The organism is Pannonibacter sp. Q-1, from assembly GCF_054073275.1.
Window position 1 is genome coordinate 1 of sequence record NZ_JBSXNB010000011.1, and the last position, 112701, is coordinate 112701.

General features: G+C 64.1%; 104 protein-coding genes (1 of these 104 only partly in view). 68 read left to right on the forward strand and 36 right to left on the reverse strand.

Going from position 1 to position 112701, the window contains the following annotated elements:
• Positions 1-268: 268 nt before the first annotated feature.
• From ACVNHC_RS22965 to ACVNHC_RS22975, 3 genes are all read left to right on the forward strand, one after another.
• The gene (locus ACVNHC_RS22965) at positions 269-685 is read left to right on the forward strand and encodes a MucR family transcriptional regulator (protein WP_050471100.1); all 417 of its coding nucleotides are present in this window, start codon (positions 269-271) and stop codon (positions 683-685) included.
• A gap of 885 nt (positions 686-1570) precedes the next feature.
• Complete coding sequence (locus tag ACVNHC_RS22970; protein WP_050471101.1) at positions 1571-1897, forward strand: helix-turn-helix domain-containing protein; 327 nt, start codon at positions 1571-1573, stop codon at positions 1895-1897.
• Complete coding sequence (locus ACVNHC_RS22975; RefSeq protein ID WP_374628641.1) at positions 1894-2736, forward strand: DUF6456 domain-containing protein; 843 nt, start codon at positions 1894-1896, stop codon at positions 2734-2736. Before ACVNHC_RS22970 ends, ACVNHC_RS22975 begins: the two co-directional genes overlap by 4 nt.
• On the opposite strand, the gene ACVNHC_RS22980 is transcribed toward ACVNHC_RS22975, so the two are convergent.
• Together ACVNHC_RS22980 and ACVNHC_RS22985 are read right to left on the reverse strand one after the other, a co-directional pair.
• The gene (locus tag ACVNHC_RS22980; protein WP_457169681.1) at positions 2699-3130 is read right to left on the reverse strand and encodes a SufE family protein; all 432 of its coding nucleotides are present in this window, start codon (positions 3128-3130) and stop codon (positions 2699-2701) included. The genes ACVNHC_RS22975 and ACVNHC_RS22980 overlap by 38 nt on opposite strands.
• Before the next feature lie 264 nt (positions 3131-3394).
• Entirely contained in the window at positions 3395-3877 is a 483-nt protein-coding gene (locus ACVNHC_RS22985; protein WP_457169683.1) for a DUF5330 domain-containing protein, read from the reverse strand.
• Between the two features lie 332 nt (positions 3878-4209).
• Between ACVNHC_RS22985 and ACVNHC_RS22990 the strand changes: the two genes are divergently transcribed.
• Genes ACVNHC_RS22990 through ACVNHC_RS23000 form a run of 3 tightly spaced genes read left to right on the forward strand, consistent with a single transcriptional unit; the run spans position 4210 to position 7281 of the window.
• Positions 4210-5955, forward strand: coding sequence for a sensor histidine kinase (locus tag ACVNHC_RS22990; RefSeq protein ID WP_457169685.1), 1746 nt, complete (start codon positions 4210-4212; stop codon positions 5953-5955).
• Between the two features lie 30 nt (positions 5956-5985).
• A complete protein-coding gene (locus ACVNHC_RS22995) occupies positions 5986-6891 on the forward strand; it encodes a peptidoglycan-binding domain-containing protein (RefSeq protein ID WP_457169687.1) in 906 nt (301 codons plus the stop codon).
• 42 nt (positions 6892-6933) lie between these two features.
• Complete coding sequence (locus ACVNHC_RS23000; RefSeq protein WP_208975832.1) at positions 6934-7281, forward strand: DUF1491 family protein; 348 nt, start codon at positions 6934-6936, stop codon at positions 7279-7281.
• A 39-nt stretch (positions 7282-7320) separates the two neighbouring features.
• Here the strand turns inward: ACVNHC_RS23000 and ACVNHC_RS23005 are convergent, their stop codons facing one another.
• Complete coding sequence (locus ACVNHC_RS23005) at positions 7321-8214, reverse strand: DMT family transporter (protein ID WP_050471108.1); 894 nt, start codon at positions 8212-8214, stop codon at positions 7321-7323.
• 118 nt (positions 8215-8332) lie between these two features.
• Between ACVNHC_RS23005 and ACVNHC_RS23010 the strand changes: the two genes are divergently transcribed.
• Positions 8333-9172: a helix-turn-helix transcriptional regulator gene (locus ACVNHC_RS23010; RefSeq protein WP_457169690.1), complete on the forward strand. Its 840-nt coding sequence runs from the start codon at positions 8333-8335 to the stop codon at positions 9170-9172.
• Between the two features lie 69 nt (positions 9173-9241).
• Here ACVNHC_RS23010 and ACVNHC_RS23015 read toward each other — a convergent pair whose 3' ends face one another.
• Positions 9242-10417, reverse strand: a complete 1176-nt coding sequence (locus tag ACVNHC_RS23015) for a DUF2336 domain-containing protein (RefSeq protein WP_122519646.1) — start codon at positions 10415-10417, stop codon at positions 9242-9244.
• 193 nt (positions 10418-10610) lie between these two features.
• On the opposite strand from ACVNHC_RS23015, the gene ACVNHC_RS23020 reads away from it, so the two are divergent.
• Together ACVNHC_RS23020 and ACVNHC_RS23025 are read left to right on the forward strand one after the other, a co-directional pair.
• Positions 10611-10808: a hypothetical protein gene (locus ACVNHC_RS23020; RefSeq protein WP_082205770.1), complete on the forward strand. Its 198-nt coding sequence runs from the start codon at positions 10611-10613 to the stop codon at positions 10806-10808.
• A gap of 231 nt (positions 10809-11039) precedes the next feature.
• Complete coding sequence (locus ACVNHC_RS23025) at positions 11040-11726, forward strand: hypothetical protein (protein ID WP_208975833.1); 687 nt, start codon at positions 11040-11042, stop codon at positions 11724-11726.
• Between the two features lie 70 nt (positions 11727-11796).
• Here the strand turns inward: ACVNHC_RS23025 and ACVNHC_RS23030 are convergent, their stop codons facing one another.
• From ACVNHC_RS23030 to ACVNHC_RS23040, 3 genes are read right to left on the reverse strand one after another with little or no spacing between them, the layout of a single operon-like run.
• On the reverse strand, positions 11797-12387 hold the full coding sequence (locus tag ACVNHC_RS23030; protein ID WP_457169693.1) for a DUF1254 domain-containing protein: 591 nt from the start codon (positions 12385-12387) through the stop codon (positions 11797-11799).
• Between the two features lie 38 nt (positions 12388-12425).
• Entirely contained in the window at positions 12426-13088 is a 663-nt protein-coding gene (locus ACVNHC_RS23035; RefSeq protein ID WP_122519648.1) for a DUF1214 domain-containing protein, read from the reverse strand.
• Entirely contained in the window at positions 13085-15181 is a 2097-nt protein-coding gene (locus ACVNHC_RS23040; protein ID WP_457169695.1) for a transglycosylase domain-containing protein, read from the reverse strand. Before ACVNHC_RS23040 ends, ACVNHC_RS23035 begins: the two co-directional genes overlap by 4 nt.
• Positions 15182-15505: 324 nt before the next feature.
• Here ACVNHC_RS23040 and ACVNHC_RS23045 point away from each other — a divergent pair, with 324 nt between their 5' ends.
• Positions 15506-16009 carry a YcgN family cysteine cluster protein gene (locus ACVNHC_RS23045; RefSeq protein WP_058900364.1) on the forward strand — a complete coding sequence of 168 codons (504 nt, stop codon included), beginning with the start codon at positions 15506-15508 and terminating at the stop codon, positions 16007-16009.
• Positions 16010-16057: 48 nt separating this feature from the next.
• Here ACVNHC_RS23045 and ACVNHC_RS23050 read toward each other — a convergent pair whose 3' ends face one another.
• The 3 genes from ACVNHC_RS23050 to ACVNHC_RS23060 form a co-directional block, all read right to left on the reverse strand.
• Complete coding sequence (locus tag ACVNHC_RS23050) at positions 16058-16675, reverse strand: alpha/beta hydrolase (protein ID WP_457169697.1); 618 nt, start codon at positions 16673-16675, stop codon at positions 16058-16060.
• A 105-nt stretch (positions 16676-16780) separates the two neighbouring features.
• Positions 16781-17713, reverse strand: coding sequence for a VOC family protein (locus ACVNHC_RS23055; RefSeq protein ID WP_457169699.1), 933 nt, complete (start codon positions 17711-17713; stop codon positions 16781-16783).
• 136 nt (positions 17714-17849) lie between these two features.
• Positions 17850-18467 carry a DUF3833 family protein gene (locus ACVNHC_RS23060; protein ID WP_457169701.1) on the reverse strand — a complete coding sequence of 206 codons (618 nt, stop codon included), beginning with the start codon at positions 18465-18467 and terminating at the stop codon, positions 17850-17852.
• Positions 18468-18616: 149 nt separating this feature from the next.
• On the opposite strand from ACVNHC_RS23060, the gene ACVNHC_RS23065 reads away from it, so the two are divergent.
• The 15 genes from ACVNHC_RS23065 to ACVNHC_RS23135 all read left to right on the forward strand — a co-directional run bounded on the left by ACVNHC_RS23065 (position 18617) and on the right by ACVNHC_RS23135 (position 28839).
• Positions 18617-19315 (forward strand): PAS domain-containing protein, encoded by a 699-nt coding sequence (locus ACVNHC_RS23065; RefSeq protein WP_457169703.1) that lies wholly within the window; start codon positions 18617-18619, stop codon positions 19313-19315.
• On the forward strand, positions 19255-20091 hold the full coding sequence (locus ACVNHC_RS23070) for a methyl-accepting chemotaxis protein (protein ID WP_457169705.1): 837 nt from the start codon (positions 19255-19257) through the stop codon (positions 20089-20091). The genes ACVNHC_RS23065 and ACVNHC_RS23070 overlap by 61 nt, the downstream gene beginning before the upstream one ends.
• Positions 20092-20438: 347 nt before the next feature.
• Positions 20439-21002, forward strand: coding sequence for a hypothetical protein (locus ACVNHC_RS23075; RefSeq protein WP_457169707.1), 564 nt, complete (start codon positions 20439-20441; stop codon positions 21000-21002).
• On the forward strand, positions 20983-22227 hold the full coding sequence (locus ACVNHC_RS23080) for a DNA-packaging protein (RefSeq protein ID WP_457169780.1): 1245 nt from the start codon (positions 20983-20985) through the stop codon (positions 22225-22227). The genes ACVNHC_RS23075 and ACVNHC_RS23080 overlap by 20 nt, the downstream gene beginning before the upstream one ends.
• An 87-nt stretch (positions 22228-22314) precedes the next feature.
• The gene (locus tag ACVNHC_RS23085) at positions 22315-23508 is read left to right on the forward strand and encodes a phage portal protein (RefSeq protein ID WP_457169709.1); all 1194 of its coding nucleotides are present in this window, start codon (positions 22315-22317) and stop codon (positions 23506-23508) included.
• Complete coding sequence (locus ACVNHC_RS23090; protein ID WP_019962746.1) at positions 23505-23699, forward strand: hypothetical protein; 195 nt, start codon at positions 23505-23507, stop codon at positions 23697-23699. Before ACVNHC_RS23085 ends, ACVNHC_RS23090 begins: the two co-directional genes overlap by 4 nt.
• A 333-nt stretch (positions 23700-24032) precedes the next feature.
• Positions 24033-24521 carry an HK97 family phage prohead protease gene (locus ACVNHC_RS23095; RefSeq protein WP_457169711.1) on the forward strand — a complete coding sequence of 163 codons (489 nt, stop codon included), beginning with the start codon at positions 24033-24035 and terminating at the stop codon, positions 24519-24521.
• Between the two features lie 11 nt (positions 24522-24532).
• On the forward strand, positions 24533-25819 hold the full coding sequence (locus ACVNHC_RS23100) for a phage major capsid protein (protein ID WP_457169713.1): 1287 nt from the start codon (positions 24533-24535) through the stop codon (positions 25817-25819).
• Between the two features lie 111 nt (positions 25820-25930).
• Entirely contained in the window at positions 25931-26497 is a 567-nt protein-coding gene (locus ACVNHC_RS23105; protein ID WP_457169715.1) for a head-tail connector protein, read from the forward strand.
• Entirely contained in the window at positions 26494-26817 is a 324-nt protein-coding gene (locus ACVNHC_RS23110; protein ID WP_186415352.1) for a phage head closure protein, read from the forward strand. The genes ACVNHC_RS23105 and ACVNHC_RS23110 overlap by 4 nt, the downstream gene beginning before the upstream one ends.
• A complete protein-coding gene (locus ACVNHC_RS23115; protein ID WP_457169717.1) occupies positions 26814-27221 on the forward strand; it encodes a DUF3168 domain-containing protein in 408 nt (135 codons plus the stop codon). Before ACVNHC_RS23110 ends, ACVNHC_RS23115 begins: the two co-directional genes overlap by 4 nt.
• 31 nt (positions 27222-27252) lie before the next feature.
• Positions 27253-27666, forward strand: a complete 414-nt coding sequence (locus ACVNHC_RS23120) for a phage major tail protein, TP901-1 family (RefSeq protein WP_058900356.1) — start codon at positions 27253-27255, stop codon at positions 27664-27666.
• A 14-nt stretch (positions 27667-27680) separates the two neighbouring features.
• A complete protein-coding gene (locus tag ACVNHC_RS23125) occupies positions 27681-28031 on the forward strand; it encodes a gene transfer agent family protein (RefSeq protein WP_457169719.1) in 351 nt (116 codons plus the stop codon).
• Positions 28028-28276 (forward strand): phage tail assembly chaperone, encoded by a 249-nt coding sequence (locus ACVNHC_RS23130; RefSeq protein ID WP_457169721.1) that lies wholly within the window; start codon positions 28028-28030, stop codon positions 28274-28276. The genes ACVNHC_RS23125 and ACVNHC_RS23130 overlap by 4 nt, the downstream gene beginning before the upstream one ends.
• Positions 28258-28839 (forward strand): phage tail tape measure protein, encoded by a 582-nt coding sequence (locus ACVNHC_RS23135; protein ID WP_457169723.1) that lies wholly within the window; start codon positions 28258-28260, stop codon positions 28837-28839. The genes ACVNHC_RS23130 and ACVNHC_RS23135 overlap by 19 nt, the downstream gene beginning before the upstream one ends.
• Before the next feature lie 99 nt (positions 28840-28938).
• On the opposite strand, the gene ACVNHC_RS23140 is transcribed toward ACVNHC_RS23135, so the two are convergent.
• A complete protein-coding gene (locus ACVNHC_RS23140; protein WP_055455677.1) occupies positions 28939-29175 on the reverse strand; it encodes a YdcH family protein in 237 nt (78 codons plus the stop codon).
• Positions 29176-29269: 94 nt separating this feature from the next.
• Between ACVNHC_RS23140 and ACVNHC_RS23145 the strand changes: the two genes are divergently transcribed.
• The 11 genes from ACVNHC_RS23145 to ACVNHC_RS23195 all read left to right on the forward strand — a co-directional run bounded on the left by ACVNHC_RS23145 (position 29270) and on the right by ACVNHC_RS23195 (position 40278).
• Entirely contained in the window at positions 29270-29902 is a 633-nt protein-coding gene (locus ACVNHC_RS23145) for a phage distal tail protein, Rcc01695 family (RefSeq protein WP_457169725.1), read from the forward strand.
• A 56-nt stretch (positions 29903-29958) separates the two neighbouring features.
• Positions 29959-30852 carry a DUF2163 domain-containing protein gene (locus ACVNHC_RS23150; RefSeq protein ID WP_457169727.1) on the forward strand — a complete coding sequence of 298 codons (894 nt, stop codon included), beginning with the start codon at positions 29959-29961 and terminating at the stop codon, positions 30850-30852.
• Positions 30842-31297, forward strand: coding sequence for an NlpC/P60 family protein (locus ACVNHC_RS23155; RefSeq protein ID WP_082676089.1), 456 nt, complete (start codon positions 30842-30844; stop codon positions 31295-31297). The genes ACVNHC_RS23150 and ACVNHC_RS23155 overlap by 11 nt, the downstream gene beginning before the upstream one ends.
• Positions 31285-35151, forward strand: coding sequence for a baseplate multidomain protein megatron (locus ACVNHC_RS23160; protein WP_457169729.1), 3867 nt, complete (start codon positions 31285-31287; stop codon positions 35149-35151). Before ACVNHC_RS23155 ends, ACVNHC_RS23160 begins: the two co-directional genes overlap by 13 nt.
• On the forward strand, positions 35144-35869 hold the full coding sequence (locus tag ACVNHC_RS23165) for a DUF2793 domain-containing protein (protein ID WP_457169731.1): 726 nt from the start codon (positions 35144-35146) through the stop codon (positions 35867-35869). The genes ACVNHC_RS23160 and ACVNHC_RS23165 overlap by 8 nt, the downstream gene beginning before the upstream one ends.
• A 45-nt stretch (positions 35870-35914) precedes the next feature.
• Positions 35915-36799, forward strand: coding sequence for a glycoside hydrolase family protein (locus ACVNHC_RS23170; RefSeq protein WP_209004795.1), 885 nt, complete (start codon positions 35915-35917; stop codon positions 36797-36799).
• A 24-nt stretch (positions 36800-36823) separates the two neighbouring features.
• Positions 36824-37024 carry a hypothetical protein gene (locus ACVNHC_RS23175; protein WP_050471135.1) on the forward strand — a complete coding sequence of 67 codons (201 nt, stop codon included), beginning with the start codon at positions 36824-36826 and terminating at the stop codon, positions 37022-37024.
• A gap of 120 nt (positions 37025-37144) precedes the next feature.
• Complete coding sequence (locus ACVNHC_RS23180; protein ID WP_055455670.1) at positions 37145-37402, forward strand: PepSY domain-containing protein; 258 nt, start codon at positions 37145-37147, stop codon at positions 37400-37402.
• Between the two features lie 57 nt (positions 37403-37459).
• Complete coding sequence (locus ACVNHC_RS23185) at positions 37460-38122, forward strand: response regulator transcription factor (RefSeq protein WP_457169734.1); 663 nt, start codon at positions 37460-37462, stop codon at positions 38120-38122.
• A complete protein-coding gene (locus ACVNHC_RS23190) occupies positions 38119-39519 on the forward strand; it encodes an ATP-binding protein (RefSeq protein WP_457169736.1) in 1401 nt (466 codons plus the stop codon). Before ACVNHC_RS23185 ends, ACVNHC_RS23190 begins: the two co-directional genes overlap by 4 nt.
• Positions 39520-39822: 303 nt before the next feature.
• On the forward strand, positions 39823-40278 hold the full coding sequence (locus tag ACVNHC_RS23195) for an RT0821/Lpp0805 family surface protein (protein ID WP_050471387.1): 456 nt from the start codon (positions 39823-39825) through the stop codon (positions 40276-40278).
• Between the two features lie 6 nt (positions 40279-40284).
• Here the strand turns inward: ACVNHC_RS23195 and ACVNHC_RS23200 are convergent, their stop codons facing one another.
• Positions 40285-40482 carry a hypothetical protein gene (locus ACVNHC_RS23200; RefSeq protein WP_058900345.1) on the reverse strand — a complete coding sequence of 66 codons (198 nt, stop codon included), beginning with the start codon at positions 40480-40482 and terminating at the stop codon, positions 40285-40287.
• A gap of 235 nt (positions 40483-40717) precedes the next feature.
• Here ACVNHC_RS23200 and ACVNHC_RS23205 point away from each other — a divergent pair, with 235 nt between their 5' ends.
• The 5 genes from ACVNHC_RS23205 (at position 40718) to ACVNHC_RS23225 (ending at position 46194) form a co-directional block, all read left to right on the forward strand.
• On the forward strand, positions 40718-41908 hold the full coding sequence (locus ACVNHC_RS23205; protein ID WP_457169738.1) for a hypothetical protein: 1191 nt from the start codon (positions 40718-40720) through the stop codon (positions 41906-41908).
• 104 nt (positions 41909-42012) lie between these two features.
• On the forward strand, positions 42013-43158 hold the full coding sequence (gene ccmI / locus ACVNHC_RS23210; protein WP_457169740.1) for a c-type cytochrome biogenesis protein CcmI: 1146 nt from the start codon (positions 42013-42015) through the stop codon (positions 43156-43158).
• A 41-nt stretch (positions 43159-43199) separates the two neighbouring features.
• Positions 43200-43652 (forward strand): cytochrome c maturation protein CcmE, encoded by a 453-nt coding sequence (gene ccmE / locus ACVNHC_RS23215; protein WP_122519666.1) that lies wholly within the window; start codon positions 43200-43202, stop codon positions 43650-43652.
• A gap of 47 nt (positions 43653-43699) precedes the next feature.
• Positions 43700-45691 carry a heme lyase CcmF/NrfE family subunit gene (locus tag ACVNHC_RS23220; protein ID WP_050471140.1) on the forward strand — a complete coding sequence of 664 codons (1992 nt, stop codon included), beginning with the start codon at positions 43700-43702 and terminating at the stop codon, positions 45689-45691.
• A 5-nt stretch (positions 45692-45696) separates the two neighbouring features.
• Positions 45697-46194 (forward strand): cytochrome c-type biogenesis protein, encoded by a 498-nt coding sequence (locus ACVNHC_RS23225; RefSeq protein ID WP_050471141.1) that lies wholly within the window; start codon positions 45697-45699, stop codon positions 46192-46194.
• Positions 46195-46219: 25 nt separating this feature from the next.
• On the opposite strand, the gene ACVNHC_RS23230 is transcribed toward ACVNHC_RS23225, so the two are convergent.
• On the reverse strand, positions 46220-47299 hold the full coding sequence (locus ACVNHC_RS23230; RefSeq protein ID WP_208977367.1) for a DUF2336 domain-containing protein: 1080 nt from the start codon (positions 47297-47299) through the stop codon (positions 46220-46222).
• A 275-nt stretch (positions 47300-47574) separates the two neighbouring features.
• Between ACVNHC_RS23230 and ACVNHC_RS23235 the strand changes: the two genes are divergently transcribed.
• The 4 genes from ACVNHC_RS23235 to ACVNHC_RS23250 all read left to right on the forward strand — a co-directional run bounded on the left by ACVNHC_RS23235 (position 47575) and on the right by ACVNHC_RS23250 (position 54382).
• Positions 47575-49122 (forward strand): Do family serine endopeptidase, encoded by a 1548-nt coding sequence (locus tag ACVNHC_RS23235; protein ID WP_050471142.1) that lies wholly within the window; start codon positions 47575-47577, stop codon positions 49120-49122.
• Positions 49123-49304: 182 nt separating this feature from the next.
• Positions 49305-49991 carry a winged helix-turn-helix domain-containing protein gene (locus ACVNHC_RS23240; RefSeq protein ID WP_019962717.1) on the forward strand — a complete coding sequence of 229 codons (687 nt, stop codon included), beginning with the start codon at positions 49305-49307 and terminating at the stop codon, positions 49989-49991.
• A complete protein-coding gene (locus ACVNHC_RS23245) occupies positions 49975-51438 on the forward strand; it encodes a sensor histidine kinase (protein ID WP_050471144.1) in 1464 nt (487 codons plus the stop codon). Before ACVNHC_RS23240 ends, ACVNHC_RS23245 begins: the two co-directional genes overlap by 17 nt.
• Positions 51401-54382, forward strand: coding sequence for a bifunctional [glutamine synthetase] adenylyltransferase/[glutamine synthetase]-adenylyl-L-tyrosine phosphorylase (locus ACVNHC_RS23250; protein ID WP_457169744.1), 2982 nt, complete (start codon positions 51401-51403; stop codon positions 54380-54382). Before ACVNHC_RS23245 ends, ACVNHC_RS23250 begins: the two co-directional genes overlap by 38 nt.
• A gap of 92 nt (positions 54383-54474) precedes the next feature.
• Here the strand turns inward: ACVNHC_RS23250 and ACVNHC_RS23255 are convergent, their stop codons facing one another.
• Genes ACVNHC_RS23255 through pepN form a run of 3 tightly spaced genes read right to left on the reverse strand, consistent with a single transcriptional unit; the run spans position 54475 to position 59627 of the window.
• Positions 54475-56787: an ATP-binding protein gene (locus ACVNHC_RS23255; RefSeq protein WP_244274418.1), complete on the reverse strand. Its 2313-nt coding sequence runs from the start codon at positions 56785-56787 to the stop codon at positions 54475-54477.
• Positions 56756-57031, reverse strand: a complete 276-nt coding sequence (locus tag ACVNHC_RS23260) for a hypothetical protein (RefSeq protein WP_457169746.1) — start codon at positions 57029-57031, stop codon at positions 56756-56758. The genes ACVNHC_RS23255 and ACVNHC_RS23260 overlap by 32 nt, the downstream gene beginning before the upstream one ends.
• Positions 56994-59627: an aminopeptidase N gene (gene pepN / locus ACVNHC_RS23265; protein ID WP_457169748.1), complete on the reverse strand. Its 2634-nt coding sequence runs from the start codon at positions 59625-59627 to the stop codon at positions 56994-56996. The genes ACVNHC_RS23260 and pepN overlap by 38 nt, the downstream gene beginning before the upstream one ends.
• Before the next feature lie 187 nt (positions 59628-59814).
• Between pepN and ACVNHC_RS23270 the strand changes: the two genes are divergently transcribed.
• The 7 genes from ACVNHC_RS23270 (at position 59815) to ACVNHC_RS23300 (ending at position 69927) form a co-directional block, all read left to right on the forward strand.
• The gene (locus ACVNHC_RS23270; protein ID WP_457169749.1) at positions 59815-60993 is read left to right on the forward strand and encodes a CaiB/BaiF CoA transferase family protein; all 1179 of its coding nucleotides are present in this window, start codon (positions 59815-59817) and stop codon (positions 60991-60993) included.
• Positions 60994-61091: 98 nt separating this feature from the next.
• On the forward strand, positions 61092-62966 hold the full coding sequence (locus ACVNHC_RS23275) for an adenylate/guanylate cyclase domain-containing protein (RefSeq protein ID WP_208977368.1): 1875 nt from the start codon (positions 61092-61094) through the stop codon (positions 62964-62966).
• Positions 62967-63176: 210 nt separating this feature from the next.
• Positions 63177-65066, forward strand: a complete 1890-nt coding sequence (locus tag ACVNHC_RS23280; RefSeq protein ID WP_457169750.1) for an ABC transporter ATP-binding protein — start codon at positions 63177-63179, stop codon at positions 65064-65066.
• Positions 65063-66979 (forward strand): ABC transporter substrate-binding protein, encoded by a 1917-nt coding sequence (locus ACVNHC_RS23285; protein WP_457169751.1) that lies wholly within the window; start codon positions 65063-65065, stop codon positions 66977-66979. Before ACVNHC_RS23280 ends, ACVNHC_RS23285 begins: the two co-directional genes overlap by 4 nt.
• 78 nt (positions 66980-67057) lie before the next feature.
• Positions 67058-68083, forward strand: a complete 1026-nt coding sequence (locus ACVNHC_RS23290; protein WP_050471152.1) for an ABC transporter permease — start codon at positions 67058-67060, stop codon at positions 68081-68083.
• On the forward strand, positions 68080-69243 hold the full coding sequence (locus ACVNHC_RS23295; RefSeq protein WP_457169752.1) for an ABC transporter permease: 1164 nt from the start codon (positions 68080-68082) through the stop codon (positions 69241-69243). Before ACVNHC_RS23290 ends, ACVNHC_RS23295 begins: the two co-directional genes overlap by 4 nt.
• Positions 69244-69333: 90 nt before the next feature.
• Complete coding sequence (locus ACVNHC_RS23300; RefSeq protein WP_050471154.1) at positions 69334-69927, forward strand: class I SAM-dependent methyltransferase; 594 nt, start codon at positions 69334-69336, stop codon at positions 69925-69927.
• On the opposite strand, the gene ACVNHC_RS23305 is transcribed toward ACVNHC_RS23300, so the two are convergent.
• The 5 genes from ACVNHC_RS23305 to ACVNHC_RS23325 form a co-directional block, all read right to left on the reverse strand.
• A complete protein-coding gene (locus ACVNHC_RS23305) occupies positions 69911-71584 on the reverse strand; it encodes an ABC transporter ATP-binding protein (protein WP_457169753.1) in 1674 nt (557 codons plus the stop codon). The genes ACVNHC_RS23300 and ACVNHC_RS23305 overlap by 17 nt on opposite strands.
• Positions 71581-72399 carry an ABC transporter permease gene (locus tag ACVNHC_RS23310; RefSeq protein WP_457169754.1) on the reverse strand — a complete coding sequence of 273 codons (819 nt, stop codon included), beginning with the start codon at positions 72397-72399 and terminating at the stop codon, positions 71581-71583. Before ACVNHC_RS23310 ends, ACVNHC_RS23305 begins: the two co-directional genes overlap by 4 nt.
• Positions 72396-73346 (reverse strand): ABC transporter permease, encoded by a 951-nt coding sequence (locus ACVNHC_RS23315; protein ID WP_457169755.1) that lies wholly within the window; start codon positions 73344-73346, stop codon positions 72396-72398. Before ACVNHC_RS23315 ends, ACVNHC_RS23310 begins: the two co-directional genes overlap by 4 nt.
• A gap of 61 nt (positions 73347-73407) precedes the next feature.
• Positions 73408-74910: an ABC transporter substrate-binding protein gene (locus ACVNHC_RS23320; RefSeq protein WP_457169756.1), complete on the reverse strand. Its 1503-nt coding sequence runs from the start codon at positions 74908-74910 to the stop codon at positions 73408-73410.
• A 115-nt stretch (positions 74911-75025) separates the two neighbouring features.
• Positions 75026-75952 carry a pirin family protein gene (locus ACVNHC_RS23325; RefSeq protein WP_122519679.1) on the reverse strand — a complete coding sequence of 309 codons (927 nt, stop codon included), beginning with the start codon at positions 75950-75952 and terminating at the stop codon, positions 75026-75028.
• Positions 75953-76074: 122 nt separating this feature from the next.
• Here ACVNHC_RS23325 and ACVNHC_RS23330 point away from each other — a divergent pair, with 122 nt between their 5' ends.
• Positions 76075-76596: an AAA family ATPase gene (locus ACVNHC_RS23330; protein ID WP_374628688.1), complete on the forward strand. Its 522-nt coding sequence runs from the start codon at positions 76075-76077 to the stop codon at positions 76594-76596.
• A gap of 12 nt (positions 76597-76608) precedes the next feature.
• Here the strand turns inward: ACVNHC_RS23330 and ACVNHC_RS23335 are convergent, their stop codons facing one another.
• On the reverse strand, positions 76609-77490 hold the full coding sequence (locus ACVNHC_RS23335; protein WP_457169757.1) for a LysR family transcriptional regulator: 882 nt from the start codon (positions 77488-77490) through the stop codon (positions 76609-76611).
• Between the two features lie 133 nt (positions 77491-77623).
• Here ACVNHC_RS23335 and ACVNHC_RS23340 point away from each other — a divergent pair, with 133 nt between their 5' ends.
• From ACVNHC_RS23340 to cydX, 6 genes are all read left to right on the forward strand, one after another.
• Positions 77624-79123: a CoA-acylating methylmalonate-semialdehyde dehydrogenase gene (locus ACVNHC_RS23340; protein WP_457169758.1), complete on the forward strand. Its 1500-nt coding sequence runs from the start codon at positions 77624-77626 to the stop codon at positions 79121-79123.
• Positions 79124-79561: 438 nt separating this feature from the next.
• Positions 79562-81370, forward strand: coding sequence for a thiol reductant ABC exporter subunit CydD (cydD, locus tag ACVNHC_RS23345; protein WP_457169759.1), 1809 nt, complete (start codon positions 79562-79564; stop codon positions 81368-81370).
• Entirely contained in the window at positions 81367-83031 is a 1665-nt protein-coding gene (cydC, locus tag ACVNHC_RS23350) for a thiol reductant ABC exporter subunit CydC (RefSeq protein ID WP_457169760.1), read from the forward strand. The genes cydD and cydC overlap by 4 nt, the downstream gene beginning before the upstream one ends.
• Positions 83032-83287: 256 nt before the next feature.
• Positions 83288-84871: a cytochrome ubiquinol oxidase subunit I gene (locus ACVNHC_RS23355; RefSeq protein WP_122519684.1), complete on the forward strand. Its 1584-nt coding sequence runs from the start codon at positions 83288-83290 to the stop codon at positions 84869-84871.
• Between the two features lie 4 nt (positions 84872-84875).
• Positions 84876-86030 carry a cytochrome d ubiquinol oxidase subunit II gene (gene cydB / locus ACVNHC_RS23360; RefSeq protein ID WP_457169761.1) on the forward strand — a complete coding sequence of 385 codons (1155 nt, stop codon included), beginning with the start codon at positions 84876-84878 and terminating at the stop codon, positions 86028-86030.
• Positions 86031-86042: 12 nt separating this feature from the next.
• Complete coding sequence (gene cydX / locus ACVNHC_RS23365; protein WP_019962693.1) at positions 86043-86156, forward strand: cytochrome bd-I oxidase subunit CydX; 114 nt, start codon at positions 86043-86045, stop codon at positions 86154-86156.
• 102 nt (positions 86157-86258) lie between these two features.
• Here cydX and ACVNHC_RS23370 read toward each other — a convergent pair whose 3' ends face one another.
• Entirely contained in the window at positions 86259-87209 is a 951-nt protein-coding gene (locus ACVNHC_RS23370) for a LysR family transcriptional regulator (RefSeq protein ID WP_457169762.1), read from the reverse strand.
• 47 nt (positions 87210-87256) lie between these two features.
• On the opposite strand from ACVNHC_RS23370, the gene ACVNHC_RS23375 reads away from it, so the two are divergent.
• Together ACVNHC_RS23375 and ACVNHC_RS23380 are read left to right on the forward strand one after the other, a co-directional pair.
• Complete coding sequence (locus tag ACVNHC_RS23375; protein WP_058900320.1) at positions 87257-87580, forward strand: nuclear transport factor 2 family protein; 324 nt, start codon at positions 87257-87259, stop codon at positions 87578-87580.
• Positions 87577-88356, forward strand: a complete 780-nt coding sequence (locus ACVNHC_RS23380; RefSeq protein ID WP_457169763.1) for an SDR family oxidoreductase — start codon at positions 87577-87579, stop codon at positions 88354-88356. The genes ACVNHC_RS23375 and ACVNHC_RS23380 overlap by 4 nt, the downstream gene beginning before the upstream one ends.
• A 22-nt stretch (positions 88357-88378) precedes the next feature.
• Here ACVNHC_RS23380 and ACVNHC_RS23385 read toward each other — a convergent pair whose 3' ends face one another.
• On the reverse strand, positions 88379-88846 hold the full coding sequence (locus ACVNHC_RS23385) for a MarR family winged helix-turn-helix transcriptional regulator (protein WP_122519689.1): 468 nt from the start codon (positions 88844-88846) through the stop codon (positions 88379-88381).
• A 141-nt stretch (positions 88847-88987) separates the two neighbouring features.
• Between ACVNHC_RS23385 and ACVNHC_RS23390 the strand changes: the two genes are divergently transcribed.
• Positions 88988-89782 carry an alpha/beta fold hydrolase gene (locus ACVNHC_RS23390; protein ID WP_457169764.1) on the forward strand — a complete coding sequence of 265 codons (795 nt, stop codon included), beginning with the start codon at positions 88988-88990 and terminating at the stop codon, positions 89780-89782.
• 119 nt (positions 89783-89901) lie between these two features.
• Here the strand turns inward: ACVNHC_RS23390 and ACVNHC_RS23395 are convergent, their stop codons facing one another.
• Positions 89902-90447 carry a peroxiredoxin gene (locus tag ACVNHC_RS23395; protein ID WP_050471171.1) on the reverse strand — a complete coding sequence of 182 codons (546 nt, stop codon included), beginning with the start codon at positions 90445-90447 and terminating at the stop codon, positions 89902-89904.
• 255 nt (positions 90448-90702) lie between these two features.
• Between ACVNHC_RS23395 and dusA the strand changes: the two genes are divergently transcribed.
• On the forward strand, positions 90703-91794 hold the full coding sequence (dusA, locus tag ACVNHC_RS23400; RefSeq protein ID WP_457169765.1) for a tRNA dihydrouridine(20/20a) synthase DusA: 1092 nt from the start codon (positions 90703-90705) through the stop codon (positions 91792-91794).
• Positions 91795-91878: 84 nt separating this feature from the next.
• On the forward strand, positions 91879-92700 hold the full coding sequence (locus tag ACVNHC_RS23405) for a sulfite exporter TauE/SafE family protein (protein ID WP_208977465.1): 822 nt from the start codon (positions 91879-91881) through the stop codon (positions 92698-92700).
• A 190-nt stretch (positions 92701-92890) separates the two neighbouring features.
• Here the strand turns inward: ACVNHC_RS23405 and ACVNHC_RS23410 are convergent, their stop codons facing one another.
• The 4 genes from ACVNHC_RS23410 to cobS are packed head-to-tail and all read right to left on the reverse strand — an operon-like array spanning position 92891 to position 95885.
• The gene (locus ACVNHC_RS23410) at positions 92891-93595 is read right to left on the reverse strand and encodes a retropepsin-like aspartic protease family protein (RefSeq protein ID WP_050471183.1); all 705 of its coding nucleotides are present in this window, start codon (positions 93593-93595) and stop codon (positions 92891-92893) included.
• Between the two features lie 12 nt (positions 93596-93607).
• Positions 93608-93826 carry a DUF1289 domain-containing protein gene (locus ACVNHC_RS23415; RefSeq protein WP_123193912.1) on the reverse strand — a complete coding sequence of 73 codons (219 nt, stop codon included), beginning with the start codon at positions 93824-93826 and terminating at the stop codon, positions 93608-93610.
• A 32-nt stretch (positions 93827-93858) separates the two neighbouring features.
• Positions 93859-94989: an alpha/beta hydrolase gene (locus ACVNHC_RS23420; protein WP_457169766.1), complete on the reverse strand. Its 1131-nt coding sequence runs from the start codon at positions 94987-94989 to the stop codon at positions 93859-93861.
• 56 nt (positions 94990-95045) lie between these two features.
• The gene (gene cobS, locus ACVNHC_RS23425) at positions 95046-95885 is read right to left on the reverse strand and encodes an adenosylcobinamide-GDP ribazoletransferase (protein WP_457169767.1); all 840 of its coding nucleotides are present in this window, start codon (positions 95883-95885) and stop codon (positions 95046-95048) included.
• Positions 95886-95996: 111 nt separating this feature from the next.
• On the opposite strand from cobS, the gene cobT reads away from it, so the two are divergent.
• Positions 95997-97016 carry a nicotinate-nucleotide--dimethylbenzimidazole phosphoribosyltransferase gene (cobT, locus tag ACVNHC_RS23430; RefSeq protein ID WP_457169781.1) on the forward strand — a complete coding sequence of 340 codons (1020 nt, stop codon included), beginning with the start codon at positions 95997-95999 and terminating at the stop codon, positions 97014-97016.
• A gap of 13 nt (positions 97017-97029) precedes the next feature.
• On the opposite strand, the gene ACVNHC_RS23435 is transcribed toward cobT, so the two are convergent.
• The gene (locus tag ACVNHC_RS23435; protein ID WP_050471187.1) at positions 97030-98583 is read right to left on the reverse strand and encodes a sensor histidine kinase; all 1554 of its coding nucleotides are present in this window, start codon (positions 98581-98583) and stop codon (positions 97030-97032) included.
• A 169-nt stretch (positions 98584-98752) separates the two neighbouring features.
• Here ACVNHC_RS23435 and ACVNHC_RS23440 point away from each other — a divergent pair, with 169 nt between their 5' ends.
• Both ACVNHC_RS23440 and ACVNHC_RS23445 read left to right on the forward strand, forming a co-directional pair.
• Positions 98753-99385, forward strand: a complete 633-nt coding sequence (locus ACVNHC_RS23440; protein WP_457169768.1) for a uracil-DNA glycosylase family protein — start codon at positions 98753-98755, stop codon at positions 99383-99385.
• Positions 99386-99557: 172 nt separating this feature from the next.
• Complete coding sequence (locus ACVNHC_RS23445) at positions 99558-100049, forward strand: Lrp/AsnC family transcriptional regulator (protein ID WP_457169782.1); 492 nt, start codon at positions 99558-99560, stop codon at positions 100047-100049.
• 66 nt (positions 100050-100115) lie between these two features.
• Here the strand turns inward: ACVNHC_RS23445 and ACVNHC_RS23450 are convergent, their stop codons facing one another.
• Together ACVNHC_RS23450 and ACVNHC_RS23455 are read right to left on the reverse strand one after the other, a co-directional pair.
• Positions 100116-104465, reverse strand: a complete 4350-nt coding sequence (locus ACVNHC_RS23450; RefSeq protein ID WP_457169769.1) for a translocation/assembly module TamB domain-containing protein — start codon at positions 104463-104465, stop codon at positions 100116-100118.
• A gap of 6 nt (positions 104466-104471) precedes the next feature.
• A complete protein-coding gene (locus ACVNHC_RS23455; RefSeq protein ID WP_457169770.1) occupies positions 104472-106322 on the reverse strand; it encodes an autotransporter assembly complex protein TamA in 1851 nt (616 codons plus the stop codon).
• Between the two features lie 537 nt (positions 106323-106859).
• Between ACVNHC_RS23455 and ACVNHC_RS23460 the strand changes: the two genes are divergently transcribed.
• Positions 106860-107222 (forward strand): type II toxin-antitoxin system PemK/MazF family toxin, encoded by a 363-nt coding sequence (locus tag ACVNHC_RS23460; RefSeq protein ID WP_457169771.1) that lies wholly within the window; start codon positions 106860-106862, stop codon positions 107220-107222.
• 318 nt (positions 107223-107540) lie between these two features.
• On the opposite strand, the gene folD is transcribed toward ACVNHC_RS23460, so the two are convergent.
• The 4 genes from folD to ACVNHC_RS23480 all read right to left on the reverse strand — a co-directional run.
• Complete coding sequence (gene folD / locus ACVNHC_RS23465; protein WP_457169772.1) at positions 107541-108452, reverse strand: bifunctional methylenetetrahydrofolate dehydrogenase/methenyltetrahydrofolate cyclohydrolase FolD; 912 nt, start codon at positions 108450-108452, stop codon at positions 107541-107543.
• Between the two features lie 136 nt (positions 108453-108588).
• Positions 108589-109809, reverse strand: a complete 1221-nt coding sequence (locus ACVNHC_RS23470; protein WP_457169773.1) for an AGE family epimerase/isomerase — start codon at positions 109807-109809, stop codon at positions 108589-108591.
• Positions 109810-110016: 207 nt separating this feature from the next.
• Positions 110017-111687: a formate--tetrahydrofolate ligase gene (locus tag ACVNHC_RS23475; protein ID WP_457169774.1), complete on the reverse strand. Its 1671-nt coding sequence runs from the start codon at positions 111685-111687 to the stop codon at positions 110017-110019.
• An 87-nt stretch (positions 111688-111774) separates the two neighbouring features.
• Positions 111775-112701 carry the 3' end of a putative bifunctional diguanylate cyclase/phosphodiesterase gene (locus ACVNHC_RS23480; RefSeq protein ID WP_457169775.1) on the reverse strand. The gene runs 1068 nt beyond the window's last position, so the window shows 927 of its 1995 coding nt (coding positions 1069-1995); the start codon falls outside the window, past its right edge; its stop codon occupies positions 111775-111777.

Here is a 112701-nt window from a genome sequence, read left to right on the forward strand (position 1 = left end):
AAGCCTGCTCCGGCGCCTGAACTTAACCATCTGACAAAAATAGCCTTTCCTAGCTATCTATGTCAGCCCCTTACTTTTTTCTTGTTTGTTGGGGCTTGTCCAATGAATGAAGCATCTATATAAGCTCGAATACGTTGCCTCTGCATAAGAATCAAATTTTTCTCGTCGCGCTTCCCAAGTAAGCTTGTGCTGCAAAGCGTCGATTGGTGAAGACCTTGGGTTTGTGCAGGAATGCGAACACGCGACAAATTTACGAGATGGGTGAGAAATGACTGACACGCCGGTAGATGCAAACCTGATCGACCTGACCGCTGAGATTGTTTCCGCTTATGTGAGCAATAATACCGTAGCGGCAACTGAGCTTCCGGGCCTGATCAACGAAGTTTACGGTGCATTGCAGCGCACGTCTGGCGCCCAGGTCGAGCCGGAGCCGGAGCCGCTCAAGCCGGCCGTTCCGGTCAAGAAGTCTGTGATGCCGGACTACATCATCTGTCTGGAAGACGGCAAGAAGTTCAAGTCGCTGAAGCGTCACCTGCGCACGCACTACGACATGACCCCGGAAGAGTACCGCGAGAAGTGGGACCTGCCGGCCGACTACCCGATGGTTGCTCCGAACTATGCTGCTGCACGTTCGGAACTGGCCAAGAAGATGGGCCTGGGTCAGCAGCGCAAGCGCGCCAAGTAACTGGCAGCCCTGCTCTGCAGGTATGATTTTGAGGCCGCTGCGGGAAACCGCAGCGGTCTTTTGCATTTGTGGCTGCAGTGCTTGGAGGCTCAGGCGCCGCACCGGCCGGAGCTCTTTCGGTGAAAACGACGGCGCTGAGAGGCTCTCTCTTGGCCTTGAAGTAAGTATGGACGAAAAGCCGGTTCCCGCTTCTGTCCGAGTTGCCTGAGATGAGCTGCTGGCAGGACAAGCTCACCGGCGGCGGCATGAGTGGCGCAGGGGCCACAATATGCGGAAGGAAGCACGCAGTCCGGCAAGGCGGTTGAGATCGCCTGTCCAGTGCGCTTGCCGGCACCTTGCCCGCTCTGCCCGCATGGCACGGACCAGGCTGAGCAGCAGGGCGGGAATGCCGATGCCGCGGTCATGGTGATCAGGCCCTCCCATTTCTGCCCCAAGCCCAAGACGCGCAAGACGCATCCAGAACAATCCGTCCGGCACTGTCGGTTTATGCATCCGGGCTCCCTTCACGCCTCCTGGAGCAAACCAAGGCTTCGATGCTGATGCGTCATGCCAAGGCTTTCGATGCTGACGCATCACGCCTTGAAGTTGCTCAGGCGCCGAAGAGGCTCAGGCTCCGGTTTCCTGTCTGCGGTGGCAGTCAGGAATTTATCCATCATCACCGGACTGGCTGGCGTGGGGAGAAATGGCGGATATCTGCGCTCTCTTAAAAGTTGCTAGGAAACTTATCCCTCACCCCGGATTGCTGACGTATTATGTAGGAATATAAGCCTAAAGGGGAAGCCCACGGGGAGATTGGTGATGGAGTGCGTAGCGAGGACTTCTATCCGGCAACAGCGTCAGGGTGGAGGCGGGGGACAGGCGGGAGAGGTGAGGAACAGAACCGTCTTGGCCCGGCTTCTGCTGATCGAGGGGTTGGTTGCGGAGGTTTATGGCATCAGCCCGCCGGAGCTGCTCAGTGAGGGCCGTGGCGTCCGGCTGATTGCCGATGCCCGGCAGCTGGTGATGTATCTGGCCCATGTCGCCCTTGGCCTCTCCTGCGCCGAAGTGGGGGACTACTACGGCCGCGACCGCTCCACGGTCGCCTACGCCTGCCGCAAGTGGGAGGACCGGCGCGATGATCCTCAGGTCGACGCCGTACTTTTCAAGATTGAACAACTGATTGCAGGTGGCATGACGGTCTATGGTCTTGCCCGCTGGGAGGGTTTCCGATGAGCAGAGCGCTGACAGAGGAAGGTCGCAAGGTTCTCAAGTTTCTGGCCGCGACAGGGGCTGTCATTGTGTCCGGCAGCGGTCAGGAAGACGCTCCGGTCCGGCTTGAGGGACGCCAGGAGACAGGCGGGAAGCGCCGGCAGATGATTGCGACAGTGCGGGTGCTGCACGAACTGAAGCATCTGGGCCTGACGCGTGAGGCGCCGGATGGCGCATTGAGGCTTTCGACTGAAGGCCGCCTGCATGTGCGCAGGATGTTGAGCGGGGGCAGGGACGGCTTTCAGCTGCAACACCAGATCCGGGAGGCGCAGACGCTGCAAGCAGGGGCGGACGGCCCGATCCGGGTGACGGTCAATCTGGCGGAAAGCCCTCTTGCCTGGCTGGCGCGGAGAAAGGATGGCAAGGGCAAGGCGATGCTGACGGCAGCCCAGTTTGAGGCAGGTGAACGCCTGCGGGAAGACTATACATTTGCGGCGATGATGCCGAACCTGTCCGGCGGCTGGCGCACGGAAGCCGGAGCCGGGCGCCATACCGGCCGTGGCCCGGCCGGACCGGACATGAGCGACAATGTGATGGCGGCACGGCTCCGGGTGGAGCGGGCTCTGGATGCCGTCGGCCGCGGGCTTGGCGGCGTGCTTGTGGATGTCTGCTGCCTGCTCAAGGGGCTGGAGACAGTCGAGCGGGAACGGGGCTGGCCGGTCCGCTCGGCAAAGGTGGTGCTGGGGATCGGCCTGTCCGCTCTGGCCTCGCACTACGGCATGGCGGAAGCGAGGAAAGCGCGCCGGAAATGCGATGGCCCGGCGGTCACGCCGCAGCCAGAGCCGAGGCCGCGTCGTCCTTGATGCGCTGGACCATGGATTTCAGGCCGTTGGAGCGCTGCGGTGTGAGGTGATCCTTGAGACCGATGCGGGCAAAAATCGCGTCCACATCGGTCGCAAGAATGTCTTTGGCTGAATGGCCCGAGAAGACGGCAAGCACGATGGCGACAAGACCTTGCACGATCAGGGCGTCGCTGTCGCCGAGGAACGTAAGAATGGCACTGCCATCCTCGCCATGCGTGACCTGGGTCACCAGCCAGACCTGAGAGACGCAGCCGCGCACCTTGTTGTCTTCGGTGCGCTGGTCATCAGGAAAGGCGGGCAGGGCGCGGCCCAGTTCGATGACATACTTGTAGCGGTCTTCCCAGTCATCGATGAATTCAAAGTTCTCGAGGATTTCGTCAAGACTGGCGGTCATGTGCCGGGGTTCCGCTTTCTGGAGCACGTCAGGTGCGCAGATATAGACGTTGCGGCCCGTCAGGCAAGGGCGCCCGGCATTGCGGCGGGAAAAAAGACGCCGCAAGTGGAAGGGGCAGCAATCCACTTGCGGCGCGGCGGCATGGCCACCGAGTTTTTCCGTCTCTCCAGTCCGGCCCCGGGTCAGGACGGGGGACCGGTCCGGTCATGCGGGCGCAAACCACCGCGGTCCGGAATGACAGGCCCGGTGCCGCGGCAGGGTCGGTCAGACCCGGGGGACTGACCTGGGATTGGGCCGTGGCACCGGCCCAAAGGAGGCCTCCGGAACGGAGGAATTCTGCTGTGCAATCTCCGGCGCAGGCAGATGCCACGACGGGATGCTGAGTTCACCGCCGGATGTGCCATCCGGGGCTGGAATGGAGCCAGTGACGTCACCGGGGGCAGGGTGCGCTGCCAGCGCCGGATCGTTTGTTCCACTTCCTGCCTCTGCGCCGTCGAAATACTGGTAGACCAGCTTTGCGCCGTCGCGGGCATTGGCGCCGATGGCCGCAAGGGCCTCGCCGCCGGTTTCGCAGGCCTGCGGATTGCGGCCGCAGAAGCCTGTCAGATCACTTACGGTTGCCTGAGCGGCCATGAAAGCCGCCACAGGGTCGACGTTGAGGCCGCCTGCCTGCTCCTTGCCGGCGAAGAACGGCACCATCGCCAGCACCAAGACAAGCCAGAAGGCTTTCCTGACGAGGAAGAACATTGCGCTACCCTTCAGTTTTCCGGTTCCGCCAGTCTCCGTGCCATGGGCTGACGGTTTTGTTATGGCACGACATTAGCCGGTACATCCAAAAGCGGCGTTTCTCTCCGGGGGGTGATTTTCTTCAAAGAAAACAGAATGTTGAATATATTTTTCGGCAAACTTGATTCAAATTTGAACGGGATTGAGCCAAGGGGCTGCACGGAACTGATGTTTTTTTGCCCGGGCTTTTGAGGAGTTTCGATCCGCCTTCAACGTTCCTTAAGTGATCCGGGCGAAAAATCGGGTAACGAGAAACTGGAGGTACCGGGCTTACCGGTCCCGTGGTGAGTGTGTTGCGTAGCGTATCCAGGTTCCTAACCATCTATGGCCAGCCCATAGCCCGTTTTGTCGAGGGACTGGTTCATCCATCCGTCGAAGGGGATGAGCTGCGCGCGCCGCGCCACAAGGCCTTTATCACGGCCAATCTGGTGACAGGCTCGGCCGCTCTGCTTCTGTTTCCGCTGCATCTCGCTGTCGCCGGGCCGGCCTCGCTGCCCTTGACGCTGATTCTCGGCTGGGCACTGGCTCAGTGGCCGCTGGCACTGTTCCTGTCGCGCACAGGCAATCTGACGGTGGCACAGGCCGCCTCTGCGGCAGTCTTTGCGCTGTTCATTGGCGGCATTGCGGCCATAACGGGCGGCATTGCGTCCTTTGCCCTGATCTGGCTGATTCTGGCGCCCGTTGAGGCGGCCTTGACCGCCGACCGGCGCGCGATTCTCTACGTGACGACGCTCTGCATAGTCGAAGTGGGGCTGCTGGCTCTGCTGGGAGCTGTTGCGCCGGTCTATGCGCTGGCCGGGAGCCCGGAAGCGGCGCTGGCCGTCTCCTCTGGTGGCGCGCTGGCCTATGCCATGATGATGGGCGTCAAGCTTGCGCGCGAACAGCAGCGCGGCGAGGGCCTGTTCCGCCATCTGGAAAGCCGCCTGAAGATGGTCAATGACGAGGCCAGCGGCATGGTTGCATTGCTGGGCGAAGGCGGTGACGTGATTTCCATCGGCGGATCCTGCGAGGCATTGCTTGGCGCCAGCGCACGGCAGGTCCAGCGGGAAGGGCTGTTCCAGCGGCTGCATGTGGCAGACCGGCCGGCCTTCCTGAAGATGGTGTCGGACGTGGAGCGCGACCGCTGCTCCATGAGCCTTGAGGTGCGGCTGCGGCAGGGCCGGAACCGGCCCGGCGAGGCTGGAACGGCCGATTACCGCAGCGTTCTGATCGAATGCCGCCCGGCTTCGCGTGCCGATGCAAGAGACAGGTCGGGGCGCGTGCTCGCGGTGCTGCGGGAAGCGGCAGGCCATAGCAATGCCGGCTCTGCCGAAGAGAATGTGTCGCGAACGGTTGCTGAGGCAGGGCATGAACTGCGTGCGCCGCTGACCGCGATTGCCGGTTTTTCCGAGGTGTTGCGGGAACGGCCAGACAGCCTGAGCGATGCTGCCCGCAGGCGCGAATATGCTGACCTGATCCATGCGTCCAGCACCCATCTGCTGGACGTGGTGGACGGGATGATATCCGGGCAGCACAAGCCGGCCATTCCTCTCAAGCCCGGCAGCCGGGCTGAGGCGGATCTGGTTGCCTGCCTGCAGGACTGTGTGCGGGTGGCAGCGGATGAGGCGCGGCTGCGCAATGCTGCGCTGGTCAGCGAAATTGATCCGGCGCTGGGAAGTTTTCCGGCGGATGAGGTGGCTTGCCGCCAGATCGTGATCAATCTGCTGTCCAATGCCGTGAAGTCGGCACAAGCGGGCGGGCGGGTCGAGCTTCTGGCCCGGCACCTTGGCAATGGTGCGGAATTCCGTGTGACGGCGACGGGGATGCTGCCGGATGCAGGCGCGGCCTCGCGGCGCGGGCAGCCGGAGCCGTTGCCGGGCGCTGAAATCGGTCTTGCCCTGGTGAGAGGTCTTGCCGAGCTGCATGGCGGCAGCTTCCGTGTTGATGCGACACGGGGCAACGGGACAAGCATGACGGTTCTTCTGCCGCCCTCTGCGGCAGGGGCAAAAATAAATTCACCGCGCAAGGCAGGTCAGCTGCCGGTGCGAACGGTGGCCTGAGGCCGGAAAGCGGAGAGCGGACTGGAGCGCATGGCACGCAAGCGAGTTGACCCTGAACCGCCGCCCCGTGAGGGGCTGGTTGCCCGCATGGGCACGGCTGCGATGGACAATCCCGTCGCGGCCGGTGGTTCCATCGTCATGGCGCTGACCGGGTGCCTGATCATTGCCAATGCGGTTGGACTTCAGCCAGGCCGTCATCCGGCGCCGCTGGTCGTGACGCGCGAGCGGCACAGCGAAGTGGTGCCCCAGGAAAACCGCGCGGTGATGCCGCAGGCGGTTTCGACGCTGGTTCTGGACGTACAGACCGAATTGCGCCGCATCGGCCTGTATGAGGGGCTGCTGGACGGCATGGTGGGCCCTGCGACGGAACGGTCCATCCGCCGCTACGAGATTCTAAGCGGTTTGCCGGAAAGCGGCGAGGTGAACAGCGCCCTGCTTGCCCGTCTGCTGATGGAGACCGAAGGGTTGGTGGAGCGGGCCGCTGCCAGCAGCAGCGGCGGCGGCGGGGCGGTGCCCTTGCCGAGACCCTCACCTTTCGCCAGCCCGGCACATCGCAACAACGCAGCTGCGGCGAGCCCGGCACCGGCTGTGGCTACTCCTCAGCCTCCGGCAACGATTGCGGCGCTTGTCGAACAGTCGCAGCCGGTGCGCCATGTGCCGCTTCCCACCGCAACAGGCACAGTGCCTGTGCCCCCCCAGGAGGTGGGCAGAGGGACACAGGTTGCGGAGAATGGCGGCGGGCAGCTTGCCAAGGTGCAGCGGCTTCTCTCGGAACTTGGCTATGGCCCCTTGCGGGCAGACGGCATGATGAGCGACAACACCGCCAACGCGATTCAGCGCTTCGAGCTGGACCGGGGGCTTGCCATCACCGGACAGGTGTCGCCCTCGCTCATTCGTGAGCTCGAAGAATTCACAGGGATTCCGTTCGAGGGATAACCGGGCCTGCCTTGCGGGCTGGCCCGCAGGAAGGAAATGCGCATGCCGCGGCTTACATCCAGATTTTTCGTCAGCGCGCTGGTGCGGCAGGTCTTCACGGCCGGTAGCTTTGCCGCGACCACCCGCAAGGGCGCGGAGGAAGCCGGGGTTGTTTTCGTGCTGGTGGACCGGATGGACGGCACGGTCGACCTCTACGGTCCTGCGCCGCAGGCCTTCATGGATACGGCGGCCGACGACAGGGCTTTCGAACTGCTGATCTCCCAAGGCACCCGCGAAGACGCGCAGGCGCGGCTTGAGAGCGAAAAGCGGATGGACCCGGATTTCTGGGTCGTCGAAATCGAAAGCAAGGGCGGGACGGATCTGTTGCAGGTGGTGGATACGGGCGCCTGACCGCAAGGCTGGGGGGAGAGAGTCAGACGCCCGCCGCCGTCACGCCACGGCTCTTGCCGGACGGAAGCTGACCTTCGTGAACATCACCAGATTGCCAAGACCGGTCAGCGCCAGCCCGGCGATGGCTTCGGGCGTCCACTGATAGCCTTCAAACAGGCTGGAGGCGGCAAGGGCGATGACCGGAAACAGCACCGTGGCATAGCCTGCCTTGGCCGAGCCGATGCGTGCGACAAGCATCAGATAGGCCGTGAAACCTGCCACAGAGCCGAAGACGGCAAGGTATCCGGCGGCGAGCCAGTAGGTCGAAGAGGACGGGGTCACCAGGGTGTTGCCGGTGGCGTAGATGATCGCCAGCAAGGCAATGGCGCCAAAGCTCATGCCCCAGGCATTGGCCGTGGCTGGGGGAACGCCTTCTGCCGTGTTGCGCCGCGAGGCCATGTTGCCGAGCGAAAAGAAGCAGGTGCCGAGCGCCGCCCAGCCGATGCCCTTCAGCACGGAAATGTCGAAGTCCACCGTCAGGTCGTGCCAGAACAGCAGCAGCAGCCCGCAAGCCCCGAGGGCCGCAGCAACCAGGGTGCGCGGCGTGATCCTGTCACCGAAGAAGATCCGCGCATTCACCGCATTGAAGAGCGAGGCCAGCGAGAAGATCACCGAAACGAGGCCGGAAGGGATGAGCGTTGTGGCCGTGTAAAGCGCGATGAAGTTGCAGCAGAACAGGCAAAGCGCCTGCGCGAACACAAAACGCCAGACACGGGGGCGGCGCAGGCGGCCCATGAGCGCCAGCCCTGCGACCATGACGAGGGCGGCCAGCGCAAAGCGGTGGAAGATGGAGACGAAGACCGGGACGGGCGCGGCCTCAATCTGGAAGGCAATGGCGATCCAGGTGGTACCCCAGAGCAGGACAGTGGAAGCGAAAAGCAGAATGTTGGTCATGGGCAGGCTCCTTACCTGCCGGTATTACGCTGCAAACAGGGGCAGCGGCTTGCACGATCTTGCGGTATTCTCTGTCCAGCCTCTGCCTTGCAGGCAGCCGATGATGTAGACAGTGATCATGCGCCCGACCGTTCACGATGTTCTCAGCCAGTCTGCCACCGCCTTTGCGGCCGCCCATCTCGGCATGGGGGCTGAACGCTCTGTGACGATCTGGGAAAATCATGACGACGAGGTGTCCTATGAGACGCCGGAGCGGCATACGTTCAGCCTCTATCTTCAGGGTGGAACCGGCACATCACGCCTCGACAAGGGCGCCTTGCCCGGCTGGCAGGGGGCAGTCTGCGTGATGCCGGAGGGTGAGGCATCGGACTGGAAGATCACCGAGCCTTTCCGCTTCGTGCATCTCTATGTCAGCGACAAGGCGTTGCGTGCGGCCTTCGCCGAGGTGCATGACTGCGACGCGCGGCGGCTGGACCTGAGGGATGAAACCTTTGTGGCGGCGCCTTCCATCGCTGTGCCGTTGCTGCATATGGCCGAGGCGGCCATGACCGAAGATGCTCTGAAGGCAGATGAGGCCTTTGCCGTGATGGTGGCGCATCTCACGCGTGGTGCACCGCTGCTGAAAGGCGGACTCAGCCCGCATCAACTGCGGCGGGTGGATGACTGGGTGCGGGCCCATATGGACGGCGTGATCCATCTGGAGGACCTTGCCGCGCTGACGGGCCTTTCCGTGTTTCATTTCCACCGCATGTTCAAGCTGGCGCGCGGCATGGCGCCCAGCGAATGGGTGATGATGCAGCGGATCAATCTGGCCAAGCAGCTGCTGAGGGCAGGGGAAACGGCGGCAGGGGTTTCGGCTGCCTGCGGCTTTGCCAACCAGAGCCACATGACGCGGGCCTTCCGCAAGCAGACGGGAATGACGCCCGGCCGCTATGGCGAGCTGACTGCTGGCCGGTGAAGCAGGCCGGTGAAGCAGGGGTGGTGAAGCAGGGGCGGTGAACCTGGGGCGCTGACCCCTCAGCCCCGGTCAGACGCTGGTGATACGGCGGGTCGAAGGAACGGCGCGTGGTGCGGGCCTGTGGGTTGGCAGCGGGCGTTCGCCGGGGCGGGCAATGTCCTGCGGCCGCTGGCCGGCGCGGGCGCCTCCGGCCTGCTGCAGCCGGGCAGCTGCGGCCTGCTGAAGCTCTCCGTCGATGATTTCGCCCCTGTGGCGCCAGCTCGACAGCAGGCAATCGGCCGCATCGAGGGACATGTTCTCGAACAGATGCTGAAGCTTGCGCAGGCGTGCAAGATCCAGTGTGACGCCGCCAAGGCGCACCAGCATTGCGGTTGCGCTCTCGCTGTCAAAGCCGAGTACCTTCAGGCAGACCGTCAGGGCTTCGCCCTGTTCGTCTGCGGCCAGATGCAAGGCAAGTCCGGCATCGAGCCCCAGCGCATAGGCAATACCTTCTGCAAAAGCCTCGTGGCCGCCGGACAGGGCAGTCTCGCGCAGCCGCTGCAGCAGGGCGGGCTTGAAAGCCGGACGGGGCGGGCGCTTGCCGCCCTGCCGGGTCAGGTTGCCAAGGGCGCGCAGCTCCGCAGCGCCAATGGCCAGCAGACGGTTTGCGTGATCCAGGAACGGGAAGTTGGCGAGCAGAAGCGGCGTCGGCAGCAGGGCGCGGGCGGCCAGATCCGGCCCGATCGCAGCCATGACATCGGAGCGTTCGCTGAGCGCTGCGAGGATTTCGGGACGGTTTGCCAGATCAATACGGGGCAGAAGCTGCTGAAGCGATTGGGCATCCGCAGTTCGGGCGAGCACGGTCTGGGCGGCAAGGACGAGATCTTCACGGCGGATCAAGGCCCGGCGCAGGCTCTCCGGTCCGCGCTCGGCAATGAGAAGCTGCGCCTGTGTGCTGATCATGGCCGCATGCAGAACAATCGGATAGGCGACGAGCGCGTCTTCATCGCGGGCGAGAAGATCCAGAAACTCGGCCGGAATATCGCTGGCGCGGGCGGCGAGGCAGGCGATGCGGCGGCGGTCTGCCACATCGGTTCCTTCGTAGAGATTGATGGCCAGCTCGCCAAAGGCGCGGATCTCCTGCCGGTCGTGCCGTTCGCGGGCCACAAACAGCTCGGTGGCCGCCAGTAGCAAGCGTTCGCGCCGGGTGAGATCCGGAGTGCCGCTCAGGAAGTTGGGACCGCGACCAGGCGGAACTGATGACATGATACGCGCCGCTACAGCCAGATACTCAATACAAGGACGGACAGGCTACCCCCAGTCCAGTGGCTAAAATTAGACATAAACCGTTAGCGGCCTGTTAACCCTGCAGGGGCGTTACTCTGAAAACCAGCATAAGTGTCCACAGTCCTGAAACAGCCCGCGCCTTTTGCCGGAGCTGCTGCCGAAGGAGGAAGCGATGGGATACGTGCTTGATTTCCGCATGGCACCAAGGCGGCCGCAGCGCAAAGCAGCGGGCGGGCAGGGGCCTGTTTCACAGGAAGACGTGGTCGTTCTGTTCCCCGGAGCGCGTATCGAGCGGGAAGCGCTTGATCTTGCCGCCCGAATCGGGACCATCGGAACACCAGCCGGACAGGCTGCGCCCGAGGCGGAGTGACGCGCAAGGCGTGCCTGCCGCCACCCATGGCCAGGGAACGCCAGCATGACCATTACCAGGGCAGACAGTGCCCGGCCGGCCTGTGTTGCGATCCGGCCCATCCGGACGAAGCGCGGCCCCTCGCGTTCTGCCGTTTTGCCGCTGCTGTGCTGTGCTGTGCTGGTTGCAGGATGCAGTCGGCCGACGGGAGATTTCGGCAGGGCGGAGCCCTCCGTCATACATGACACGATCATGCCTGAAGCAGGCAAGCTGGCGGCGCGGGTGCGCGGTGAGCCGGTGTCGGAGTTTATTCTCACGGACGATGAAAAGCTGCTGCGGGATCTTGGCTGGGGGCTGATCCGGCCGCCCTGGGCGAAGGACTGGATCGGTGGCACCAAGGTGGAACTGGCCCGCACGCGAGTGCTGCCGGAAAAAGAGGGCAAGGTTCCGGTGACGCTCTATTCGGTGTTCCTCGGATCCGAAAAGTTCAACTCCAGCGAGGCGCGGTTTGACCGGATTGCCGCGGATGCCCGCGGCGACACCAAGCTGGTGCCGCCGTTCTGCGAGGTGGCAGCGCGCGTGGAGGCCGCCGACCGGGAGAGGCTGGCTGCGGTGTCGCGCCGGGATATCCTGACGCAGGATACCTTCGAAGGGGCTAATGCCCGCGTCTGGGAGAACCGGGCCTATATCGGCTGGGTGGCACAGGCGCTGCGCTTCCGCATCCAGGCCTATCAGACGGCAACAGACCATTTCGAGATCGAGACCCCGTCCGGATCCCGGCTTTGGGACACGAACCGGGCGATCAAGGAACTGGAAGACGTGGTGCGTCTGACGGAAAAAGGCTGTGCGGCGGAAAACCGGTTCGATACCCCAGACGATCTGAAGCGGTCGCGTATCTATAACAACTGGGGGCTGGAGCGTCCGCCAGTTCAGAAGTGATGCCAAGGCTTTCGATGCTGAGACGCATCACGTCTTGAATTTGCTCAGGCCCGGTGCGTCTCAGGCTGGTTTATGTATCCGGCGTGAAGATATCCGCACATCTGGCGGCACCCAGTTCATCCGCAAGGACGGGGTCTGCGGCGGCATCCGGCACGAAGGCGCGCAGGAGAGCGAAGCCCTCGTTCTGATCGGTCTCGATGACGATCATCTCATCCAGGTTTTCCGGCGGGTTCTCACGCAGGATCGACAGCTGGCTTGATGTCAGGACCAGCATGGCGAGGGCGCCTGAGCCGGAGGTGCGGTTGTTGAGGCTGTAGACCACCTCTCCACGCCCGTTGAACAGCGCCATGGACCAGAAGGGCGAGTCCACGTTGGCCGCAAGTGTCAGGGGACCATCCTCCAGGCGGAACCAGCAGACGGCATGGCGCATGGCCGGGTCCAGCATGGGGGCGAGTTCTTCCCCGTCGGTGATGGGGGGCAGGACATGGAAAATGCGGTCCGGGCCGAGGTGACGCAACTCGGCAAATGCCTTGGCGCGCACATGGCCGGGAACAGTCAGAACCACGAAGATATGAATGATGCCGCCGATCAGCAGCATCGCGAGCAGCCAGAGCGAGAACCGGGGCAGGACGGCCCGGACGTGTCCGGATGCACGGCTCAAGAGACGGGGCAACCGCAGAGATCCGGTGATGGCGCGGCTCATGGACAGGAGACCTCGCTGATCGCGGGCATGGTCAGGCCTGCAAGGGAGGAGCCCGTGGTGATGGGCGCATCATAGAGGCGCAGAATGAAGGAAAGGCCCTCGCCTTTGCCTGTCGGCAGCCAGTTTCCGGGAGCCGGGCGGGCGGAGGCGGTGATGTCGAAGGAACCGTCCGGTTTGCGCAGGATCTGGTTGCTGTCGAGATAGAGCCGGTCCATCGGTACCGGGACGAGACGGGCCTCTCCATCCGCGGAGGTCAGTGTCCACAGGCGTGCGGATGGAGTCAGGCCTGAAATCAGATAGGTGCAGCCGGGGCGGAGCGGGCGTCCGGCGGAGGTTTCCTTGGCGATGAAGGCCACACCCTCGCCGGAGGCCAGGGGAACACGGCCCAGCCGTGCAAAAATGGCTGCGGAATAGGGATCGGCCTCCGGTGTTCCGGCCAGCGGATGAGCGCCCCAGACACCGATGCGCACGCTTTGGAAAAGATCCTCACGGCTGAGGGCCAGATAAGCAGAGCCGACGCCGATGATGAGCGCACCGGCAAACAGCAGCGTGATGGTGAAGGCCCGCCACAGCGGATGCGGCTTGCGGCGTGACAGGACGGCAGGTGTTTCCACCTCTTTCCAGTCGAGTTCCGGGCCTGAGTCAAAGCGGGCGTTCATGGCTGGGCCGCCCCGCTGCTGTCCATGCCGGCCGCGCTGGCCGTCTGGCCAATGGCCGCGAGTGCGTCGCCGATCTGCGTGATGACCGCCAGCGAGCGGCTGTTGAGAATACGGGGCTGGCTGCCGGTGCTGGCCACTTCCGGTCTTGCAGCCAGCTGCTTGGCAGGCTTGACCTTGGCCGCATCAACGCCGGGAATGGGCTGGATTTCAATGCCCTCATGCGCATAGGCCATGAAACGCTGCCAGATCATGGCCGGAAGCGTGCCGCCGGTGACATTGTTCGTGCCGGTGAAATCGTCATTGCCCACCCAGACGGCGGCGGTGAAGTTGCCGGTATAGCCCACGAACCACGCATCTCGGTAGGCCGAGGTGGTGCCGGTCTTGCCTGCTGCCACGACCCCGTCCAGCAGGGCGCGCCTTCCGGTGCCGCGCTCCACCACGTTGACGAGAATGTCGTTCATCTCGAAGACCTTCTCCTCCGGCAGGATACGCTGGGGCTCAGGCTCGTTTTGGGCGCGGTCATAGATGACAGTGCCGCTGGAGCTGCGAACCTCCAGAATGGTGTAGGGCGTTGCCTTGTAGCCGCCGTTGGCGAAGACGGAATAGCCTGCGGCCATGTCGATGACCGAGACATCCGAAGAGCCGAGCGCCAGAGAGGTGGAGTTCTGCAGTTCGTGGCTGATGCCCATGAGATAGGACATCTCGATGATCTTCGGACGGCCAAGGGCAATGGACAGTCGGACGGGGATCGTGTTGATCGAGCGGGTGAGGGCTTCCTTCAAGGTGATTGCACCGGCATAGCCGCGCGAGTAATTGCGCGGGCTCCAGTTGCCGATGGAAACGGGGGCATCCGGAACGATGCTGTCCTTCGAATAGCCGTTCATGAAGGCCGTCATGTAGACGAAGGGCTTGAAGGCCGATCCTGGCTGACGCAGCGCGTCGACGGCCCGGTTGAACTGGCTGGCGCCATAATCGCGGCCGCCGACCATGGCGCGCACCGCGCCATCCGGCACCAGGGCGACGATGGCCGCTTCGCGGGCACGCCGCTCTTCCGAGAACTGACGCATGATGGCGTCGATGGACTGCTCGGCTTCCCGCTGAAGGGCGGGGTCGAGTGTGGTCCGGACGGTGACGATACGGTCGCGGGCGAGGGCAGGATAGCGGCGTGCGAGACGCTTGACCTCGTTGAAGGCCCAGTCGAGATAGAAATCGGGGGCCTGCTCACGGGAGCGGTCGACTGCAACGGCCGGATTGCGCCGCGCACCGATGACCTGGCCTTCCGTCATGAAGCCGGCCTGCACCATGTTGCTCAGCACCTCGTTGGCGCGGGCACGGGCGGCGGGAAGGTTGATATGCGGGGCGTATTTCGAGGGCGCCTTGTAAAGGCCTGACAGCATGGCGGCCTCAGCCAGCGTCAGTTCCCGGACATTCTTGCGGAAATAGAATTCGGACGCCGCCGTGACGCCGAAAACGCCGCCGCCCATATAGGCGCGGTCCAGATAGAGTTTCAGGATCTCGCGCTTGGAGAGGTTCGCCTCCAGCCAGAGGGCGAGGAAAGCTTCCTTGATCTTGCGCTCCAGCGTGCGTTCGTTGGAGAGGAAGAGGTTCTTGGCCAGCTGCTGGGTGAGAGATGAACCGCCCTGCACAACGGTGCGGGCGCGCAGGTTCTCCACCATGGCGCGGGCGGTGCCCAATACGTCGATGCCGAAATGCTCGAAGAACCGGCGGTCTTCCGTCGCCAGCGTTGCCTTGATCAGGATATCGGGAAGTTCGTCGAGGGGCACGGTGTCGTTGAGCACAATGCCGCGCCGGCCGACTTCCTTGCCGAAACGGTCGAGGAAGGTGACGGCGAAGTCATCCGTCGTGCGCCAGTCCGCCACACGCGTTGCCTCAAAGGCGGGCTGGGCAAAGGTCAGCAGGATGATGAAGCCGAGGAGGCCGAAGGTGAAGCCATCCGAGCCAAGCTCTGCCAGCCCACGCCAAAGGCCGCGGGCCCGGAAGCGGCGCAGGAACCTCGAATAGGCATCCCAGCCGTCCGTGATGGCCTGCCAGCTGCGCCACAGGACCGTATCCAGCCAGGCGTCAATTGACATGAGCAGGGCCGGCAGCGACCGGCGCGGACGGGTGGCAAACGGTTGGCGGGGTTTTTCTTCAGGAGGTAATGGGACGGAATGGACTTCAGCCTCGGGCGGCGCGTGAGTTTCAGCGCTCACCGCATCCGGCTGGCCAGCCTCCGTCACTGCAGCCTCAGAAGGGCTGTCCATATCCGGTTTGCTGCCGTTCTCCGGCGGGCTTCCGTTGCCGTTGTGCTGGTCCGACGTCACCGCAAGCTACCTGTGCCCTGCAGATGGTGATAAGGAAACTATCGAGTGACATACCCTGTCCCGCAAGGGAAGCCGAAAGCGAACATGAAATCAATGACCGAAGCGGAAAACCCGGGAAATGCGCCCTTCTGGAAGACAAAAACTCTGGAGGAGATGACGCAGACCGAATGGGAATCGCTGTGCGACGGCTGTGCCCGCTGCTGCCTGAACAAGCTGGAGGACTGGGACACGGGGGCAATCGTGTGGACGGATGTGGCGTGCGAGCTGCTGGATGGCACCACATGCCGCTGCCGCGACTATGCGAACCGGACCGATACCGTGCCCGATTGCATCCAGCTGACGCCAGCTGAAGTGCGGACGCTGACATGGCTGCCGCCAACCTGTGCCTACCGCCTGGTGCGGGACGGGGAGGATCTGGCCTGGTGGCATCCGCTGATCTCGGGCTCGCCGGAGACGGTGCATCTGGCAGGCATCTCCGTATCCGGCCGCACGGTGACGGAAGCAGGGATCGAGATCGAGGACTACGAGAACCATGTGGTGAGCTGGCCGGAGGAATGGCCGGAAGAGGCACTTGAAAGGCCCGCGCAGAAGGCCTGAAACGTGCCGCCGGACAGCACCTTGCGGGTGCCGTCCGGCGGGTTTTGGTCACAGATGAGAGCTGGCGAAGGCGGCGAGTGCCTGTACTTCGCCCTGGCGCAGCTCATGGCCGCCATCGTGCCACACCAGTTCCACATCCGCTGTCTGGCCCGTGAACCAGTCCGCCAGCGACTGCGTGAGAGGCGCGGGGCAGATCGGGTCGCGCCGCCCGGCGGTGATCAGGACCGGCAGGCCGGAGAGGCCTGCATTCTCCTTCGGTGTGAAGGGAATGAGCGGATGCAGCAGCGCGATGGCGCTGAAGAGTTCCGGCCGCTGGAACGCAACGCTCGCCAGAATGTTGGCGCCGTTGGAATAGCCATAGGCGAAGACCCTGGACGGTGCGAGACGCGCTGTCTGGTCCGCGATGAAGGCAGCCATCCGATCCGTGCGGGCCGCAAGGTCCGCCATGTCATAGACGCCTTCGCCGGTGCGGCGGAAGAAGCGCAGGGCGCCGCCTTCCGAGATATCGCCTCTGGGGTTGAGGAGCGTGGCCTGCGGGAAAAGCTCCGCCGAAAGCCCCGCGAACTGGTGCTCATCCCCGCCCGTGCCGTGAAAGGCGAGGACGAGGGGAGCAGGCGCCCCGCCGGGGGCGGGGCGCTCGTAAGTGGTGTAGGATACTGTGGTCATAATCATACCAAGTCTTTCGATGCTGACGCATCAAGCCTTGAACAGGCTCAGACGCCGCTCGGGCATGATCCTTTCCCGGTGAGACGTGCCCACCGGGGAAGAATTTCAGCCTTCCAGTGAAACCAACTGCTTTTCCAGATAAGGGCGCAGGTGGGCATGCTGGGTGGGAAGCTTGAGTGCTTCGCCCAGATGGGCCGTGTCCTCATCCCGGTTGAAGCCCGGTTCATTGGTGGCGATCTCGAACAGCACGCCGCCGGGCGTGCGGAAATAGATCGCGTAGAAGTAGTCGCGGTCGATCACAGGTGTAACCTGATAGCCCGTGTCCATGAGGGCCTTGCGGACCTCAAGCTGGGCGGCCCGGTCCTCCACCGCGAAAGCGATGTGGTGGACGGAACCGGCACCGGAGACGGCCGGGGCAATCGAGGGCATGGTTTCCACGTCGATGACATGGGCGCCATTGCCACCGGGCACCGTGAAACGCTTCACGTCATCTGCGGAGTCTGCCAGTTCATAGCCCATGAAGCCGAGCAGTTCCGCCGTTGCACCATCATCGCGGAGGCGCAGGCTGGTGGAGTGGAAGCCGCGGATGGCCGCATCTTCCGGGACGCCGCCCGCCGTCCAGGGCGCGCGGGCGTCTCCGTCCACTTCAACAAGCGCGAAGGCATCGTTGTCGGGGCCGAAGAAATGCAGGCGCTTCTGGCCGAAAGCCGTGTCTTCGACCTGTCCGGCCGCCCCGGCGCCGGCAAGCCGCGTCTGCCAGAAGCCGAGAGAGTCTTTCGGGACGGAGAAGAGCGTGGTGCCGACTTCCCCCGTGCCTGGGCGGCCCTGACGGGCACCTGGGAAGGGGAAGTAGGTCATCACCGTGCCGGCCGAACCGGTCTCGTCACCATAGTAGAGATGATAGACATCGGGCGCATCGAAGTTGACCGTCTTCTTCACGCGGCGCAGGCCGAGCACGCGGGTGAAGAACGCATTGTTCGCCACAGCATCGTCAGCAATCGACGTGACATGGTGCAGGCCTTTGATCTGCGTGATCATTTCCTATCTCCTGATCTGGCGCGGCGGGGCCGCGCCTTCGTTCTGGAGTGAACATAGGTGGTGAACAGCGATCTGATTAGCCGGTCCAGACTTCGACTGATGTTCAGTATATGTGAACAGTTGCTGTGAGCCAGCCTTACTTTGTGAAAGTCAGGTCAACAGTTCCCACGGTGATACCATATTTCATGACGGTGGCCGTATTGCGGACCGTGCGGGGGCCGGTCTGGGTGAGCGTGTCATAGAAACGCAGAGCGACACTGCCGTCCTTCAAAGGCACCTCGACCGGATAGGTGAAGACGATGCTGTCGCCCTGATAACCGATGTTGACCGGGGTCAGCACATCGGAGCGCTGGCCGATATAGCGGTCTTCTGCGACTTTCTGGAAGAACCAGACCTTGGTGTCCTTCTCACCATCGTCATAGACGAAGTCCTCGCGCAGGCGGAGGGTGAAGGTCCTGGGATCCCATGTGCCGGTGAGCTTGACGGTGAATTCGCGACGCACGCCGGCGATCCTGCTTTCGAAAACTCCGTGGGCGGTGGTGGTGCCGCGGAAGTAGTCTTCAAGGACGAGCCGTTGACTTGCGCTTGCAAAATTCGTCCATGATATTGTCGAAATTATCAGGGCGAAAATCACTAGAAAAAATGACTTTAACTTCCTGGTTAAAAATAATTCAACCTTGAATTTCATGAAATTTCCTCCTTTTGGATTTTTGTGTACGATCGGAGGGAGATCATGGATCCCGAATTTATGCATTTTTTTGAAAATTACGTAGTAGTGCTGACTTTATTGTATTTGCTGTTCAGGGGTTCGTTAAGTTTTTAGGGGGAATTTCGTATGAGGTAGCCCGCATGCAACCGTACTGCGTCTTGTGGGTTATGAGGCCGCTTTCTGAGGTGCTTTCGATGCTTATGCATATGTCGCTTTCCAAATCCAAACTCGACGCAATCGGGCGCTCGCAAGCCATTATCGAGTTTGACACTGAAGGGCGGATCGTTACGGCAAACCAGAATTTTCTGGATGTCTTAGGATATACGCTGGCTGAGATCACCGGGAAGCACCACAGCATGTTCGTTCCTGCTGAGGAGGTGAACACGCCCGCCTACAAGGAGTTCTGGCGGGATCTGGCGGCTGGCAAATGGTCGTCGCGGGAGTTCCGGCGCATTGCCAAGGGCGGCCGCGATGTGTGGATCCAGGCATCCTACAACCCGATCATCGGGCGTGGAGGCAGGGTGACCGGTGTCATCAAGGTGGCTGCGGATATAACGGCCGCCAAGCGTAATGCACTCGAAACCGCCAGCAAACTATCGGCCATCAACCGCTCGAACGCCATTATTGAATTTGAGCCGGATGGCACGATCGTCGAGGCCAACGAGAACTTCCTGAAAACGGTCGGCTACCGCCTGGACGAGATCAAGGGGCGCCATCACAGCATGTTCATGCCTCCGGAAGGGGCCAAGAGTGCAGACTACCGGGCATTCTGGGAAAATCTGCGCCAGGGAAAGTTCCAGGCTGGCGATTTCCACCGCCTTGGCAAGGGGGCGTGGATGTCTACATCGCCGCCAGCTACAATCCTGTTTTCGATGAAGCCGGGCGTGTTGTGAAGGTGATCAAGTTCGCCGTTGACCGGACTGAATCGGTGCGCCAGCGAATGGCGCGCGAGGAGATTCAGAGGCAGATCGTCGCCGAGCTGGCGAATATCGCCGGTGAAGTGGATATCGCCAATGAACAGATCCGTGAGGTTTCGGCCGCGTCCACCAACACATCCGACAATGTTCAGACGGTTGCTGCAGCCTCCGAGGAACTGGTGGCTTCGATTGCCGAAATCAGCCGGCAGGTGAACCAGGCCAGCGGAATTTCCGCGCAGGCGGCCGAAGAGGCTGCCCAGTCCCGCCAGATCATGGAAGGGCTGAATGCCAACTCGCAGAAGATCGGCGAGGTTCTGGAACTGATCGAGGCGATTGCCGGTCAGACCAACCTCCTGGCCCTCAACGCCACCATTGAAGCGGCGCGCGCCGGTGAAGCAGGCAAGGGCTTTGCGGTGGTGGCGTCGGAAGTGAAGAACCTCGCTTCCCAGACCAGCAAGGCGACGGAGGACATTGCGGCACAGATTGCCTCGGTGCAAAGCTCAGCAGACCGCGCCGGGGAGGCAATTGGTTCCATCCTGGCGACGATCGAGAGCATCCGGACCATTTCGTCCACGATCGCAGCAGCCGTGGAAGAGCAGACGGCCGTGACACGGGATATTTCGCACAACATGCAGGCGGCCTCCACGGGAGTGCGGTCGATCACATCCAGCATGGGCGATATCAGCAACTCCTCGGAGCGTATTGCGCAGGCGACGTCTGAAGTGCGGGAAATGTCGCGCCGGATTGCCTGAGGCGCAGAGATTTGAAACCGGCCCGAACCTGGGCCGGTTTTTTCTTGCAATGGAATAGGAAAATAATCCTTGACACCCGCACGCTGTTTGGGTAGGGTTTTGTCATGATCCGAAAAGTGCGGCTGCGGCGCACATCTGGGTTCAGCGGCAGTTTAGGCTGACATGGACCGGTGAGGGATAGAATTCGGATGACGATTTTGGCGGGCGCCAGCGAGGGCTGGTTGGCCCGCTTTTTGTTTGAGCTGGAATGAGCCTGGGCAGGCGGCTTGCGCCGGCTGGTGAGGCTGGTGCAGGCGGTTTGCCTGTGAGCGCTGCGCGCGCGTTTTGAACACTCCGGAGACGGCGGGATGACAGGAGATGCAACGGCGGAAGGGCCGGGCAGGGACGGGACACGTGTGCCTGCAGCGCGCAAGGGCATGCGCAGCCGCAAGGCGGCGGCTTCTCCAACTGAGACAGGCGGGGAAGGGCTGAAAGCTGACGCAGTGCCCAAGGTGCCGGTGCGGCGCAGGCGGACGGCGAAGGGCGCGGCGAAGACTGTGGCGCCTTCGCTGGATGCGGCGGCTTTTGCGGCGGCTGGGCCGGAAGCGCGGGGCGTGATGGTGGTCCGGCTCTACCGGGCCTTCGAAGCGCAGGTGGCGCAGCTGGAAGAGCGGCTGGCGGGGCTGGCCAAGGGCGAGCTGAAGCTGACCGAGATGGATCAGGGGGCCAAGACACTGGCGAGCCTGGCCCGCACGCTCGACACGCTGCTGGAATTGCACAGGGACCAGAGCGGGGAGGCGGATGAGACAGGCGATCCCGAACAGATGCGCGAGGAACTTGCGCGCCGCCTTGGCAGCCTGCCGGACGGCGGGGCGGATCGGCACGGTGCTGGACAGCCTGACCCCGGCGGAGATGGCGTTTCTGCTGCATGACTGGCCGACCTTCGCCCATGAGCACCAGCTGCCGCCCGAAGGGGACTGGGGCATCTGGCTGATGATGGGCGGGCGCGGTGCGGGCAAGACGCGGGCCGGGGCCGAATGGGTGCGGGCGATGGCGCTGGGGCACCGCTGGTGCGCGCCGCACGGCCCGGCTGGCCGGATTGCGCTGGTGGGGGAAACCTATGGCGACGTGCGGGAGGTGATGATCGAGGGCGTCTCGGGCCTGCTCGCCATTCACCCCAAGGCGGAGCGGCCGCAGTGGAACGCCAGCCGCAGGCGGCTGGAGTGGCCGAATGGCTCCATTGCACAGGCCTTTTCCTCGGAAGACCCGGAGGCCCTGCGCGGGCCGCAATTTGACATCGCCTGGGCCGATGAACTGGCCAAATGGCGCCATGGCGAGGAGACTTTCGACATGCTGCAATTCGGATTGAGACTGGGGCTGCGGCCCCGGCAGCTGGTGACGACGACACCGCGTGCTGTGCCGCTGCTGAAGCGCATCATGGAGATGCCGGCAACGGTGCTGAGCCGGGCGGGGACGCAGGACAATGCGCTGTTTCTGGCGCCGGGATTTCTGGAGCAGGTGGTGGCCCGTTATGCGGGCACGCGGCTGGGGCGGCAGGAGCTGGACGGTGAACTGATCGAGGACCGGCCCGGTGCGCTGTGGCGGCGGGACTTGCTGGAGGCCTGCCGGGTGAGCCGGGCGCCGGAGAGTTTCGCCCGCATCGTCATTGCCATTGATCCGCCTGCCAGCGCGACCAAGCGCTCAGACGCCTGCGGGCTGGTGGTGGCAGGCATCACGGATGCCGGGCAGGCCTATGTGCTGGGGGACCACAGTATGGCACAGGCGCGCCCTTCCGACTGGGCGGCGAAGGCGGTGGCGCTGTGGCATCACCACGAGGCGGACTGCCTTGTGGCGGAGGTGAATCAGGGCGGTGACATGGTGCGGGAGGTGATCCATGCGGCTGATCCTGCGGTGCCGGTGAAGTCTGTCCGCGCGAGCCGGGGCAAGTTCGCCCGGGCCGAGCCGGTGGCGCTTTTCTATGAGCAGGGGCGGGTGCACCACGTTGGCACCATGCCGGAGCTGGAAGACGAGATGGCCGACTTCGGGCCTTCGGGTCTTTCCAGCGGGCGTTCGCCGGACCGGATGGATGCGCTGGTCTGGGCGCTGACAGAGCTGCTGATGGGCGGGCGGGCAGAGCCGCGCCTGCGCCAGCTTTAATCCTCCGCACGAACTCTCCGGCACTGAATCACAGTCTCAAGACGCTGACTCACCACGTGAAGACGGCGCAAAAAGGAGTCTGAAATCATGAACTTGGGATGGCTTCTGGACTCTTTTCGCAAGGCGCCTGCGGTTGAAGAGAAAGCTTCAAGAACGGCGCCGGTGATCGCCTGGCAGACGGCGGGGCGTCCTGTCTGGAGCCCGCGTGACTATGGCGCCCTGTCCCGCGAAGGTTATTGCCGCAACCCGGTTGTCTACCGGGTGATCCGCATGGTGAGCGAGGCGGCGGCGAGCGTGCCGCTGCTGCTGTTCGAGGGAGAAGAGGAGCTGGTGCGCCATCCGCTGCTGGCGCTGCTGGGGCGGCCCAATCCGGGACAGAGCGGGCCGGATTTCCTCGAGCAGGTCTATGGCCATCTGCTGACGGCGGGCAATGCCTATGTGGAGCAGGTGCCGCTGGACGGCAGCCCCCGCGAGCTGCATGCGCTGCGGCCGGACCGGGTGAAGGTGGTGCCGGGAGCGGATGGCTGGCCGGCGGCCTTTGACTACAGCAACGGGGCGAAGACCGTGCGCCTGTCCGGAGAGGCAGGGAATGCGGGTGAACCGGCCCAGGTGCGGCAGCTGAAGCTGTTCCATCCGCTGTCGGATCACTATGGTTTCGCCCCCATTGAGGCGGCGCAGGTGAGTCTCGACATCCACAATGCGGCGTCGGGTTGGAACAAGGCGCTGCTGGACAATGCGGCGCGACCCTCCGGTGCGCTGGTCTATGGGGCGGGGGAGGGAGTGAACCTCTCGGCAGACCAGTTCGAGCGGCTGAAGGCGGAGCTGGAGGCGGGCTATCAGGGGGCGCGCAATGCGGGGCGGCCGCTGCTTCTGGAAGGCGGGCTGGACTGGCGGCCCATGGGGCTGACGCCGAAGGACATGGACTTCATCGAGGCCAAGCGCGAGGCGGCGCGGGAAATCGCGCTGGCCTTCGGCGTGCCGCCGATGCTGATCGGCATTCCGGGCGACAACACCTTCGCCAACTATCAGGAAGCCAACCGGGCCTTCTGGCGGCAGAGCGTGCTGCCGATGGTGCGCAGGACCGCACTGAGCCTTTCAGCCTGGCTGGCGCCTGCCTTCGGCGAGGGGCTGAGGCTGGAGCCGGATATGGATGCCATCGATGCCTTGTCCACCGAGCGCGAGGCACTGTGGCGGCGGGTGGGGGAGGCCGACTTCCTGAGCCGGGACGAGAAGCGGCAGGCGGTCGGCTATGGCACGGAAGGCGGCGAGGCCGGGGCATGAGCGGCGTGACGCAGGCCGTCATCGAACGGGGCGACCTGGCGCATCTGGCGCTGTTTCTCTGGGCCGCTTCCGCCTCGGCACTGGCCGTTGCGCTGCTGAAGGAGCTGGCGGCCTGCAACCGGCGTTTCGGCGACTTCGTTGATGAGATCGACCGCTTGAATCAGATCTTCAACGACCGTGACGCGGGTTGAGGGGATGCAGGCAGAGCGTTGGAATGACTCATGGAACGGGCTTCATTCTGACGTCTGGTGAAATTGGCTGACGCGGCATTCCGGATTCAGGATGTGAAGCCTCTGACGTTACGTCAGAAAAGCCTCGTCCGGAATCAGACCGGACAAAAGAGGGAAGAACCTCATGACATTGCTGGGATTTTTGCGAGGGCGGGCGCCGGATGCCCGCCGCGAGGGCTCAAGCTTGCCCAAATACACGGGCAACCGCTGCCATCGCTTTGTTTTTGCGGCCTTTGTCTGCCGTCTGGCGCAGCTGGCCGGGGCTGGTGAGCGGACCGGTGACGGGAGGGCCTCATGAAGGCTGGCGTCAAGCGCCTGGCGGCGGCTTCTGCCGGTGAGCCCGCCTTGCGGATCGCGGGCTATGCCAGCCTGTTCAACCTGAGCGATGGCGGCGGAGATGTGGTGGCCAAGGGGGCCTTCCGGACCGCACTGGGCCGCCGGGGCGCCGCCGGCGTCCGCATGCTCTGGCAGCATGACCCGTCCCGTCCCATCGGCATCTGGGACCGGATCGAGGAGGACCAGCTGGGCCTTTATGTGGCCGGGCGGCTGCTGACCGGGCTGGAACTTGGGCGGGAGGCGGCGCTGCTGATCACGGCAGGGGCTCTGGACGGCCTCTCCATCGGGTTCCGGGCGATCAAGGCTCAGAAAATGGCAGGCGGCGCGGCGCGGCGGCTGGCCGAGATCGATCTTTGGGAAGTGTCGCTGGTGACCTTTCCGCTGCTGGATGCGGCGCGGCTGAAGCCCGTGCCGTCTCTGTCCTCTTCTGCAACTGGAGACGCATGATGGATTGCGAGATGAACGGCATGACGGTGGAGCACGGCCTTGCGACCAAGAGCCTGCCGCCCTACGAGACCAAGGCGGGCGCTGCTCCGTCCGTTTCCGGCGAGCATCCGCTGAACGAGATGTATGCGGCCTTTGCGGCCTACCGTGAGGCCAACGAGGAGCGGCTTTCGGATATCGAGCGGCGCGGTTCGGCCGATGTGCTGACGCTGGAGCGGTTGGACCGGCTGGATACTGCGCTGGACGCCACCCGCCGCCGCCTGGACGAGTTGTCGCTGAAGAGCCGCCGCCCGGAGCTGAGCCACAAGAGCCTTGAAGGCAATGCGCAGGTGCTTGAGCACAAGGCCGCCTTCGAGGGCTACATGCGCTCCGGCCGCGAGGAGGGGCTCCGGCCGCTGGAGGTGAAGGCCATGTCCATCGGCTCGGATCCTGATGGCGGCTATCTGGTGCCGGAAGAGACGGAAGCGGGCATCCTGAGCCGCCTTGCGGCTGTCTCGCCGATCCGTGCGATTGCGGGCAACCGGCAGGTGTCGTCGAGTGTCTTCAAGAAGCCCTTCGCCATCTCCGGCCCGCAGACCGGCTGGGTGGGCGAGACAGCCGCAAGGCCGCAGACGGCCGCTCCCACGTTGGCAGAATTGACCTTCCCGGCGATGGAGCTCTACGCCATGCCTGCGGCCACCGCCTCGCTGCTGGAGGATGCGGCGGTGAATGTGGATGAGTGGCTTGCCGAGGAGGTGGAAACTGCCTTCGCCGAACAGGAGGGGGCAGCCTTTGTCAATGGCGACGGGGTGAACAAGCCGGTTGGCTTCCTCTCGGTGCCGCGGCTTGCGGACAGTGCCTGGGCCTGGGGCTCTCTCGGGACGCTCAACACCGGCGTCAATGCCGCCTTTGCCGCCACCAGCCCGGCGGACAAGCTGATCGACCTCGTCTATGCGCTGAAGAGCGGCTACCGGCAGAACGGGCGCTTCGTCATGAACCGCCGGACGCAGGCGGCGGTGCGCAAGATGAAGGATGCTGACGGCAACTACCTGTGGCAGCCGCCGGTGAGTTCCGATGCGCCGGCAACCCTGCTGAACTTCCCGGTCAGCGAGGCGGAGGCGATGCCGGATATTGCCACGGGTGCTGCGGCAATTGCCTTTGGTGATTTCCGCCGCGGCTATCTGGTGGTGGACCGCACGGGCGTGCGCATCCTGCGTGATCCCTACTCGGCCAAGCCCTATGTGCTGTTCTACACGACCAAACGTGTCGGCGGCGGCGTGCAGGACTTCGCGGCCATCAAGCTGCTGGTGTTCTCCGCCTGAGGGCAGGCTGAGCCGATGAGATGAGGATGGGCCGTCCCGGCTGACCGGGGCGGCCTTTTTTCTGCCCGTCTTTTTCTGGCCGCGCGGGTGGCGTGATTTTCCGAGGACAAGATGACCCATATGGTGACGAGCCCGCCAGCGGTGGAGCCGGTGAGCGTGGCTGAACTGCGGGCGCAGGTGCGCCTTGTTCACACGCAGGAAGATGCCCTGCTGGAGCATTACATCAAGGCGGCACGCCAGCATGTGGAGGCCCTGACGCGGCGGGCGCTGATCACGCAGACGCTTCAGGTGATGCTGGATGCGTGGCCTGCAGGGCGGGCGGTGCGCCTGCCGGTGGGGCCGGTGCAGGACGTGCTGGTGGTGAACCTGATGGACGGGGACGGGGTGCCACAGCCGCTGCCGTCCGGTGCCTGGCGGTTCTACCGTGGTTCCGAGCCGGGAAGCCTCAGGGCGGCGCCGGGAATGGGGCCGGTTGAGCCGGTGAACGGGATCCAGATTGAGTTCATTGCCGGATACGGGCCAAATGGTTCGTCGGTGCCTGAGCCTTTGCGGCAGGCAATCCTGCTGCTGGCGGCGCATTGGTACGAGAACCGGGAGGCCTCCGTCGAGTTCGGCAACGGCACCATGCCGCAGGCGCTGGACCGGCTGCTTTCCACCTATCGTCTGGTGCTGCTGTGAGCGGGGCGGGGGATCTGCGCCGTCTGGTGCGGCTGTGGAAGCCGGAGCGGACTGCGGATGCCGGGGGCGCGGCGCAGACAAGCTTTGAGGACATGGGCGCCGACCATGTGGCGGTGCGGCTGCGCAGCCAGGCGGAGCGGGCGAGTGATGCGCGGGCCGATGGCGTGGCAACGCATGAAATCCGCCTGCGGCACCGCGAAGACATTGCGGGCGGATGGCGCATCGCGGACGGGGCGAAGAGCTACCGCGTGCTGGCGGCGGCGGACCCGGACGGGCGGCGGCGCTGGACCCAGTGCCTGTGCGAGGAGGAAGAGGCATGACCGGCGAAATGGCGCTGCGCGACGCGCTGATTGCCCGGCTTTCCACTAACGCTGACCTGACGCTGATTCTCGGCGTGGGGCACGTGCACGACGGGGCGCCGCGCAGTGCGGCGCATCCCTATCTGACGCTGGAGAGCATCACGTCCCGGCCTTTGGCCGGTGAGCCGGACGAGGGCATGGAGCATCAGGTGGTGCTGGCGCTCTACTCCCGAGCAGACAGCCGCGATGAGGCGGTGAAGGGCGTGAAGGCGGCGGCAGAGGCGCTCTTCGGTTCCAGCCTCAGCCTGAACGGCTGGCATCTGGCCGATCTGCGGGCCGTCGAGACATCCAGCGAACGGCTGAGGGACGGGCGGAGCTGGCGGGCGGCATTGCGCCTGCGTGCCGTGACCGGCCCGGAAGACTGACAGCAACACATCAAACGGCAAGGAGCGCGCAATGGCGGCGCAGCGTGGACGTGACCTTTTGCTGAAGCTCGGCACGGGCAGCGGCAATTCCTTTGTGACACTTGCGGGGCTTCGGGCCCGCAGGATCGCGCTCAATGCGGCGGCGGTGGACATCACCAATGCGGACAGCGCCGGGCGCTGGCGGGAATTGCTGGCTGGGGCAGGCACCCGCAGTGCCAGCATCTCGGGCTCCGGCCTTTTCCGTGACGCCAGCGCGGACGAGACGGCGCGGGCGCTGTTTTTCAGTGGCGAGATCAGGGCCTTTCAGGTGGTGATCCCGGATTTCGGCACGCTTCAGGGGCCGTTCCAGATCACGGCGCTGGAATATGCCGGACAGCATGACGGGGAGGTGACCTATGAGATCGCCCTTGAGTCCGCGGGCGAACTGGCCTTTACGGCCCTTTGAGGGGAGCGGCAGGGATGACGAACCGGCTGAGAGGCGAAATCAGCGCCATGCTGGACGGGCGGGAATGGACGCTGGTGCTGACGCTGGGCGCGCTGGCGGAACTGGAGGCGGCCTTTGCCTGCGAGGATCTGCAGGGGCTGGTGGACCGCTTTGCCAGCGGGCGGTTGGCGGCGCGGGACATCATCCGCGTGCTGGGAGCGGGCCTGCGCGGGGCGGGCAACAGCGTTTCCGACGAGCAGGTGGCGATGATGCGGGCGCCCGGCGGCGTGGCCGGTTTCGCGGCGATTGCGGCGGATCTGCTGCGGATCACCTTTGGTGGCACCGAAGAGACAGCGGAGGCAGCCACGGGCACCGCGCGCCCTTGAGGGGCGGCGCGGGGCATAAGGCTGCGGCGGGCGGGGCCGGGGCGTTTCCATGGGAGGCGGTGCTTCATGCCGCCATGGGGCGCCTCGGCTGGAGTCCGGCCGGAACCTGGGCCGCGACGCCGCGTGAACTGGCCTTCGCGCTGGGCCTCCGGCGGGGAGCGGGTGCTCTCAACCGCCGTGGGCTGGAGGCGCTGATGCAGCGTTTTCCGGATGAAGGAGAGACGGGATGGCAGACGACAGCCTGATTGGAACAGGGAGTGCCGATCTCGACCGGATGGCACTTCAGATGCAGGACATGCAGCGCACGGCAAACGACTTTTCCCGTGTGCTGAACACCGGTCTCAAGTCTGCGCTGGTCAGCGGCAAATCGCTCGACAGCGTGATGAAGTCGATGGTTCTGAGCCTGTCGTCGCGGACGCTTTCCAGTGCGCTGGCACCGCTGACAAATCTGGCGGGAAATGCGGTGAGCAGCCTGCTGGGTTCGGCAGCCTCAAGCGTTGCAAGCGGCGTGTCCGGGCTGTTCAGCTCCGGTGTATCGTTGTTCGCAGACGGGGGCGTGGTGTCCTCACCGACCTTTTTCGGTCATGGCAGTGGGCTGGGGCTGATGGGGGAGGCAGGGGCAGAGGCCATTTTGCCCCTGCAGCGCGGCGCGGACGGACGGCTGGGGGTGGCTGGACCTCACGGCAATGGCGGGGGAACGGTGGTCGTCAACGTGACCACGCCGGATGCGCCCAGTTTCCGCAGGTCGGAAGCGCAAGTCTCGGCAATGGTGGCCCGCGCCGTCGGACGGGGACGGCGCGGGCTCTAACACCGGCTTGAAGAGGAGGGGCTCAATGGCCGGTGTTCCCGGGAAGCATTGGCCGGTCAGGTGAGATACCGGACCGGCCAATGCTTGCATCTGTAAGCTTCAGGCAGCCAGCATGGCTGCAATCTGGTCCTTCAGGTGAAGGCGTTTCTTCTTGAGGTCTTCCGTAGCTTCATCAGACGCAGGGGCAATGCCGCTCTCGATCCTGTGAAGCTCCCTGTTCACTTCATGATAATCGTCGGCCAGTTTCGCAAAGTGGGCGTTGGACAGCTTCAACGCGTGAAGCGCCCCGGCCGCCTCCGGAAATTCCTCATGAAGTTCGTGGGCAACGTGGCTCATTCAGGTCCTCCTTATGTGTGCTGACCATGGCCGGGCGACCCGGAACCGTCTTTGAGCAAGATCAAAAAACCGCAAGAACACGGGGGAGCATGCCGTGGCTGGATTTCTGGACGAGAGTTTTCCATTGCCGGTGGCCTTTGGTGCCAGAGGCGGGCCGGAACGCCGGACCGAGGTGGTACAGCTGGCGAGCGGTCAGGAAGCCCGTAACGCCAGATGGGCGGACAGTCGCAGGCGCTATGATGCGGGCTCCGGCGTGCGGTCGCTGATGGACCTGCGGGCGGTGGCCGGGCTCTTCGAGCGGGCAAGGGGGCGGCTCTATGGGTTCCGGTTCCGAGATCCCTTTGACAACAGTTCTGCCTTGGCCGGGGGGGCACCTGGGGCAGGAGATTGTCTGCTGGGGCTGGGGGATGGATCGCGGACCCGGTTTGCGCTGGTGAAAATCTACGGGACAGGCAATCTTTCCTATACGCGCAGTATCACGCTGCCGGTTGCCGGAAGCCTGCAGGTCAGCGTGGAAGGTGTGGCGCTGGCTCCGGCGGCGTTCAGTTTTGATGCAGGGACGGGCGAGGTAGTGCTTGCCGCCGCGCCTGCAAACGGTGCGAGGGTGCGGGCGGGGTTCCTGTTCGATGTGCCGGTGCGGTTTGACACCGATACGCTGGATTTCAGCCTGACGCACTTTGAGGCAGGCGAGGCGCCGGCCATTCCGCTGGTGGAAATCCGGCTCTAGGAATTTTTGCCGCAAGCCGTGGAAGTCGTCCGCGCTGCGAAGCAGGAAAATCATCCATGAAAACAATCGACGAGGCACTGGCCGCCCATCTGGCGGGCCGGATCACGACGCTTTGCGCCTGCTGGCTGGTGACGCGCAGTGATGGGGTGATGCTTGGCTTCACCGACCACGACCGGGCGCTGACCGTGCAGGGCGTGATGTGCCACCCGGCCAACGGACTGGAGCGCAGCGCGGTGACGGAAGGGCCGGGACTGGCCGTGGGTGGCGGCGAGGTGAGCGGCAGCCTGACGAGCGAGGGCCTGAGCGACGCCGAACTGGAGGCGGGGCTGTGGGATGGAGCCGGGGTTCGGGCCTATCTCGTCAACTGGGCTGATCCCTCGCAGGTGCTCCTGGAGCGGCGGGCGACGATCGGCGAGGTGACACGAGCGGGGCTTGTGTTCCGGGCCGAGCTGCGCGGCCTTTCGCAGGCGCTGGAGGCGCGGCGGGGGCGGGTGTTCTCCGGCCAGTGCGACGCGGATCTGGGGGATGCGCGCTGCGGTGTGGATCTGACCTCAGCCACCTACCGGGGAACAGGAACGGTGCTCCTCTCGCATGACGCGCGGCGGCTGCGGGTCTCAGGACTTCATTCCTACGCCGGCGGCTGGTTCGACGGCGGGCGGCTGGTGGTGACCAGTGGCACGCTGTCCGGCTTTGCCTGCGAGGTGGCCCGGCACGACCGGACGGATGTGGGTGCTGAACTGGTGCTGTGGCTGGCGTCGCCGCAGATGCTGGCGGCCGGGACCGGCATCACGGTGACGGCGGGCTGTGACAAGCGCTTTGCCACCTGTCAGGTGAGATTCGCCAATGCTCTGAACTTTCAAGGCTTTCCGCATATGCCGGGGACGGATTTCGTCCTGTCCTACCCGAACCGCAATTCAGGTGAGAACGATGGAGGGGCGATTGTCTCCTGACGGGATTTCACGGGCGGTGTTGCTGGCCGAAGCGCGCAGTTGGATCGGCACACCCTACCGGCATCAGGCCTCGCTGAAGGGCGTGGGGTGCGACTGTCTTGGACTTGTCCGGGGGCTGTGGCGCCAGTTTGTGGGGCCGGAGCCTGTGCCTGTGCCGGCCTATTCGCCGCAGTGGGCGGAAGCGGGCAGTGCGGGCGAGAGCCTGCTGAAGGCGGCCGGGACCTGGCTTGTGCCGGCGTCAGGGACTGGCGCGCCGGGCGATGTGGTGCTGTTCCGCTGGCGCGACGGAGCGCCGGTGAAACACGCAGGTCTCCTGAGTGAAACGGGCGGCCTGATCCACGCCTATGAGCGGGCAGGCGTGATCGAAAGCCCGCTGGTGCCTGCGTGGTCGCGGCGCATTTCGCATGTGTTTTCCTTTCCCGGAGTTCTGCCATGGCAACCCTGATCCTTGCAGCGGCCGGTCAGGCCCTTGGCAACATGGCTGGAATTGGGGCCATTGGTGGCATTCTGGGGCGTGCGGCGGGCGCTGTGGCCGGGAGTCTGATCGACAATTCCCTGTTCGGCAGCAGCCGGACGGTGGAGTCCGGCCGGCTGGCCGATCTTTCGGTCCAGTCCTCTGCTGAGGGGGCCTCCCTGCCATTGATCTATGGCCGGGTGCGGCTGGCAGGGCAGGTGATCTGGGCGACACGTTTCGAGGAGGAAGTCAGCGAGGAGACCTCCGGCGGAAAGGCGGGCGGCGGATCACGCACGACGGTGCGCAGCTACAGCTATTACGGCAGTTTGGCCGTGGCCCTGTGCGAAGGGCCGGTGGCGCGGATCGGGCGCGTGTGGGCCGATGGCAAGCTGCTGGATCTCTCCGGCATCAATCACCGCATCTATACGGGCACGCGGACGCAAGGGCCGGATCCCTTGATCACGGCCGTGCAGGGTGTGGCTCCGGCCTATCGCGGGACGGCCTATGTGGTGTTCGAGCGGCTGCCGCTGGAGAGCTTCGGCAACCGTCTGCCGCAGCTGTCCTTCGAGGTGGTGCGGGTGGTGGAGCGGCTGGAGCCAATGGTGAAGGCTGTGACGCTGATCCCCGGTGCGGGCGAGTTTGTCTATGCTCCCACCAAGGTCACCGACGAGCCCTCCACCGGCACGACGGTGGTGGTGAACCGGCACACGTCCATCGCCGCCAGCGACTGGCACGCGGCACTGGACGAATTGCAGGCGCTGTGTCCGGCGCTGGAGAGCGTGGCGCTCGTGGTAGCCTGGTTCGGGGATAACCTTAGAGCCGGACAGTGCTCCATCCGGCCGAAGGTGGAGACAGCGAGCCGCAACACCTCCGGCATGACCTGGCAGGTGGGCCCGGTGACACGAGCGGGTGCGCAGCTTGTTTCGCAGATTGACGGGCGGCCAGCCTTTGGCGGAACGCCTTGTGATGCCAGCGTGATTGCAGCCATCCGCGATCTGAAGGCCCGGAGGCTGAGGGTGGTGCTCTATCCCTTCATCCTCATGGATATCCCGGCTGGCAACAGCCTGCCTGCGCCTGAGGGCGGGGCGTCGCAGCCGGTCTATCCCTGGCGCGGGCGGATCGTGCCCTCGGGGAGTGTTGCGGCAGATGTGGCGGCCTTCATGGGAAGCGCGATGCCCGCCCATTTCAGTGTGAGCGGCGAGGCGATCGGGTTCAGCGGCAATGCGGAGGACTGGGGCTACCGGCGTTTCATCCTGCATCTGGCGCATCTGGCGGAAGCGGCGGGCGGTGTTGATGCCTTTCTGACCGGCTCGGAAATGCGCGGGCTGACCAGGGCAAGCGCTGGCGGCGGCAGCTATCCCTTCGTGATGGCACTGAGAGCGCTGACAGCAGATGTGCGCGGCGTGCTGAGGGCCGGGACGAAGATTTCCTATGCGGCGGACTGGTCCGAATATGGCGCGCATCAGCCGCAGGAGGGGGAGGTGCGGTTTCCGCTGGATCCGTTGTGGGCTGACCCAGCGGTGGATTTCGTCGGCATCGACAATTACCTGCCGCTGACGGACCTGAAGGGCGAAGACGGCGAGGCACCCTATGATCTTGAAGCCTTGCGGGCCGGAGTGGCGGGCGGGGAGTATTTCGACTGGTATTACCGCTCGGATGCGGAGCGGCGGGCGGGACAGCGCACGCCGATCACCGATGGGGCCTATGGCAAGCCCTTCGTCTACCGCGCCAAGGATATCCGGGGATGGTGGGAAAACCCGCATGTGGAGCGGGTGGGCGGGGTGGAGCTGGGTGCGGCGACGGCCTGGGTGCCCATGTCCAAGCCCATCTGGTTCACCGAACTGGGCATTCCGGCGATTGACCGTGGGGCGAACCAGCCGAATGTGTTCGTCGATCCGAAATCATCGGAATCCACCCCGCCGCATTTTTCCAGCGGAACGCGTGATGACGCCATGCAGCGGATGGGGCTGGAGGCGGTATTGAGCTACTGGGGCGGCAATCATCCGGAGCTGGCGCGCGGGGACAATCCGGTCTCACCCGTCTATGGCGGGCGGATGGTGGATGAGGCCAATCTGCATCTTTGGACCTATGACGCCCGGCCTTTTCCGGCCTTTCCGGTCTATGGCGACGTCTGGTCGGACGGGGGCAACTGGGAGGTCGGGCACTGGCTGAACGGGCGGCTTGGCTCGGTGAGTATTGCCGGATTGATACGGCAGATGCTGGAGGATTTCGGCATCGATGGTGAGGCCTGCGACGTGCTGGGGCCGGCCGCTGTTGTCGAAGGGATGACGCTGGCTGGGCCAGTTTCATTGCGAGATGCCATCGAACCGCTTCTGGAGGCCTTTGGCGGGCAGGCGCTGGATCTGGGGGACCGGCTGCGCTTTGCCATTGCCGGGACGGGCAGAGTGTATGCGCTGGACGGGCACCTGCTGGCAGAAGAGGCGGAAGACCAGCCGCTGCTGAGCCGGATGCGGGCGCAGAATGCCGAGCTGGCGAGCGAGATCCGGTTGTCAGGCGAAGATCCGCAGCAGGACTTCCGCCGGCAGGTGGTGGCCAGCCGCCGCCTCGAAGGGGGAAGCCGGACGGTGAGTTCGCAGGATCTGGCCGTCACGGCCAATCCGGTGGTGCTGATGCAGGCGGCGGATGCCCGGCTGCAGCGGGTCTGGGCGGAGCGGGAGAGGGTGGAATTCTCCCTGCCGCCAACAGAGGCCAGATTTGAGGTTGGCGATCTGGTGGAGATTGCGGAAACGCCGGATCAGGTGTTCTCGCCTGCGCTGCGCCTGCGGATCGAGCGGATCGAGACTGCGCAGACGCGGAAGATCGAGGCGGTGCGCAGCGCGCCGGTTCTGGCGGTGTCCCGCACGCCGCAGAGCCGGGCGTCTGTCTGGCAGGATACGGAAGCGGGGCCGCCGCATGTGGTGATGATGGACCTGCCGCTGCTGCAGGACACGGATGGTGCCTTCTCTCCCGTGGTTGCGGCTTTTGCGCGGCCCTGGCCGGGGGAACTGGCAGTGCTGCGCAGCCGGACGGGCGACAGTTTTGAGGAAGTGGCGCGGCTGGAGCGGCCGGCCACCACTGGCACGCTGACGGCGGATCTGCCACCGGGGCCGGTGTGGCGATGGGATGAGGCTTCCGTCTGCGAGGTGGAGATCCACGGTGGGCTGATGCAAAGCCGCAATGCGGAAGCGGTGCTTTCTGGTGCCAATGCGATGGCTGTTCTGAGCCGGACGGGTGGATATGAGCTGCTTCAGTTCCGCAATGCGGAGCTGATGGGCACGCGGCGGTACCGCCTGACGGGGCTGCTGCGCGGGCAGAAGGGCAGCGAGACAGAGGCGGCGGCTGGAGCTGAAGCCGGTGCGACCATTGTTCTGCTGGATGGCACCCATGCGGCACTGCCGCTGGAGGCGGATCTGCTGGGGCGTTCGCTGACCTATCGAATCCTGCCCGCCGGTGCGGCTTTGGACACGGCAGCCCGGAGGGATGTGGACTTTGCGGCGAGCGGCCGGGCGGCCTTGCCGCTGGCGCCGGTGCATCTGAGGGCATTGCGGGAGAGCGGAGGCATCCGCCTGTCGTGGATACGGCGGACCCGAAAGGGCGGCGACAGCTGGGACCTTGCGGAGGTGCCGCTGGGCGAGACGGCGGAAGTCTACCGCGTGGACATTCTGTCCGCCCCGGGCGGGAGCGTTCTGCGGTCGCTGACCAGCACGGCCACCAGCCTGGTCTATCCGGCTGCGGATGAATCTGCCGACTTCGGCGGGCCAGTGGCGAGCCTTGCGGTTCAGGTCTGCCAGATTTCGCCCGAGGCAGGGCCGGGCGCATTCCTGAAAGAGGTGTTGAATGTCTGAGACAGCAAGGCTGGGCCTGCCGCTGATTGCGGCAGCTCAAGCGCAGAAACACGTGACCCACAACGAGGCGCTGGTGCGGCTGGATGCGCTGGCGCATCTGCGGCTGATCGAGGAGCGGCAGGCGCCGCCTGCCGCTGCCGGAGAGGGGGATAGCTTTCTGGTCGCCTCCGGTGCCTGGGGGGATTTCACCGGACACGAGGGCAAGGCGGCGCATTACAGCGGCGGTGCCTGGGTGTTTTATCCGGGCTTTGAGGGGCTGCGGGCCTTTCTCGCGTCCGAGGGCAAGCTGCTGGTTTTCTCCGGTGGGGGCTGGCGGGACTATGCCGCACTGCTCGGGCCGCAGATGGTGCTGGCCCGCAGCAGCGGCGGGGCGACGGCAGGTCTCTCCGTGCTGGAGGCGACGCTCTCCGGGATGAGCGGGGCTCATGTGGAGGCGCCGGGCCTGATCCCGGACCGGGCGGTGGTCTTCGCCGTCTCCTGCCGGACACTCACAACAGTCACAGGTGCTGCGTCCTATGACTGCGGACTTTCTTCCGAAAGGTCGAAGTTTGGCGGGGCTTTGGGCATCACCGCCGGAGCGCAGAATGCGGGAGTGATTGGCCCGACCGCCTTCTATGCGCCCACCAGCGTGCGCCTGTCGGCCAATGGCGGGAACTTCACCGGCGGTGCCGTCCGCGTGGCGGTGCAGTGCCTGATCGCGGGGGTGCCTGCAGCGTGAAGGCGCAAGGCCACGAGTTCAAGTGTTGTCGAGGGAGTGATGATCATGAATGTCAGTCCTGAAGGGCTTGCCTTTATTGCCCGGCACGAGGGCTTTTCCTCGCGTGCCTACATGGATCCGGCCGGGGTGCCGACGATCGGTTACGGCTTCACCCTTGCCTCCCGGCTGTTCCGTGACTGGTGGACGAAGCGGGGCCGCAAGGACCTCAAGGCCGGAGACATGATCGACCGCGCCGATGCCAATACCGTGCTGAAGACGCTGGCAGATCATGAATATGGCGCTGCGGTGCTGCGCCGCTTCGGCAAGCTGCCGCAGAACCAGTTCGATGCGGTTGTTTCGGCTGTCTACAATCTCGGAGAACAGTGCCTCTCCTGGCGCTGGGCGGCGGCGCTGGCGGCCGGAAACGTGGCCGAGGCCGCGCGGCTGCTGGCCATGACCGGCATCCGGGCCGGAGGGCGCATTCTGCCGGGACTGGTCCGGCGCAGGTCCGAAGAAGCCCAGCTTCTTCAGGGGGGCGATTATGGCTTCAACGGGCATAACTCCTTGCCCGAGCCGGACCCTGAGGTGATGCGGGGCCAGCAGATGCTGGCACGGCTTGGCTTCAAGCCCGGCCCTGCCGACGGGATCGAAGGGCCGATCACACGGGCGGCGGTGCTGGCATTCCAGATCGAGCACCCGCCGCTGAAGCTCGACGGCAGGCTGGGCCCGGCAACCCTCTCCGAACTGGAGCGCGCCGTTGGAAAGCAGAAAGGTGTGGCCGGAACACTCATCTGCGGTGCGACTGGCGCGGGCGTTTCCGTTTCGAATGGCGATGCCTGGGTGGAAGTCCTTGGCTGGGGGCTGGCGCTGGCTGGCCTTGCCTTCGTGACCTATCTGGTGTGGGCAAACCGGGGCCGTATCCGGCTGCTTGCCCGCCAGCTCATTTCCTGAAACCTGATGCGGAAGGACAGGCACATGAATGGTTGGAAGACACTTGCCTTCAATGGAGCGGTTGGCATCGCCAGTCTGGGTGGCGGAGTGCTGGACCAGCTGGAGGTGATCGACTGGAGCAAAATTTTACCGGGTGGCTGGGGGCCGTTTGCCGTCATGGCGATCGGCCTCATCAACATCCTCCTGCGGCATGTGACGACGGAGCCTGCGGCCTGGCGCAAGTAAGCGGGGCCTGAAAAGATGCTTGGGGCTGACGGGAGACTGTCAGCCCCGTTCATTTGCCATTCAGGCAGAGGCAGCTACAAAAGGGATACTTCCGGCCCGAACCGAAGCAGGAACAGTCCCGTGACCAGATCTTTTGCCGCCGCCCTTCTCTTTCTTCTTGCCGGACTTGTCCCGGCTGCAGCCAATTGCCTGTCGCAGGGCGAGGCACAGCAGGCCGTGGCAAGCGGGCAGGCGCAGCCGCTGGGTGCTGTTGCAGGCTCCGTGGGCGGCGAAATCGTCAAGGCGCAGCTGTGTATCGAGGGCGGGCGCTATGTCTACCGTCTCTCCGTGCTGGCCAACGGACAGGTGACGACAGTCGTTGTCGATGCCAGCCGGTAGGCACAGGGCGAAGACTCGCCTAAATGTGACGATAGACAGATCCATCCGGGAAGACAGATGCGCCTCCTCATTGTTGAAGACGACAAGGACCTGAACCGCCAGCTTGCCGAGGCACTGACCGAAGCGGGCTATGTTGTGGATCGTGCCTATGACGGCGAGGAGGGGCACTATCTCGGCGACACGGAGCCCTATGACGCTGTGGTGCTGGATCTCGGCCTGCCAGTGCTCGACGGCATTTCGGTGCTGGAAAAATGGCGCCGGAACAAGCGCACGATGCCTGTGCTGATCCTGACCGCCCGCGACCGCTGGTCTGACAAGGTGGCTGGCATTGATGCGGGCGCGGATGACTATGTGGCCAAGCCCTTCCATATGGAGGAAGTGCTGGCGCGGGTGCGGGCGCTGGTGCGCCGCGCGGCCGGCCTTGCCTCCAATGAAATCGAATGCGGTGACCTGCGCGCCGATTTGCGCACCAGCCGGGTGACAGTGGGTGGCAGTTCGGTGAAGCTGACGTCGCTGGAATACCGCCTTCTGGCCTATCTGCTGCACCACAAGGGCAAGGTGATCTCCCGCACTGAGCTGGTGGAGCATCTCTACGATCAGGATTTTGACCGGGATTCCAATACGATCGAGGTCTTTGTCGGACGCCTGCGCAAGAAGCTGGGCGGTGACTATATCGAAACCATCCGTGGGCTTGGCTACCGGATGGGAGAACCGGTGTGAGCGGGCCGGATCAGGCTTCGCCGAGTGAGGCGGCAGGGCCGCCGCGGCGCAGGTCTCTGGCAACACGGCTGGTGCTCGCTGCCTCGCTCTGGTCGACGGCAGCGCTTGTGATCGCGGGCGTTATCCTCGTCGGCCTTTACCGCGAGGCGGTGGAGCGTGGCTTTGACAGCCAGCTTGAGGTCTACCAGAAGAGCATCATTGGCGCGATGGCGCCTGCCGCTGCCGGAGAGCCGCTGAACAGGCCGGACAATCTGGGAGAGCCGCGCTTCTCCCTGCCGCTTTCGGGCTGGTACTGGACGGTGACGGATCTGGCGGGAGGCGAGCGGGTGTTCGCCTCGCCTTCGCTGCTCGGAGATCCGTTGAACCTTCCCGCGCTGGGCGAGGGGGAGCGCAGCGGCAGCGCCGCCATGATAGGCCCGGGTGACGACGAATTGCGGGTGACGCAGCGGATCATCTCCTTCGGAGGCAAAAGCTATCTCATTGCCGTGGCCGGTCGCACAGCCGGGCTGCGGCAGGATGTGAGAGCCTTTGCCGGGCAGGTGGCGCTGACGCTGTTCGTCTTTGGCCTCGGGCTGGTGGCTGCGGTGTTTCTTCAGGTCCGCTATGGACTTGTGCCGCTGAAGCGCCTGCAGGCATCGCTGGCGGCGGTCCGGCAGGGCGACGCCGAGCGGGTGGAGGAGGATCTGCCCTCGGAACTTGCCCCGCTTGCCGTGGAGTTGAATGCGCTGATTGCCTCGAACCGGGAAGTGGTGGAGCGCGCCCGCACGCATGTGGGCAATCTGGCCCATGCCCTGAAGACGCCGCTAAGCGTGATTTCCAATGAAGCCCGGGCACAGGGCGGGCCATTTGCGGAAAAGATGGCCGAACAGGCCGGCATCATGCGCACGCAGGTTGACCATCATCTTGAGCGGGCGCGGGTGGCTGCCCAGCGGCGGGTGATTGGCGTGGCAACTCCGGCCGAACCGGTTCTGACAAAGCTGGCCCGCGTGATGGAACGCATCCATGATGCCAAAGGGCTGGATATCTCCGCCGATTGCGCCGAAGGGATGCGCTTTCGGGGCGAGCAGCAGGACCTCGAGGAAATGGCCGGGAACCTGATGGACAATGCCTGCAAGTGGGCAAGGTACGAGGTGCGGCTGACATCGCGGCTGACAGACACCGGAACCCCAGGCCGTCAGTTCATCGAAATCATCGTCGAGGATGACGGGCCGGGCCTGACGGAGGAGCAGCGCAAGGAAGCCGTGAAACGCGGCAAGCGGCTGGACGAAAGCGTGCCCGGCACGGGGCTCGGGCTGTCGATCGTTGCCGATCTGGCGGGGCTTTATGGCGGCAGTTTCGAGCTGTCGTCTTCGGAACTTGGCGGACTGAAAGCACGCCTGCTGCTGCCTGGGGTCTGACGCCAGGTCTTTCGGTGCTGACGCATTACACCGTGACACTGCCCATGCGCCGCACGGGTTTGCAGGAGGGACTCTGTAAGGTTGGGTAATGCAGCTTTACTGGACGTCCGCCACCCTGTGACCTACATCACTAAGAGTGCGCTGCAACATCCCTAATGTTTCATCAAGATGGCGTGATTCGGCCATAAATTTGGGAAATTTTAAGGATAACGGGCGCAGTATGGGAACCTTGTTACCATTCTTGCGTTGTCGCGTTTGAGAACGCGCGAACCGGTCCTTGGCGGCCGGTTGATGGAGTGCGAGATGCGGTTGAGCAAAAGTGGGTTGATTGTGCTCTTGTCTGCAGGCCTGTCGGCTTGCGGCTCGCTCGGCAGTGACAGCAGCTCCGGCGGCGCGGATCTGTGGGGATCGGCTTTTGGCCGCTCCGAGAAATCCATCGCTGAGGCCGAAGCCAACGCAGCTATCAACAAGCTGCTGGAAGGCACTCCCGGCCTCGTGCTGGAAACGAGTGACCGGCGTGTGGCCGCCGAGGCGCAAAAGCAGGCTTTGGCCACGCCGGGCGCAGGTGGCGCCGTGCGCTGGGACAATCCGCGGACCGGACGGCAAGGTGAAGTTCGTCCGGGGCCCAAATATCAGGTCAACAACACCGAGTGCCGGGAGTTCACCCATCAGGTGACGTCCAAGGACAATCCCGTGCCTGTGGTGGCCCGCGCAACGGCCTGCACCGACGAAAAGGGGCTGTGGCGCCCGATCGGTTGAGCCGCATCAGAGCTTCGCATATCCCGGTCCGACTTGCGGCCCGCCGGTTTCCGGCGGGTTTTCTGTTTTTGCAAGCAACGCCGTGATCTGGAGGACGTGCAGGATTTTAATGTTCAGGTCAACCAATTGGAAAGGAACACTTAAGCCCTGAAGTGCTAGGCTTCCCGCCAGTCTTATCCGGTTGATCAAAGTTCTGCGTATCATGACCGATCAGGATCTTCTGAAAAGGAAGATACAGTCCTATCTCGGAGAGCTGTCTCCGGGTGCTGTCTCCATGCTGGCCAGAAGCCTGGAGAGGACACATGCACTTGGACAGAACGAGCCCCATGCAGAGCTTATTCTGGCGGCCGCGCTGGCTCTGTTGTCTGGGCAAGCCTCCGGCGAAGAGCCTGTGAATGCAATTCCAGCCCGGCATGCCGGCCGCGACGGGCGCCAGAAGTTGGAGCGGAGCTTTTTCGCGCCGCTCGATGCCTTTGCCATAAATGAACAGCTTCCCCACAAGCAGGAAGGCCGGATTTACCGGCCTTATCTGAGTGAATTCTGGAGCTGGATGGAGCGTGATGTCCTGGCGGACGACATTTCCCGGGCGGTCGAGTTTCTGGAAAAGCGTCCGGATGATGACGAGCGGGTTCACCGCGTGGCTGCTGTCTTGCGTAAGCAGGCGGGAGAGGCGCTGACGGGCATTCTCGAGGACTGCGCCGCATCTGAACGCGAGCAGCGCCGGCTGAAGATGATGCTGGGCGGCGAACGTGCGCTGCAGGATCTTGCCGATGTGGCCAAGGTGTTCAAGGCGGAGCCCTGGCTGAGAGCCTTCCTCCGGCGCATTCCTGACACGCTCAGCGAGCGGGCGTTGAAACAGGATAGGGACATCCTTGATCTGGTTTCCGCCTATGCCACGCGCCATCCCCAAGATGTGCCGGTGATCGCGGCCGCCATGCTGGACCGGGCGGAGGCACCCTGGTCGCTTGGCCCCTTTGCGGAGCGGCTGGCGAAGGTGCGCGGCGCCAGGTGGCTGACGAAGACCCGGTATGCGCCCTTTGCCTCGATTGTGATCTCGGAGGTGGAGCGGCTGCATCTGCTGGCCCATGAGCACCGCAAGAACAACCCCGACCCCGTTGGTTTTGCTGCCGCGCTATCCGCCTATGTCTGCGTGGTCAAAGGGGTGGAACTGGACATGGATCTGACGGGCGCCGACCAGTGGCGCAGCCGGATCGCCGAAACCCGCCGGAGCATTTCGGGGGCTGTTGCTGATGAGCTTTCCGGGGCTGCGGGCGCTGTCCGCCGCGCCTTGCTGGTGCCCAAGGCCGGAGAGCCGGGTGAGAATCGGCCGGATGATGCGGCCCTTGATGCGGCCGTTCGCGCGCTTCGTGTGCTGGACCTGAGCCGCAGCGCTGCCGAGGTCCTGGCCGTGAATGAAGCTGGAAAGCGGGCACGCCAGTCGGTCGAGCAGACACTGGAGATTATCTCGCGCTCCCTGATTTCCGATCTGGGAAAGGCGAAAGGAGCCCAGAAAGAGGCTGTTGCTTCTGCCGCCGAGGCAGCCATTCTGCTGAGTGAAATCTGTTTCGGGCAGGAATATGCCGCTCTTCTGAGGCGAAGCCGCCAAAGCGCGATGGCCGCAGCAGCCTGAGGGCGCCGGTCTGTCCGTGTTTTCCAGATCCGTGTTTTCACCGCGACCCAAGGTCACACACTCTTTTGTTGCCAGACGGGGTGTGTCTCGATCTATATGACCGCATGACACTGTGGATCTTTTTTGCCGTTCTGACCGCCCTGGCTGCGCTGTCCATTCTCGTGCCCCTGCGGCGCGGGCCCGCCACGTTTTCCAAATACGGCGAAGCGTCTGCGGGCGAAGCTGTCTATAAGGCGCAGCTCGACGAGCTGGAGAAGGATCTTGCCCGGGGCGTCATTGACGAGACCGCGGCCAAGGCGGCGCGCACCGAAATTGCCCGGCGTCTTCTGGCTCTGCGCAAGGGCGCAACGGAAGAGGCCGGCGAGCCGCTGGCTGGGTCCGGAAGCGGCGGAGCCCGGCACACGGCAGTCTTGATGCTGGCGCTGGTTGCGGTGCCTTTGGCAACTGTCGCTGTTTACTTGACCATCGGTTCTCCAGCTTACCCGGACCAGCCGCTGCAGGCGCGGCTTGATGCGCCGGCCGAGACGTTGCCGGTGAGCCAGATGATTGCCCGCGTCGAGCAGCACCTCGCCCAGAACCCGGCCGATGGACGCGGCTGGGAAGTTCTTGCACCCGTTTATCTGTCGATGGGGCGCCCGGAAGAATCTGCAAGAGCCTACAGCAACGCCATTCGCCTGAACGGCAGCCGCGAGGATCTGGAATCGGGATTGGGTGAAGCGCTGACCGTTGCCGCCCGCGGCGTGGTGACCGCGGATGCCAAGACGGCTTTCGAGCGGGCGGCCGCCCTATCGCCTGATGCTGTGAAGCCCCGGTTTTTTCTGGCCTTGGCATTGGGGCAGGACGGCAAAAGGGACGAAGCCATCAGGGCATGGAAGCAACTGCTGGCAAGTGCTGATGGCAATGAACCCTGGGTGCCGGTCGCCCGGCAGGAGCTGGCAGTTGTCGAGGGGCGCGTCCTGCCTGCTGCATTACCAGGCCCGGCGGCAGAAGACATAGAGGCCGCCAGCGAAATGGCTGCAGAAGATCGTCAGTCCATGATCCAGAGCATGGTGGACGGCCTTCAGCAGAGGTTAAATGCGGATGGTGGCTCGATTGATGAATGGGAACGGCTCGTGCGCTCCCAGATCGTTCTCGGGGCGCGTGATGCAGCGAGGGACAGCCTCGGCAAGGCACGCGAGGCGATGGCGCAGGATCAGGACGCGCTGGCCCGCCTGACAGACCTGGAAAAGGAACTCGGGCTCGGATCCTGAGGACCTGAAATAGCTGGAACCGTGAGGGAGCGGAGCGGGGAATGACCAGAAAACAGCGCCGCCTTACGCTGATCGGAGGAGCCGGAGCCGTGCTTGCCGCTGCTGCCGGCCTGATCCTTTATGCGCTGAGCGACCAGATTGTCTTCTTCCAGACACCGACCGATGTGATCACGAAGCAGATTGCGCCGGGCCAGCGCATCCGTCTGGGCGGGCTTGTTGAAGACGGCTCGGTCGAGCGGCGTGCCAACGCGGAAGTTCTGTTCCGTGTGACTGACACGGCGAACACCGTGCAGGTGACCTACAAGGGCATATTGCCCGACCTGTTCCGCGAAGGGCAGGGCGTCGTGACAGAGGGCATGATCGGACCCGACGGGGTGTTCAAGGCCGACAACGTGCTGGCCAAGCACGACGAGAATTATGTACCGAAAGAAGTCGCCGATGCCCTGAAGGAACAGGGCGTCTGGAAGGGCGATGAGGATCAGCAAAGCAATTGATGCCGTCCGTGCCGGGGGCCGGACTGGCGTGAGGGAGAACAGGACGCATGATCGTTGAGGCCGGCCATTTCGCCCTTGTACTGGCGCTTGTCATGTCGCTGGTGCAGTCGGTGGTGCCCGTGTGGGGCGCCAAGACCGGCGATCTGCGCCTGATGTCCGTTGCGGCGCCTGTCGCCAATCTGATCTTTGTGCTGGTCGCGATTTCCTTCGCATCGCTGACCTGGGCCTATTTGAGTTCCGATTTTTCCGTCCTGAATGTCTGGGAGAACTCCCATTCGGCCAAGCCGCTGATCTTCAAGATCTCCGGTGTCTGGGGCAATCACGAAGGCTCCATGCTGCTGTGGGTGCTTATTCTGGTGCTCTTCGGGGCCCTGGTGGGCCTGTTCAGCAGCAATGTGCCCGCACCGCTGCGGGCGACTGTCCTGAGTGTCCAGTCCTGGGTGTCGACGGCTTTCCTGCTGTTCATCCTGATCACATCAAACCCGTTCCAGCGGATCGCCGAGGCGCCTTTCGAGGGCAACGACCTCAACCCGATTCTGCAGGACATTGGCCTCGCGATCCATCCGCCGTTGCTCTATCTGGGTTATGTCGGCTTCTCGATCACCTTTTCCTTTGCTGTCGCAGCGCTGATTCTCGGGCGGATTGACGCGGCCTGGGCGCGCTGGGTACGGCCCTGGACGCTGCTGGCCTGGCTGTTCCTGACGCTCGGTATCTCCATGGGCTCCTACTGGGCCTATTATGAACTGGGCTGGGGCGGCTGGTGGTTCTGGGACCCGGTCGAGAATGCGTCCTTCATGCCCTGGCTGGCTGGCACAGCACTGCTGCATTCGGCCATCGTCATGGAAAAGCGCGAGGCGTTGAAGGTCTGGACGGTTCTGCTCGCCATCTTCACCTTTTCCCTGTCGCTGCTTGGAACATTCCTCGTCCGCTCGGGCGTTCTGACCAGCGTGCATGCCTTTGCGGTCGATCCGTCACGCGGCGTGTTCATTCTGGGAATCCTGTGCGTCTTCATTGGCGGCTCGCTGGCGCTCTACGCCTGGCGTGCGCCGATGCTGAAGCAGGGAGGGATCTTCTCGCCGATCAGCCGTGAAGGTTCGCTGGTCCTGAACAATCTGTTCCTGACGGCAGCCTGCGCGGCGGTGTTTGTGGGCACGCTCTATCCGCTGGCGCTCGAGACACTGACGGGTGAGAAAATTTCCGTAGGGGCGCCATTCTTCAACCTGACTTTCGGCCCATTGATGATTCCGCTGCTGATTGCGGTTCCTTTTGGTCCTCTGCTGGCCTGGAAGCGCGGCGATCTGCTGGCAGCCTGTGAAAGGCTCTATGCAGTGTTCGGCCTGACACTTGTAGCTACGCTCTTTGTCTTCTGGCTTTGGGGCATGGACCGTGTTCTGGCGCCGCTGGGTGTTGGCCTCGCAGTATGGGTGATGGCGGGCTCGATTGCGGAAGTCATCTCCCGCAGCAGGCTTCTCGAAGTCGGCCTTGCGCGTGGTCTGCCGCGCCTGTTTGGTCTGCCGCGTTCGGCCTGGGGAACGGTGCTGGGGCACTTTGGCCTTGGCATGACCGTTCTGGGCATCGTGGTGGCTTCTGCTTTCCAGATTGAGGTGGTGCGCAACGCCAAGCCGGGCGATACGTTTGACGTATCCGGCTATCAGTTCACGTTTGACGGCGTCGCGCCCCAGCAGGGGCCGAACTTCACGGCGCAGGTGGGGCATTTTACCGTGCGCTCGGGCGGAAGCGAAGTCGCAAAGCTGGATCCTTCGAAGCGGGTCTATACGGCGCGGGGCATGCCGACGACCGAGGCGGCGATTGCCACTTTCGGTTTCTCGCAGCTCTACATCTCTCTGGGCGAAAGCCACGCGGACGGCAGTGTGGACCTGCGCGCCTATCACAAGCCGCTGATCACCCTGATCTGGCTGGGCACGCTGGTGATGTCGCTGGGTGGAGCCGTATCCCTGACCGACCGGCGCCTTAGGGTCGGGGCACCCAAGCCGGCCAAGGCGAAGGCAGGCAAGCCGCAAACCGTGGCAGCGGAGTGAGCCGGATGAGACGTTTTCTTGCAAGCCTGCTCATGGTCTTTTCGCTGTGCGGAACTGCCCTCGCCATTGGACCGGACGAAATCCTGCCAGATCCTGCGCTGGAAGCGCGCGCGCGGGAGCTCTCTGCACAGCTGCGCTGCATGGTTTGCCAGAACCAGTCGATCGACGACAGCGATGCACCGCTCGCCAAGGATCTGCGTGTGCTTGTGCGTGAACGTCTTGTCGCGGGCGACAGCAATGAGGCTGTCATCGACTATCTCGTTTCCCGCTATGGTGAATTTGTGCTGCTGAAGCCGCGGATCGGCTGGAACACGATCTTTTTGTGGGCCTCTGCGCCCCTGGCTCTCTTCGCTGGAGGTATCGCGGTTCTGGTGGCGTCCCGGCGTCAGAAGCGAAGGGCAGCCATAGCCGAAGCTGAGCCTCTGACAGCTGCCGAAGAGGCTGAGCTGGCGGCGATCCTCAAGGAGGAACCAGAGGCAGACGCATCCGGGCAGGGCAGGTAATACCACGCCTCCCGATGCGGGCTCCTCACGCCGCCGCAGCTGCCATGACAGACAGGCGGACCTTGATGAAGCGCATGGTGCGCTGTGCTTCTGCTTCTGAGAGGATCCGGTATTCTCCTGCCCAATGATCCACCTGAGTGGAGGGGCAGCGCATGTGGCGGCAGCGGGCCTTGCAAAGCGCGCCGAAGGCGGTGTCGCTTACTCCGACTGATCTGCACAGGACGGCAATGGCCTCAACATCTGGGCGCACCATGATATTGCGGACAAACCTTTCGTCGATCTGGGCGAACTGGCCGAGCAGGAAAGCAAGCTCGTAGAGTTCGTTGGACAGACTGTACTCGATAACAGCCTGGTCCAGCTGCTTGTGACCGTCGCGCAGATCCTTCAGTGTTGCCTTGGCATTCAGGCGTGATTTGCGCCGCTCCAGCTTTCCCTCGTCAACAAGGGCGCTCGCCTCCTTGAACAGGTTGCGGGCCATCCGCTCGTTGTTTTCAAAGATGTAGCGCAGCTTTGCCTGACGGTCGGCGGGCAGCATGGACAAAAGCCTGTCGAAGTTCGGCTTGGACAGATCGTGCCGTTCGGTCAGTGCCTCGCGCAGCTCCCGGTCACTTTCGGCGAGTTTCACCAGAAGCCGCCCGCCCCAATCCGAAAGCTCTGCGCCCGTATTGGCCGCAACCGAGTGCTGGACAGGCTTTTCGCCCCGTTCCAGCAACACATCGGTGATCTTCGGCCTGAGACTGCCCCGCCGCGAAATAGCCATCAGATGATCTTGCCCCTTGGTCCGGGCCAGCTGGAAAAGATCCTCATCCGTGAGCACGCATGAATGCTCCAGTACAGGTGCTGCAACATCCGCCTTGTCATTGGCCAGTTTGAGGATGAGCGGACGGGGCGTTGTATCTACATGCGCCATCCGGCCGGAAAACTCCCGGCGCTCATTGATGTCTATCAGATCAAGCAGATTGATCAGGATGTCATTGAACAGCGTCAGCTCTTCATCCGTGTGGCGGTCTGCGCCTTCAATGAAGAGGCTGGCGATATGGCCCATCAGTTCGCGGCGTTTGCCGCTGCAGCTTTCCTTCGCCAGATCAACAAGCGATCTCAGCATTCTGTCCTCTATACAATGCGGTGTATGTGTGTTGGACATTGCAGAAAACAGATTTACGGAGAGATAAGTTGAATGCTGAAAATTTGATGTTTCCGGATGTATTTTTGCTAATTGTTACTTGTAACAGTGTCTGATTTTTCATGCGTGAAAATACATTACGAAGGTTTAATCCGCCGGTCAGGCGCCTGTAATGCGGCGCTCTCCATATTCGTTTGCAACAAGGCGCGGTGCCCCGCCTGCGCCGGAAAGACAGTCAGACGATGAGGAGTGATTTCATGTCCGAGCAGCAGAATTCTGAGCAGTCCGGCAAGCCTTCCGCCGGGTTCTTCGCCCGCCACAAGGCAAGCCTGCTGGCTGGTGCCATGGCTCTTGGCCTTGCCGGAGCTCTGACCGTTCAGGGTCTCGTTCCTTCCAATTATGCTTTTGCTGCCCCCGTCGAGGTGAGCCAGCCCGCCCCGCTGAATTTCTCCAACGTCGTATCCGCCGTGCAGCCGGCCGTGGTCAGCGTCAAGGTGAAGCAGGCCGCCCAGCCGCGCATGATGAATTTCCGTGGCGGCGAAGACTTCTTTGGCCTGCCGGGGATGGATGAGCTGCCGGACGGTCATCCGCTGAAGCGCTTCTTCGAGCGCCGTGGCCAGGGAGGACAGGGTGGCGGCCAGCAGAATTCCCGTCCTTATGAAATGTCCCAGGGCTCCGGCTTCTTCATCTCCGATGACGGCTATGTGGTGACCAACAACCACGTGGTCGACAAGGGCACGGAATTCACCGTGACCGACAACGAAGGCCATGACTACAAGGCCAAGCTGATCGGGGCGGACCCGCGCACGGACCTTGCTGTCTTGAAGGTGGAATCGGACAAGAAATTCACCTACGTGGCTTTCGCAGAAGATGCGCCTTCCGTCGGTGAGTGGGTTGTGGCCATTGGCAACCCCTTCGGCCTTGGCGGAACCGTGACTGCCGGTATCGTCTCGGCGCGCGGCCGTGACATCGGCGCCGGTCCCTATGACGACTTCATCCAGATCGATGCCCCGGTCAACCGCGGCAACTCGGGTGGCCCGGCCTTCAACATGAAGGGTGAGGTGATCGGCATCAACGCCGCCATCTACTCGCCGTCCGGCGGCAACGTCGGCATTGCCTTCGCCATCCCTGCTTCGACGGCGCGTGATGTTGTTGCCTCGCTGCAGAAGGATGGCGCCGTGACGCGCGGCTGGCTGGGCGTCCAGATCCAGCCGGTAACGGATGACATCGCAGCCAGCCTCGGCCTCGCCGATGCACAGGGAGCAATCGTCTCCGATCCGCAGAACGGCAGCCCTGCCGCCAAGGCCGGGATTGAGGCCGGAGACACGATCCTCAAGGTTGATGGCGCAGACGTGAAAGGTCCGCGGGAGCTGTCCCGCATGATTGCGGCCTATGCGCCGGGAACGAAGGTGGACCTGACGGTCTGGCGCAATGGCAAGGAAAAGGATGTCTCCGTCACGCTGGGCAAACTGACCGACAGCCAGCAGATGGCGGCCGCCGGTGATGAGGGTGCGGGCAAGACGGAGCTTGAAGATCTCGGAATTGATCTGGCATCCGCTTCCCAGGCCGGACTTGATGTCGAGGGCGTGGTGGTCCTGAACGTGGACCCGGCTGGGCCTGCCGCAGACAAGGGTCTTGCCCGCGGTGATGTGATTGCCGAAGTCGCCGGTCAGAAGGTCTCAACCCCGGCGGACGTTCAGGCGGCGCTGGCCAAGGCCGAAAAGGATGGCCGCAAGGCCGTGCTGATGCGGGTCTTCCGCGATGACAGCGCCCGTTTCGTCGCCTTGCCGCTCAACGTCGGTTAAGCCGCATGGATTGGGGCGGGGCATCCGGCAGCCTCCGGTGATCCCCCGCCTCATGCCTGGCCTTTCGGGTCTCCGCTGCCCCCGATCCCACCCCGCAGAGGTCAGGCCAAGTGTCCGCAGCACCCGCAAGAGGGTTGCTGCGGACACTTCTTTCCGGGCAAAAGCTCAGGTAAAAGATTGGCATGCTGAAAATTCTCATCATCGAAGACGACAAGCAAGCCGCCGCCTATGTTGCCAAGGGGCTGCGCGAGGTCGGCCACTCTGCAGATCTTGCCGCCGATGGCGAGGAAGGGCTGCAGATGGCGCAGGACAGCCGCTATGACGTGCTGATCGTCGACCGCATGCTGCCGCGCCTGGATGGTCTTGCGATCATCCAGTCCCTGCGCAAGAGCGGCGACCACACGCCCGTGCTGATCCTCTCGGCGCTCGGCCAGGTCGATGACCGGGTGACGGGCCTCAGGGCAGGGGGCGATGATTATCTGCCCAAGCCTTTCGCCTTCACCGAGCTGCTGGCCCGTGTCGAGGCGCTGGGGCGCCGGCCCAAGGCCGGTGGTGACAGCGAGACGACCTACCGGGTTGCGGATCTTGAGCTGGACCGCCTTGCCCACCGCTGCACCCGCAGCGGCAAGGACATTCCACTGCAGCCGCGCGAGTTCCGCCTGCTTGAGTATCTGATGCAGCACGCCGGTCAGGTGGTGACGCGCACCATGCTGCTGGAGAATGTCTGGGAATATCACTTCGACCCCCAGACCAACGTGATTGACGTGCATGTGTCCCGGCTGCGGTCCAAGATCGACAAGGATTTTGACGTGCCGCTGCTTCACACTGTCCGTGGTGCGGGATACACGATCCGTGACAGCGCTGGCTAGGCTCATCCGCACGACGGCTTTCAAGCTGTCGCTGCTCTATCTGGCTGTGTTCACCGCGCTGTCCGGGTTTCTGCTCTTCTCCATTTCCAGCAACACCAACACGCTGATCACCGGTCAGGTGGTGCAGACCGTTGATGCGGAAATCGAAGGCCTTGCCGACCAGTTCGCGCGCGGCGGCGTCCGGGCGCTGGTCACGGCCATTGACGCGCGGGCGCGCCGGCCTGACGCCAGCATCTATCTTCTCATCGATTTTGCTGGCAATGCGCTTGCCGGGAACATCTCCCGTCTTCCGACGACCGTGCTGGAGGAGGCTGACGGCGGCGTGCGCCGGGTGACCTATTTCCGCCGCGAGGCCGATGGCGAGGTCAACCGGGAAAGCGAGCGGCAGGCCGTTGTCCGGACCTTCGAAATCCCCGGCGGCTTCCGTCTGCTGGTCGGGCGTGATCTTGGGGAGCAGCAGCGCTTCAAGGAAGTGCTGGCCGGGGCCATGCGGGTGTGGCTGCTGGTGGTTCTGGCCATGGCGGGCGTGTCCTGGCTCTTCGTCTCGCGCTATGTGCTGCGCCGCATCGACGCCATGGCTGCGACCAGCAACCAGATCATGGAAGGCAATCTGTCCCGCCGCCTGCCCGTTGCCGGAAACGGCGATGAGTTCGACCGTCTGGCCCTCAGCCTCAACGGCATGCTGGAGCGGATCGAGCAACTCATGCAGGGCTTGCGCGATGTGACCGATAACATTGCCCACGATCTCAAGACGCCGCTCACCCGCATGCGCACCCGTATCGAGGCGGCGCTGCGCGATGGCGGAACCGGGACGGACTACCGGCAGGCCATGGAAGAAACGCTCGAGGACTGCGATGGCCTTCTGCGGATCTTCGATGCCTTGCTGCGGATTGCCCGTGTTGAATCCATGTCGCCGGAAGCCGGGCATGAACAGGTCGATCTGAAGCAGGTGGCGCTTGAAGTGGCGGATCTTTATCAGCCCGTCGTCGAGGATGACGGCGGAAGCCTCACCGTCGTGGGGGAGGGTGAATTCCGGGCTTTGGCCAACCGCGAGCTTGTCGCCCAGGCTCTGGTCAACCTCATTGAGAATGCTCTGAAATACGGCCAGCCCGAGGATGGACAGCCGCTCGCGATCACCTTAAAGCTCGAACAGGAGCATGACCGGATCGCCATAAGCGTCGCTGACAACGGGCGGGGCATTGAAGAAAAGGATCGCGGGCGTGTTCTGGACCGCTTTGTCCGGCTGGAGGAGAGCCGGACCGAGCCGGGATACGGGCTGGGCCTGAGCCTTGTGAAGGCGATTGCCCGGCTGCATGGCGGCTCCCTTGCACTGGGGGATGCCGGGCCGGGGCTGGTTGCGAGGATTGATCTTCCGGCAGCTCAAGTGGACATGCCGGGAGGCGCAAGACGTGACGACAGAAGCAGGGAAGCGGGAAGCCGGAGCTGAAAAGGGGCCGCTGCGCCATCGCATCAAGGTCATTCCGCGGCCACAGTCTCCCGAAAGGGCAGAGAGCGTTCTCTCCGATCTGCTGATCCGGGCAGCGGAGGATGCAAGCACCTCGGATCTTGCGGCATGGCTCGGCCAGGATCCTCAGCTTGGTGCGTTTCTCGCCGGTGTCTTTGCCAATGCCCCTTATCTGCGCGAGCTCGCCATGGTGCGCCCGCAGCGTTTGCAACGGGTGCTGGGGGAGGATCTGGAAGGCCTGATCTCCGGCACGATCCATGCTGCCCGGCAGGCGCGGCCTGCTGATGAGGCCGGGCTGATGCGCGAGTTGCGCCAGCTCAAGCAGGATCTGGCCCTTGCCGTTGCCCTTGCCGACATTGGCGGGGCGATTGACCTTGATGATGTGACGCGCGCGCTGGCCGAACTTGCCGATGCCAGCCTCACCGCCGCTATCCGTCTGTGCCTGCGGGAGCTGGCCGCGCGCGGCAAGTTTTCGCCGCTGGACTTAGACGAGCCGGAAAAGGGCTCCGGCCTCATCGTTCTTGCCATGGGCAAGCACGGTGCCTTCGAGCTGAATTACTCCAGCGATATCGATCTGATCGTCTTCTATGATCCGGAGATTGCGCCGCTTTCCGCCAATGCCGAGGCTCCGGTGGAGTTCGTGCGCCTGACCAAGCGGCTGGTGAAGATCATGCAGGAGCGGACGGCGGACGGCTATGTCTTCCGCACCGATCTGCGGCTCCGGCCGGATCCCGGCGCAACGCCTGTGGCCATCTCTGTGCCCGCGGCTCTCGCCTATTACGAAGCGCTGGGGCAGAACTGGGAGCGTGCGGCGCTGATCAAGGCGCGGCCTTGCGCCGGTGACATTCCGGCGGGCGAAGCCTTCCTGCACGAGATCGTGCCCTTCATCTGGCGCAAGTATCTGGACTTTGCCGCCATTGCGGACGTGCATTCCATCAAGCGCCAGATCCACATGCACAAGGGGCACGGCAAGATCGCTGTTGCCGGGCACAATGTGAAGCTGGGCCGGGGTGGCATCCGCGAGGTTGAATTCTTCGTCCAGACGCAGCAGCTGATCGCAGGCGGGCGCAATCCCGAACTGCGCGGGCGCCGCACGCTGGACATGCTCGACCGGCTTGTCGCCTTCAACTGGATCAAGCCGGACACCCGCGACGACCTGAAAGAGGCCTACCGCTTCCTGCGCAAGGTCGAGCATCGCATCCAGATGCTCAATGACGAGCAGACCCACCTGCTGCCGCAGCTGGGCGAAGGCCTGCAGCGCGTGGCTTTCCTCGCCGGTTTCGATGACCTGCCGTCCTTCGAGGCCGAACTGCTGAAGCAGTTGCAGACCGTGCAGAGGCATTATGCCGGTCTGTTCGAGGATGAGCCGGAGCTGGCGTCGGACATGGGCAATCTTGTCTTCACCGGCGATGACGATGACCCGGACACGCTGGAAACCCTCTCCCGTCTCGGCTACCGCCAGCCTTCGGATGCGGCGAAGATCATCAAGGCCTGGCATTTCGGCCGTTATCCGGCCATGCGCTCGACCAAGGCGCGCGAGCGGCTGACCGAGCTGCATCCGGCGTTGATTTCGGCGCTTGCCCGCAGCGACAATGCGGACGCGGCACTGCGCGCCTTCGACGCGTTTCTGGCCCGTCTGCCGGCGGGCGTGCAGCTTTTCTCCCTGCTGCGCTCCAACCCCCAGCTTCTGCATCTGATGGCAACGGTCATGGGCTCCGCCCCGCGTCTGGCCGAAACGGTGGCGCGCCGGGTGCATGTGCTGGATGCAGTGCTCGATCCGGCTTTCTTCGGTGCCATGCCGAGCCGCGAAGAGTTCCGCGCTGGTCTTGATCAGACACTTGCCCTCGCCCGCTACTATGAAGAGGCGCTGGACAGGGCGCGCATCTTTGCGCAGGAGCAGCAGTTCCTGATCGGCCTGCGGCTGCTGTCGGACACCCTGTCGGCCGATCAGGTCGGCCATGCTCTGGCCCGGCTTGCCGAAGTGGTGCTGGACCGCATTCTGGCACGGGTGGTGGACCATGTGGCTGCGTCCCATGGCCACGTGCCGGGCGGAGAGTTTGCGCTTCTGTCCATGGGCAAGCTCGGCGGCGAAGAGATGACGGCGAGCTCCGATCTGGATCTCATCCTGCTCTATGAAGTGCCGGAAGATGCCGCCGGCTCTGATGGCGCGAGGCCGCTGCCGGTCAGCCAGTACTACATCCGCCTGACCCAGCGGCTTGTGACGGCCCTGTCCGCCCCGACGGCGGAAGGCAGCCTCTACGAGGTGGATTTCCGCCTGCGCCCCTCCGGCAATGCCGGTCCGCTGGCCACCAGCATCACCGCCTTCGAAACCTATCAGCGCAACGAGGCCTGGACCTGGGAGCATATGGCCCTGACCCGGGCGCGTGTGCTGACCAGCTCGTCGGAAGCCTTCTCCGCCAAGGTCTCCGCCTTCCTGCAGGAAATCCTTTGCCGCCCGCGCGAGGCGCAGAAGATTGCCGCTGACGTGGCATCCATGCGCGGGCGTATCGAGAAGGAGAAGGGCACCAAGGATATCTGGGATCTGAAACAGGTCGCAGGCGGGCTCGTCGATATCGAGTTCGTTGCCCAGTATCTGCAGTTGGTGCATGGCCACGCGCATCCTGAGGTTCTGGCCCAGAACACGGAGATTGCCCTTGGCCGGGCGCTGGAACTCGGGCTCCTCAATGCAGATGACGCGGGCGGGCTCTTGCAGGCGCTGCGGCTCTATCACCGCCTGACCCAGATCCTGCGCATGACGCTGACGGGCAAGTTCCAGCCGGTCGAGGCGCCGGGCGGCGTGCTCGCGCTGCTGCTCAACGCAGCGGCAGCACCCGATCTCGCCCGCCTCGAGGTGGAGCTGGCCGAGACACAGGCCAATGTCCGCAGCATCTTCGAAAGGCTGGTCGGTCCGGTCAATCCGGACTGAGATCCTCTCTTTCTTGAACGAAGAAGAAAAAATCCCGGGATGCGCTTCGGTGCATCCCGGGATTTTTTTTGTTTCAGGAAGCTGTTCCTGCTTCACGCCGCCACGGCGTCTTGCGTCAAAGGCAGAGTGAAGGAGACGGTGGTGCCCTGGCCCGGAACGGAGTCGATCATCATGGCGCCGCCCTGCATTTCGATCAGAGACCGGGCGATGGCGAGGCCGAGGCCCGAGCCCTTGTGCGTCTTGGTGAACTGGTTCTCCACCTGGACGAAAGGCTTGGCGAGCCGTTCCACGTCCGACTTGCGGATGCCGATGCCTGTGTCCGTGACTTCGATCCGGGCAAATCCGTCCGCAGTCGTGGCCTTGAGGCGCACCTCGCCGTGGTCCGGCGTGAACTTGATGCCGTTGGAGAGGAGGTTCAGCAGCACCTGCTTGAAGGCGCGGCGGTCGGCGGTGATGTCGAGCCCGTCCTCGACTTCGCAGGTCACCTCGATGTCCTTCTCCTGTGCCGGGGCGCGGATGATGCGCACGGCTTCCTCGATCACCGACTGGGCATCGAAGGGCGTCATGCTCATGTCCATGCGGCCGGCTTCGATCTTCGACATGTCGAGGATGTCGTTGATCACGTTCAGCAGGTAGGTGCCGCTTTCGTAGATGTCGCGGCAGTATTCTGCATAGCGCTCCGAGCCGATGGGGCCGAACATGGCCTTGTCCATGATGTCGGAGAAGCCGATGATGGCGTTCAGCGGCGTGCGCAGTTCATGTGAGATATTGGCCAGGAACTCGGACTTGGCGCGGTTGGCGTTCTCCGCGTTGGTCTTTTCCTGGGCGTATTTGTCGGCCAGTTCCACCAGCTGCTGCGCCTGCATTTCCAGCGTCTGGCGCGACTTGCGCAGGTCCGAAACGGTGGCCATCAGGCGCCGCTCGCTCTCCATCAGCCGCTCTTCCTGCCGCTTCAGCGGGGTGATGTCCGTACCCACCGACACGAAGCCGCCGTCCTTGGTGCGCCGTTCGGAGATCTGCAGCCAGCGGCCGTCATCCAGCTGTGCTTCATAGGCAGTGTTGCTGCCCGGTATCAGCGTGGAGGGCAGGGACGGCACGGTCTTGATGTGCGAGTTGCGCGCCGCTTCCATGACGGTTGTGTAGGGCGTGCCGGGGCGCACCACCGTGTCGGGCAGATTATGCAGCGACTGGTAGTTCGAGTTGCAGATCACCAACTCGTTGTCCGAGTTCCACAGCACGAAGGCTTCGGAGATCGTCTCGATGGCGTCGCGGAGGCGCAGGTCGGCGGTGCGGCCCTGCTCGGCAAGCTGATGCTGCTCGGTCACGTCGATGCAGATGCCGATCAGATGCGGCTCATGGCGGCCCGGCTCGGTCTGGACTTCACCGCGGGCCCGCAGCCACACCCAGGAGCCATTGGCATGGCGCATGCGGAACATGCGGTCCACCGTCGTCTCTCCATCCGCCAGCAGGCTTTCGGCCAGAGCGTAGAGGTTGATGTCTTCCGGATGCGTCAGGTCGGAAATCTCGGCAAAGCCAAGGATATCGTCCTTCGGCTCGCGGCCCAGCAAGTGGTAGAGCGAGGCAGACCAGAAGATCCGTCCGCGCGACAGGTCCCAGTCGAACAGGCCGCAGCGGCCATGGGTGAGGGCCGTATCGATGCGGCTGCGGGTGGCAGCATAGATTTCGTCTGCCTGCTCGGCGCGGGTGGCCTGCGCAAAGAAGCCGTAGATCATCACCAGCAGAACCGTCGATGTGCCGACGAAGAGGGTGACGTTGGTTGATACATCCGAGCGCCATCCGGCGAAAAGCTGATGTTCGGGCTGCATCACGGCAACCATGCCCAGCCGGCCGGCGAGGTGATGCACGGTGGCCAGAGCGGCCTCGTCGCTTCCCTTGTTGATCGTGAGCACACCGGCGCGGGCGCCAAACACCGTCAGCGGCTGCGAAGGGCCGAACAGGTCGGCAATCATCGTGCCTTCCAGCTCTGGACGCATCGGGGAGGAGGCAACGATCTGGCCTTCCGGATCGGTCAGCAGGATCTGGCGGCCTTCGCTGGTGGCGCCTGCGGGCAGGGCGTCGGCGAGCACGCGCTGGAGCGCGGTCCGGTAGCCCACTTCCGGCATGGCGCTTTCCTCGCTGACGAGCCGCGACGACAGGACCGAGGCGATCAGCGCGATCTTGTCGCGCGCCTGCTGCTCGGTCTCCTGATAGGCAAATGTCAGCTCGAGCACGCGGTAAAGCGCAAGGCTGGCGATAAAGACGAGGCAAAGTGCCGGGATCAGGCGGCGGAACAGGGGTTCGGTCCGCAGCAGCCGCTGATAGGTCGGCTGAGCCAGAAGCCGGATGTGCCCGGTCAGAGAGTTCGTGGCCTTGTTAGAGCCAGTGATTTGGGCAAGGCGTCGCATGGACGCGCTGCCGGCAAAAGCCCGCGCCATCGGCAAGGTCCCGATTGTGGTGAATTTCGTTGATCCGGTAATTGGTTACGTCCGAATCAATTGCATTTGAATCCAGCTTTAATGGTTTGTCCAGATGCAAAATGAAAAAAATGGTTAACGTCAGAGGCTTGGCAAAACCTCTGGCGTTAACCTCTTCCGGTGCGGTTTTCTGCCGCTCAGGCGAGGCAGCGTTCCACGATGTCGCTGCAATCACGCGACAGATCCGGCTGCGCTGCAATGGACTTCAGCGCCGCTTCAGCAAGAGCCGCGCGGCCCGGCTCATAAGCCTTCCATGAGCGGAACACCGTCAAAAGCCTTGCGGCCACCTGCGGGTTCTTCGGGTCCAGCCGCTTGATTGCCTCGGCGGCAAAGATGAATCCGGCCCCATCCGCCCTTGCAAATTGCGACTGGTTTCCGGTGGCAAAGGCGCCGATCAGCGCGCGCACCCGGTTGGGGTTGAACCAGTCGAAGGCTGCATGGTGTGTGAGGCTGTCGGTGGTGGTCAGCGCGGAAGGATGCGGCCGCGTGGCCTGCACGGTGAACCATTTGTCCATCGCCAGCGCATGGCCCCCATGCCGCGCCTCGAAACTGAGCAGTGCCTCTTCGGCCACCGGCAACCCTTCGTGAACGGCGGCCGTCAAGGCCGCCAGACGGTCGGTCATGTTGCCTGCGCTCCGCACGGCATGGGCCACAAGCTCCGGCGTCTCCGGCAGCCCGGAAGCTGCGGCATAGCTCAGGCACAGGCCTTTCAGGGCGCGCTGCCCGGCGCTGGCTGCATCCGGACGGAAGGTCCCGCTGTCATCCAGCCTGACCACCATATCCGCAAGAAGTGCCCCATGCTGACGGCCGATGGCCTGGCGCAAGGTCTTGCGTGCAGCAAGGATCGCGTCGGTGTCCACGTTGCTGCCGATGTCACGGGCAAGGTCTGCCTCGCCCGGCAGGGCCAGGATCTGCGCCCGGAAGGCATGGTCCAGATCCTCGTTGCCCAGAACGTCTCCCAGCGCATTCACCAGAGCCATGTCGCAGGCGAGCGTTCCGCCCCTGCGGGCCTCCTCGTAAAGCCGCATCAGTTCGCGCGTTGCCAGATCCTGCCCGGCCTGCCAGCGGTTGAAGGGATCGCTGTCCTTGCGCAGCATCATCAGCAGATCGGCCGGTGTCAGCCCCGCCTCCAGCTTCACCGGCGCGGAGAAGCCGCGCAGCAGCGAGGGCAGGGGCTTGTCGAAGATGCCTTCAAAGGTGAAGCTCTGCCGCTGTTCCGTCAGAACCAGCACGCCTTCCGGGCTGCCATCCCCGCGCTCAAGCGGCAGATCCCTGCCATCCGGACCAATGAGGCCGAAGCTGACCGGAATTTCGAAGGCATTGCACCCGGCATCCTGCGCCGCCTTGGAGAGTTCCTGCGTGAAGGTCAGGGTCAGGCGCCCGGCTTCCGCATCATGATGAACGTCTGCCCGCAGGCGCGGCGTGCCGGGATGGTCGTACCAGCGGGCAAATTGCGTCAGATCCCGGCCCGAGGCCCCGGCGAAGCAGGCGAGGAACTCCTCGATGGTTGCCGCCGTCCCGTCATGCCGCTCCACATAGAGGTCAAATCCCTTGCGGAACGCCTCAGCCCCCAGCAGGGTCTTGAGCATGCGGATGATCTCGGCGCCCTTTTCATAGACCGTCGCCGTGTAGAAGTTGTTGATTTCCTTGTAGGCGCGCGGCCGCACAGGGTGGGCGAGGGGGCCGGCATCCTCCGGAAACTGATGCGAGCGCAGCAGCCGCACATCGGCGATGCGCTTCACCGGGCGCGAGCGCATGTCCGAGCTGAATTCCTGATCGCGGAACACGGTCAGCCCTTCCTTGAGGCACAGCTGGAACCAGTCGCGGCAGGTGATGCGGTTGCCGGTCCAGTTGTGGAAATACTCGTGGGCGATCACGGCTTCCACGTGGGCATAGTCCTGGTCGGTCGCAGTTTCCTCATCGGCCAGAACGTATTTGTCGTTGAAGATGTTGAGGCCCTTGTTCTCCATCGCGCCCATGTTGAAATCCGAGACGGCAACGATGTTGAAGACATCAAGGTCATATTCGAGGCCGAAGACCTCTTCGTCCCAGATCATGGAACGGCGCAGGCTGTCCATGGCCCAGCCGCACATGTGCTCCTTGCCGGGCTCAACATAGATGCCCAGTTCCACAGCGCGGCCCGAGCGGGTGGTGAAGGTCTCCGTGAGCCGGGCGAGTTTGCCCGCGACCAGCGCAAACAGATAGGCGGGCTTGGGGTGCGGGTCATGCCACACCGCATAGTGACGGCCGGTGCCTTCGATCCGCCCGTGCTCCACCGGGTTGCCGTTGCCCAGCAGCACCGGCGCCTCGGCCTCATTGGCTTCGATCCGGGTGGTGTAGATGCTCAGCACATCCGGCCGGTCGAGGAAATAGGTGATGCGGCGGAAGCCTTCGGCCTCGCACTGGGTGCAGTAGGTGCCCGACGACCGGTAGAGTCCCATCAGCGTGCTGTTGGCCTCCGGGTTGAGGCAGGTCACGAATGTGAGGGTGAAGGGCGCCTGCGGCGTCTGCTTCAGTTCAAACCGGCTGGGCGAAGCCTCGTAGCTGTCCTTGTCCAGACGCTCGCCATTCAGATGCACCTCCAGCAGCGCGAGGCCATCACCGTCCAGAATGAGGGTGCTGCGATTCTGGCTGGAAGGCTCGATCTCCAGTGTGGCTGTTATGCGCGTGTCATGCGGCGCCAGATGCACATCAAGAGAAATGCGCGGAATCTGGAAGGCGGGCGCCCGGTAGTCTTCGAGGCGTATGATGGCGTTTTCCTGCGATGACATGGGGCACTCCTGAAGGCTGGCTGGATGCCTGTTCAAACAGACCCGGCGGCTGCTTGCAACCCCGTGAAAAAGCGAAGTCCCTGCTGGCAGCTTGTTTGCATCCGTCAGGCCGCGGATTGTGGTGATTGCACCCGTGCGCCCAAGGCGCTACGCAGGGTCCGGCAATCGTTGATGAGGAGATTCCATCGTGGGCGCACCGCTCGAAGGTCTCAAGGTACTGGAACTTGCGCGCATTCTGGCAGGCCCCTGGGCCGGGCAGACGCTGGCAGACCTCGGCGCGGATGTGATCAAGGTGGAAAGCCCGGCCGGGGACGACACCCGCACATGGGGGCCTCCCTTCCTGACCGGCGCGGATGGCGAGCCGTCTGACGCGGCCTATTACCATGCCTGCAACCGCGGCAAGCGCTCCATCACGGCGGATTTCACCACGGCGGAGGGGCAGGCGCTGGTGCGCCGTCTTGCGCAGGAAGCGGACATTCTCATCGAGAATTTCAAGGTCGGCGGCCTCGTGAAATATGGGCTGGACTATGACAGCCTGAAAGCGGTCAATCCGCGGCTGATCTATTGCTCCATCACCGGCTTCGGTCAGGATGGGCCCTATGCCCACCGGGCGGGCTATGACTTCATGATCCAGGGCACCGGCGGGCTCATGGATCTCACGGGAGACCGGGACGGCGAACCGCAGAAGGTTGGCGTTGCCATTGCCGACATCTTCACCGGCGTCTACGGCGTCATCGGCATTCTGGCAGCGCTCCGCCGCCGCGACATGACCGGTGAGGGCGAGCATGTGGACATGGCGCTTCTGGACACGCAGGTGGCGGTGCTGGCCAATCAGGCGGAGAATTACTTCATCTCCGGCAAGGCGCCGCGCCGCCTGGGCAATGCCCATCCAAACATCGTGCCCTATCAGGTGTTCCCCTCCAGCGACGGGCACCTGATCATCGCCTGCGGCAACGACGGCCAGTTCCAGCGCCTGTGCGGCATCCTCGGCTGCCCGCAGTTTGCCACAGACCCAGCCTATGCCACCAACGCGGGCCGTGTGGCCGGGCGCGGTGTGCTGGTGCCGCAGCTGGCGGATCTCACGGCCCGCTTCACGCGGGATGATCTACTGGCAGCGCTTGAGACGGCAGGCGTGCCCGCCGGTCCGATCAACACGGTCGCCGATGTCTTCGAGGACCCTCAGGTTCTGCACCGCCAGCTCAAGGTGGACCTTCCGGCAACCCATGTTGCCGCCGGTTCCGTGCCTTCGGTGCGCACGCCCATCCGCTTCCGCAATGCGGAGCTGTCCCTTAAAACGGCTGCTCCGGGCCTTGGCGAGCATACAGCGTCGGTGCTTGCCGAAATCGGCTGGGAGAAGGGTGAATAGGCGCCTTCACGTTTGCATTGCCCGGCAAAGCGGGACAAGGATGTAAGGGCACCTGAGAGCGGGGCAGGTGCCGCAGCTTTTTGGAGGACGATGCGGAATTGAATATCTTCCGGATTTTCGGCGGCAGGCGGCGCAACTTTGCCCTGACCCGCATCGTGAGCTTCAGCTTCGGGCTTTTGATAGCCTCAGGCATGGCGCTGGTGCTCTTTATGTCCGTGAAGGCCAATTTCGAGAACACGTTCTCCCTGCTCAACGACAAGGCAATCCTAACGATCCAGAGCATGGAGCGGCAGGTTCGCGGCCATCTTGATCAGGTCGAGGATGCTGCCGTCGCGCTCAAACGGCTCTTTGACGAAGGCATGATGAAGCCGGAGGCAAGCGAGCAGACGCTGGCTGACCTCAGCGCCGCTGCGGCTGCCAACGGCCGTCTCTCCGTGATCCTGATCCGGGATCTGCGCGGCAACAGCTTTGGCATTTTCAAGGCTGACAATGGCAAGCTCTGGCCGTTCAAGGAAGCAGCCGACGTTCCGGGCCGCGCGCCAGACAGTCTGCCGCGGCTGGAGCCCTCGTCCCGCCCGGTCTGGGGCCCGCTGGTCACGCATCCCACCGGCGTCTACGCCAATGTGACGGTTCCTCTGCTGCGTGATGGCCAGACTGTCGCCTATCTGACGGCGGCAACGTCGCTTGCCAGCATCGGCGAAGCCGTGAGGGCTTTGGATGAAGGGCCGGACACGACAACGTTCGTGCTCACCTCCGGCGGCGACGTCCTGGTGCACTCCGATCAGCATCTGCTGATCACCGGCACGGCCCCGGCCACTGCGCCTCCCGCAAGTCTTGAAGATTTCGGCGATCCGGTTCTCTCCGGCATTGCCACGGGGCAGCGTTACGCGACCTTCCAGCGTGCCGCGGATCTGGGTATCGAAGTGATCGGCATCAACGCAGCTGCTCAGGAGTTCATTCTGATGCGGGTGCCGGTTTCCGGCTACAGTCCGGAGCCCTGGATCATCGGGCAGTATTTCCGCGCCACATCCGTCTCGCGTGAGATCCAGCGCGTTTCCGGTTCCGCGCTTGTGGGAGTGGCGGCCATCGTCATCGGCGTCCTGATCGCGGTCTGGCTTGGCCGCCGCGTCGCCCGGCCTTTGCGGCTTCTGGCGGCCCAGTCCGAACATGTGGGCCGTCTCGCCCTGGATGAGGTGACGCCCCTGCCGAGGAGCCGCGTCAAGGAAGTCGATCAGGTGGCGCTGGCCTTCAATGCCATGGTCATCGGCCTCAAGGCCATGAACACCTATGTGCCCCGTTCCCTGTTCCGCAAGCTGATGCGGATCGGTCTTGACCAGGCAGCCCTTGCCCGTGAAGCGGAACTGAGCATTCTCTTCACCGACATCATGGGCTTCACCTCCCTGTCCGAAAGCCTGACAGCCTCGGAAACGGCAGCGATGCTGAATGAGCATTTTGCCATTCTGGTTGCGGCCGTGGAGGAGGAGGGCGGCACGGTCGACAAGTTCATCGGTGATGGCATGATGGCCTTCTGGGGCGCCCCCGATGCACGGGCCGACCATGCCCTCGCGGCCGCCCGCACCGCGCAGAAGATCGGCCATGCAATCATGGTCCAGAACCGGCAGCGGCGCGAACAGGGGCTTACGCCCGTCCGTGTGCGCGTCGGTCTGCATTCCGGGCCGGTCGTGGTTGGCAATGTCGGGGCGCTGGACCGGTGGAACTACACGATCGTGGGCGATGCCGTGAATGTCTGCGAGCGGCTGCAGTCTCTGGGGCGCGAGTTTGCCGGTGAGGAGGATGTCATCATCCTCGTCAGTGGCGAGACGGTCTGTCAGCTCCCGCAGGACGCGTGTGTGCAGCGGGTCGGACAGCAGCAGCTGCGCGGGCGCAGCGGCGACATCGAGGTGTGGAGGCTCGATGTGCATGGCAAGGTCCTGTCTGCCATGCCCGCCGAAGACGCCTCCGCTGCGGAATAAGGTCCCGTCAGCACTGCATTTCTCCGGATCATCAACGCCTGTCTCTTGCCGCCGGGTATTCTGTGCGGATAGGCTGAACATGTGATGGCCGTCACGGAAGCGGCATGACTTCCCTATACCGTTATGAACACAGGTATTACGGGGGAGAGCATGCCATGCGGCAGGCGGCCTTCGTGTGCAGCAACTGTCTCTTGGGGGAGGGACACCAGAGTGAATGTACTCTCGATCAACGGCCTGACCGTTGATTTCCATACGGACGAAGGCGTCTCGCGCGCCGTCGACGGAATTTCTTTCGCCATTCCCCAGAACAAGACAGTTGCCCTGGTGGGCGAGTCCGGTTCCGGCAAGACTGTCGTATCCCAGACGATCATGGGCCTGCTGCCCGCATCGGCCCACGTTTCGTCCGGTGAAGTGGTGTTGAGCGATCCCACCGGCAAGACCCCGCCGGTGAATATTGCAGCGCTCGACCGCAAGGGCCCGCAGATGCGGCACCTGCGCGGCAACCGGGTGGCCATCATCTTCCAGGAGCCGATGACCTCGCTTTCGCCGCTGCACACCATCGGCGACCAGATCGGCGAGGCGGCGCGGCTGCACCGCAATTGCGGGGCGGGCGAGGCGCGGGAGCTGACGCGCGAGATGCTGCGTCTCGTGCATTTCCCGGACCCCGCCCGCGCGCTCGACAACTACCCCTTCGAGCTGTCCGGCGGCCTGCGCCAGCGTGCCATGATTGCCATGGCCCTGATCTGCCGCCCGGCGCTGCTGATTGCCGATGAGCCGACAACGGCCCTCGATGTGACGATCCAGGCCGAAATCCTCAAGCTCATCAAGGAAGTGCAGTCCGAGCTGCAAATGTCCGTGCTGATGATCACCCATGACTTCGGCGTCGTCGCCAACATGGCGGACGAGGTGGTGGTGATCTATCACGGGCGCATCATGGAAAAGGGCACGGCCAGCCAGCTGTTTTCCGCGCCGGGCCACCCCTATCTCAAGGCGCTGCTTCATGCCGTGCCGCGCTTTCACATGGACAAGGCCGAGCGGCTGGAGCCGATCCGCCCGATCAAGGTGGACACATCCGGCATCCGCAGAACCGCATGTGCGGCCTCTGATCTGCCGGCCGGCAAGCCCCTGATCGAGATCAAGGGCGTTTCCAAGGATTTCACCACCCGCAAGGGCAGCCTGTTTTCGGGCAAGCCGCGCACGGTGAAGGCGCTCGACGATATCAACCTGACGGTCCGCAAGGGCGAGTGTCTGGGCATCGTCGGCGAGTCCGGCTCCGGCAAGACCACCCTCGCCAAGGCGATCCTGCGGGCCATTCCGGTGTCCGGCGGCTCGATCATCTATCACGGCGGCAAGACACCGGCCAATGTGGCGGAACTCTGCGGCGCCGAGCTGCTCGACTACCGCCGCCGGGCCCAGTTCATCTTCCAGGATCCGTTCTCCTCGCTCAACCCGCGCATGACGGTGAACGAGATCCTCAGCGAGCCGCTGCAGATCCACAAGGTCGGCACGCCGAAGGAACAGGCCGAGCGGGTGCGCGAGCTGATCCAGCTTGTCGGCCTCGATCCGCGCTATCTGCGCCGCTATCCCCATTCCTTCTCCGGTGGCCAGCGCCAGCGCATCGGCATCGCCCGCGCCCTGGCGCTCGGACCCGAATTCATCCTCTGCGACGAGCCAACCTCCGCGCTTGACGTGTCCGTGCAGGCGCAGGTTCTGAACCTGCTACAGGATCTCAAGGCCGATCTCGGCCTCACCTATCTCTTCGTCAGCCACAATCTCGCGGTCGTTGACTACATCGCCGACCGCATCGCCGTCATGTGCCGCGGGCGGCTGGTCGAGCTGGGCCGGACGAGGGACGTCATATCCAATCCGCAGCATCCCTATACGCGCGCTCTGCTGGCCGCCGTGCCGGAACCGGATCTGAACTGTCCGCTGGATTTTGCCGCTCTCGGCGCGCAGCGGGCCTCGGACCCATCCGCCTGGCCGGCGCCATACCGTCTTGGCGCAGGCATGGCGCCCACGCTTGTGGAAGTGGCGCCCGAACATCTGGTTTGCGCCCCGGGCCTTGCCGCAGGCGGCCCCCTGAAGGAGACCGCAGCATGAGCGGGCATGTTCTGGCGGCAGGCCAGCGGCTGGCCGCAGCCTGCCTTGTCGCCGCCGCGCTTCTGTCTCCGGCATCCGCGCTGGTGCTGAAGGAAACGGCCGGTCTTGAGCAGCTTGGCTTCATCAATCCGCCGCCGGTCAGCGAGCGCGTGCCGCAAGAGCCGCTGATCGTGGATATGGAGGCCAAGGGCCGCAAGACCGGCGTGCCGGGCGGCGATATCAACACCCTCATCGGCCGGGCCCGTGATGTGCGCCTGATCAACGTCTGGGGCTATGCCCGGCTTGTCGGTTACAATGCGGATCTGGAGCTTGTTCCCGATATTCTCAAGGATGTCGAGGTGGTGGACGGGCGCATCTTCACGCTGCATCTGCGCAAGGGGCACAAGTGGTCCAACGGCCAGCCCTTCACCTCCGAGGATTTCCGCTACTTCTTCGAGGATGTGATCACCAATCCGGAGTTGACGCCGGCCGGCCTGCCGCCCTTCCTGCTGGCGGGCGGCAAGGGGCCGGTGTTCGAGGTTCTGGACGAGACGACCGTCCGCTACAGCTGGGACAGCCCCAATCCACTGTTCCTGCCGGAACTGGCGTTGTCCCGCCCGCCGTTCATCTACCGCCCGGCGCATTACCTGAAGCAGTATCATGCCCGCTATGGCGATCCGGCCATCATCGAACGGGCGGCGCAGGCACAGAAAGCACGCTCCTGGGCGGCGCTGCATAACAAGCTGGATGACATGTACAATGCGGGCAACCCGGATCTGCCCTCGCTGCAGCCCTGGGTCCGGATCACGGGTGAAAGTGACCAGCGGTTCGTTCTGGTGCGCAATCCCTTCTATCACCGGGTGGACAGCACCGGCCAGCAGCTGCCCTATGTCGACCGGGTGATCATGACCGTGGCCGACGGCAAGCTGATCCCGGCCAAGACCCAGGCGGGCGACGTCAACCTTCAGGCCCGCAACCTGTCCTTCGCCGATATCACGGTGCTGAAGAAGGGCGAGAAGAACCAGGGCTACAAGACGCTGCTCTGGCCGATTTCCAAGGGCGCGGAGATTGCCATCCTGCCGAACCTGACGGTGAAAGACCCGGTGTGGCGCACGCTTCTGCGCGACACCCGCTTCCGCCATGCCCTGTCTCTGGGCATCGACCGGGAAATGATCAACCGGGTGCTTTATTTCGGCCTTGCCGTGCCGGGCAATGACACGGTCATCGACATCAGCCCGCTCTACAGGGAAGACTACCGCACCCGCTGGGCGGACTTCGATCCGGACAAGGCCAATGCCCTGCTGGACGAGATGGGCCTGACCAAGCGGCGCGGCGATGGCATCCGCCTGCTGCCCGATGGCCGGCCGCTGGAAATCATCGTGGAGACCTCCGGCGAGAGCCAGACGGAATCCGATGCGCTGGAGCTGGTGGGCGAGACTTGGCGCGATATCGGCGTGAAGCTGTTCGTCAAGCCAAGCCAGCGCGACACCATGCGCGACAGGGCCATTTCGGGTGATCTCGTCATGGCGGTCTGGTCCGGCCTCGACAACGGCATACCCACATCTGAAATGCCGCCCACCGAGCTTGTCCCCTCCCGCGTCGACTGGCTGTCCTGGCCTTCCTGGGGGGATTTCTACGAAACCGGCGGCAAGAGCGGTGAAAAGCCTGACTGGGAGCCTGCCGTAAAGCTGATGCAGCTTTACGACGCCTGGCTCACCTCCATCTCGCCGGAACAGCGCGAACAGATCTGGCACCAGATTCTCCAGATTCACGCAGACGAGACCATCCGGATCGGCCTCGTCTCGCAGGTGCGCCAGCCGGTGGTGGTCAAGGGTGTCGAAAACGTGCCGGAGGAAGCCATCTACGGCTGGGACCCCGGTTCCCAGTTCGGGCTTCACCGCATGGACGAATTCTGGCTGTCCGGTCAGCGTTGAGGGGGTGTGAGAGAGAATGACTGTCCTGTTGTTTGAGCAGGTGTGCGCCATCCGCGCCGGGCAGAGAGAGGGGCTCTGATGTTTGTCTACATCCTGCGCCGGGTCCTGACGATGATCCCGACGCTCTTTGTGATCAGCCTGCTGATCTTCTTCATCATCGAGCTGCCGGCGGGTGATTACATCTCCAACCAGATCGCCATGCTGCGCTCCACCGGCGAGGCGTCCTCCATTGCCAAGCTGGAGTTCCTGCGCGCCGAATTTGCCATGGACCGGCCGTTCTTCGAGCGCTATCTCATCTGGATCGGTGCCTGGTCCGGTCCCCACGGCTTTGACGGCTTGCTCCAGGGCAACTGGGGCTGGTCCTTCGAGTTTGAAAAGCCGGTGTCCGAAGTGGTGGGGCCGACCCTGCCGCTGACCCTGATCCTGAATGCCGCCACCATCCTCTTCGTCTATGTCGTGTCCTTTCCTATCGGCATCTACTCGGCAACACGGCAGTATTCCTGGGGGGATTACGGCTTCACCCTGCTGGGGTATCTCGGCCTTGCGACCCCGAATTTCCTGCTGGGCCTGATCCTGCTCTATTTCTTCAATCAATGGTTCGGCCTGTCGATCGGCGGCCTGATGGACCCGCAGTACATCGGCCAGCCGTGGAGCATGGACAAGGCCATGTCCGTCATGGCGCATCTGATCGTGCCGACCATCGTCATCGGCACCTCCGGCACGGCCGCGATGATCCGCCGCCTCAGGGCCAACCTGCTGGACGAACTGCACAAGCAATATGTCACCACAGCCCGTGCCAAGGGCCTCAGCGAGGGCAAGGCACTGGTGAAATATCCGCTGCGCATGGCGCTGAACCCCTTCATCTCCGACATCGGCAACCTGATTCCCTCGCTCGTCTCCGGCTCGGTCATCGTCTCCGTGGTGCTCAATCTGCCCACCGTCGGGCCGGTGCTTCTGTCGGCGCTGCAGTCGCAGGATCAGTTCCTGGCCGGCTTCATCCTGCTCTTCGTTGCCATGCTTACCCTGCTGGGCATGCTGGTGTCCGATCTTCTTCTGGCGGTCCTTGATCCGCGCATCCGTCTGGGCGGGAGGGCCGGGGCATGAGTGCAACCGATCGTGACGAGGGGCATTTCGTTGACGATGCGCCCTTCAATCCGCGCGAAACCAAGGCCCTGACGCCGGAGCAGGAACGCTATTTCCAGGCCTCCCAGTGGCAGATCATGTGGTGGAAGTTCCGCCGCCACAAACTTGCCCTGTGGTCCGGCGTCATTTTGCTGCTGTTCTATCTCTGCGTGCCCTTCGCCGAGGTGATTGCGCCCTACAAGCCGTCGGAGCGCGATTCCCAGCATCTCTATGCGCCGCCGCAGATCGTGCGTTTCTTCCATGAGGGCAGCCTGACCACGCCCTTCGTCTATGACCTCAAGGCCAAGGTCGACATGGAGAACCTGCGCTGGGTCTATACGGAAGACCGCAGCACACCGAAACATCTGCGCTTCTTCTGCCGTGGCAGCACCTATGAGTTCTGGGGCCTGTTCGATGCCAGCTTCCGCCTCGTGTGTGCGCCGTCGGACGGGACATTCTTCCCGCTGGGCACAGACCGTCTCGGCCGCGACCAGTTCTCCGGTCTCGTCTATGGCGCAAGGCTGTCGCTGACCGTCGGCCTCGTTGGCGTTGCCATCTCCATCGTGCTCGGGCTGTTCTTCGGCGGCATTGCCGGCTATTTCGGCGGCTTCATCGACAGCGCCATCCAGCGCCTCATCGAGATCATGCGCTCCCTGCCGGAACTGCCGCTGTGGATGGCGCTCTCCGCTGCCCTGCCGGTGACGTGGAACCCGGTCTGGATCTATTTCGGCATCACCATCATTCTGGGCCTGCTCGACTGGCCGGGCCTTGCCCGTGCGGTGCGCTCCAAGCTCCTGTCCCTGCGCGAGGAGGAATATGCACAGGCGGCATTGCTGATGGGCGCAAAGCCGTCCCGCGTCATCCGCAAGCATCTGCTGCCGGGCTTCACCAGCCACATCATCGCCTCGGCCACCCTGTCCATTCCAGGCATGATCCTGGGTGAAACCGCGCTGTCCTTCCTCAATCTGGGCCTGCGCCGTCCGGCCGTCTCCTGGGGCGTGCTGCTCAACGAGGCGCAGAACATCTCGGTGGTGACGGTCTATCCCTGGCTGATGGCGCCGATCATCCCGATCATCATTGTCGTCCTTGCGTTCAATTTCCTGGGAGATGGTTTGCGCGACGCAGCCGACCCCTATAAGTGAAGCCATGCGAGAATGAGCGCTTCCGGCGCTTCAGGAGATTACAGGGCGTGATGCACCTGCATGCCGGCGCCCTGGCACAGGAGTTTTGACATGTCGAAGAATGCCACCACCGCCGAAGGCTGGGACGAGGAATACGAGGCCGGCCGCTGGGCCTTCCTGCGTGATCTTCCAGAAAGCGGGCGCTACGGCATCATCGGCATGTGGCTGCTGCTGAACAAGGCCTTCGACCGGGTGCTGGATATTGGCTGCGGCGAAGGCCTTCTCTATGAGCGCCTCGCCCCGCTCGGGCTCAAGCACTACACCGGTGTGGACCTGGCCCCGCGTGCGCTGGAAATCGCCAATGTGGACCCGTCCATCGCCTCGCTGCGGGCGGGCGACATGCACAGCTTTGCGCCCAATGAAGGCGAGCGCTACAGCGCCGTTGTCTTCAACGAGGTGCTGCATTTCGCCGATGATCCGGCAGCCGTCGTTTCCCGCTACGTGCCCTTCCTGGCGGAGGACGGGGTGATTGCCCTGTCGATGTATTCCCCGAAGCGGCCGGAGTCCGGTGCAAACAAGCTCATCGCCCGCCTCTGGGAAGCGACGGATGATGCCAGCCGCTGGCAGGTGCTGGATGACTACCGGCTGGTCTCGGACAAGAAGGGCGTCACCTGGCGTCTGCGCCTGATCAAGCCGGTGCGCTGAGCCCGGCTTCTTCCGCCTCCCGCCGCCGCAGGATGGCGTCGAGATCCGGGGCGGAGGCCACCAGCAGTTTCGTATAGGGATGGGATGGCTCGGTCAGTACGGCTGCGGTCTTACCCTCCTCGACAGCCACGCCCCCGTTCATCACCACCACCCGGTCGGTGATTGCGCGCACCACCGTCAGGTCGTGCGAAATGAAGAGATAGCTCAGGCCGAGCCGGTCCTGCAGGCTGGCGAAAAGATCGAGCACCTGCGCCCGGATCGATACATCCAGCGCCGATACGGGCTCATCTGCGATGATCAGCTTTGGTTCCGTCACCAGCGCCCGGGCGATGCCGATGCGCTGGCGCTGCCCGCCGGAGAACTCATGCGGGTACTTCTTCCCGTCCTCGGGCGTGAGGCCAACGGACACCAGCGCATCCGCCACCCGCCGCCGCTTCTGCGCAGGCTTCAGCTCCGGATAAAGATGCAGCGGCTCGGCAATTGCCTGTTCCACCGTCTGGCGCGGATCGAAGCTGCCATAGGGGTCCTGAAACACCACCTGCACCTTGCGCCGCAGCGCCCGCATGGCCTCACCGCGCACCTCGTGCGGCGCCTTCCCGTCAATCAGGATCGTGCCGCCGGACGGTTTCTGCAGGCCGAGAATGGTCCGCGCCAATGTGGACTTGCCGCAACCGGATTCGCCCACCAGCCCGACGCTTTCCCCTTCCGCGACTTCCAGGCTGACACCATCGACCGCCCTGAGCCGCCCTCCGCGTCCGGTCAGGCGGGAGAGAAATCCTGCACCGGGAACGGGATAATCAACCGTCAGCCGGTCCACCCTCAGCAGCGGAGTGGCCGCTGTCTGCTTGCGGCCGACGGCAGCCGGGCAGGCTGCAATGCGCTTCGGCATATGGCTGGAGGCCTCCAGCAGGCGGCGGGAGTAGGGGGCATTGAAACCGCGCAACAGCTGGCAGGTGGGGCCTTCCTCCACCAGTTCCCCGTCTTTCATGATGGCGATACGGGCGGCCATGTCGGCCACCACGGCCAGGTCGTGGCTGATCAGCAGCAGCGCGATCTTCTCCCGCTCGACAATTTCCTTCAGCAGATCGAGGATCTGCGCCTGAACGGTTACATCGAGGGCCGTTGTCGGCTCATCGGCAATCAGCAGCTTCGGGCGGCAGGCGATGGCCATGGCAATGACCACGCGCTGGCGCTGCCCGCCTGACAGTTCATGCGGAAACCGGTCCGGCGAGACACGGGCGCGCGTGAGGCCCACCCGGTCCAGCAGCAGGGCTGCCTCCCGCTCCGCCTCCGCGCGGCTCGCCTTGCCATGCACGACGAGGCTCTCCGCCACCTGCGCGCCGATGGTTTTCACCGGGTTCAGCGCCGTCATCGGCTCCTGAAACACCATGGAGACGAGATTGCCGCGCAAGGCGCACATGGCGGCCTCGCTCTTGTCCGTCAGTTCCTCCCCATCCAGCCGGATGGAGCCGGAGAGCCTTGCCCGGTGCGGCAGCAGGCGCAGGATCGAGAGCGCTGTCAGCGACTTGCCCGATCCGCTTTCCCCCACCAGCCCCAGCACTTCGCCCGCACAGATCTCGAAGCTGAGATCGCGGATGATTGGCCGGGAGCCAATGTCCAGCGACAGGTTGTTGATGCCCAGGAGCGGTCCGGTCATGCGCGTCCCCGCAGTTTCGGGTCGGTCAGGTCGCGCAGGCCATCCCCCAGCAGGTTGAGCCCCATCACCGTCAGCACGATGGCAAGGCCGGGGTAAAGCGCCAGCTGCGGGGCAAAGGCCATCATCGTCTGCGCCTCGTTCAGCATCCGCCCCCAGCTCGTCAGCGGCGGCTGGGCGCCGAGGCCGATGTAGGACAGAGACGCTTCTGCCAGAATGCCGAGGGAGAACTGGATGGTCGCCTGCACGATCAGCAGGTTGGCGATGTTCGGCAGCACATGTTCCACCGTCACCCGCACCTCGCCCTTTCCCGCCACCCGCGCCGCCATCAGATATTCGCGCGAGGAGAGGGCCAGCGCCGCGCCGCGTGCCACGCGGGCAAAGACGGGAATGTTGAACAGGCCGATGGCAAGAACCGCATTGAAGGCGCCGGGACCGGCCAGCGCCGTGATCAGCACGGCGGACAGCAGGGCGGGAAAGGCGAACACCAGATCGTTGAAGCGCATGATTGCTTCGTCCATCAGGCCCCGCTGGTTCGCGGCCCACAGCCCCAGCGGAATGCCGATCGCCATGCCGATGCCGACCGCCACCAGCGCCACGGCAATCGATGTGCGCGCGCCCACCATGAGCATGGAGAGCACATCCCGGCCATAATGGTCCGTGCCCAGCCAATAGGTAAGGCTGGGGCCCTGCAGCTTGGCGGACACCTTGAAGGTGGCAATGTCATGCGGCGTCCACGCCAGCGACAGCAGGGCCGCGCCGAGGAACAGCAGCGTCAGCGCAAGGCCGAGTGCGAAGGAAAGGTGCCGTCTGCTCACGCCGCCCTCCGCCGCAGCCGCGGATCCGCCAGCGCATAGGCCGCATCCACGAGGAAGGTCACGAAGATGACGAAGCCGACCATCAGCACCACGACGCTTTTGACGACGATCAGATCGCGCTGGGTGATGGCCTGGAAGATCAGCCGCCCGAGCCCCGGCAGGTAGAAGACGTTCTCGATGATGATCGTGCCCGTCACCAGAAACGACAGCTGCAGGCCAAGGATGGTCAGGACCGGGATCATCGCATTGCGCAGCGCATGACCCCAGAGCGCTGCACGTTCCGTCAGTCCCTTGGCACGGGCGGTGCGGATGTAGTCCTCATGCAGCGTATCGACCAGCGCCGAGCGCATGATGCGGGCAAGGATCGACGCCTGCGGCAGGGCGAGCGCCACGGCCGGCAGGATCAGCGCGGCCAGCGCAGCGCCAATGCCTTTGTCCCAGCCCGGAAAGCCGCCGGAGGGCAGCAGCCGCAGGCTGACGGCAAAGACATAGACCATCAGCATGGCGAACCAGAAATTCGGCACGGCCACGCCCACCTGCGTCAGTGCCATGATGCCGGTATCCGCCGCCCGGCCCCTGCGGCTCGCCGCCCAGACGCCTGCAGGGATGGCGATGACAACGCTCAGAAGCAGCGCGATGAGGGCCAGCGGCAAGGTGACAGGCAGCCGGGCGGCCACCAGATCGCGTACGGGCACCGAGTAGGTGTAGCTGACGCCCAGATCTCCTTGCAGAAGGCCTGCGATCCAGAGCAGAAACCGTTCCGCCGCCGGGCGGCCGAGCCCCATCTGGTTGCGCAGGGCCTCCAGCGTGTCGGGCCGCGCCTCCACGCCCAGCATCAGCTGGGCCGGGTCGCCGGGGATGACTTCCAGGATCAGGAACACCGCCAGCGCCGCCGCCAGCAGCGTCAGGCACAGGCTTACGAACCGGCGCAGCAGGAAGCCGGTCATGCGGCCATCCTGCATGGCACTGAGAAGCGGCGCCCCTTCTGCGTGCTGGCCCCCATGCGCCTCAGTCTTCCCAATAGACGCCGGTCAGGTCATTGGCCTGCACGGGCGCGTTTTCCCAAAGGCCCTTCAGCTTCACGTCCCACACGCCGGTCTTGGGCAGCTGGAACAGGAAGCCGTTGACGGCATCCTTCGCCAGCATTTCCTGCGCCTGCCGCAGCAGCGCATTGCGCTCCGCCTCATCGCTGGTGACGCTGACCTTTGCCATCAGCTCGTTGAAGGCGGGGTTCTTGTAATTGAAGTAGTAGTCATCACGCGCGTAGATATCGATATCATTGGCTTCGGTATGGGCGACGATGCTGAGGTCATAGTCCTTGCCCTTGAACACCTGCTCCAGCCACTGCGCCCATTCCAGCGGAATGATCTCCAGCTCAATGCCGGCTTCCTTGAACTGGGCGGCCAGAATTTCCCCGCTGCGGCGGGCATAGGCGGGGGGCGGCAGTTTCAGCGTTGCCTTGAAGCCATCCGCATAGCCGGCCTCCGCCAGCAGAGCCTTGGCTTTTTCGACGTCGAAGGGATAGGTGCCGGTCAGGTCTTCATAGGCCGGAGCATGCGGGGCAAAATGCGAGCCGATGGGTGTGCCATAGCCGAACTGCGCCCCGTCAATCAGCGCCTGCCGGTCGATCAGATGCGCGATGGCCTGCCGCACCCGCAGGTCATCAAACGGTTTGCGGGCATTGTTGGTGGCCAGCACGGTTTCGCCCTCGGTGGTGCCCACCACCACGGCAAAGCGTGGATCCGCCTCGAACTGCGGCAGGTTTTCCGGCGCCGGATAGATCGGGAAACCGTCCACATCGCCCGACATCAGCGCCGAGAAAGAGGCGGCATTGTCGCCAATGATCTTGAACACCGCCTTGTCCAGCTTCACCGGTGTGCCCCAGTAGTCCGCATTCTTCTGCAGTTCCACCCGGTCACCCTGCACCCACTGGCCGAAGCGGAAAGGCCCGGTGCCGACGGGAGCCGTCTTGTTGGTCTCCGCGCTTTCCGGCGCTACGATCACGGCGTCACCTGTGCCCAGCAGGGTGATGAAATCGCCCACCGGCTGTTTCAGGGTGATGATCACTTCGGAGGGGCTGCTGGCCTCGACGCTGTCTATCGCCTCGAACCGGGCTTTCTGGGCGTTGACACTGCCGTCTGCCTTGGCCCGCTCCAGCGAAAATTTCACGTCAGCGGCGTCAAAGCTGGTGCCATCGTGGAAGGTCACGCCTTCGCGCAGCTTGAATGTGTAGGTCTTGCCATCATCCGAAATGGTCCAGCTTTCGGCCAGCGCGGGCTTCACCGTGCCGTCGGCTGCAACCTGCGTCAGGCCCTCGAAGAGGTTGATGAACACCACCTCGTCGATGGCGGCTGCCGCGCCTGCGGTGGGATCAAGATGGGGCGGCTCCAGCCGTACGCCGAGCGTCACGTCCGTGCGCGCCGCCTCTGCGGGAGCTGCAGCGAGGATCGCAAACGCTGAGAGACTGCAAAGCGCCATCCGGCGCAGGCCAAGGGCTGAAATCCGCGTCATTTCCCACTCCCCAACGGTTGAACTCCGCTTTGTGTTCAGGAGTTTAACCACACACACGGGGAAGGGAAGTGAAAACTCGGCAAAACTGCCAGCCCTGTCCGTCAGGCCTTTCCACTCATGCCTCGGGCAGCGGAATGAAGTCTTCCTCATCGCCCGGCACGATGTCGAAACGGCCCTTGCGCCAGTCTTCCTTGGCCTGTTCGATCCGCTCCTTCGAGGAGGAGACGAAGTTCCACCAGATGTAGCGCCGCCCGTCCATCGGCTCGCCGCCCAGCAGCATGAAGCGGGCAGGGCCCTTCGCCGTGGCGCGGATCTCCAGCCGGTCGCCGGGCTTGAAGACGAGCAGCTGCGCCGGGCCAAAGGTCTGGCCGGACACCTCGACTTCGCCTTGCAGCATATAGATTGCGCGCTCCTCATAGCCTGCATCCAGCGGAATGCGGGCGCCTGCCTCCAGATGGACATCGGCGAAGAAGAGATCGGTTGCCGTTGTCACCGGCGACTGCGCCCCGTAAAGCCCGCCCGCAACAATGCGAACGGTTGCTCCCTGATCACTCAGGGCAGGCAAAGCCGCATCGGAATGGTGGGCAAAGAAGGGCTCGCTCTCCTCCAGGTGCTTGGGCAGCGCCACCCAGCTCTGGGTGCCGAACAGGGGCCGTGGCGCCGTCTTGCGCTCGTCCCGCTCCCGTTCCGAATGCACGATGCCGCGCCCGGAGGACATCCAGTTCAGTTCACCCGGCTTGATCAGCTGGTCGGAGCCGAGGCTGTCGCGGTGGTAAAGCTCGCCTTCCAGAAGATAGGTGACGGTGGCAAGGCCGATATGCGGATGCGGCCGCACATCCACGCCGCCGCCGACGATCAGCTCCGCCGGGCCGATCTGGTCGAAGAAGATGAAAGGCCCGACCATGCGCCGCCGGGTGGAGGGCAGGGCGCGCCGCACCTCGAAACCGCCAAGATCCGACGTGCGCGGCATGATCACCGTTTCGATCTGGTCGCAGCTTGCCGCATCGCCGGGAACCGGATCAGGTGCATTCAGCCAGGTCATCGTCTTTCTCCTCGTGCGAACCCTTGCCATATTTGAACTTTAAGGTGGCCTTCTTCGTCCGGCCTGTCCATTGAACAGTCTGTTTCCTCTCCCGTTCCCTTCCACTTCACCAGAGACAGAACATGCAGCGCGTGATGATTGTTGGCGGCCCCGGTTCGGGCAAAAGCATCCTGGCGCGGCAACTGGGTGAGCGTACGGGCCTGCCCGTCTTCCACATGGATCAGATCCACTGGCTGCCGGGCTGGGTCGAGCGCAGCAAGGAAGACAAGGACTGTTTGACCAGCGAAGTCCACCAGCAGGAGCGCTGGATCTTCGAGGGCGGCCATTCGCGCACCTATCCGGAACGGATCGCCCGGGCAGATACCTTCATCTGGCTTGATGTGCCGGTCTGGCTGCGCATGGTCCGGGTGCTGCGCCGCAGCTGGCGCTACCGCGGGCAAAGCCGTCCGGATCTGACGGAAGGCTGCCCGGAGCAGTTCAGCAAGGAAACGCTTAAGTTCCTGCATTTCATCTGGACGACCCGGCACTCCGCCCGCGCCAAGCTGCTGGAGGTCTGGCAATCCCCGCCGCCGCATCTGGCCGTGCACCGCCTGAAAAACCTTGCTGAGGTCAGGGCCTTTCTCGGAACCGTGAAGCGCTTATAGGCCCTGCATTCCTCACCCGAACATCGCCCTGTCCTCCGCCACGCAGGCACGCAGGAAGTCCTGCACGGCGGCGATGTGGCGCAGCGGGCGGGAGCTTTCGTGCGTCACCATCCAGTAGGCCCGCTTCACCTGCACCTCCGGCAGAACGGGGCGGAGGTTTGCGTCATTGCGGGCAATGAAGGCATGGAGGATGCCGATGCCGGCGCCCGCCCGCACCGCCTCCGTCTGGCCAAGCGCCGAGGCGATCTCGAAGCGCGATGTCCAGTTGCGGGTGAAATCGGCCGCATAGTTGAGGGCAGGGGAATAGATGAGGTCTTCCACCGAGCCGACGAGATCATGCGCTGAAAGATCCGCCAGTGTCTGCGGCGCGGCGCGCCGGGCAAGATACTCCGTCGAGGCATAAAGGCCGAGGGCATAGTCCACGAGCTTTGCCGCCACCAGCCGGCCATGCTCAGGCCGCTCGATGGTCACCGCAATATCCGCCTCGCGCCGGGAGAGCGAGAAGGAACGCGGCATCGGGACAAGCTGGATGGTCAGCCCCGGATGCGCCCGCGTCAGCCGGGCAAGGCGCGGGGCGAGATAGGTGACGCCAAAGCCATCCGGCGCGCCGATGCGCACCGTGCCGCTGATCCCCGGATGCGTGCCGGAGAGGCCGGAACTGGCCGCCAGCAATTCCGCCTCCATCCTCTCGGCTGCGGGCAGCAGCCGCTCGCCCGCTTCCGTCAGGCTGCAGCCCGTCGTGCCGCGCTCCACCAGCCGTGTGTTCAGGCTGTCTTCCAGCGCGGTCAGCCGCCGGGCGACCGTGGCATGGTTCACCCCCAGCCGCTTTGCAGCGCCCAGCATCTGCCCCGAGCGGGCGACAGCCAGAAAGATCCTCAGGTCATCCCAGTTCATGCTGCGCTCCTTGATGTGCAAAAATGCACAGCGGTTGCGGGAAATGCGCTGTTGTTTTTGCAAAATAACACAGGCAAGACAAGGGCATCAAAAGGGATGCCATGCGAGGCATCTTCAGCCCGGAGGACAGCAGATGCGCAAGATCGGACATTTCATCGGCGGCAAGCATGTGGAGGGCACCTCTGGCCGCTTTGCCGATGTCTTCAACCCGGCAACCGGTGAAGTTCAGGCGCAGGTGGCGCTGGCCACCAAGGCCGAGCTGCGCGCTGCCGTCGAAAATGCCGCTGCCGCCCAGCCCGCCTGGGCCGCGCAGAACCCGCAGAAGCGCGCCCGCGTGCTGATGAAGTTCGTCGACCTTCTGCACCGCGACATGGACAAGCTGGCCGAGGCCCTGTCCCGCGAGCATGGCAAGACCATTCCGGACGCCAAGGGTGACGTGATCCGCGGTCTCGAAGTGGCCGAGTTCTGCATCGGCGTGCCGCACCTGATGAAGGGCGAGTTCACCGAAGGCGCAGGCCCCGGCATCGACATGTATTCCATGCGCCAGGCGCTGGGCGTTGTCGCTGGCATCACTCCGTTCAACTTCCCGGCCATGATCCCGATGTGGAAGTTCTGCCCGGCCATCGCAGCGGGCAATGCCTTCATTCTGAAGCCGTCCGAGCGCGATCCTTCCGTGCCGCTGATGCTGGCCGAGCTGATGATCGAGGCTGGCCTGCCCGCCGGTATCCTCAACGTGGTCAACGGTGACAAGGACAGCGTGGACGCCATTCTGGACGACGATATCATCCAGGCCGTCGGCTTCGTCGGCTCCACCGCCATTGCCCATTACGTCTATTCGCGCGGCTGCGCGGCCGGCAAGCGCGTGCAGTGCTTCGGCGGCGCCAAGAACCACATGATCATCATGCCGGATGCGGACATGGATCAGGCGGTGGATGCTCTGGTCGGCGCCGGTTATGGCGCGGCAGGCGAGCGCTGCATGGCGATTTCCGTCGCCGTTCCGGTGGGCGAAGACACGGCCGACCGCCTCATCGCCAAGCTTGCCCCCCGCGTTGAAAGCCTCAAGATCGGGCCTTACACCGGCGGCAACGACATCGACTTCGGCCCGCTGGTGACGAAGGATGCCTACACCCGCGTCAAGGGCCTCGTCGACAAGGGCGTTGCGGAAGGCGCCAAGCTCGTCGTCGATGGCCGCGGCTTCAACCTTCAGGGCTATGAGAACGGCTATTTCATCGGCGGCTGCCTGTTCGACAACGTCACCAAGGACATGGAGATCTACAAGACCGAGATCTTCGGCCCGGTTCTCTCCGTCGTCCGCGCCAAGACCTATGAGGAAGCCATCGACCTGCCGATGAGCCATGAATACGGCAACGGCGCTGCCATCTTCACCCGTGACGGTGATGCGGCCCGCGACTTTGCCTCGCGCATCAACATCGGCATGGTCGGCATCAACGTGCCGATTCCGGTTCCGCTCGCCTACCACACCTTCGGCGGCTGGAAGAAGTCCGGTTTCGGCGACCTGAACCAGCACGGCCCGGATGCCTTCAAGTTCTACACCCGCACCAAGACGGTCACCTCCCGCTGGCCCTCGGGCATCAAGGACGGCGCCGAATTCGTCATCCCGACGATGCGCTGATCCGGTTCGGATCAAATTGGAAAGGGCGGCCCCGGTGGCCGCCCTTTTTGTCTTCGCCCATCGCCGTCCCTCCTCCTCTACTGCCTCTCCACCTCCCACTGCCCCTCCACCTCCGTCATGCCACGGCCCAGACCGTGGCATCCATGCCGTGCCCTCTCTCTGCGGGGAGCCCCGGAAACTTGCGCACCCCGGCGCGGGCTGGAACGGCACGGCATGGATGCCATGATCAAGTCATGGCAGGACGGAGCGAGGGGAGGGGTGGCAGGCCATCGGAAGTTTCCTGTCCAAATGCGACAAAACGCGTTTTTTTCCCAAGTTGCCTCCCTCTGTGGCCAGTCTATAACCGGACTAAGGTAAAGCTGGCTGCCGTGACCCGCATGGCGGCTGGCCCTGTTGGGGGACAGACAAGGCTGCTTCGTGCGGCCGGTCAGGAAACGCATGAGTGAGCAGACAAGCGCCCACACCGCAGCGGACGGCTGCGCGGCGCATGGCGTGGAGGCCGGCAAGGCCGCAGCACAACCCGTTCCGGCCGGAACGGAGCTTCTTCGCGCCATCACGGCACCGGAGCGCCGGACCATCGCCCGGGCCGGGATGCTGGCCGGGTTTGCTGATTGTCTCTGGATTGTCCAGGCCGCCGCCATTGCCACGGCAGTGGTGCAGATTGCCTTTCCCGTTGCCCTGAAGCTGCCCGGCTGGCCCACGCCGCTGTCTTCCCTTGAAACGGCGCAGGTGATGGCCGGCGTTGTCATCCTGCTGGCTGTCCTGCGCTACGCGCTCTCGCTGGCCGCAAGCCGCCTTGCCTTTGAGGCCGCCGAGCGGGTGAAAACCACCTTGCGCCGCCGCCTGCTCACCGGCCTTGCCAAGGCGGGGCCTGCCGCAAAACTGCCGGTCAGCGGCGCGGTAGCGGCCGCCGTCACCGATCAGGTCGAGGCGGTCGGCCCCTATCTCCGCCGCTTCCTGCCGATCCGCATCCGGCTGGTTCTGGCGCCGCTGGCGATCCTGCTCATCAGCTTCTGGGTCAACTGGTTCGTAGCCGTGATCCTGCTGGTGGCTGGTCCCATGATCCCGCTTTTCATGGCCCTCATCGGCATGCGGGCACAATCGGCCTCTGACGAACAGCAGGGCGAACTGACCCGGCTTGGCGGGTTCCTCATGGACCGGCTGGCGGGGCTCGAAACCCTCAAGCTTCTGGGTGCGGCGGATCGAACAGGCCAGCAGGTGGCCGAGGCCGGGCAATCATTCCGTGTTGCCACGATGAAGGTGCTGCGCATCGCCTTCCTGTCCTCCACGGTGCTGGAGCTGTTCAGTGCACTGGGAGTTGCCTTTGTCGCGGTCTATGTCGGCTTTTCCCTGCTCGGGCAGATCGGTTTCGGCACCTGGGGAGCCCCGGTTGATCTGTGGTCCGGCCTGTTCGTCCTGCTGCTGGCGCCGGAGTTCTTCTCGCCCCTGCGTGCCTTTGCGGCTGCCTATCACGACAAGGCGGGCGCGCAGGCCGCAGCCGGGCATCTGGCTCTCCTGCCCATGGCGGAGGAAGATGCGGCTCCCACGCCAGCTCAGGCTGCGATGACGCCGCCTGCCGGACCGGTGGCCGTCACGTTCCGCTCTGCCACGCTTGGTCACGAAGCCAGGCCGGTGCTCGCCGGGTTTGATCTTGATCTGCGCGCTGGCGAGTTGCTGCATCTGCGCGGGCCGAGCGGCTCGGGCAAATCCACCCTGATGGATGCGCTCATCGGTCTCAATCCGCCGCTGTCTGGCGAAATCCTGATCAGCGGCACACCGCTTTCCGCGCTGGACCAAGGGCTCTGGCGCAGCCGCATTGCCTGGCTGTCGCAGGATCCGCGCCTGTTCTTCGGCTCCGTGCGCGCCAATCTGCGCCGCGCCGCGCCTGATGCCACCGATACGGATCTGTGGGCCGCGCTGGAACTTGCAGGGGCTAAAACTCTTGTCGAACAGATGCCGCGGGGCCTGTCCACCAGCTTGGGCGAGGATGGCTTCGGCCTTTCGGTTGGCGAAGCGCGCCGCATTGCTCTGGCCCGCGCCATGCTGCGGCCTGATCCGCTGCTGGTGCTCGCAGACGAGCCCACCGCCGGGCTCGATGAGGACACAGCGGCCGTCGTCATCGCGGGCCTTAAAGTCCTGTGCCGGGGCCGCAGCGCGCTCATCGCCAGCCACGATCCGGTGCTTCTCGCGCTGCCGGGCCGGGTGTTCGATCTTGAGCCCCAGAGCCTGCCGGAGGTGGCCGAATGAGATCCGTTCTCCAGCTCCTGCGCCTGCAATTTGCCGCTGGCCGTGCCAGTTTCCTGCTGGGGCTCGCTGCTGCCCTCGTTCCTGCGCTCGCGGGTTTCCTGCTGCTGGGCGTGTCCGGCTGGTTCATCACCGCCTCCGCTCTCGCCGGGGTGGCGGGCACGCTGCTGAACTTCTTCGTCCCCAGCGCGCTCATCCGCGCCTTTGCCATTGCCCGCACCGCCGGGCGCTATGGCGAGCGGATGCTGACCCATGACGCCACCTTCCGTTTTCTGGCGGACCTGCGCGCCCGTGTCTTTACCGGCTTTGCCCATCGCCGCGCCGTCAGCGCCCAGCAGAGCCGCAGCGGCCTGAAGCTCTCCCGCCTGACGCTGGATATCGACCAACTCGACCGGGTGTATCTGCGCCTTGCCGTGCCTGCTGCTGCCCTTGCCGCCGTGCTGGCGGTGGCGGCGCTCATGGCCGCCAGCCTCGTGCCCGCCGCGCTGCTGCTGGTGCTGCTCGGCCCGCTGGTGCTGCTGGGCGCTGCCCGCCGGGTCATGGCGCCCGCCATGGCAGGGGAGGCGCGAAGGGCGGAAGCGGCCGAAGAAGCCATCCGCCTGCGCACCGTTGATCTCGTGGCTGGCCGCCGTGACCTTGCCGTCTATGGCGGTCTTGACCAGCCGGTGGGGGCGGTTCTTTCCGCCGACCGGCGCCGCGCAAAGGCTGCCCGCCGCATCGAGCATGTCACCTCCCGCGCGGAACTTGCCGTCATGGCCTCGGGGCAAGCCATTGCCGCCATTGCGCTGGCCGTGATGGCACGTGAAGTGGAAGGCGGGCTGGCGGGCGCTGCCATTGCCGCAGGTGTCATTCTGGCTTCGCTGGCTTTGGCCGAAACGCTGGCCGGCTTGCTGCCCGGCCTTGCCGCCTTCACCCGCACCCGCCGCGCGGCGGACCGGCTGGTGCCGCTTGCCGCCGGTGCGGATGTCCGTCCGGCGGAACCTGCTGCGGCCTCTTATGCCGGAACCGCCCCCGCTGGCGCCGTGCTGGCACTTTCATCGGTCAGCTTCACCTATCCCGGGGCCATCCGCCCCGTGCTGGAGGATTTCAGCCTCACGGTTGCGCCGGGCGAATGGCTTTGCCTTGCCGGACCCAGCGGCTGCGGCAAGTCCACGGTTCTGGCCCTCGCCAGCCGCCTGATGCCGCCGGACAGCGGCCAGATCTGGCTGGAGGGGCAGCCCCTCGAAGCTCTGGAGGAGGCCGCCCTGCGGCGCTCTGTTGCCGTGGTCACGCAAAAGCCCGTTCTCTTCGCCGGGACGGTGGCCGAAAACCTGCGTCTGGCCGCCCCGGAGGCTACCCCGGACGAGATGTGGCAGGCGCTGGAGCGGGTGAGTCTTCAGGATGTCATCGCTGCCCGGCCGGAGGGGTTGCTGAGCCCCCTGGGGCAGGGCAGCACCGGCCTTTCCGGCGGCGAGGCCCGGCGCTTCACGCTGGCCCGGGCGCTCTTGCAGCGCCCCTGCTTGTGGCTGCTGGACGAGGTTACGGAAGGGCTTGACCCGATAAGCGCTGCCCGCGTGCTCGACACGATCGAAATCCTGCGCGGCGAATCTGCCGTTCTGATGATCTCGCATCACAGACGTGAAATGGACCGCGCCACCCGTGTTCTGCACTTCCGCCAGTCTTGATCTCGATCAGGCGCATCAATCGTCTGAAATCGGGGCTTGTACGTATCAAGAGGGGGCGAAACCTTTGAAATCAAGGCGTCATCAGTCTGAAATACCCTACGGGCTGGACCTTGTTGCCCCTGCGCGAAACCGCCGCGGCAACTGTTGGTAACAAAACGTCCACCAGCGTTCTATTATAGTTCGTCAAATCCGAAACTATGTCACCGGTGGAACGCGAGATGGGGCTCTCGCGCCAGTCCGGGACGGGAGACAAGCCATGGATATCGGGGTCGTAGAACTCTCTCGTCTGCAGTTTGCCATGACTGCGCTTTATCACTTTCTCTTCGTGCCACTCACCCTCGGGCTCTCTGTCATTCTGGCGGTCATGGAAACCGTCTATGTGATGACGGGCCGCGAGATCTGGAAGCGCATGGTCAAATTCTGGGGCACGCTGTTCGGCATCAACTTCGTGCTGGGGGTGTCCACAGGCCTCACCATGGAATTCCAGTTCGGCATGAACTGGAGCTACTACAGCCAGTATGTGGGCGATGTCTTCGGCGCGCCGCTGGCCATCGAGGGGCTGATGGCCTTCTTCCTCGAGGCAACCTTCGTCGGCCTGTTCTTCTTCGGCTGGGACAAGATGACCCCGCGCGGCCATCTGACCGCCACCTGGGCCATGGCGCTGGGCACCAATTTCTCCGCCCTGTGGATCCTGGTCGCCAATGGCTGGATGCAGCACCCGGTAGGTGCGGTGTTCAACATCGACACGATGCGCATGGAAGTCGCAAGCTTCTATGATGTGATCTTCAACCCGGTGGCGCAGTCCAAGTTCGTGCACACGGTCTCCGCCGGCTATGTCACGGCGGCGCTCTTCGTGCTGGGTGTGTCGGCCTGGTACATGCTGAAAGGCCGCCATCTGGAGCTGGCCCGCCGCTCCATCGCCGTGGCCGCCGCCTTCGGCTTTGCCTCTGCCCTGTCTGTCGTCGTGCTGGGCGATGAAAGCGGTTACGAGGCCAACACGAACCAGAAGATGAAGCTGGCCGTGATGGAAGCCATGTGGGAAACCGAGCCCGCTCCTGCTTCCTTCAATATCATCGCCATTCCGGACATGGCAAAGCGCGAGAACAGCTTCGCCATCCACGTGCCTTATGTGATGGGCCTCATCGCCACCCGCTCGCTGGATCAGGAAATGCCCGGCATCAAGGAGCTGGTGGAACAGTCGAAGGACCGCATCCGCTCCGGCGCCATTGCCCTTGAGACCCTGCGCGAGATCCGCGCCGGAGACGACACGCCGGAAAAGCGTGAGCTGTTCCAGCAGCATGTGCAGGATCTTGGCTACGGCTACCTGCTCCAGCCGCATACGGATACGCCGATGGAGGCCACAGAGGCCCAGATTGACGCAGCCGCCTGGAACACGGTGCCCAATGTCTGGCCGATGTTCTATGCCTTCCGCATCATGGTCGCCTGCGGCTTCTTCTTCATCCTGCTGACGGCGGTGTTCTTCTATCTCTCCTCCGCAGGCAAGCTGGAGACGGTCCGCCAGAACCACCGCTGGCTGCTGCATGTCGCCGTCTGGTCCATTCCGCTGCCCTGGATCGCCTGCGAGATGGGCTGGTTCGTCGCCGAATATGGCCGCCAGCCGTGGATCATCGAAGGTGTGCTGACCACCGCAGCCGCAGTCTCCAGCCTCACGGTCACGGAGGTTCTGCTGACGCTGGCCGGCTTCGTGGCGCTTTACACCGTGCTTCTCGTGATCGAGGTGAAGCTGCTGCTGAAATACATCCGCAAGGGGCCCGAAGAGCCCTCCCTTCCCGAGACGGGCATGAGTGCGCCCCGTCCCATCCAGATTGCTGCGGAGTAAGACCATGGTCCTTTATGAACTCATCGACTATTCCGTCCTCAAGCTCATCTGGTGGGGCCTGCTCGGCATCCTGCTGATCGGCTTTGCCGCCACGGACGGCTTCGACATGGGCGTCGGCACCCTTCTGCCGGTCGTGGGCCGCACCGACATCGAGCGGCGCGTCGCCATCAATTCCATCGCCCCCACATGGGAAGGCAATCAGGTGTGGTTGGTGCTGGGGGGCGGGGCCATCTTCGCCGCCTGGCCCGCGCTTTATGCGGTCAGCTTCTCCGGCTTCTACCTTGCCATGTTCGTGGCGCTCGCCGCGCTCATCCTGCGCCCCGTTGCCTTCAAATACCGCTCCAAGAGCCCGGATCCGGTCTGGCGCAGCCGCTGGGACTGGGCGCTGTTCACCGGCAGTGCCGTGCCTGCGCTGGTCTTTGGCGTGGCCGTCGGCAATGCGCTGCAGGGCGTGCCCTTCAGCTTCGACAATGATCTGAGGATGACCTATTCCGGGTCCTTCTTCGGCCTGTTCTCGCCCTTCGCGCTGCTCTGCGGCCTGCTGTCCGTCGCCATGCTGGTGATGCACGGCGGGGCCTGGCTCGGCCTCAAGGCCGATGGTGTGGTGGCGAAGCGCGGCCGCTTCTACGGCACGGTTGCCGCGCTCGCTGTCATCGTCCTCTTTGCGCTGGGCGGCCTTGCCGTCTCCTCCGGCTTTGTCGAGGGCTACCGCATCACCAGCGCCATTGACCCGCAGATGCAGGCCAACCCGCTGGCCAAGGTGGTGGAACGGGCGCCCGGCGCCTGGATGGAGAATTACAGCCTCTATCCGTGGATGATCCTTGCCCCCGTGCTCGGCTTTGCCGGGGCAGTGGGCGCGCTCATCGGCCTCAACACCCGCTTCGAGGCGCTGACCTTCATCTCCTCGAAGCTGGCCGTCTTCGGCATCATCTCTACGGTGGGCGTTTCCATGTTCCCCTTCATTCTGCCCAGCTCGCTGCAGCCGCAGGCCGGACTGACGGTATGGGACTCGCCCTCAAGCCATGCCACCTTGTTCAACATGCTCGTTGCGACCATCATCTTCCTGCCGCTGATCCTCATGTACACCGCCTATGTCTACCGGGTGCTGTGGGGCAAGGTGAGCGAGGAAAGCGTCGCCAACGATCACGCCTCTTACTGAAGGAACCTGCCCATGTGGTACTTCGCCTGGATCCTCGGTATGCCTCTGGCCTGCTGCCTCGCCATCCTCAACGCCATGTGGCTTGAAATGCGCGAGGACACCGAAAAGCAGAAGAAGGCAAGCTGAGAACGAAGAAGCAGCCCGTCAGTGCTGCCTCAGGCCACGGCTACGGCCGTGGCATCGTTGTTTCGTGGTCTCTGTGTTGGCAGACCCGTACAGTTCCACCGTTCATCCGATGCGGCGCGCATATTCCCTGGCAAGGTCCAGAAACGCCCGCACACCAGCGGAAAGATTGCGGCGGCCGGGATAATAGAGGCACAGCCCCGGATAGGGTGGTGTCCAGTCCTCTAGGACCCGGACAAGGCGTCCCGCTTCGATGTCCGCAAGCGCTTCCTGTTCCATCGTATAGCCCACACCGGTGCCCTCAAGCGCGGCTGCCCGCACGAGGCTCGCCTCATCGAGGGTGATTGGCCCCGGCACATCAAGATGCAGCTGCTCCCCCTCCTTTTCGAACCACCAGCGGAACAGCGCGCCATCGGGCAGGCGGACGCGGATGCACCGGTGATTGAGCAGATCGGGCGGGACCATCGGCCGGCCATGTTTCTCGAAATAGGCAGGGCTTCCCACCACCGCATGCCGCTGGGGCTGGCCCAGGGATACGGCGATCATGTCGCTCGGAACGAGGCCAGCAACCCTGACGCCCAGATCGAACCCGTCCCGGACAATATCGACCATCTTTCCTTCAGTGACGATATCGGCATGCATCTCCGGATAGCGGCGCAGAAACTCCAGCACGAGCGGCGAAAGGATCGCGCGGGCTGCAAAGGGCGCGGCGTTGATCCTTATCGTTCCGGACGGGGTGCCGCGTTGCGCACGGACGCTATCCAGAGCCGTATGCAGGTCCTGGAGCGCAGGCGAGATCTGCTGCACGAAAAGCCGGCCGGCCTCCGTCAGTGACACGCTGCGCGTGGTGCGGTTGAACAGCCGCACACCCAGCCCCGCTTCCAGCTTGCCGACCGTGTGGCTGAGCGCCGTCGTCGACATGCCGAGTTCGATGGCCGCTGCCCGGAATGTTCCCCGCCGTGCAATGGCGATGACCGCTTCAAGTTCCCTCAGGCTGGCCTGTTCCATTATCCCGATCCATTCATCACGATATGCATGTTTATCCTGCTTATCCATACAATGCTTGAAGGCTAAAGTCGTGTCATCGGAAAAGGAGACACACGATGGATATGCCCGGTATCGTGAAAGCGTTTTTTGACGCAGACAGCCGCAACGATGCAGATGCCTTGTCGGACACCTTCGCAGCGGACGCGGTCGTGCAGGACGAAGGCGCCCGTCATCAGGGCACGGCTGCCATTCGCAGCTGGTGGAGCGCAGCCAAGGCCGCATCCCAGTTTGTTGCCGAACCGCTCGAAGCCACATCAGGCGACGGCAAGGCCCTCGTCCGTGCGAGGGTCAGCGGCCAGTTTCCCGGCAGCCCGCTGATCCTCTCCTATGCCTTCACCCTCAGGGATGGAGAAATCGCAGCGCTGGAGATCACGGCATGAGCGGCTTTCTCGATCTGGAGGGCAAGCGGGTTCTCGTCACTGCCGGAACCAAGGGGGCGGGTGCTGCGGTGGTGAGCCTGTTCCGCGAGCAGGGTGCGCAGGTGCTGACGACGGCGCGGGCACGTCCGGCCAGCCTGCCGGAGGCGCTTTTCGTCGAAGCGGACCTGACCACCCCCGAGGGCTGCCAGACCGTCGCAGAGGCTGCACGTCAACGGCTCGGCGGCACAGACATTATTGTCCACATGCTGGGGGGCTCGTCAGCCCCCGGCGGCGGCTTTGCGGCGCTGACGGAAGATCACTGGCAGCAGGAACTGTTGCTCAATCTTTTGCCTGCCGTCCGGCTGGACCGGCTTCTGGTCCCGGAGATGGCGGCCCGGGGAAGTGGTGTGATCGTGCATGTTACCTCCATCCAGAGCGTGATGCCGCTGCCGGAAGCCACCACCGGCTATGCCGCGGCCAAGGCGGCGCTGTCGGCCTACAGCAAGGCCCTCTCGAAGGAGGTTTCACCCAAGGGCGTGCGGGTGGTCCGGGTGTCGCCGGGCTGGATAGAGACCGAAGCCTCGGTTCATCTGGCGCAGCGGCTCGCAACGGAGACGGGCACAGACCTTGAGGGCGGCAAGAAGATCATCATGGATGCGCTGGGCGGCATTCCGCTGGGCCGCCCGGCAAAAACGGAGGAGGTCGCCAATCTGATCGCCTTCCTGGCCTCCAGCCGCGCCGCCTCGATCACCGGCAGCGAATACACCATCGACGGCGGAACCGTGCCGACGGTGTAGCCGCCACCGCAGGTGTCGCGGCTCAGGCGGGCGTGTCCCACCCGCCGAGTTGCGCATAGACTGCATCGCGCAGATGGCGGATGCCGCGGTTCAGATCAGCCAGTTGCTGTGGCGTCTGGGCCGAGGCGGCAAGCAGGGTGTCGCTGAGACAGCCCGCCTTGTGCTTCAAGGCGATGCCCTCTTCCGTCAAGGCGATCACCACCTGCCGTTCATTGCTCAGGTTCCGGGTTCTGCGCAGCAGCCCGGATGTCTCGAGGCGCTTCAGGACCGGGGTAAGCGTGCTGGATTCCAGGGCCAGGGCGCGGGCGATGGCACCCACTGTCTGGCCATCTTCGCTCCACAGCACGTTGAGCACCAGATACTGCGGATACGTCAGGCCCAGCCCGTCGAGCAGGGGCTTGTAGGCGCGCTGGATGGCGATGCCGGCACTGTAGATTGCGTAGCACAACTGGTCGTGCAAGGGCGGCGGATCATTGGGGCGTTCGGTCATTCGGGGCTCCTGTCAGCCGGTATATAACCCATGCGCCGGCGAAAACCAATATCGCGATAACAATCCGCTTGACGCGTCGAGTGAGGTTCGATAATAGAGATATCGCGATAAATGTTATTGCAACTTAAGAAGGAGATAATCATGACCCGCCAGATCAGGACCACCATCGCCGCGATTGCAGCGGCCGCCGCAATGTCTGCCGCACAGGTGGCAAACGCTGCTGACAGCATTCCTCACGATCAGTCCGTCAAGAACGTCGTGCTCGTCCATGGCGCTTTCGCGGATGGCTCGGGCTGGAAGGGCGTTTACGACAACCTCACACAGCGCGGTTACCGCGTGACCATCGTCCAGAACCCGCTGACCTCTCTTCAGGACGATGTTGCGGCCACCCGGCGTGCGCTTGAGCGGCAGGACGGCCCGGTCATTCTCGTCGGGCACTCCTGGGGCGGCACCGTCATCACGGAAGCAGGCATTGATCCCAAGGTCGCAGGGCTGGTCTATGTCTCCGCGCTGTCCCCGGATGCGGGCGAGACCACGGCTCAGCAATATGAGGGCTTCGCCCCTGCATCGGAATTCGTGCTGGACATCACGGCGGACGGGTTCGGCTATGTCAGCCCGGAAAAGTTCAAGGCTGGCTTCGCGCATGACACGACGGATGCCGAGGCCGCCTTCATGCGGGACTCGCAGGTTCCGATCAATATGTCGGCATTCGGCACCAAGCTCGAAAACGCAGCCTGGCGCATGAAGCCCAGCTGGGCGGTGATCGCCACCGAAGACAAGGCATTTGATCAGGCCATGCTGGTCCATATGGCCGAGCGCATCAATGCCAGGATCACCCGGGTGCAGGCGAGCCATGCTCTGTTCATGACGCAGCCGGAGACTGTCTCTGACACCATTGACGAGGCCGCCAGAACCGTCTCAGCCGCAAGCAAGTGATGGCCGCTGTGTGAACGGGCGGGCCGTTTGCAAGCCCCAGGCATAAAACTCCAGACACAAAACCCCGGCGCAATCTCTCGCGCCGGGGTTTGTTCTGTCCGCCGAACCGGAAAGCCGGATCAGGCAGCCTTGGTGGCCGCGTCCGCCTTCAGGGCTTCGAGGATGTTCTGCGGCGAGGAGACGCCATAGGGGTCGGTGGCGCAGTTGTCGGAGAAGCCTTCTTCCTCGAACCACTTCTCGACGCGGCCATTGTCCACGACGGCCGCATAGCGCCAGGAGCGCATGCCGAAGCCGACGTTGTCCTTGGCAACCAGCATGCCCATCTTGCGGGTGAATTCGCCAGAACCATCCGGGATGACCTGAACGTTCTTGATCTCCTGAGCCTTGGCCCAGGCGTTCATCACGAAGGCATCATTGACCGAGATGCAGTAGATGGCATCGACGCCGAGGGCCTGAAACTCGCCGAACAGCTTCTCGAAATCCGGCAGCTGATAGGTCGAGCAGGTCGGCGTGAAGGCGCCGGGCAGGGAGAACAGCACCACGCGCTTGCCGGCAAAATAGTCGGCCGTGGTCTTGTCTTCCCAGCGGAACGGGTTCGGCCCGCCAACGCTTTCGTCACGCACGCGGGTGCGGAAGGTCACATCGGGAACGTTTCTGCCGAGCATGGGTCAACTCCTTGAAGTCATGAGTGTTTCCAGCAGCGCCGGGAGGTGTGCCGGGAAAGGGGGGCTTGCCGCCCCTGAATTTGGGTGCCTGGACAGCCGGGAGGGGCCATCCGCAAAAACCGCTACCCCAAATGCTGCAACGCCGCAACCCCATGCGGCAGTGCGGTGGGGGAGTTCGCTGCCAAATGACGCGGTAAGGCTGCCATGACGGCGCCATTCTGGAATTTCTGCGGGAATGGGCGTATATGCGGCGCCATGACGATCAAGACACCCAATGCGGCCGGGGCAAATGCCCCTGATGCCTCCAGCGCAATCTATACACCCGGCGCGCCGGTCTTCTCCGTCGCCCCCATGATGGACTGGACTGATACCCACTGCAGGAGCTTCCACCGGCAGTTTTCGGCGCGGGCGCTGCTTTATACGGAGATGGTGACGACCGGGGCGGTGATCCATGGCGACCGGGAGAAGCTGCTTGGCTTTTCGGGCGCGGAGCATCCGGTGGCCTGTCAGCTGGGCGGGTCGGAGCCGCAGGATCTGGCGGCGGCGGCGCGGATCGTCGAGGACTTCGGCTATGACGAGGTGAACCTCAATGTCGGCTGCCCGTCCGACCGGGTGCAGTCCGGCTCTTTCGGCGCATGCCTGATGCAGGAGCCGCAGCTGGTGGCTGATTGCGTGGCGGCGATGAAGGCGGTGGTGAAGATCCCCGTCACGGTGAAATGCCGCATCGGCGTTGATGAGCAGGACCCGGAAGAGGCGCTGGATGCTTTGGCTGACCGGGTACTGGCGGCGGGGGTGGATGCGCTCTGGGTGCATGCGCGCAAGGCCTGGCTCAAGGGTCTCAGCCCCAAGGAAAACCGCGATATCCCGCCGCTGGATTATGGCCGCGTGCGCCGCCTCAAGGCGCGGCTGCCGCAGCTGTTCATCGGCATCAACGGCGGCATTCCTTCGCTTGATGCCAGCGAAGCCCTGCTGGCGGAGGCTGACGGCCTTCCCGGTCTTGACGGGGTGATGCTGGGCCGCGCTGCCTACCACGATCCGGCGCTGATGGGCGCAGTGGACCGGCGGATCTACGGGCTGGAGACGGGCGATGTCAGCCCGCGTCAGGCCATCGAGGCCTATATTCCCTATATCGAGGACTGCCTGTCGCGGGGCATCCGCCTGTCGCACATCACGCGCCACATGCTGGGGGCCTTTACCGCCGTTCCGGGCGCGCGCCTCTTCCGCCGCATCCTCACGGTGGAGGGCGTCAAGGCCGGAGCGGGCCTCGAAGTACTCACTTCGGCCCTTGCTGCCCTTGACGAGGCACAGGAAAGGGCGGCAGATCGGATTGCGGACAGCGCCGCCTGATCAGCTCTCTGAGCGGATGGGCTGACCGCGTGCCTGCATTTTTCGATCTGCCCGCCAGCGTCCTTTCAAGAGGCCCCCATGGATATGTCCCTTCTCACCGGCGAGACGCTGGGTCTCGTTGCCGCGCTCGTTGCCTCCGGCATCATCGCCGGGCTCATGGCCGGGCTTTTCGGCATTGGCGGCGGGGCGGTGCTGGTGCCGGTGTTCTATCAGTTTCTCGCCATTGTCGGCGTGGATGAGGCGGTGCGCATGCATGTGGCGGTGGCAACCTCGCTGGGCATCATCGTGCCCACGTCCTTGCGCTCCTTCTTCGCCCACAAGGCACGCGGGGCAGTGGACATGGAGCTGCTGAAAAGCTGGCTCATTCCGCTGCCGCTCGGCGTTGTGGCCGCGTCTCTGGTGGCGGCGCATGTGTCGGGGCAGGGGCTCAAGGGCATCTTTGCGGTGATTGCGGTGGCCGTCAGCCTGCGCATGTTCTTCAACCGGGACAGCTGGCGCCTCGGCAGTGACATTCCGGGCTTTCCGATCCGCCCGCTCTGCGGCGCGCTCATCGGCTTCTTTTCGACGCTCATGGGCATCGGCGGCGGGGTGATGAACAACACCTTCATGACGCTCTATGGCCGCCCGATCCATCAGGCGGTGGCGACCTCGGCAGGCACCGGCGTGCTGATCTCCATCCCCGGCGTCATCGGCATGGTCTGGGCCGGCTGGGGAGAACCTTTGCTGCCGCAGTTTTCGCTGGGCTATGTCAACCTGCTGGGCGTCGCCGTCATCATGCCGCTGACAACCCTTGCTGCCCCCTATGGGGTGAAGCTGGCCCACCGCATGCCCAAGCGCGCGCTCGAGCTGGCCTTCGGCACCTTCCTGATGCTGGTCGCCATCCGCTTCGGCATCAGTTTGCTATAAGGATTTTTGGTTCTTGCCAGCCCTCTCCATCGTCATCCCGGCCAAACGCAGTGCGAGCCGGGACCGGTGGGCCGGGGTTGAAGTTGGTTCTATGGCAAGAACAGAAAGACCGTGGCTCACCGGCCCCGGATCTCCGCTACGCTCTCGTCCGGGGTGACGATGGAGAGGGAATGCCTGAGGTCAAGAGCCCTCACGGCTTCAGCACCAGCCGTTCGCCCTCCACCTGCCAGCCGGACAGGCGGGAGAGGGCGCTCATGCCGAGGAGGCTGGTTTCGAGGCTGCCGGGGCGGGCGACGAAGCCGCGCACGTTGGACAGGGAAATGCTGCCGATGCTGACCTGTGCCAGATTGACCGGTGCCACCATGGTGCGGCCATTGGCGGTGGACACGGGCACGGAATAGGACAGGCTGGCCGGGTCGATGCCCGAGGCCTCAGCATCGCGTTCGGTCAGCACCACGGCCGAGGCACCGGTATCGACAAGAAAACGGACCTTGTTGTCATTCACCAGCGCCTCCAGCTGAAAATGGCCGGAGGCATCGCGCATCACGGCGACAGTGCCATCGGTCTGCGGCACGGTCATGCCCGGCGCCAGCGCTCCCAGAATGCGGTAGCCACCGGCCACCAGCTCTGTCCGGTAGGTGTAGCCACCCACGAGCACAAGGCCGAGCAGGCCCCAGACCACGACAGCCCGCAGCACTTCGCCCGCACGCGGCGCGCCAAAGACAAGACTTGCCATCACCACGCAGCCGATGGCCGACAGGGCCACGATGCGCGGGGTTTCGGAGGTGCTGGAAAAGGTCTCTTCCAGCATGGGAAATTCAAAGAGATACGTCAGGCCGGCCGCAATCATGACAAGCACGAGGACGGCCAGTGTAAGTCCATAGATCTGCCGCATGGGTGCTCCTGATCAAGTGGCCGGGGCGGGGGCAGGGCTGGAAATTGCACCAAGGGAGGCACCCATCCGCGCCCGCCGTGCGTCAAGCTCCGCCATCACCTTGCGGCGGTGCTCCGGGGCAAATCCCGCCCAGCCGGCGATCTCGTCCAGCGTCCGGGCGCAGCCGTGGCACAGCCCGCTCACCGGCTCCATGATGCAGATCTTCACACAAGGGCTCTCAATGCCCGCCATCGGTCCATCCTGTTTCCTGCAACTCCCTTGGCCTAACGGCCTCCCATCACAATCTCAACCGGCGTTGTCACCAAAGTCACAGGCAATGTCACCGCGATGTTGACCGTGCCTGTCACAAAGCTTCCAAGCGTGCGGCCGGTGCTGGCCAGGGCGCCGCCGTCCCCATTGGGAACGTCCAGTTTGTTCTGGCCCAGAACGGAGGATAATTGTGGCGCGATGGCGGCGAGGGCGGCAAACTTGGAGTGATTGGTCGGGTCCGGCCCCTTCAGATCGGTGAGATCAACGACAACCGCACCGAGCTTGGCCAGCGCTGCGTCATCGTCATAGCCGCCCACGCGTGCCATCCCGCCTGCAATCAGCCGGGAGACGCCAAGCGCCCTGTCATCGCGCGACAAAAGCAGGATCAGGGGGCTTTTCAGCTTGCCGATGCGCTGCATCTGGTCCTTGAACACATCAAGATCAATGTCGGGTGCGGCCAGAACCACCTGGTTGATGCGGCTCCGCTGGGCCGGTGTCATCTGCCGCAGGGTTTCCATCAGCAGCCATGTGCCCATGGAATGGGCCAGAATGTTGATCTCCGCCGCGCCACTGGCGGCAAGGTCCTCAAGGGTTGCCTGCAACTCGTCGCGCGCCACGGTGGCGCTGTTGAGGTCATAGACATAGTCGCGCACGTCCCCGCGCGAGGCCCAGGTGAACAGCACCGGCACGCCGGGGAAGGCGGAATCATGCACCACCTGCGTGAAGCGGTAGAGCCCCTCGGCAAACAGCGTGTTGTAGCCGTGGATGAACAGCATCACGGACCGCTCTTTCGGCGGGCGGGCGGCCAGTTCGCTCTTCAGCGCCTGCCGGAAGGCCGTTGCATCCTTGAGATAGCCGGTGGACCGGGGCACCATTTCCTTTGCCGGGTCGCCGGGAAGAACGGCAGGCCATTCGATCGCACCGGAGACATGCGTGGGCGGCACGGAGATGACGGCCTGCGCAAAATCGCGTCCGCCGCTCCGCTCCCCGTCAAACAGGGTGTTGGGCGCGTCCGTGCGGCTGCGCGTGGTGGCGATCAGGATCTTGTGGTCCTTTGCGCCGGGGGCAGGTTTGTCCGTGGGCACCAGCGCCCCGGAAACCGGGCGGCTTGCGCAGGAACACAGCAGAAGCCCCACAAAAGACATGCTGAAACTGCGGCGTGACAGAAGCACGGAGTTTGTCATCAGAAGGCTGTGTCCCTTCAAGTCCAGGCCAGAAGCCCGCCAAGAAAAACGGTCAATGTGACCTGCTGAATGGCTCCTAACACGTCTCCTGTGATCCCGCCAATTGCTTTGAGTGCCAGTTTTGCTGTGAACATGGCACTATAAACTGCGAGCGCCAATCCAAGTATGGCCCCGAAAACAGGTTGCACACTGAACAGGCAAAGAAAAACCGGCAGCGTAAACAGTCCGCCTTCAAGGGCAGCTCCCGATCCCGGCACGCCGAAGCGGGCGCCCAGCCCGTCCGGCCGGGCGGAGGGCTGAGCGGTCCACTGCCAGAGCATCAGCGTGCGGCTCAGCATCTCCGCCGCCACCATCACCAGCATGGCCGCAGGCGCGCCAGTGCGTTCCAGCAGGGCGGCGGTCAGTGTGATGCGCAGGGCCAGGAACAGGATCAGCGCCATGGCACCGAAGGCGCCGATGCGGCTGTCCTTCATGATCTCCAGCCGCCGCTCCGGCGTGGCCCCGCCGAAGAAACCATCCGCCACATCCGCCAGCCCATCCTCATGCAGCGCGCCGGTCACGGCGGCTGCCGTCATCACGGCGAGCGTGGCAATGGCAAGTGCGGGCAGGGCGGTGAGGGAAAGCAGCCCCAGAACCAGCGCCGGAATGCACCCGGTCACGGCCCCTGCCAGAGGCATGGCCCTTGCGATTCTCCGGAAGTCTGGAACGGCGGCCGGATCATCCAGCTTGTTGATGGCAGGCAGCGGCAGACGCGAAAAGAAGCGGATGCAGGCCGCCGTATCGGCGGCGAGTTGCCGCAGCCACCCGCTGCGCTCTGGCGTGCTTTCGGGCTCCTGCGGCTGGCCTTGCGGTGTCATGCGCCCTCGCTGTCTGCCATGGCGGTTGTCTTTTGCCGGAGGAGCCTTATAGAACGGCAAACCTTTGGCGCCAATCGCTGCCCGCAAGTCCGGAGAACACCTCTCGTGTCCATGTCCCCGTCCGCTCTTCCTTTCGATGATATCCGCAACCTTGTGGCCGAAATGCCGGGGCCGGATGAGGCGGCGGTGGTAACCGTGCGCGCCCGTGACAGCCAGCTGACCAAGCCTGCCGGTTCGCTCGGCCAGCTGGAAAGCATCGTCGAGTGGCTGGCTGCCTGGTCCGGCAAGCCGGTGCCGAAGATCACCCGCCCGCTGGTCGCCATCTTCGCCACCAATCACGGTGTCGCTGACAAGGGCGTTTCGGCCTATCCGCAAAGCGTCACGCGCCAGATGCTGGAGAATTTCGCCGCAGGCGGCGCGGCGATCAACCAGATCTGCGCGGCCTATGATCTGGGCCTGAAGATCTTTGATCTGGCCATCGACATGCCGACACCCTCGATCACGGATGAAGACGCGCTGGACGAGCCGAACTGCGCCGCCACCATGGCCTATGGTATGGAAGCGATTGCCGGCGGCACGGATCTCCTGTGCCTTGGCGAGATGGGCATTGCCAACACCACCGTGGCCGCAGCCGTCTTCAACGGCCTGTTCGGCGGCACGGCGGCAGACTGGGTTGGACCGGGCACCGGCGTGGATGCGGCCGGGCTGGAGCGCAAGCGCGTGGCCGTGGAAATGGCCGTGTCGCGCCTGGGTGCAGCCGCCAAGGACCCGCTGGAAGTGTTGCGCAAGGTGGGCGGGCGCGAGATTGCCGCCATGGCCGGTGCCATTCTGGCCGCGCGCCTGCAGCGTACGCCGGTGATTGTGGACGGTTTCGTCTCCACGGCTGCGGCTGCGGTGCTCTACAAGATGGACCCGTCCACGCTCGATCACTGCCTCTTCGGCCATGTATCGGCAGAACCGGCGCACCGCCGGGCGCTGGCGGCCATGGGCAAGACGGCGCTGCTGGATCTCGGCATGCGGCTGGGGGAAGGCACGGGCGCGGCCATGGCCGCAGGCATCGTCAAGGCGGCGGCGCAGGTTCATGCGGACATGGCAACCTTTGCCAGCGCCGGCGTTTCGCAGAAGGACTGAGCGCCCGTTCCGGTCAGGACGCCCGGCGGCGCATGTTCGGCCGCCGGACCGGCAGGGTGTAGATGTCGTCGAACAGCTGCGGCATGGCGGGCAGCACGCGGGCAGAGGGCAGGGTGACACGCACCTCGGTGCCCTCGCGCAGGCGGGATTTCAGCTCGAATGTGCCGCCATGCTGGTTGACCAGCGCCTGGACGATGGACAGGCCAAGGCCGGTGCCGGGCTCGGCGCTCTTGATGGCCATCGAGCCCTGACCGAAGGCCTGAAGCACGATCGGGATTTCCTCTTCCGGAATGCCGGGGCCATTGTCCTTGATGGAGACGAACTGGCCGCCGTCACTGGAAGAGCCGATGCGGATCAGCACCTCGCCGTTGGAGGGGGTGAACTTCACCGCATTGGACAGGAGATTGAGAATCACCTGACGCAGCGCGCGCTCGTCGGCCCAAAGGCGGGCAAGGCCTTCCTCGTGGCTCTCGCGGATGGCGATCCCCTTGGCCCTTGCGCGCACCTGCATCATGCTCTGGCAGTCTTCCACCACATCCTGCAGGGAAACGGCCTCCTCATTCAGCTCATACTTGCCCGCCTCGATGCGCGACAGGTCGAGGATCTCGTTGATGAGGTTCAGCAGGTGCTGGCCGGAGCCGTGGATGTCGGAGGCATAGCCCCGGTAGATCTTGTTGTTCATCGGCCCCATCACCTCATCCTTCATGATTTCGGAGAAACCGAGGATGGCGTTGAGGGGTGTGCGCAGCTCATGGCTCATGGTGGCCAGGAACCGCGACTTGGCAAGGTTTGCCTCTTCGGCGCGGCGGCGGGATTCATCGGACACCGCATTGGCCTGTTCCAGCTCGGCGATCAGATGGTCCTTCTCGGCGCGGAAGGCCAGCATGGCACGCGAGGAATTCAGCAGCTGGTTGCCCAGCACCAGGAAGAAGCCCTGTGCGCCGACAGCCATGGCCGCCATGGCATAATGCAGCGGCGCGTGGCGCTGCAGCAGCGCCAGCGACATGGCCAGCGTCACCGGAAGCGTGCTGGCCAGCAGCGCATGGGGCAGGGTGGAAGACTGCATGGTCGCCATGGCAATGACGATCAGCATGATCGAAAACTGGAAGATCTCAATGCCTTCCGCCGTGCCGCTGGACGCGGGCAGCAGGAAGAAGGCTCCCCAGCACAGGCCGTAAAGGAAATCGCCAACCGCAAAACGCCGCCGCCAGGGGCTCGTCTGGCGCTCCTCCTGCGTCATGCGCTCGAAACGCCGGCAGGTGGACACGGTCAGAATCCAGATGCTCACCGTGAACATGAGCCAGCAGGCCACCAGAACCGGCGAAATCCACATGAGAGACACGGCGGCCACGATGACGAGGAACATGGGTCCGGCGAATGCCGCGCTCACACGCGCCCTGGCAAACAGCAGCAGCAGCTCGGTGTTGAAATCAGGCGGGACGCCTTCCTTCGCCGACAGGCGGTCGCGAACCTGACTGACCGTGCGCGCAACCTCACGGCGGCGCTGGGCACGCTCGCGGTTGATCGCCGTCTTGTGGTCGCCCCTGCCGGGGGAAGTCTGGGCCATTGCGGTTCTGGCCGTCGGCGGCCATCCTCCTCGCGTGGTTTCCTGATGCTTGACACAACTGTGCCTCTTTCTGTGTTTTGGATCAGCAACCCTTAAGAAGCGGCTCAAGGACTTGGTTAAAAAAGGCAAAACAGCGGCAGACAGTGATCCGGAAAGGGCAGGCGGCGTCGTGGCTTCGCCGGGGCTCGCTCCGCTGGCCCGGCGCGTGTCGCTTTGCCGGGTGTGTCTTGAATCGCCCCGCGGCAGGCCACTTCCGCACGAGCCGCGCCCGGTTGCCCGCCTGTCGGAGACGGCAAGGCTCTGCATCGCGGGGCAGGCGCCCGGAACCCGCGTGCATGCGTCCGGCGCACCTTTTACGGACCCTTCCGGGGACCGCCTGCGCCACTGGCTCGGTATCGGTGATGATGTTTTCTACGATGTCTCACGTGTTGCGATCGTACCGATGGGCCTGTGCTTTCCGGGCCTCGATGCCAAAGGCGGTGATCTGCCGCCACGCCCGGAGTGCCGCGCCACCTGGCATGACAGCCTCTTTGCGGCCATGCCCCAGCTGAAACTGGTGCTCGTCATCGGCCGCTATGCGCAGGCCTATCACCTGCCGCATCTCAAGGGAGCCGGATTGACGGAGATTGTCGGCAACTGGCGCTCCATCCTGTCGGAAAGCGAAGAGCGCGCAGGGCCTGCCTATCTGCCGCTGCCCCATCCTTCCTGGCGCAACAACACCTGGCTGCGCCGCAATCCCTGGTTCGAGGAAGAGCTGGTTCCGGAGCTGCGCCGCCGGGTGGCGCAACTGCTGCAGCCTTGAGGCGGCCGTGCTGAGTTGAGGAAAATTGTTCTTCACACTGTCACAAAATCAGCAGCAAGACCCGTTCAGCCTTCGATTTACCGCTTGCCAACGAAACAAAAATCCATTCTCTCAAGAGAGGCGGCAGGACTGTGTCCGGCAGCCGTTGTACCGCATCTGGAACCAGAACATGATTGACCGCATCGACCGGCGTATTCTGTCCATCCTGCAGGAGGATTGCACCGTTCCCGTCGCCGAGATCGGCCGCCGGGTCGGCCTGTCCACCACGCCCTGCTGGCGCCGCATCCAGAAGCTGGAGGAGGATGGCGTGATCACGGGCCGTGTTGCCCTGCTGGATCCGGAGAAGGTCAATGTCAAGGTGACGGCCTTTGTCGCCATCACCACCAACCAGCACACGGAAGACTGGCTGCGCAAGTTTGCCGATGTGATCAAGGAACTGCCGGAAGTGGTGGAATTCTACCGCATGGCCGGTCAGGTGGACTATCTGCTGCGCGTCACCGTGCCGGATATCGCCGCCTATGATGCCTTCTACAAGAAGCTCATCTCGAAGATCGACATCACCGACGTGTCGACCACCTTCGCCATGGAACAGATCAAGTGCACGACGGAACTGCCGCTGAGCTACATCCCCGTTGAGAAGACCCGCGCGGAAAGTCAGGGCTGACGGTCCGCGCCGCAGACCTGACTGAATGGACAGGGAGAGGCGGAGCTGGCCTGCGGCCCCTTCGCCTCAATATTCCTTTTCGTAGAAGATACCGGCCTTTGACGAGCCGTCGGCCCCCACTTCACCGCGGGCCTTGAGGTTGCGGTTGAGGTCGATGTCCACCTTCACCCGGCTGGAATTGGCGGAAGTTCCCTGTTCCACACCCAGATAGATGTTCTCGTTGATGTAGCGCCCTGCGGAGAGCGAGGGCCCATCGGCGCCGCCAAGGTTCACATCCACCGCATCCAGCCCGAGAGACTTGCGCAGCTGTGACAGCGGCCCGGTGTCACTGCCACCGGTGAGCGACGTCACGGCAGCGGCCAGCTGGGCGATCTGGGTGGGCGACAGGTTGGTCACCGAGCGGTCGAACAGCAGCTGCGCCAGAATCTCGTCCTGCGGCAGGGCGGGGCTTGAGGTGAGGTCGATCACCGGATCCGCGGCGCTGCCCGTCACCGTCACGTTGATCGAGGTCGAGCTGGCTGACGTTGCCGCCAGGAAGTCCAGGTTTGGCGTCAGCGAGCCTGTGAAGCCGATGGAGCCACGCGAGAAGGTCAGGCGCCGGGTCAGGATGTCGAGCAGGCCACGGCGCAGGGTAAAGCCGCCAAGGGCCTGCGGATTGGCCGTGGTGCCGGTGAGCCGGAGCGTGCCGCCCAGTTCCGCATCCACACCGCGTCCGCGCACGAACACGCGGGAGGGCGCGGACAGCGTGATGTCGAGACCGATCGGGGCGGAGGCGGAACTCTGCTGTCCGCCGCTGCTGCCGCCTTCGGCCTGCAGCTCTGCAATCTGTTCACGAACCGGCTTGGGCGCATTCACATGCCGCACGGCGAGGGGCGACAGGGCACCCGGCAGGCTTTGCGGAATGTTGATGTTGGCGGTGCTGATGTTGACGGTGCCGCTCAGCCGCCCGCCCGTACCGGTCCCTGCCAGAGGGCCGGAGAGCCTGAGGTCTGCGTTCAGGTCCGCCGTCACCACACGCCCGTCGCTGTAGCGCGCGTTCACAGCCTGAATGGCCAGCTCCGCCGGAAGCCCCTGACCAAGTCCGACCGTGCCATTGGCGGAAACCCGGCCGCCTGCCGAAATTGCGGCGTTGAGGCCCGAGATTGTGATCTGCTCGCGCGTGACGCCGATGGAGCCGGCGAAATCGCGCAAGGTGAGGCCGGTGGCCAGCTCCGTCAGTTCCAGCCCCTGCGGCTGCATCTGAAGGTTGATCGCCGGATTGGTCAGCGGCCCGCTGATCCGGCCGCTGACGGCCAGCGTGCCTGCGCCGCGGTAGCCCATTTCCGTCAGACGCACGCGGGCAAGGCCCAGTGGCACCGAACCGTTGACGCCGATATCGAGTGAGCCAGATCCTGCCAGATTGATCGGGCCTTCCGCCGTCAGCGCCAGCCCGTCCGCGCCGGTGATGCGGGCGGTCTGGGTGATGCGGTTGCCGGAATAGGCGCCGGTGCTGTCCAGCCCAAGCGAGGTGATGCCGTTCTGCGTCAGCAGGGATGCGGTCAGTCCCCGCCCGGAGAGGTTCCACGACGCTTGCGGCGCGGCGGCCGCACCCGTGACCGTGGCCGTACCGCTTAACGTGCCGCCGAGGCCGTAACCGGGCGCAAAGGCATTGCCGAGCGCCAGCGGCACATCGGCCAGCGCCGCCTTGATGTCGAGCCTGTCGCCCGCCGTGCCGGAAATGTCCAGCCGCCCGCTGCCGAGCGCCAGCTGCAGCGGCTCGATCCGGGCCACGGCGCCCTCATAGGTCAGCCGAGCCGGGCGGGCGAGAGTGGTCTTCAAGCCGCTGTAGCTGCCCTGCAGCCGTTCCAGCGCCAGATCGAAACCGGCCGCGGTGGCCGTCAGGCTGCCGGTGGCCGACACGCCATCGGCGCCCTGCAGACGGGTGTCGAGTGTGAAGCCCGTGCGCGTGCCATCGCTTTCTGCCGATAGGGTGAGGCTCTCGACGGCGGTTGCACCGGCCATGATCTGGCGGGCCTCCAGCTTGCCGCGCGCCTGCGGCACACTGAGGAGATCAAAAACTTCGCCATTGATGGCAAGCGTGCCGACGCGGTTGTCCTGATAGGCCACGTTGCGCCCGCTGGCCGTCAGGCTGACTTGCGGGCCGCTCTGATTGGCGGAAATGCGCGCCGTTGCATCCAGCGTGCCCGAGACCGGCGTCAGCAGCAGCGGCGACAGGTCCTCAAGCGCCGCGCCCTTGAAGACAAGCTCGCCCGTCAGGGTTTCGAGGGCACGGGTGAGGCTTGCAAGGCTCAAGGCGCCATTGAGCTCGTTGCGCCCCGCGACGAAAGAGATATTCCGGACCTCAGCTGTGCCTTGCGAGGAACTGACATCGGCCCGGGCGGTCAGCGGCGCGCCGTTCAGGCTGCCGCTGAGGCGCAGAGCACCTGCCGGGGCTGCTGCATCGGCCTTGCCGTCCAGCTCCAGCACCAGATCCGTCAGGGGCGTGCCTGCAAGCGTCAGCTGCGCGGATTTGGCGCTGAGGCTGACGTCCGGACCGGACAGGGGGCCATTCGCCCTCACGGACGCCTCCAGCGCACCTGTCAGCCGCGGATCGATCTCGTCCACCCGCGTCAGCACCGCCTTCACCTCACCGTCGACAGTGGGGGTGGTTCCGCCTGTGCCGAGTTTCCCGGTTCCATCCAGCTTCAGAGCAGAGGTGCCAAGCGCAAACCGCCGGAAGGCAATCTCCCCGCTGCTGTTGATGCCGGCTTCCAGCTGTCCTTCCAGCGCGCCTGCCAGCAGCCTGTCCACCTGCTCGAGACCGGTGGCGACATTCGTTCCGGCTATCGAGGCGCGGATGGAGCCTGCCTGCTGGGAGGGATTGCCCTCCACCACCATGTTCATCGCCAGCGCGCCGGAGGTTTCAAGGCCGGTCATGCCCGAAAATCGGGAAAGGTCAGCAAGGGTCAGTTCTGCGGCAAGCCGGGCGTTCGAGTGGGCGATCACGCCTTCCTGCAGGCGCATCTGCACGCCCGGAGCGCTCAGGGTGCCACGGCCAATGGACACCTGCTTCTGGTTGCCGAGAAGCTGGCCGACGATTTCCAGGCTGGAGTCGCCTGCCAGACTGGAGAGACTGGCGTCTGCCGGTTGCAGCCCGCCCAGAGTGAGCCGGGCAGAGAAGGGCAGGCGGAAGTCATTCTTGAGTTCGGCGCCGATACCGGTGGCGGACAGTTGCAGCCGCTCCAGTGCCCCTTGCGGCGCCGACAGGCGGTCTCCCTGCAGATTGAGGTTCCAATCCGCCTTGGCGAGGGAGCCCGAAATGTTTCCTGTCAGCGACAGCGCCTGCATGATGTAGCGCTGGCCGTCAGCTTCCAGAGCCAGAAGCGCATCCCCGCCGGCAGCAATCCGTGCATCCGTCTTTGCCGAAAGGGCCCCGGACACGGGGTCGAGGCTGCCGCTGGCATTGGCCTGCAGGGTGCGGGTGGTCACGGCAAGCGAAGCCGACAGGGGCTTGTAGTCCTGAGACATCATCAGGCTGAGGTCAGCCTGCGTGTCGCCTGCCGCCAGCGCTGAGGCCGCCGGTGGCACCAGCGGCTCCAGCTGGCCGGTCAAAGCCAGCTTCAGCTCTCTTCCGGCATCGGTACGGGCCAGCTGTGCGGCCCCGGTGGCGGTGCGCCGGCCATCCAGAGCAACGGCCAGATTGGCGGCCCAGTTGTCCAATGGGCCGGAGCCGTCGAGGTTGAGATCAACCGCAGGAAGACCTTCGATCCCGGCAAGCCGGGCGACAAGCCCGCCGCGCGGCTCGCTTGCCCTCAGGGACAGGGTGAGGGCGCCGGACTGGGAAACATAGGCAAGCTGGCCCGAAATCACGCCTCGGATGCCATCGGTCCGCTCGATGTTGAGAGAAGCGTTGACCGAATCAGCTGGTCCCGAGGCCGATGCCTGCCCCCTGACGGAAAAGCGCATCGGGGCGCCTGCAACATCTTCACCAAGGTCGGCCTCGGCGATGTTGAGACGCCCAAGCGTGATCCGGCGCAAAGGCGGCTTGAAGCCGTCCTGCTGGTCATTGCTGGCCGTCTCCGGCAGCGCAGGGCGGCGCGGCAGGGCGACGCGCTGTGCGCTCACACTGTCGATGTTCAGCGAAAGCCCGAACAGGGCCAACGGGCTCCAGACGATGCTGAGATTTTCAATTTCACCATAAGTGCCAACAGGATCCGTCAGTTCCAGCCTGTCGAGCCCGATGTTGCCATTCCAGCCGATGGTCAGGCCTGACAGCCGTGCACCGCCGTCTGCGGTATCCAGAAAACGGTTGGCCAGCCGCTCGGCCGCAGCCTCGCCAAGGGGCGTCGGCAGCAGTGCCAGCGCAAGGCCGGTCAGAGCCGTCGTCGTCAGGGCGGCAATGCCAAGACCCTTCAGGATGCGTCGTGTTGCGGTCATGGGCCTTTAGAATGCCTGGCTCAGTCCAAGATAGATTCCGAACTTCGGATCATCTTTTTCCGGCGAAAGTGGGACCGCCACGTCCAGCCGCAAGGGGCCGATCGGCGTGAAATAGCGGATGCCGCCGCCCACGCCGATCTTGAAGGGGCGGGAAAGGTCCGGGGCAATGGCGCTGTAGGTATTGCCTGCATCGACAAAGCCGACGACGCCAAAGCTCTCCGTGATGCGAACGCGCACCTCGCCGGAGAGTTCCACCATGCTGCGCCCGCCGGTGACCTGCCCGTTCCGGCGCGGGCCGGTGTTGCGGTAGGCATAGCCGCGGATCGAGCCGCCGCCGCCTGCAAAGAACCTGCGGCTTGCCGGCACATCATCGACGCCCGGCGCCACGATGCTGCCTGCCGCCACACGTCCGGCAAGGATGAAGCGTTTGGCATCATCCAGCGCGGCATAGGTGGAGAAGGAGCCTTTCATGAACATCATGCCGTTGCCATTGCGGATGTCATAGGCTGGTTCTGCAAAGGCGACCGCCAGCAGCCCGCGCGACGGATTGAACACATCGTCGCGGGTGTCATAGGTCAGTTCCGCCGGGATGCCGGCGAGAAGATACGTGCGGTTGCCGAAGGCATCCGTCTCGTCAATGAAGCTGACCTGCGCACCCACCCGGCCAGACAGCTGGTCCGAGAAAGTGCGCCTCAGATAGGCATCGCCCGAGACCGACCGGCTGGTATAGGCATCCGGCGTTTCCTGCTTGGCACCGAGGCTTGTGGAGAAGCTCGTCAGCGGCCCGAAGACGCCGGGCTTCTCGAAGGCGATCCGTGCCGCATATTCCATGTCCTTGGCCGCCTGGTTGCCAAGCCGGCCGACGGATCCTTCAACGCTCAGCAGCTCGCCCTTGCCGAAAAGGTTGCGCCGCCGCCAATAGGCCTCGACGCCGCCGCCCTCGGAACTGGACCATGTGGCGCCAGCGCCCAGCACATGGCGCTTGCGCTCAGCCACCTGAATGGTGATGGGCATCCTGCCATCGGCTCCGGCAACCTCGCCCTCGACCATGCTGACCGAAGCAAAGATGCCGAGATCATTCAGCCGCTTCTGCGCCTTGGCCAGGACCCCCGGATCGTAGCGTTCCCCCTCGGGGATATTGGCCATTTCCGCAACAAACGCCGCATCGGTGACGTTTGTCCCCTCCACGGTCACCGTGCCGAAAGTGGCCGCCGGGCCAGCCTCGGCCGTCAGTTCCACGTCCAGCCGTCCGGTGGCATGGTCGGCGGTGATGTCGCGGTTCGCGATCCGGGCCTTGGGATAGCCATTCTGGTGCAGCGCATTGACGATCTGCCGTTCGGCGGCAACGATCTTGGCGGAGTTGGCCGTTTCGCCAGGCACAAGGCCCCAGGTCTGAGGGCTGTCGGGAACACCCGGTGCGCCGGTGGAAACCTGAAGGTTGCCGAAGGTGAACAGCGGTCCTGCCGTCACGTTGACCGACACCTGCACGGGGCGCGGACCTGGAATTTCTCCCCGCTCCAGCACGCTCTGCAGGGGCTGCCCGCCAAGCTGGATGTTGACGGTGCCGCCGTAGAAGCCTTGCAGATAGAGCTGAGCCACCAGCCTGTCGAAATCATTGAGGGCGCGTGCGATCAACCCGTCGCTGCCGGAGGGCGGAGAGCTCATCTCGGATATCAGAACGGAGGCTGATTCCAGCTGGTCCTCCAGGTCATCCGATCCGCCGGAGAGGTTCAGTTCGGCCTCATAGGGCAGGGCATCGGGCGCCACCGTTTCGCTGCTGCCCCACAGGCGCACGCCAAACAGTTCGAAAGCGGCCACAGGAGTGGCCAGCGGTGATGCGGACAGAACAAGGGTCACGGCAAGGCATGCCGCAGGCAGCCGGAGAGCACGCGGCAACATCACCTGCCGGGCGGCCGGCACAGCGGTGGTGCTGCGGAGCCGGAAATCCGGCCCGAGCCTGTCTTCTGACGGAAGACGCATCAACTTGCTACCGTCCCAAACCTCATGCCGGTCTGTTTCCCGGCGTGTCCCATATCCTCGCGCGAAGCGCAGCGTCATGCCCCTGTATGGCACGGCCGGACGCCGTTGGCGAGCCTCTTGCTAACCATACGGGAGCCCGGAGATACCCCAATCCCCGGTGTCAGTCTGACGCAGAAGTGTCAATAGTTTCCAAAGATTGAGACCACCCTGGCAAGCCTTCCGCAGGGCAGGGAAAACACCGGAAACCTCAGAACAGCTCCGGCTCCGGTGCCACGCCAAGCCCGTGCGGCGCTTGAGCAATTTCAAGGCGTGATGCGTCAGCATCTCAGTGCCTTGGTATAAGGTGTATTTTTTCCATATGCAGTTACCGGTGTAGACATCATGATGCCGCAATAGGGGAATGGGGCAGAAAGATTGGCTATCAAGTATCCTGTGAAGATCAAGGCTGCTCCGAAGGTCGGCAGCTTGTACTGGTGCAGTCTGCACCCAGAGGAGCACATTCATATTCCGGAGTTCTGGAAGAAGCGGCCTGTCGTTATCATCTCAAGGAAAAATACCTTGCATGGAAAGGTGATGATACTTCCCATCACAACAGATCAGGACAACGAGAATTATGCAAACAGCATTGAACTTTCGCAAGGCGCCAGTGACAAGATCAATGGGAAGCGCTGCTGGGTTGTCTGCGATCATGTCATGACAGTTGCAACGTCACGCCTTGATTTTATTCATGCAAAGCCTCCCCGGCTTGAGACTGCCGAGCTGACCCCCCATTCTTGAACTGATGCATTCGCTTCTGGCCGGCTGGCGGTAATACGAGCGCTCAATGAAGATTGTTTCATCGAGAGTTGGTCCAGCGCGTTGATCGCAGGGCTGCTGAAGGGCCACCGATTCTTGACAGAAAGACACCATGCCGGTATCTTCAGATCATATGCGGGGCGTGGGAACGCGTCACCGTCTCCCTGTTTCAGGGACATATAAGCCAAGCCACCCTCACGGGTGGCTTTGGTCTTTCTGATGTTCCTTTTTGCAAGTTCTTTCCAGAAATCCCAATGCCCAGCCCGGACAAGAACGTGGGCAGAACCGGCAAATGTCTGTTCAGAACAGCTCCGGCTCTGGTGCCACGCCAAGCTGGCGGCGGGCGGCGGTGAGGGTGTTGGCCATCAGCATGGCGATGGTCATCGGGCCGACGCCGCCGGGCACGGGCGTGATGGCGCCTGCCACTTCGGCAGCTTCTGCGAAGGCAACGTCTCCCACGAGCTTTGTTGCGCCTTCGCCCTTCGCCGGATCGGGCACGCGGTTGATGCCCACGTCGATCACGGTTGCACCGGGTTTGATCCAGCTGCCGCGCACCATTTCCGGGCGGCCGACGGCAGCCACGACGATATCTGCGCCGCGCACCACTTCGGGAAGGTCCTTCGTGCGGCTGTGGGCGATGGTCACGGTGCAGCTTTCGGCGAGCAGCAGCGCGGCCATCGGTTTGCCGACGATGTTGGAGCGGCCGATGACAACCGCATTGAGGCCGGCGAGCGGTGTCTGAAGCGTGCGCTTCAGCAGCACGAGGCTGCCAGCCGGGGTGCAGGGCACAAGCGCCGTGTCACGGGCACCGGTTGCCAGGAGGCCCACATTGACCGGGTGGAAACCGTCCACATCCTTCTCCGGGCGGATCAGGCGCAGCACCTTGGTCTCATCGATATGGCCGGGCAGGGGCAGCTGTACCAGAATGCCGTGAATAGCATCGTCTTCGTTGAGCTGCGTCACCAGCGCCAGCAGGCTGGCCTCGGACGTGTTTGCGGCCAAGGTGTGCTTGACCGAGTGAAAGCCGCAGGCTTCCGCCGCCCGGTCCTTGTTGCGCACATAGACCTGGCTGGCCGGATCCTCCCCCACGAGCACCACCGCCAGCCCTGGCCGCTTGCCGGTTTCTGCCAGAAGCCGTGCGGCACGGGCCGTAATTTCGCTGCGCACGGAGGCGGCAACCGCCTTGCCGTCAATGAGGTTTGCCTTGCTCATGGGTCATGTCTTTCACAAGCGGCGCGGGAGGCGCACCGGCTGGCTGAATTTGCGCGCACCATAGGCAGCAAGGCCCGCGCTGAAAAGAGGTTTCAGGCCGGTTTCCGTGTCTTTCCGCCGCCGCTTTTGAACGGCTTCAGAACGTGCGGGCGAAAGCGGCAAGACAGGAGATGGCGCAGACGATGTGATAGAGCGAACTCGCCGGTGCAGGCTCGTCCACGAAACTGCCGTCCGCGCGCCACTTGTCACGCCACAACCCGCGCAAGGGAACGTCGAGATAGGTCTCCAGTGCCTTGCCAGCCCGCAGGATGGATGCCAGCGCTTCTTCCCGCTTCTCTCCATTCGGTGTTTCGGCCAGCGTCTCGGCCAGTGTCTCGGCCAGTGCAATGCCCGCCTTCAGCCACTCCGTCTGGCCCCAGAGGCGGGCCACCGTGTCGCGTGGGCTCAGGTCTGCATTGAGGGACATGAAGGCGGCGTCCCGAGTCGGATCCACCCCGCAGGTCTCGCCAATCTCCACAAGCCGGACAGCAACTGGCAGGACTTCCGCCGTCCGGCCGCGCCGCCTTGCCCAGGTCAGCAGCAGCCAGGCCCATTCAAACTGATGACCAGGCTCCACCGCCTGCTTCGCCGGGTCTTCGGGCAGCGACCAGTCGAGCGTGAAAAACTCATGCAGGGCACCGGTCGCCGGATCTATGAAGCGGGTGAGGGCAAGAGTTGCGATCTGGTCCGCCAGATCCCGCCAGCGCATGCCGCCGCCGGCCTCTTCCATGGCAAGGCATGCCTCCAGCATGTGCATGTGCGGGTTGGAGCAGAGCGGCGCGCGCGGTGGATTGGCCTCGTGAAAACCGCCTGCCGGGTGGGCGTATTCTCTCAAGAGCTGCAGAAGGGTTCTGTCGGCCCGTGCCAGCAGATCCGCCGTCCGCGCCGGAAAGGCAATGGCTGCAGTGGCGAGCCCAAAAAGTGCAAAGGCCTGATTGTAGAGATCAAACGCCGTGTCGCGCGTCTTTGCGTCGATGCTTACGGCGTTGATCACAAGATCGCGCTCGTCAAGATAGGTATCGCGAAAGTACGCCATACCCTTCGCCGCCATGTTGAGCGCTTCAGGGTCCTTGAACCCCAGCCTTGTGCCCTCGATCAGGCTGTAGATCTGCCGCGGGGCAACACGTGCGCGCACCATGCCGCTCACGGGTGCCAGGGCTTCATCTATGGACAGGGTTTCGGCGAAGCGGCCCGTCTGCGCATCAAACCCGGCCTTCAGCCAAAGCGGCAGCGCAGCGCCGCAGAGCCAGGTTCTCAGGCGCAGATCGAGATCTTTGATGGCGGCGAGTGCCGGAGACGTAGAAGCGGATGATATCACAGCACAATCCAGTTCTCTGCGGCGCGGCAGCATACGGCGGTTCTCAGTAGTTCTACTAGCACAGCCTCTGCCGCATGGACAGGCCGCAGCGGAACCTTGATGTCAGACAAGCGGACATAGTTATTGTCTGATTTGCGGAGGCTTGAAAAGGTGCATCCATCCGCAACCGGTCTGGCGTATCTGGAGAACGCGTATCCCTCCCGCGCCTCAGAACAGACCCTCCACCTGACCGTCCGCATTCAGGTGAATGTCGAGTGCCGCCGGATGGCGGGGCAGGCCGGGCATGGTCATGATGTCCCCGCAGATGGCAACGATGAACCCGGCTCCTGCCGACAGCCGCACTTCGCGCACCGGCAGGGTGTGCCCTTCCGGTGCGCCCAGCAGGGCGGGGTTGGCGGAGAAGGAATATTGGGTCTTGGCCATGCAGACCGGCAGGTGGCCGTATCCGCTTTCTTGCCAGCGCTCCAGCTGGCGGCGGGCGGCGGCGTCAAAGGAAATCGAGCCGGCCCGGTAGATCTTCCGGGCCACGGTTTCGATCTTGTCCGTCAGGGGCATTTCATCCGGATAAAGCGGCGCAAAGCGGGCGCTGCCGCCTTCCGCCAGTTCCACCACCTTGTTGGCGAGAGCTTCCGTGCCCTTCGAGCCTTCCGCCCAGTGGGTCGCCAGAATGGCTTCGACGCCGAGATTGCGGCAATAGGCAGTAATGGCGGCAATCTCCGCATCCGTGTCCGAGGTGAAGTGGTTGAGGGCCACGACAACCGGAACACCGAACTGGCGCAGGTTCTCTATGTGGCGGCCGAGATTGCACAGGCCGGCCTCGACAGCGGCCACATTCTCATGGCCAAGATCGGCCTTGACGATGCCGCCGTTCATCTTGAGGGCACGGACTGTTGCAACGAGAACCACGGCAGCCGGCTCAAGGCCCGCCTTGCGGCACTTGATGTCGAAGAACTTTTCCGCCCCAAGATCCGCGCCGAAGCCTGCCTCTGTCACCACATAGTCAGCCAGCCGCAGGGCCGTCTGTGTCGCCACAACGGAGTTGCAGCCATGGGCGATGTTGGCGAAGGGGCCGCCGTGGACAAAGGCGGGCGTGTGCTCCAGCGTCTGCACCAGATTGGGCTGGAAGGCCTGACGCAGCAGCACAGTCATGGCCCCGTCGGCGCCCAGATCGCGCGCCGTTACCGGGCTGCGGTCCGCGCGAGTGCCAACCACGATATCGCCAAGACGGCGCTGCAGGTCGTCAAGATCCGTGGCGAGGCAGAGGATCGCCATCACTTCCGAGGCAACGGTGATGTCGAAACCTGCTTCCCGCGTTGTGCCATTGGCCCGTCCGCCCAGACCGGTGACGATGGCGCGCAGGGCCCGGTCGTTCATGTCCATCACACGGCGGAAGGCAATGCGCTGCGGGTCCAGTCCCAGCGCGTTGCCCCAGTGCAGGTGGTTGTCGATCAGCGCCGCCAGCAGGTTGTGGGCCGAGGTGATGGCGTGGAAATCGCCGGTGAAATGAAGGTTGATGTCCTCCATCGGCACCACTTGCGCCTTGCCGCCGCCGGCTGCTCCCCCCTTGACGCCAAAGCAGGGGCCGAGCGAAGGCTCGCGCAGACAGATGGCCGTCTTCTTGCCGATGCGGGACAGGCCGTCGCCGAGGCCGACGGTTGTCGTCGTCTTGCCTTCGCCGGCCGGCGTCGGGTTGATGGCGGTGACGAGGATGAGCCGACCCTTCGGGCGGCTCTGCACATTGGCGATGAATTCGCCGGAGACCTTGGCCTTGGTCTTGCCAAAGGGCTCAAGTGCCTCTTCCGGAATGGCGAGCTTCGCAGCAATATCTCTCATCGGCAGCAAGTGTGCTGCCCGCGCGATCTCAATGTCGCTCGCCATGTATGCTCCCCTGGAATCAGTCTGGTGCTTTCTCACCTTGGTAGCCTGCCGGGGGCTTGCGGGGGAGAGAATTCTTCTTTCTTCAGGTCAGGAGCTGGCCTGGGTGTCAATGACAGTAAACCGGCTTCTGCCGCTTGGATCCTGGGTCAAAAGCCCGTGCCCGCCAGCCTGATCCATGATCTTGGCAGCGAGCGCTTCCAGCGGCACGGCTGCCCCGAACAGATAGCCCTGTCCCTTGGAGCATCCCGCCTTCTGCAGCAGTGCTTGCTGCTCCAGCGTCTCTACGCCTTCCACGGTCACCGCAATGTTCAAGTCGCGCGCCAGACTGACTACGGCTTCGATGATCGACTTGCTCTGCGGGTCCGAAGACAGGGACCGCACGAAGCTGCGGTCGACTTTCAGCTCGTCCCAGTCGAACTGGCGCAGATAGGAGAGGGACGAATAACCGGTGCCGAAATCGTCCAGGGCTATCGTCACGCCAAGCTGCTTCAGTCTGTTGAGCGTCGAGATGCAGCGTGCCGTGTCACTCATCAGAATGGATTCGGTCACTTCCAGCCGCAGCCGCCCTGGTGCAAGGCCGGTGTCGAGCAGGATCTGGCGCACGGTCTCGAGCAGGTCATCGCGCAGGATCTGGGCCACGGAGAGATTGACCGACACAGGCAGCGTACCCAGAACGCGGGCGGCATCCGAACAGGCCTGCTGCAGAATGGAGCGGCCCATGTCGACAACCTTGCCTGAGCCTTCGGCTATCGGCACGAATTCATCCGGTCCGATGCGCCCCAGCTGAGGGTGGGTCCAGCGGGCCAGGGCCTCCACGCCGATGATGCGTCCGGTGCCAAGTTCCACCTGCGGCTGGTAAAAGGGGAGAATATCGCCGGCCATGATCGCCGGATGCAGATCGGCTTCGATTTGCCGCCGCCGGGACAGGTTGGCCCGCATGCCGGCATCGAACAGTTGCACGATTCCCTTGGCCCGGCCCTTGGCAAGGCTGAGGGCAAGATCGGCGTTGTCGGG

What these genes read in the sequence shown, in the direction of transcription:
- ACVNHC_RS22965 (WP_050471100.1), top strand. Translation starts at nt 269, where the DNA reads ATGACTGACACGCCGGTAGATGCAAACCTGATCGACCTGACCGCTGAG.
- ACVNHC_RS22975 (WP_374628641.1), top strand. Translation starts at nt 1,894, where the DNA reads ATGAGCAGAGCGCTGACAGAGGAAGGTCGCAAGGTTCTCAAGTTTCTG.
- ACVNHC_RS22980 (WP_457169681.1), bottom strand. Translation starts at nt 3,130, where the DNA reads ATGACCGCCAGTCTTGACGAAATCCTCGAGAACTTTGAATTCATCGAT.
- ACVNHC_RS22985 (WP_457169683.1), bottom strand. Translation starts at nt 3,877, where the DNA reads ATGTTCTTCCTCGTCAGGAAAGCCTTCTGGCTTGTCTTGGTGCTGGCG.
- ACVNHC_RS22995 (WP_457169687.1), top strand. Translation starts at nt 5,986, where the DNA reads ATGGCACGCAAGCGAGTTGACCCTGAACCGCCGCCCCGTGAGGGGCTG.
- ACVNHC_RS23000 (WP_208975832.1), top strand. Translation starts at nt 6,934, where the DNA reads ATGCCGCGGCTTACATCCAGATTTTTCGTCAGCGCGCTGGTGCGGCAG.
- ACVNHC_RS23005 (WP_050471108.1), bottom strand. Translation starts at nt 8,214, where the DNA reads ATGACCAACATTCTGCTTTTCGCTTCCACTGTCCTGCTCTGGGGTACC.
- ACVNHC_RS23010 (WP_457169690.1), top strand. Translation starts at nt 8,333, where the DNA reads ATGCGCCCGACCGTTCACGATGTTCTCAGCCAGTCTGCCACCGCCTTT.
- ACVNHC_RS23015 (WP_122519646.1), bottom strand. Translation starts at nt 10,417, where the DNA reads ATGTCATCAGTTCCGCCTGGTCGCGGTCCCAACTTCCTGAGCGGCACT.
- ACVNHC_RS23020 (WP_082205770.1), top strand. Translation starts at nt 10,611, where the DNA reads ATGGGATACGTGCTTGATTTCCGCATGGCACCAAGGCGGCCGCAGCGC.
- ACVNHC_RS23025 (WP_208975833.1), top strand. Translation starts at nt 11,040, where the DNA reads ATGCCTGAAGCAGGCAAGCTGGCGGCGCGGGTGCGCGGTGAGCCGGTG.
- ACVNHC_RS23035 (WP_122519648.1), bottom strand. Translation starts at nt 13,088, where the DNA reads ATGAACGCCCGCTTTGACTCAGGCCCGGAACTCGACTGGAAAGAGGTG.
- ACVNHC_RS23040 (WP_457169695.1), bottom strand. Translation starts at nt 15,181, where the DNA reads ATGTCAATTGACGCCTGGCTGGATACGGTCCTGTGGCGCAGCTGGCAG.
- ACVNHC_RS23045 (WP_058900364.1), top strand. Translation starts at nt 15,506, where the DNA reads ATGACCGAAGCGGAAAACCCGGGAAATGCGCCCTTCTGGAAGACAAAA.
- ACVNHC_RS23050 (WP_457169697.1), bottom strand. Translation starts at nt 16,675, where the DNA reads ATGACCACAGTATCCTACACCACTTACGAGCGCCCCGCCCCCGGCGGG.
- ACVNHC_RS23055 (WP_457169699.1), bottom strand. Translation starts at nt 17,713, where the DNA reads ATGATCACGCAGATCAAAGGCCTGCACCATGTCACGTCGATTGCTGAC.
- ACVNHC_RS23060 (WP_457169701.1), bottom strand. Translation starts at nt 18,467, where the DNA reads ATGCATAAATTCGGGATCCATGATCTCCCTCCGATCGTACACAAAAAT.
- ACVNHC_RS23065 (WP_457169703.1), top strand. Translation starts at nt 18,617, where the DNA reads ATGCTTATGCATATGTCGCTTTCCAAATCCAAACTCGACGCAATCGGG.
- ACVNHC_RS23075 (WP_457169707.1), top strand. Translation starts at nt 20,439, where the DNA reads ATGACAGGAGATGCAACGGCGGAAGGGCCGGGCAGGGACGGGACACGT.
- ACVNHC_RS23080 (WP_457169780.1), top strand. Translation starts at nt 20,983, where the DNA reads ATGGCGTTTCTGCTGCATGACTGGCCGACCTTCGCCCATGAGCACCAG.
- ACVNHC_RS23085 (WP_457169709.1), top strand. Translation starts at nt 22,315, where the DNA reads ATGAACTTGGGATGGCTTCTGGACTCTTTTCGCAAGGCGCCTGCGGTT.
- ACVNHC_RS23090 (WP_019962746.1), top strand. Translation starts at nt 23,505, where the DNA reads ATGAGCGGCGTGACGCAGGCCGTCATCGAACGGGGCGACCTGGCGCAT.
- ACVNHC_RS23095 (WP_457169711.1), top strand. Translation starts at nt 24,033, where the DNA reads ATGAAGGCTGGCGTCAAGCGCCTGGCGGCGGCTTCTGCCGGTGAGCCC.
- ACVNHC_RS23100 (WP_457169713.1), top strand. Translation starts at nt 24,533, where the DNA reads ATGAACGGCATGACGGTGGAGCACGGCCTTGCGACCAAGAGCCTGCCG.
- ACVNHC_RS23105 (WP_457169715.1), top strand. Translation starts at nt 25,931, where the DNA reads ATGACCCATATGGTGACGAGCCCGCCAGCGGTGGAGCCGGTGAGCGTG.
- ACVNHC_RS23115 (WP_457169717.1), top strand. Translation starts at nt 26,814, where the DNA reads ATGACCGGCGAAATGGCGCTGCGCGACGCGCTGATTGCCCGGCTTTCC.
- ACVNHC_RS23120 (WP_058900356.1), top strand. Translation starts at nt 27,253, where the DNA reads ATGGCGGCGCAGCGTGGACGTGACCTTTTGCTGAAGCTCGGCACGGGC.
- ACVNHC_RS23125 (WP_457169719.1), top strand. Translation starts at nt 27,681, where the DNA reads ATGACGAACCGGCTGAGAGGCGAAATCAGCGCCATGCTGGACGGGCGG.
- ACVNHC_RS23135 (WP_457169723.1), top strand. Translation starts at nt 28,258, where the DNA reads ATGGCAGACGACAGCCTGATTGGAACAGGGAGTGCCGATCTCGACCGG.
- ACVNHC_RS23140 (WP_055455677.1), bottom strand. Translation starts at nt 29,175, where the DNA reads ATGAGCCACGTTGCCCACGAACTTCATGAGGAATTTCCGGAGGCGGCC.
- ACVNHC_RS23150 (WP_457169727.1), top strand. Translation starts at nt 29,959, where the DNA reads ATGAAAACAATCGACGAGGCACTGGCCGCCCATCTGGCGGGCCGGATC.
- ACVNHC_RS23160 (WP_457169729.1), top strand. Translation starts at nt 31,285, where the DNA reads ATGGCAACCCTGATCCTTGCAGCGGCCGGTCAGGCCCTTGGCAACATG.
- ACVNHC_RS23165 (WP_457169731.1), top strand. Translation starts at nt 35,144, where the DNA reads ATGTCTGAGACAGCAAGGCTGGGCCTGCCGCTGATTGCGGCAGCTCAA.
- ACVNHC_RS23170 (WP_209004795.1), top strand. Translation starts at nt 35,915, where the DNA reads ATGAATGTCAGTCCTGAAGGGCTTGCCTTTATTGCCCGGCACGAGGGC.
- ACVNHC_RS23175 (WP_050471135.1), top strand. Translation starts at nt 36,824, where the DNA reads ATGAATGGTTGGAAGACACTTGCCTTCAATGGAGCGGTTGGCATCGCC.
- ACVNHC_RS23185 (WP_457169734.1), top strand. Translation starts at nt 37,460, where the DNA reads ATGCGCCTCCTCATTGTTGAAGACGACAAGGACCTGAACCGCCAGCTT.
- ACVNHC_RS23195 (WP_050471387.1), top strand. Translation starts at nt 39,823, where the DNA reads ATGCGGTTGAGCAAAAGTGGGTTGATTGTGCTCTTGTCTGCAGGCCTG.
- ACVNHC_RS23200 (WP_058900345.1), bottom strand. Translation starts at nt 40,482, where the DNA reads ATGATACGCAGAACTTTGATCAACCGGATAAGACTGGCGGGAAGCCTA.
- ccmI (WP_457169740.1), top strand. Translation starts at nt 42,013, where the DNA reads ATGACACTGTGGATCTTTTTTGCCGTTCTGACCGCCCTGGCTGCGCTG.
- ccmE (WP_122519666.1), top strand. Translation starts at nt 43,200, where the DNA reads ATGACCAGAAAACAGCGCCGCCTTACGCTGATCGGAGGAGCCGGAGCC.
- ACVNHC_RS23220 (WP_050471140.1), top strand. Translation starts at nt 43,700, where the DNA reads ATGATCGTTGAGGCCGGCCATTTCGCCCTTGTACTGGCGCTTGTCATG.
- ACVNHC_RS23225 (WP_050471141.1), top strand. Translation starts at nt 45,697, where the DNA reads ATGAGACGTTTTCTTGCAAGCCTGCTCATGGTCTTTTCGCTGTGCGGA.
- ACVNHC_RS23230 (WP_208977367.1), bottom strand. Translation starts at nt 47,299, where the DNA reads ATGCTGAGATCGCTTGTTGATCTGGCGAAGGAAAGCTGCAGCGGCAAA.
- ACVNHC_RS23235 (WP_050471142.1), top strand. Translation starts at nt 47,575, where the DNA reads ATGTCCGAGCAGCAGAATTCTGAGCAGTCCGGCAAGCCTTCCGCCGGG.
- ACVNHC_RS23240 (WP_019962717.1), top strand. Translation starts at nt 49,305, where the DNA reads ATGCTGAAAATTCTCATCATCGAAGACGACAAGCAAGCCGCCGCCTAT.
- ACVNHC_RS23255 (WP_244274418.1), bottom strand. Translation starts at nt 56,787, where the DNA reads ATGCGACGCCTTGCCCAAATCACTGGCTCTAACAAGGCCACGAACTCT.
- pepN (WP_457169748.1), bottom strand. Translation starts at nt 59,627, where the DNA reads ATGTCATCGCAGGAAAACGCCATCATACGCCTCGAAGACTACCGGGCG.
- ACVNHC_RS23285 (WP_457169751.1), top strand. Translation starts at nt 65,063, where the DNA reads ATGAGCGGGCATGTTCTGGCGGCAGGCCAGCGGCTGGCCGCAGCCTGC.
- ACVNHC_RS23290 (WP_050471152.1), top strand. Translation starts at nt 67,058, where the DNA reads ATGTTTGTCTACATCCTGCGCCGGGTCCTGACGATGATCCCGACGCTC.
- ACVNHC_RS23295 (WP_457169752.1), top strand. Translation starts at nt 68,080, where the DNA reads ATGAGTGCAACCGATCGTGACGAGGGGCATTTCGTTGACGATGCGCCC.
- ACVNHC_RS23300 (WP_050471154.1), top strand. Translation starts at nt 69,334, where the DNA reads ATGTCGAAGAATGCCACCACCGCCGAAGGCTGGGACGAGGAATACGAG.
- ACVNHC_RS23305 (WP_457169753.1), bottom strand. Translation starts at nt 71,584, where the DNA reads ATGACCGGACCGCTCCTGGGCATCAACAACCTGTCGCTGGACATTGGC.
- ACVNHC_RS23315 (WP_457169755.1), bottom strand. Translation starts at nt 73,346, where the DNA reads ATGACCGGCTTCCTGCTGCGCCGGTTCGTAAGCCTGTGCCTGACGCTG.
- ACVNHC_RS23320 (WP_457169756.1), bottom strand. Translation starts at nt 74,910, where the DNA reads ATGACGCGGATTTCAGCCCTTGGCCTGCGCCGGATGGCGCTTTGCAGT.
- ACVNHC_RS23325 (WP_122519679.1), bottom strand. Translation starts at nt 75,952, where the DNA reads ATGACCTGGCTGAATGCACCTGATCCGGTTCCCGGCGATGCGGCAAGC.
- ACVNHC_RS23330 (WP_374628688.1), top strand. Translation starts at nt 76,075, where the DNA reads ATGCAGCGCGTGATGATTGTTGGCGGCCCCGGTTCGGGCAAAAGCATC.
- ACVNHC_RS23335 (WP_457169757.1), bottom strand. Translation starts at nt 77,490, where the DNA reads ATGAACTGGGATGACCTGAGGATCTTTCTGGCTGTCGCCCGCTCGGGG.
- ACVNHC_RS23340 (WP_457169758.1), top strand. Translation starts at nt 77,624, where the DNA reads ATGCGCAAGATCGGACATTTCATCGGCGGCAAGCATGTGGAGGGCACC.
- cydD (WP_457169759.1), top strand. Translation starts at nt 79,562, where the DNA reads ATGAGTGAGCAGACAAGCGCCCACACCGCAGCGGACGGCTGCGCGGCG.
- cydC (WP_457169760.1), top strand. Translation starts at nt 81,367, where the DNA reads ATGAGATCCGTTCTCCAGCTCCTGCGCCTGCAATTTGCCGCTGGCCGT.
- ACVNHC_RS23355 (WP_122519684.1), top strand. Translation starts at nt 83,288, where the DNA reads ATGGATATCGGGGTCGTAGAACTCTCTCGTCTGCAGTTTGCCATGACT.
- cydB (WP_457169761.1), top strand. Translation starts at nt 84,876, where the DNA reads ATGGTCCTTTATGAACTCATCGACTATTCCGTCCTCAAGCTCATCTGG.
- cydX (WP_019962693.1), top strand. Translation starts at nt 86,043, where the DNA reads ATGTGGTACTTCGCCTGGATCCTCGGTATGCCTCTGGCCTGCTGCCTC.
- ACVNHC_RS23370 (WP_457169762.1), bottom strand. Translation starts at nt 87,209, where the DNA reads ATGGATAAGCAGGATAAACATGCATATCGTGATGAATGGATCGGGATA.
- ACVNHC_RS23375 (WP_058900320.1), top strand. Translation starts at nt 87,257, where the DNA reads ATGGATATGCCCGGTATCGTGAAAGCGTTTTTTGACGCAGACAGCCGC.
- ACVNHC_RS23380 (WP_457169763.1), top strand. Translation starts at nt 87,577, where the DNA reads ATGAGCGGCTTTCTCGATCTGGAGGGCAAGCGGGTTCTCGTCACTGCC.
- ACVNHC_RS23385 (WP_122519689.1), bottom strand. Translation starts at nt 88,846, where the DNA reads ATGACCGAACGCCCCAATGATCCGCCGCCCTTGCACGACCAGTTGTGC.
- ACVNHC_RS23390 (WP_457169764.1), top strand. Translation starts at nt 88,988, where the DNA reads ATGACCCGCCAGATCAGGACCACCATCGCCGCGATTGCAGCGGCCGCC.
- ACVNHC_RS23395 (WP_050471171.1), bottom strand. Translation starts at nt 90,447, where the DNA reads ATGCTCGGCAGAAACGTTCCCGATGTGACCTTCCGCACCCGCGTGCGT.
- dusA (WP_457169765.1), top strand. Translation starts at nt 90,703, where the DNA reads ATGACGATCAAGACACCCAATGCGGCCGGGGCAAATGCCCCTGATGCC.
- ACVNHC_RS23405 (WP_208977465.1), top strand. Translation starts at nt 91,879, where the DNA reads ATGTCCCTTCTCACCGGCGAGACGCTGGGTCTCGTTGCCGCGCTCGTT.
- ACVNHC_RS23410 (WP_050471183.1), bottom strand. Translation starts at nt 93,595, where the DNA reads ATGCGGCAGATCTATGGACTTACACTGGCCGTCCTCGTGCTTGTCATG.
- ACVNHC_RS23415 (WP_123193912.1), bottom strand. Translation starts at nt 93,826, where the DNA reads ATGGCGGGCATTGAGAGCCCTTGTGTGAAGATCTGCATCATGGAGCCG.
- ACVNHC_RS23420 (WP_457169766.1), bottom strand. Translation starts at nt 94,989, where the DNA reads ATGTCTTTTGTGGGGCTTCTGCTGTGTTCCTGCGCAAGCCGCCCGGTT.
- cobS (WP_457169767.1), bottom strand. Translation starts at nt 95,885, where the DNA reads ATGACACCGCAAGGCCAGCCGCAGGAGCCCGAAAGCACGCCAGAGCGC.
- cobT (WP_457169781.1), top strand. Translation starts at nt 95,997, where the DNA reads ATGTCCCCGTCCGCTCTTCCTTTCGATGATATCCGCAACCTTGTGGCC.
- ACVNHC_RS23435 (WP_050471187.1), bottom strand. Translation starts at nt 98,583, where the DNA reads ATGGCCCAGACTTCCCCCGGCAGGGGCGACCACAAGACGGCGATCAAC.
- ACVNHC_RS23450 (WP_457169769.1), bottom strand. Translation starts at nt 104,465, where the DNA reads ATGACCGCAACACGACGCATCCTGAAGGGTCTTGGCATTGCCGCCCTG.
- folD (WP_457169772.1), bottom strand. Translation starts at nt 108,452, where the DNA reads ATGAGCAAGGCAAACCTCATTGACGGCAAGGCGGTTGCCGCCTCCGTG.
- ACVNHC_RS23475 (WP_457169774.1), bottom strand. Translation starts at nt 111,687, where the DNA reads ATGGCGAGCGACATTGAGATCGCGCGGGCAGCACACTTGCTGCCGATG.